The following is a 114980-nucleotide window of genomic DNA, read 5'->3' on the forward strand; positions in this document are numbered from 1 at the left end:
CTACTCGCTCGATGCGGGTCGCCGGTGCCTGCGGGGTAATCGCGGGGCTGGCGTTCGCGGTGGCGGGGCTGGTGTCGACGACGTGGATGTTCACCGCCGCGGTTCTGATCGCCGGAGCCGCCGCCGGACCGGTGTTCGCTACCGGTCGCGTGCTCGCGCTGTCGGGATCGGCACGGCTGCTTACCGGTTGGCACGTGGTGATCGTGCTCGGGGTCGTCATCGCGGCGGGTGTGGCCTCGATCTGCGAACGGACGCCGGGGACAGGACTTCTCGCGGTGGGCCTTGTGGGCGCAGCCTGTGGTGCTGCGGCGGTGTCCGCTCGAGAGGACAGTGGCGGGGCGTGGGGGAAGCGGCGGTCGGCTAAGGGCTGGTCGGTTCTGGTGCCTGTTCGGCGGGCTGTGCTGGGATACGGCGCGCTCGGTCTGCTCGTGGGCGGCACCGTTCTCCCGGCTCTGCATCTACTGCTGTTCCGTTGGAATGCAGTCGGATCCGAACAGACGATACTGCTCGTGTTCGCGGCGCTGCCCGCGGTCGTCGCGGTCGCATTGCCCGCGCCCGATTCGAGTGCCATTGTGCCGCTGTTGATTCTGGCAGCGGGTGGTCCGGTGCTCGTGGCCACGGCACCGGGCGAGCTGACTCTTGTCGTCGGCCTAGCCGTATCGCTGGCCGCCGCGGCCCGGGCCGCGCGGGGGCTCGACGCTGAAATCCACGCTTCGGCAGCGCCTTCCGAAAGCGCCGCCACCGCGACGGTGCTGATCGCGGCTGCCGCCGCTCTGGCGGGCCTCGGGCTGGTCAGTGGGGTTGGACGGCTCGCGGGCACCGGCTCGGGGCTGGTCGTGCTGGCGGGGGTGAGCCTGATTTGTGCGCTGCTGTGTGGTCGGCTCGCGCTCCGGGTTGTGACGGCCGAACCGATCTTCCAAGGAGGCACACAGTGATTCGCACTGTTCCCGTCCGCGTGGCCGCGATTGTCGCGCTCCTCGCCGCACTACCGATCTGGGCGCTGCCCGCGCGGGCCGCGCCCGGAACCGCCGCGCTACAGGTCAGCGCCAGCACCGGCCTGACCGATGGGCAACGAATCACCGTGAACGGCACGGGTTTCCGGCCCGGTCTCGCCTCCGTTGCGGTCGGCCTCTGCAAACAGGGCTTCACCAGCGGAACGCGCGATTGCGACCTCGGGGGCGGCGCGACTTTCGTCAACGTCACCGATGAAGGGACGCTGCCGACTGTCACGCTCACCGCGCACCCGCACTTCAACGTGATCGACTGCCTCCGGCAACAGTGCGTGATCGCCGCCGCGCCCCTGCCCGGCACCGAGCCGCCCACCATCATCGCAGCCAATTCCGCCGAGGTAGCAGTCACTTTCACCGGATCCCGGCTCACGGCAGCGGCTGCGCCCCCTACCGCCCCGGCAACGGCGGACACGACCGACATCGACGGTCCGTCGCTGCCGCTGTGGTCGGCGACCGCCGCCCTGCTGGTCGTCGTCGCCGGCTTCGCCCTCGCCGACCGGCGACGGCTATGAACACCCCAGGAGAAAACATATGAAGCACAACGCTTTCCGGCTGGCTGTCCTCGCCGCGGCCGCATGCGGCGGCCTCCTCGCCGCTGCCCCCGCGGCCCTGGCCGCCCCCACCCTGCAACTCGACGCGAGCACGGGCGTGGCTGCGGGACAGACGATCACGGTGAACCTGGAAGGCCTCGACGCCAACCTGGCGGGCGTCGCCGTCGGGCAGTGCAAGCCCCAGGTCGTCGCGCCCACCGACTGCAACCTGAGCGGATCGCTCATGGGCGCAGCCGACGCACAGGGCGTCTGGCAACCCCGAGCCGGCGGCCGCACCCTCACCCTCGTCGGCGCGGTAGGCGGCACCGATTGCACGACCGCCCCCGGCGCCTGCGCCATCAGCGTCACCAGCCTCACCAACCCGTCCCAAATCCTGGCCTCGGTGCCCCTGACCTTCGGCGCCAAAACCGCCGCCCAGCCCACTCCCGCCGCCGCAGCACCCGCCGCGGAGTCCGACAACGACGACAGCAACACCGGAATGATCGTCGGCATCACCGGCGCAGTCGTCGTGATCGTCGCCATCGCAGCCCTTGTCCTGATGCGACGCCGCGCCACCACCCGATGAGCACCCTCACACACGTGGTGCTGATGAAGTTCCACGACCGCGTCGACGCCCAAAAGGCAGCGAAACTACTGACCGGACTGCAGGATTCGGTCCCGGAGATCCAGTCCCTCACAGTCACCCTCGACGAACTCGATACCCCCGTGTCCTACGACCTGTTCATGACTACAACCCACGCGTCCGAAACGGAACTGGCTGCCTACCAAAAGCATCCGGCCCACCGCGAGATCGCCGAATGGTTGGTACCCCGGCTGGCGCATCGTGCGGTGGTCGACTATCGAGGGTGAGGAAGCCTGCGGCAGACGCGTGGGTGGTGATAAGACGCGTCTCCCGCATGGTTGGTGCCCCGGCTGGCGCATCGCGCGGGTCGACTACCGGGGGTGAGGAAGCCTGCGGCAGACGCGTGGGTGGTGATAAGACGCGTCTGCCGAATGGTGGTGCCCCGGCTGGCGCATCGTGCGGGTCGACTACCGGGGGTGAGGAAGCTGGCGGCGGACGCGTGCGTGGCGATAAGACGCGTCTGCCGTGTGCGGGGAGGCAGGACGAGCGCGAGATTCGCGTCGCAGGAATCAGGCCGAGGGATTCGGTGCCGACCAGCCACGGTCTTCATCAAGATCACCAGGCCCTGGCGGCGGCATCGCCCAAGAGCGCCCGCCACTATGGCCTGGTGACCTTGCGATTCGCTACGGAGGGGCAGGCTCGGGGAGGGAACACTCCGCACCGCATCGGCATCTGTGCGTGGCTGAACTACGCGTAAGACCGCACCATCAGCGATCGGAGCATCAAGATCAACAGGCACAGCGGGTGGCATCGGTCGAGTATCGCCGCCACCACTGCCTGATGATCTTCATCGATATCGTGTGCCGCACTGCCACTCGGACAGGTCCCAAACGGAACTGAGTGTGTACCAACAGCATCCGGCGCATCGCGCGCTGATCGACTTCAGCGGTGAGAACCCGGCGATAGGCGTGTGCGTGCGGTCGAGCGCTTTTGCCGCTGCGCCGGACAGGAATGACGAGCGCGAGATTCGCGTCGTTGTTTGATGCTGCCTTGTCCGAGGGGTAACCGAGACGTACCAGGGCCGGACCGAGATGAATTCGGGTTGGCGCGGGCATACGGTGCGGCCGACGCGGAAGGTAGTGGATGTGTCCCGCACCGCCGACGTGTGCGTTGGTGATCGGTGCATGTCCGCCGCTGCGCCGGACTGGGCGAGCCCGCAGGGTGCGACCTGGATCTTTGCGCTGCGGGGAGCCGAGGGCAGCCATTCCGGAGCCGTCAGCGCGGAACGCGGAGATCGGTCATGCGCAGGGGGCGGTGCCGTCTAGTTCGAGGAGCATGTTGCTGTACCACCCCCGGTGACGGCCGGCCAGTACGCGGCGTTGATGCCACCGATCTCCCCGGGATGCAAGCGCTGCAGCCCGTTCAGGCTCTCCCGTGTATGCCGTGCGGCGGCCGTGTGTGGGAACCGAAACCACCTCTCGCTGCGTACGGGCGGGGTAAATGGCTCAGGCTGGGGCTTTTCTGAATTCGGGCAGGCGGCGGGAAGCCATGCCGGAGCTGCCGCGCGGTACGCGGTCGGTGTGTGCCGCGCGGCGGACGTGTGGGAACCGAATCCTGTTCTCGCTGCGCAGGGCCGGGCGAACGGCTCAGGGCTGGGACTGGGCTGGGTCCGGGTAGGCGCGGGCAGCCATGCCGGGTCCGCCTGCGCGGAATGCGGCCGGTGCGTGTCGCACTGTGGTTTGAACGTATTCGCGCAGGCCCTCTGCGGCGTACTCGCGGCCGAAGCCGCTGCGTTTGGTGCCGCCGAACGGGGCGCGCAAGGACATGCCGGTGCGGTTGTGGGTGTTGATGAAGGTGAATCCGGCTTCGAGGTGAGTGGCGAAGGAGAAGGCGCGGTCTTCGTCGGCGGACCAGACCGAAGCAGCCAAGCCGAGTTCGGAGTTGTTGGCGCGAGCCAGGGCCTCTTGTTCGGTGTCGTAGGTGAGGACCGGGACGGCGGGGCCGAACTGTTCCAGGCGCACCAGGTCGGCGTCGTCGGGCAGGTCGAGGGCGAGGGTGGGGGCGACGAAATAGCCGTCGTTCTCGGGTATTTCGGCGAGGGGAAGCATCCAGCCTCCGCGGTTCCAGGCGTCGGCGATGAGGGCGGTCATGCGCTCGGTGGCGGCGCGGCTCACCACCGGACCCATCGTCACCAGCTCGTCGAGCGGGTCGCCGACAGTCAGAATCCGTCGCGCGGCAGCCAGATACGACTCGATGAACTCGTCGAAGCGGCCGCGCGGGATGTACAGCCGTTTCGCGGCCATGCAGACCTGGCCGGCGGTGGCGAAGGATGCCAGCACAAGTCGGTCGTAATCGTCTGGCGAGAGGGTGAAGTCGTCGAGGAAGACCGCGGGGTCGTTTCCGCCGAGTTCGAGCACTACCGGCGTGAGGGCCTGCCCGGCAGCCGCCGCGATACTGCGGCCGGCCTCCTCGCCACCGGTGAACGCGACCTTGCCAACCAGCGGATGCGTCACGAGGGCGCGCACTGTCTCAGGCCCACCGTGCATCACCTGTACGCCCGGCAGCAGCGCCGCCACCGCGCTGACTGCCAACGGCGCCAGCGGAGAAGGCTTGAGCACCACGGTATTTCCCGCCGCCAGCGCCGGACCCAGCTTCAACGCCGACAGAATTATCGGCGCGTTCCACGGAGTGATCGCCGCCACCACGCCGTACGGTGCGGGCGCACACACGATCCGGCCCGACCCGTCGTCTATCACCGATTCCGTGAGCACGGCCGCTGCGTTGTCGCGCACCCAGCGCAAATAGGTTGCGGCGAAGCCTATTTCCCCGCGACAGTCGACCACCGGCTTGCCACTTTCCCTGGCCAGTAATGCAGCCAGCTGCGGGCGCTTGGCATCCATCTGGTCCGCAGCGGCGCCGAGCGCGGACAACCGTGCGCCGAGAGACCGTCCCGACCACTCGCGGAACTGCTGATGTGCCACACGGACAACGTCATCCACCGACTCCGCCGGGGTGACCGGCACCGAGCCGACGATTTCCCTTGGCCGTGCCGGATTCTCACGCTGGATTCTCATGCGCAGCTCCTATTGCCACCGAGTTCGAAGCGGATTCCCCGGCGTGCTCTCGGCTGGGGCTCAGGCACCGCTAACAGGCCGGTTGCCTCCGCCGGACCAGCCTCCGGACCGAGTGTCTGCGGACCGAGTGTCTGCGGACCGAGTGTCTGCGGACCGAGTGCCTCCGGACCAAGCGTCTCCGGACCGACCTCCACCCGACCGAGCGCCTCCTGGACGGCCGCCGCCGGACCCGCCTTCGGCGCGGAGTACAGCACCCGCTCGATCTCGGGCTGCTTGTCCAGCAGGATCTGGGTGACATCGGCCAGCCGGCACACACCCTCGGTGAGCTCGGTGCCGCTGCCCTCGATGAACCACTTCACATTGGCCAGCGCGGTATCCAGATTGTCCAGCCCCGCACCGAGATCCGAGGAGGTGTCGGTCAGGACATCGGAGACCGAAGCCAGCCGCCCGCCGAACTGCACGATCTGCTCGTTGCTGGCCGAGAGCGCCTCCGGGGCGGCCGCCGCCGGATCGAGCGCTTCCTGGACGGCTGCCATTAGACCGAGTGCCTTCGGGACGGTTGTCTTCGGACCGGCTGCCTTCGGGACGGTTGTCTTCGGACCGGCTGCCTTCGGGACGGTTGTCTCCGGACCGGCTGCCTTCGGGACGGCTGCCTCCGGACCGGCTGCCTCCGGACCGGCTGCCCCCGGACCGGCTGCCCCCGGACCGGCCGCCACCGAACCGGCGGCCTCCGGAACGGCCGCTAAAACAGCCATCGCTTCCCGGCCTGCTGTAGCAAACGAGATCCGGTGGCACCGAGTCACCGTTGGTTCTCCAGGGAGTCGAGCAGGCAGGCTCGGCGCAGGTACGTGCGGGCGGCTGCGGGATCGGCGGCCAGGTCGCTCAGGTGGTTGTGGTAGCTCGCGTCGTGGCCGCGCAGGCGCTCCCAGTTGTCGTGGCTGGTGCGTTGGACGTGTTCGATGGCGACGGTGCGGCGGCGGGCGGCGATGGCGTCGAGCTCGGATTCGGGGCCGCCGTCGAGAACGTCTGCCAAGGCATTCGCCAGATGGACGGCGTCGTGGATGCCGCTGTTCATGCCCATGCCGCCGAGTGGGTTGTTGACGTGGGCGGCGTCGCCGGCGAGCAGGACCCGGCCGACGCGGAAGCTTTCGGTGATGCGTTGGTGGACCTGGTAGAGCGAGGCGTGCAGCAGTCGCCACGGCCGCCCCAGATCGGCAACCGCCGCCAAACGGTCTGGGAGACGAGCTAATTCGTCATCGTCCGGAGTATCCGCGGGGGTGGGCAACAGTACGCGCCAGTGCGCGGGGGTGCGCAGCAGCACCAGCCATTCGTCCGGGTCGAACACGTAGTTGATGGGGGCGATCCCGGGCAGCGCGGCGGCCAGGTCCTCGTCCACGGAGGCGACCAGGAACCGTTCCGGGTAAGTGCTGCCGTCGAATCCAGCGCCGAGTGCGCGCCGCACCGCCGAATGTGCGCCGTCGGCGCCGATCACCCAGTCGGCGACTACGGGGCCGCGCGCGGTGTGCACGATCACCCCGTCCTCGTTCGGGTACAAGCCCTCCACTCGGGAGCCGAAACGAACGTGGACGTGGGCGGGCAAGGCGGACAACAGGATCGGGGTGAGCCTGCTCTGCTCGCACTGCACACGGAACGGATACGCGGTGTCGGCGGCGAGCACACTCAGGTCGAGGGTGGCGATTTCACCGCCGCCGCGTTCGCGGTACTGAAAGGTCGAGGCGATGATGCCTTGCGACAGTAGGGGTTCCAGCACGCCGAGGTCGGCCAGCATTTCCAGGGTGGGCGGATGGAAGGTCGACGCCCGGGATTCGGTGGCCAGCTTGTCGCCTTGCTCCAGGACGGTGACGTGCACTCCGCGGCGGGCGAGGGTCAGGGCGGCTGTGAGACCGACCGGCCCCGCGCCGACCACGACCACGGCAGTCATGTGGTGTGCAGGGCGAAGCGGCCCTCGACGCCGACGACCCGGGCTCCGGTGAAGAACCGCAGTGTCTCCTCGGTGCCCTCCTCGCCGAGACCGGACCAGCCCCAGGCCGGGCGCGGGGTCATCAGGTGCAGGCTCATGATGGACGAGCCGTTCACCTTCACCTCACCGGCGCGGATCTCTTGCGCCACCGACAGAGCGCGCTCTTCATCAGCGCCACAGACATAGCCCTCGAGCCCGTACGGCACCGCGTTGGCGAGCCGCACCGCGTCCTCGACCGTGTCGTAGGTGACAGTTCCGGCGATCGGACCGAATACTTCGTCGGCCAGATCGTCGTCGAGAAGTGCTGGGGCGACATAGTTTCCGCTGTCGGGCAGTTCCCCGAAAGATTGAAATCCGCGACTGGACAACGAATCCCGCACCAGCCGCGCGTGCCGCGAGTGCACCAGCGGGCCGAAATCGGTGTCGCGGTCGAGCGGCGGACCGAAACGCAATGCCTCGAGCCGCTTGCCGATGGCTTCGACGAGCTCTTCGGTCCGGTCCGCCGGCAAGATCAACCGTCCCAGCGCCCGGCACCACTGTCCGTTGAGGGTGGTCAGTAGTTCGGCAGCCATCCGCGCCGCGGTATCCGTATCGGCGTCCGGGAGCACAACAAGCGGGTTGTTGCCGCCCAATTCGAGCTGACAGGGCCGCAACAGGGGAGCGGAGGCAGTCGCGACCGAGCGCCCGCCTGCCACACCGCCGGTGAAGGACACAGCTTTGATCCGCGGATCGGCGACCAGCTGGGCCCCGGCTTCGACGCCGCCCTGCACCAGCTGGAACATCCCGGCGGGCACGTGTTCGGCGATCACCTCGGCGAGCACTATCGCGCTATAAGGCGTCAGCTCACTGACTTTCAGGATCACCGGACAGCCCGCGGCCAGCGCGTTCGCCACCTTGTGCGCGGCCATCGGCGCGGGCGCGTTCCACGGCACCAGGCACAGCGCCGGGCCCAGCGGCAGACGATGCACCCGCACCCCGTCGCGGTCCGCGCGCAGCACCCCGGACCGCAACTGTTCGGCGGCCAGCCGGAACGATCCCGCGACGATGACGCCGAGCAACTCGGTCTGCCGGATCGGCACACCCGTTGCCCGCGAATCTAATTCGGCAAGCTGTGCCAGTCGAGGTTCGAGCCCGTCGGCGATCGCGTCGAGCAGTTCCGGGGAGATGACGCCGGATGCGCGGTCCGCCACCGCGAGTGCGCGTTCGATCCGATCGCTCGAGGTGGCCACAGCCCGCGCGACCTCGGTTCCGGTAGCCGGATCCTCCAGCGTCACACCGAGATCTATCGACGGTGTACCCCAGTCGCCGTCGATCAGATCGACGATGCCCGGGAGTTCGCTACCGCTGGCAGTGTTTTCAGTCATTTGCGGGATCTCCGGTAGTCCGTGCGGTCCTTCGAGGCTGTGCGAGCGACGGTATTCGCCGCGTGGGTCCCGACGAGCGGCCCTGCCGCGTGGGTGCCGACGAGCGGCCCTGCCGCGTGGGTGCCGGTGACCGGCCTCACCGCGCGACCTCGGGCGTCGGTGCGTGGTTGGCGGCGCGGCCGCCAGCTACCTGCGGCGCGGGCGCGAACAGCTCATTAGCCTTGGCGTCGGTAATGATTCGCGCCACCTCGAGCATTCCGCGCTCCGACGGGAACGTCATGACCAGGCCCATCGCCAGGTCCCGCAGCGCCCGCCCGGCGACTCCGCTCATCGAAGCCGCCGATGTACCACCGGCTTTGAGCCCGCCGAGCGCCACCTGGAAGCACGCTTCGGTGACCGCACCTTTGCCGAGCCGCCACTGCGTGAACACTTCCTGCTTCGGTTTGATCGGCGGCTCAACGGTTTCGATGTCGAGCTGGTAGCGCAACCACAGGTAGGCGGTCTGCAACTGCCGGGTCATCTCGCCGATGAGCACCTGATGCACGGGAGAGGAGGCGATGGGTTCTCCGGTGTCGGCGAACGTCTTCCGGGTTGTCGCGGCCAGGGTTTCGTCGTAGACCCGCTGCGCGCACCCGGTGTAAACCGCTGCGATGGCGAGCTGGTTGCCGACGAAACTGCCTCTGCTCATGGTGAGCATCTTGGTGAACGCGCCCGGCACCGCCAAGGCTTCGTCGTCGGCGATGAACACCTCGTCGAGCCGGATGCCGTTGTTGGCGGTGGCCCGCATACCGAGCCCGTCCCACGGCGCGCGGGTGCTCACGCCTGGGGCGTCGCGCGGCACGAAGAACGTCGCCAGCCCCTCGGCGGTGTCGTACCCCTCGAGTTTTGCCGAGGTCAGGTAGTAGTCGGCGACGCCGGTCGCGCAGCCGAATGACTTCTCGCCCTGCAGAATCCAGCCGCCGTCGACTTTGCGGGCGGTGGTGGCGATGGTGATATTCGCCTTGGCGGTCTTCACCGACTCGGAGGCGAAGTTGGCCAGCCACACGCCGTCGGCCATGCGGGTGAGTACCTTTTCGGCGAAGGCGCGCACCATGGGGACCTCGTCGTCGGCGAACAACCCCGCGTCGATCGCCTCCAAGGGCAGCAGCCCACGCGAGGCGCTGGTGTTGTGGAAGAAGTAGGCCAGTGCCGTGGACGGGCACGCGGTGCCCATCGCGAAGGTGGCGGCGGCCAGGTCGCGCAAGCCGCCGCCTAGGCCGCCGAACTTCTCCGGCACTACCAGGCCCAGCAACCCGGCCTCGCGCAACAGCGCCACGTGCGAGGGCGGGAAGGTGGCGGTGCGGTCGGCCTCCTCGGCGGCTTCGCGCAGTGCGGGCAGGACCGACTCGACCCGTTGGGCGCGGGCCCGTTCGGCGTCGGTCATGTCTTCGACGAGTCGTGCGCCGATCATCGGGCTATCCCCTCGTAGTAGGTGCGGTCGTGATAGATGAGCGGGGGCGCGGGCCGGGGTGCGGCCGCGTCCTGGACCAGGCCGAGCACGATGGTGTGGTCGCCGGCCGGATGGCAGGCGGCGACGACACAGTCCACCCAGGCGACCGCGTCGGCCAGCACGGCCGCCCCGGTGGTCGCGGTGTCCCACTGCCCCACCGCGAACCGGTCGTCCGCGTCGCCGGGGGTGGCGAAGCGGCGGCCGATTTCCTCGTGATCGTGGCCGAGCATGTTGACAGCGAAAACTCCACTGCGCCGGACCGACCGGCAGGTCGTGCTGCCGGTGGCCAGGCATACCGAGACGAGCGGCGGTTCCAGGGCCACACTGGTGAACGAACTGGCGGTCATGCCGTGCCGGCCGCCGCCCTCGCGCAGCGTGGTGACGACCACGACGCCGCTGGCCCATTGCGCGAGCACGGTACGGAGATACGTCGGATCCACTGTCACCTCCGTTTCGGTAGTGGAAACGCTGTTACGCACAAGGTAACGCTCTGCTGCCTTGCGCGCAACAGGTAACGGCGTTGCGGCACAGCTGTTTCGGCAGGTTTTCGGTGGACCGTTTCCCATCGGGAAATGCCGTGCCCTAAGCTGTCGGCATGTCGGACATCGAGGCCGAGAGTCAGAGCCGTTCCATCGCCGCCGTCGAACGGGCCATGGACGTGTTGTTGCTGTTCGGGCGTACCGGGCGGCCCGATCTCGGTGTCACCGAGATCGCCAACGAACTGGGCCTGACGAAGGCCGCGGTGCACCGCATTCTCACGGCGCTGCGCAACCGCGAACTCATCACCCTCGAACCGACCACCCGCCGCTACGCCCTCGGTCATGCCGCGATCGCGCTGGGCCGCGCCTATCTCGCGCGCACCGATCTGCGGGTGATGGCCGCGCCGGAACTGCGCCGGCTGGCCTCGCTCACCGGCGAGACCGCCACCCTCTCGATCCGTCGCGGCGATACCCGCATGTACGTGGATCAGGTTGTGCCGGACCAGGAATTGCGGATGGAGGTGGCGCTCGGTGTGCCGTATCCGCTGCATGCGGGTAGCTCGTCCAAGGCAATCCTGGCGTTCCTGCGCAAAGCCGAGATCGACGAGTATCTCGACCGGCACGAGCTGACGCCGTTCACCGACGCCACCATCACCACGCCGCGCAAACTGCGCACCGAACTCGCCGAGATCCGCAAGCGCGGTTACGCGATCTCGATGGGGGAGCGGCAGATCGGCGCCGCCTCCATCGCCGCGCCGGTGCTCGACCACGACGGTGGCGTGGTGGCGGCGCTCAGTGTGTGCGGGCCGCTGTCGCGCTTCGAACCGCGGATGGCCGAGTGTGTGCCGTTGCTGCAGAAGGCGGCCGGTGCGGTGTCGGCGCAGATGGGCTATTCGGCCTGACACGGTTCACAGCTGTGCGCCGGGTTTGAATACGCCCAGCGCGGCGGCGACGAGCACGCTGCCCCAGATCAGCCAGACGTAGGGCAGGCAGCCGTCGATGCTGCGGCGCAGGGTGCGTTCCACGGTGTCGTCGGAACCGGTGGTCATCAGGGTGGTGAAGGCGGGGCCGAAGGGGCGCAACGTCATTCGGATGCCGAGGCCGGCGGCGATGGCGGCGGCGTAGAGCAGAGTCTTGATGCCGAGCCACTTCGGGTTGGTGGTCACGCCGAAGGGTTCGGTGGCGATGAGGGTGTAGATGCCGGTGCCCGCCATTCCCGCGATGACCGCCCATCGGATGGCGAGGTCGCCGCGCCGCACCATCGGGATCGCGCCGTGGATGCGGTGCTGAATCACGGTGAGCGACAACCAGATCGCGGCGAGTAGCCATACCAATGCGATCGACCACCACGGGAACAGCGCGATGCCGAAGGCTTGCGCGCCATGTGGTTCCAGGGCCATCAGGGTGAGGCCGCTGGGCAGGAACAGCACCAGGCAGACCTTGGGGCCGAGATCCAGTCCGCTCATGATGGCCAGCGCGGTGGCGCGGGCGGCCGGCGTCTGCTTCGGATCGATGACGAAGCGGCTGGAATAGAACACGCCCAGATCGCCGCCCAGCCAGAACACGAACAACACCAGATGTAGCAGGATCCACCAGCCGTGCGGGTGCGGGCCCATGCGATTCTCCTGTTCTGCTGTGCGAAACGATGTTTCGCGGCGTACGCTTCGCGCTAGTTTCACATCGAAACGCTGTTTCCACAAACGAAACGCTCGCTGAAGATCGGGGTCTCATGCGTGCCTGCGCCTTGGCCATCGCCTGTTTCCTGTCCTTTGTTGTCATGCCCGCCGCCGCGGCTGAGCCGCCCGCGCCGCAGGTGCGGTCCACCGAGATCGGTATCGAGGGCGATGCCGCGACGGTCTGGTATCCCGCGGCTGTCGATCGGCGGGTGCCGGTTGTACTGCTCCTGCCCGGCGCCAACGTGCGCAAGCAGTACTACGCCGGATTCGCTTCCGCGCTGGCGGATTACGGGTTCGTGGTGGTGGTGCCCGAGCACTACCCGCTGCCGTTCCTCGGTTACTCGGTGCCCAGCGAGCATTTGCTGAACCGGGCCGTGGCCTGGGCGCGCGCGGAGGTCGCGAACCCGGTTTCGCCGATCGGCGCTGTGCTGGATCCGGGCACGTTGCTGGTCGCCGGGCACTCCTACGGTGCCGCCACCGCGCTCTACGCCGCCGCCGATCGTTGCCAGCCGCCGTTCTGCTTCGGCCTGAGCTACCGGCGGCCGCCGGAGCTGCGGGCGATCGTCGGCCACGGGGCCAACACCACGGTCGGCGGATCAGTGGATCCGGTTGCGGTGCAGGGTATTCCGGTGATGTTCATCAACGGCACCAACGACGGCGTCAGTGAACTGGCGGAAGCCTATGCGAGCTTTACGAGGCTGACCGGCGCACCCTCGTCGGCGTTCGTGAATCTGCTGGGCGCCAACCACTTCTGCCTGACCGACGAGAACAACCCGCCCGGCGCGGCACCGGATCCGCGGGTGCCGACCACGAGCTGGGGAGCTTCCATCGCCACCGCGGCCCGCTGGACCGCGATGTGGTTCCTGGCGCAGCTCGGCGACCGGGCGGCGCGGGACTATGTGTATCGAGTTGGTCCGCAGCAGGATTCGGCTGTGCACGTCGAACTGCGATGAACTGCATCGGGTCTGGTAGCTTTCGCGCGTGAGCGAGATCCCCACCGCGGCCGACGAGGCGCGGTTCTGGAACCTGATCGAATCGGCGTGGGAGCGTGTCGGCCCCGAGTTGAACTTGCTTCGGCAAGGGTTGATCGGCCGGACGAGTGACGACGATGGGCATGTCCTCGAGGGGCGTCTGAAGGAACTGCTGGGCGAATTGCAGGCGCTCTGCGAAGGGTCCAGCGCCGAAGAGTTGACCGCGCTGGACCGTGTGCTGGAGCGGAAGATGTATGACCTCGACCGTGCCGACGTTCACCAGGTCATCGGCGGGTCCGACGATGGTTTCCTGTATCGCCGCGGGTTTATCGTCGCGATGGGCCGAGACTTCTACGACGCCGTGACTGCTCGCCCGGAGACCGCGGTGCGGAGCGCGGAATGCGGTGCCATGGGCTATTTCTTCGCGCACCTGCACAACGATCGCTTCGGGAGCTTTCCGGCCACCGGCTCCCGGATCACCCGCGAGAGTATGTCGAATCCGGTCGGCTGGGCCTAGCGCAGGACTTTCAGCGCTGCCTCGAGGTCGATGACGTCGGCGTATTTGGCGTTGAGGTCGAAGAGGTTCGCCTCGTGCAGGCGCGGGTCGCGGTCGCCGCAGGCGTCGGCGACCACCAGTGGGCGGAAGCCGTGCTGGAGCGCGTCGGTCGCGGTGGCGCGGACGCAACCGCTGGTGGTGAGGCCGGTGATCAGCAGGGTGTCGATACCGGCGGCGGTGAGGTTGGCCGCCAGGGCGGTGCCGTGGAAGGCGCTCGGATATTGCTTGGTGATCACGGATTCGCCGGGGAGCGGGGCCGGGTCTTCGAGGAAGTCGGCTAGGGGGTTGCCTTCCTCGAAGACGTCGAGGGTCGGCACTTTGCGGCGGAACAAGCCGCCCTCGCTGGTACCCGGGCGGTAGCTGACGCGGGTGAAGAGGACCGGATACCCCGCCTCTCGTGCCTGGTGAACGACCGTGGCGGCGGCACGCACCGCATCCTCCACCGGTGCGCGCAGCGGGGAGCTGTCCACCAGGTAGGCGGCGCAGACATCGATCACCAGCACGGCGGGGCGTTCGCCAGGTCCCAGGGGTGTGCCGTAGCCAGCGCTGCGCGCGTCCTCGGTGAGATCCTTCATGCGAATTCCCTTCAGACGACGCCGGATTCGGCGAGTTTGGTGAGCTGGTCGGCGTCCAGGCCGAGTAGGCCGCAGTAGACGTCGGTGTTGTGCTGGCCCAGGTCGGGTCCGGCGTGCCGGATCGAGCCGGGAGTGGCGCTGAGTTTCGGGACCACGTTGTGCATGGGCAGCTCGCCGAATTCGGGATGGGCGATCTTCACTATCGCCTCGCGGGCGGCGAAATGCGGGTCGGCGAACATGTCGCGCGCGGTGTAGATGCGCCCGGCCGGGACACCGGCGGCGTGCAGGCGTTCCAGTAGCTCCTCGGCGTCGGCGGTGGCGGTCCAGGCGGCGATCAGGTCGTCGAGTTCGGCCATTCGAGCGCCGCGTGCTGTGTGCGTGGAATACCTTGCGTCGGTTGCTAGTTCGGGGCGGCCCAGGACGCCGGCGAGCCGGGTGAACACGGTGTCCTGATTGGCGGCGATCAGGATCATGTCGCCGCCCGCTGTCGGATACACGTTGCTGGGCGCGACATTCGGCAGCACCGAGCCGGTGCGCTCGCGCTGATAACCGGTGATCGCGTACTCCGGCAGCAGCGATTCCATCATCGCCAGCACCGCCTCGTAGATGGCGGAGTCGACCAGTTGACCCTGTCCGGTGCGCTGGCGGTGGTGCACCGCAGCGAGGGTGCCGATGGTGGCGAAGACCGCGGCCAGTGAATCTCCGATCGAGATACCGGTGCGCGCCGGAGGATGATCGGGATCGCCTGTGGTGTAACGGATTCCGCCCATCGCCTCACCGATGGACCCGTACCCGGCGCGCGGGGCGTACGGCCCGGTCTGGCCGTAGCCGGTGACCCGCGTCATGATCAACCCCGGATTGCTTTCGCGCAGCTGTTCGTAACCGAGGCCCCAGCGCTCCATCGTGCCCGGCCGGAAATTCTCGATGACGATATCGGCCTGCGCGATGAGTTCCCGTGCCAGCCTTTGCCCTTCGGGATCGCGCAGGTTGCACGTCACCGACTTCTTGTTGCGCGCGACCACCGGCCACCACAGCGACTTGCCCTGCGACTGTTCCCGGCCCCACTGCCGCATCGGATCTCCACTGCCCGGGCTTTCGAGTTTGATCACCTCGGCCCCGAAATCGCCGAGCAGCTGTCCGCAGAACGGCCCGGCCAGCAACTGGCCCATCTCGATCACCCGGAGATCGGCCAGCGGTCCGGTCGATGTGGTTGTGCCAGTGGGCATGTGGATTCTCCATCCTGCGAAGCGCGGCAAACTGGATACACTGTATCCCTGAGTGAAACAGCACGGCAAGACGGAGGTACGGTGGACATAACGCTGATGGAGGTCGCCCCGCGCGACGGTCTGCAGAACGAGCCGGAGATGATCGCGACAGCGGATAAGATCCGGCTGATCGAGCGGTCCATCGAGGCGGGGATCCGGCGGATCGAGGCCGTGAGTTTCGTGAATCCGCAACGGGTTCCGCAAATGGCCGATGCCGAGGCTGTGCTGGCGGGAGTGCCGCGCGTGCCCGGCGTTTCCTATGCCGGGCTGGTGTTCAACGATCGGGGACTGGATCGCGCGCTGGCCGCGGGGGTCGACGAGATCAATGTCGTTGTGGTGGCGACGGATACGTTCAGTCAGCGCAACCAAGGCTGCACGACCGCCGAAGGCATCGAACGCTGGCGTGCGCTCGCCGAGCGTGCCGCAGCGGCCGGCCTGTACCGCACCGTCACCATCGCCGCCGCCTTCGGCTGCCCCTTCGAAGGCGAGGTAGCTCCCGCCTCGGTCCTGGACCTGGTCCGCTCGGTCGCCGAAGCCGAACCCGACGAGATCGCCCTCGCCGACACCATCGGCGTAGGCACTCCCGACCGCGTGCGCACCCTCGTCACCGGCGCCGCCGCCTTGTCTCCTTCGGCAACCCTGCGCTGCCACTTCCACAACACCCGAAACACCGGCTACGCCAACGCGATCGCGGCGGTGGATGCGGGCGCTCGCGTTCTCGACGCCAGCACCGGCGGCATCGGCGGTTGCCCCTTCGCTCCCGCCGCGACAGGCAACATCGCGACCGAGGATCTGCTCTACATGCTCGACCGGATGGGCCTGAGCACCGGTGTCACGGCGCAGCAGGTGTGCGAGACCGGGCAGTGGCTGGGCGGGCTACTAGGAAAGCCGGTGTCTGCGCTTTTGGGCCGGGCCGGTCCGTTTCCGGCGCATCCGGGGTGACGGCTGGGCTCGTGCAAACGGGACTGCCCCGGCGCGTGTTCATGCAGCACCAAGCTAGCGTGTATCGAGCAAGGCCAGCAGTTGTTCGGTGTGGCCCGGGAGCTCCGAAGCGGCGAGGCCGGTGATCAGATCTCGAAGCGGCAGCGGCTGATCCACCAGCAGCGTGCTGGCGGAGAGGAGCCGAGCCGGCACCAGGGTGTCGAGCTCTGGGTCGCTCAGCGCTGGGCTGCCGAAACCACACAGCAGCTCGGCTTGTCGCTGCACGCGATCGCGCAGCCCCGCGCTGTCTCCCGTGAGTTCGATGACGCGGCCGATGGTCCAGGTGTCCTGGGCGAAACGATTGTCATAGGTCGTATGTGCCCCGGCTGCGACGGCGGAGGCGGCGGCGATGGTCATGGCGGTGACGAGACTGACGTGACTCAGGATCTGGTCCGCGTTCCATTCGCCCGGCGCGGGGTCGCGCGTCGTCTTCGAATCAGCCACTGTGGCAGCGGCTTCCAGCAGTACGCGGTACGCGTCGCGCAGCGCGGTGGTGTCGAGCATGGTGGCTCCTCGTGGTGTGGGGGTCTCAGGCGTGTGCCCGCGACATCTCCCATGGGGCTTGCGGCAGTACGTCGCCTGTCTCCAGTAGCGATTTGAGGTTGGCGAGCACGGCCGGCCACCCGCTCGAAATGCCCTGCAGCATATCCTGATTCGGCAGGTTCTCATGGGTGACGGTGAGCCGCACGATGTCTTGATGGGTTTCGATGAGGAACGTGACCACCGAGGGCTCCCGGTCGGCCCCAACGGAATCCTCGAACGTGATCACCAAGCGAGTCGGCGGCTCGGTTTCCAGCACCTTCCCGACAACATCGACAACCCCCGACCCATCGGCCCGCCGATGCTCCCAGCTCGAACCCGGCTGCCAGTCCGAAACGTTCTCGTGCCCCCAGAATCGGGCGGTGACATCGGCCTGGGTCAGCGCCTGCCAGACCTGTTCCGCGCTCGCGCGGATGTAGGTGACGTAAACGTAATTGGGCATAGTCGTATTCATAGCGAACTCCTCAGCTTGCTTCTTGATAGCGCCGATCACGTCCAGGCGGGGCCTGTCGAAAACGGAGATCCAGCGCTGTTCGATGTCATGAATCGGCGCCGGATTGATGAAATGAACCCGCTCCCGCCCCCGCCGCAACACACTGACGAGCCCGGCCTGCTCGAGTATGTCCAGATGCTGCGTAAGCGACTGCCGCGCCATCTCCACCCGCTCACACAACTCCCGCAACGTCTGCCCGTCGTGCTCGCGCAGGCGATCCAGCAGTAGCCGCCGCGTCGAATCGGCAAGCGCCTTGAACACCACGTCCATCTCGGGTTCCGATCGCACCTGCAAATCATGCAGGTGATTACCTGCATATGTCAACAGGGCGGGACCATGGGGTTTAGCGGGGGAGTTGTCTTCGAAGATCCTCGAAGCGCAAGGCGAGCGGGCTGCCATCGAGCGTTCGTACGAATCTGTGGCAGGTAATCCCGGTAGGACCCCAACGCAACCAGCATCTTGGGGTTGCGACCCCAGGCCACAGTGCTAACAGCGGACGCGCAGCACAGGCTGCGCCTCCCCGGCTCACATCTAGAGAGATCTACAACGACCGTGGATTGCCCGCATCGTTTGGAGAGTGTTCCCTCTGGGCGCCTGCAGGCTGCTGGCGGATTCGCACTTGGAAGAGCTGATGTAGGTAGGCGCGCGCCTGCAGGCTGGTGGCGGTTTGCGGCCTGCGGTGTGGCGTTGGTGGTGTGGTCGCACGGTCGGGGCCGGTTGGTATCTGGGAGGTCGCCTAGCGACACGCCGCGTGGTGCCCGTTAGATGGCCCGCTTCCCCACGCGCCCGCGAGGTGGTGCCCGTTCGGTAACCCGACTGCCGACTGGTTTCGGCGCGTCCCGCAGGGTGGTGGCGGATGTCGTGGATTCCGAACTGGCGGTGTGTCGTTGCTGGTGCGGGCGTATGGCGGTGGCCGGTTCGTATCTGGGAGGTCGCTTGCGCAAGCCCGCGCGGAATCCGTCAGATGGGCGCTTCTGGCATGCCTACGCGAGGTGGTGACCGCGCAGTACCCGGCATAGGGTCGGCTTCGGTGCGTCCGCAGGGTGGCGGCGGTTGAGGATCGGACAAACCTCCCGGACAAAGGCGGTCCAGAGGGTGCTGTGGTCCAGAGATCTTGCCCAACCATGCTGGGCACGTTGACAGCCCTACCGGACTTACCCCTCACCTTTGGTGCGGAGGCTCGGTTCGGTCCTCGGTTACCCGGCTGTGGTCCGGTCCAAAACATTCCAAAAAGACAGAAAAGAGAATCGGTGCGGATGAACAGCTTCAGAGGCACTGTGGAGACAAACCGAAACAGTCGTATCACGTAACACATTGTGCAGCAGTGACTTTCGATCGCGTGTCCAGTGTGAAGAGATCGAATTCAGACCCGATTTTCGATAGCTATCCGCTGTGAACGGCGATAGAATTCACACATGCGTTCGACCAGCCAAGCGGTATCAGAACAGCGGGTCACCGACCCGCTACTGACCGCCGCCACCGACCTCACCGCCACCACGGTGACGCTGCTCTCGGATGAGGCGGTGCTCGAAGCGATGCGCGAGCTCGAACGCGCCCGGCGGGTGTTGGATTCCTTCGCCCACAAACTGATCGTGCGCGCCACCGAAGGCGGACTCCCCGCCCGCACCGGTGCCGGAACCACGAAGAAACTGCTGATCCAGACTTTGCGGATCTCCCATGCCGACGCCGCCGCCCGCATCGCCGCCGCGACGAGTCTTGGTGTGTGGCATGACATCCCGGGCGAGGAGATGCAGCCCCGGCACCCGGCGACTGCTGCCGCGCAAGCCGAAGGCGAGATCTCTGCTGATCACGCGCGGGAGATCGCGAAAGTGTTGAAGCGTGTCCCCGGTTCGACCGCGAATGCTGATTTCGAAGCCGCCGAACAGATCCTGGCCACCGCCGCCCGCGCTGTGATGCCTGAAGACCTCACCAACATCGGCCGCGACATCCTGGCACGCCTCGACCCCGATGGCAGCCTCACCAACGACACCGACCGCCAACGCCAACGCGCCCTGCGCATCGGTCGCCAACGCGCGGACGGCATGTCGGCGATCAGCGGCGACATCACCCCCACCCTGCGCGCCCTCCTCGAACCAGTCCTCGCGAAACTCGGACGCCCGGGCATGAACAACCCCGACGACCCCGAAAGCCCTTCCGGCAATATCGAACACATCGACCGGGAAGTGCTCGACGCGGCCGCCAAACGTGACACCCGCAGCGCCGCGCAACGCACCCACGACGCGTTGGTCGCGCTGTTGTCGCCGGGCACCGACCCCGCCAACCTGGGAACCCATCGCGGACTGCCTGTCTCGACGATCCTGTCGATCAACATCGAGGACATCGAAAATGCTGCCGGAGTCGCCACCACCGCGACCGGGGGCACGGTCCCGATCGGGGAAGCGTTGAAGCTGGCCGAACAGGCGTTGCCGTGGCTCATGGTTTTCGACCATGCCGGGGTGCCACTGCATTTGGGTCGTACCAAACGCCTCGCCAGCCCCGGTCAACGATTGGCGTTGATCGCTGCCCTGCGTGGTTGCACCCGCCCCGGCTGCGACGCACCGGCAAGTCTTTGCGCGGTCCACCACGTCACCGACTGGAACAAAAACGGCAACACCGACATCGACAACGAAACCTTGGCCTGCGACCGCTGCCACGCCCTGGTCCACGACGGACCCGGCGGCTGGAAAACCGTTGTCCTCGGACCAGGCTCGGAGTATCAGGGTCGGACCGGATGGATCGCACCATCTCACATCGACCCCACCCGAACACCCCGGATCAACCACCGCCACCATGCCAGCGAACTACTCGCCGAAACACTCGCACGCATCCATGAGGGTAGAGAACAGGACCGCGAACAACGCCGACGCTGGTCCCATGATTTAGCGCCGGACAAACCCGCCGCTTGAGCCCGCGGTGCCGCCCAAACGGCACTGCGAGAGAGCCGCGTCGGCGAGCCGAACTACCTATCTTCGGCCGCATTCACCATGTGGAAGCTATTCCCGTGAACCAGGATTCGGCGATCCCAGGTCGTACTCCGTGGATCGATCCACCGTTACCTCCTCTTCGCAGCCCGGAAGCGAGGAGCCGCGGTCGCCAGGCCAGGGATGACTCGTTCCCAGTCTTTCGCATGATCTGGGGTCGGGCACTGGTGTCGTGGCGTCGAGGAACCGCCAATATCCCAGGCGGCAACATACCCGCCGCCTGGCCCGCCGTATCCGCCCCGCGCGGAACCGCGGGAACCGTGAGTCCACCGATCGAATAATCCCTAGCAGGACCCACAGGAGGGAAACCCTATCCGCGGAACCGAATTCGGCGATCCGGGTCGTACCGAGTGGATCGCGGCATCTCCCTCGACCCCAACCCGGCGCCTCGAATCAATCGCCGTCGCCATTCCAGTGATACAACTGCTCGCCGAAACGCTCGCGCGCATCCGCGGGCGCCGAGGTCGACCGCGTGAATAACGTCGATGCTGACGCCCCGATCGAGCGCCAAGTAAATCCGCCGCCTGGTCCGCGCCCGCTGGTGCGGTGCGTGGCGGTGTTGCGCCCGCCGGGGGATTCCGGCGGGCGCAACAGGGGGTTTCCTCAGGAGAGGGTTTGGATGGTTCCGGCGGTGCGGAGGGTTTCGTAGTAGGTGCCGCCCGGGTAGAAGTCGGGGGTGGGGGTGCCGGTTACGAAATCGGTGGCCCAGGCGACTGAAAGGCGTTGTAGGGCTTCTACGTTTTTGGATTGGGGGGTGCCGCAGGCGGCTTTGTCGGGGGCGGGGGCGCTGGAGGCTTCGACGTCGATGTGGGAGCCGGTGGTCAGGCGGATGCCGTAGAAGGTTCGGGGGAGTTGTTCGATCAGTTCGGCGGTGCCGGAGCCGTTGCGGTTGCAGTTGTATGGAGGTGCGGAGAGGGCGAGGACGGGGAGTGAAGTGTTGCTCAGGTGGTTGAGGGAGCTGCTGAGGTTGTTTCCGATGAAGCTCTTGACGGGGTCGAAGAGGATCAGGCCGCGGACGTTGGCGAAGGCGGCGGGGTAGTCAGCGCGCAGTTCCTGGGTGACGTAGGGCACTGCTTCGCCGCCGGCCGAGTGGCCGGCGAACACCATGGCGGTGGGCAGGGTCAGTTCTGGGCGGGCGGCCTTGGTTTTGGCTTCGGTGAAGCTGCGGCCCAGTTTGTCTTTGGGGTCGGCGGCTTTGCCGAACAGGTCTGCGACGTTGTGCAGGAAATTGGTGTTGTTGCCGAGGTTTTCGAGGGTGCAGCCGAGCAGGTTCGAGGTTGGAAGGGTGGGGGCGAAGACGAGGAAGCCCTGGGCGGCGAATTTTCGGGCGGTGTCGTCCATCGCGTCGTTGGCGCCGGCGAATCCGTGTTGCAGCCATAGCAGGGCTTTGGGGGTGCCGGAGGGGAAGTACCAGTCGCTGCTCTGCTTCAGGGTGGTGAAGGCGCAGCGCACCTCCACCTTGTTGGAAACCTTGGTGACGGCCACGTCAGCGCCGGCGGAAGGTGTTGTGGGAAGGGTGAATACGGCGACGGCGGCGGCAATCGAACACGCGGCGGTCAGCAGTCTTCGGATTCTCAAGGCGACTTCCTTGTCTCTCATCGAGAAACGGTGTTTCGTTTCTTGCGCACTATTAGCAGTCTGAAACGTGCGCGTGTCAATACTTGATAGGGAAGACCCGAAAACGGTGCTGCTGCTGGGTTTTAGGGCTCTTATCTGCGCAAACAGATCTAGCCCGACCACTGTAGTGGTCGGGCCGACGGGTGTTCTGTTCAGTGCGCTGGCAGCGGTTGCGTCCGCAGCAGCGTCAGGAGCGCCTCCAGATCATCGAGATCGGCCAACCCGTAAACGGTTTCGCTGATGGCGTCGGCTTCGGCGGGCATCAGCAGGTCGGCGGTGTTCAGCCGGAATTTGGTTGCGAGCTCCTCGGGGGAGAGTGGATTGCCGGGGCCGCCCCGGTTGACGTCTACGCGTTCGGTGAGGACGCGGCCGTCGCGGAGCTCGGCGGTGAGCACTGCGGGGAACTGGTGCGGAAAGATCTTGTCGCAGTCGGGATCCGGGACGCAGTCGACCTTTGCGGCCAGTGCGAGCCGCTGTGGGTCTCGGGCGGCGGCGTCGGTGAAGTCCTCGTGGAATACTCCCAGTCCGCCGCCGCCCAGCAGGGCGGCGGCAACGGTATAGGGGCCGGAAAACGCTGCGTGGTAACCAGATTCGGGTCGGCGCTTGGCGGCGAGAGGTTCGCCGATGGTACGCAGAACTGGCGTCGGTGCGCCGAGTTCGAGTCGGAGCACATCGTCGGCGGTGACCCCGCGGGCGCGCAGGCGTAGGGCGGCGTCGATGCCCGCGTGGGTGAAGTGATTGCAGGGGTAGGGCTTGAAGAAGACGCCGGGCAATTCCCAATGCTCGCCCAGGGCATCGGAGATGACGGCGGGCACTGCTCTGTCGCCGCAAAAGGCTTGCAGCAGACCGAATCTGCCCTCGATTACGGTCGGCGGGCCCGTCATCCCGTGCCTCGACAGGGACGCGGCCGTCACCGCGGCGTGGGCCGCCCAGCCGCAGTGCACCCGCTTCACGGTGCCGCCGGTACGGTTGGCTTCCAGCAAGCCCGAACCCATGCTCGCCGCGATGCCGAGGGTGTGGGCGATGCCGTCGGCGTCCAAGCGGTAGAGCATGGCTGCGGCCGCCGCAGCCCCCAGCGCACCGCAGATCGCGGTGGCGTGGAGGCCGCGTTCGAAAAACACAGAGTTGCCGAGGGTTTCGTCGTAGCCGGCCATGCCGAGCCGGACGGTGATCTCCACGCCGACCGCTACCGCGTCCAAGAGCGCCGCGCCGGTGGATCCCGTGGCCTCGGCGACGGCGAGGGCAGTGGGCACCACCGACGCCGAAGGGTGCAGCACCGAGGGTAGGTGGGTGTCGTCGAAGTCGATGGCGTGGGCGAGGGTTCCGCCGAGCAGTGCGGCACTGGCCTCCGGGTAACGCCCGGGCAGTCCGAGGGCGGTGGCGCGTGGCCTACCTTCCCATTCGGTGATCAGCGCGCGCACTGTTGCTGCCGCCGGAGTGCGTTGTGCGGCAAGGCTGTTACCGAGGACGTCGAGTACGCGGCGAGCGGCGTCGGCGCGCAACTCCGCCCCGAGCCCCCGATCCCGCACCCCTGCCGCGAATTCCGCCAACCGCTGGACGATTGTTCGCTCACTCATGAAGTCACCGCCGCGCTATCGATCGCCCCAGGTGCGGTTATCTGCCGAGATGGGGCATCCACTCGATTCACTGCGAGCCCTCGTACTTTCCGGTTGTCCATTGGTCGCCATTGAGCCGCGGCGGCGTCCACCTCGATCGCCTCAGGTGGGGTTATCGGCTGAGATGGAGCGTGCACTCGGTTCATTGCGAGCGCTCTTGCTTCGCGGTTGGTCGCTGGTGGCCATTGCGCCGCAAGAGAGTCCACCTCGATCGCCCCAGATGCGGTTGTCGGCTGTGATGGAGTGTCTACTCGATTCGCTGCGAGCGCTCTTGCTTCGCGGTTGGTCGCTGGCCGCCACCGCACCGCAATAGCGTCCACTTCGGCCGACCCCGAGGCGATCATCGGCTGAGATGGATCAGTCATTGCGAGCCCTCTTGCTTCCCGGTTGTCCGCCGGTCGCCGTTGCGCCGCAAGAGCGTCCACCTCGATCGCCCCAGATGCGGGTTGTCGGCTGTGATGGAGCGTCCACTCGATTCGCTGCGAGCCGTCGTGTTTTCCGGTTGCACGTTGGTCGTCATTGCGCCGCAATAGCGCCCACTTCGGCGGACCCCAGGCCGACCGCCCCGGACCTCGACGACCCGGCGCGGCCGACCCCGGGGGCGACTATCGGCTGAGATGGAGCGTTCATTGCGAGTCCTCTCGCTTCCCGGTTATTCACTGGTCGCCATTGCGCCGCGGCGGCGTCCACATCGACTGCCCCCGGGGCGATTGTCGGCTGAGATGGAGCCTCCACTCGATTCACCGGGAGCCCGTCGCGTCCTGTTGCCCACTGGCCGCCACTGCACCGCAACAGCGTTCACTTCATCACCGGCTGATTGCCGCGAGCGGGCGGACCGGGGACCCGGTTCCGCCGACAATGCGGAGGGGCGCCAGTACGAATACGAACCCTGAAACACGTTGGCTGGCAATCTGTTCCAGCGATAGATGTTCGAGTATGTAGATCCCGGATTCCACCAGCAGTACACGGTGTACCGGCAGCACGCTGTGTCCGGCGCCGGGGGCGATGCACTCGTAGGCGGTGGTGTCGGCACCGGTGGCGGTGATGCCTCGCGCCGCGAGCCACCGGGCCCCCTCGACTCCTACGCCCGGTACACCGGACTCCCCGCCCAGATATGCGTCGGTCTGGCTGAACAGCCGCGCCCATCCGGTGCGGATCAACACCACATCGCCGGGCTCCGGTGCGACCTCGGCGAGTTTCGCCGCGCGTTCCAGATCGTCGACGGTGACTTCGTAGCCGCCGGGCAGGATGTCGGTGTCGTGTAGGCGGGCGATGTCGAGCAGGATCCCGCGCCGTAGGAACCCGGGCAGGTGTTCGGCGCCGTGGGCGGTGAACTTGCCGCCGCGCTGGGCTTCGGCGGCATCGATGCCGCCGTGTAGCAGCCCGTCGTGGCTGACGTGGCTGAGCGCGTCGATGTGGGTGCCGACGTGTCCGCCGGTCACAATGATCTCGTTGGACGCGGACCCGCCGTCGGGGCGCACCATGTCGCCGTGCCTGCGGGCCAGCGTCATTCGGAAGCCGGGGTGGTTGGGGGAGCAGGGCATTCCGGTGAAGAACGGTTGCCCGAGCTCGATCAGGCGGACACCAGTACGCACTACCTCGACTAGCGGATCGCTCATTGCAGGACTCCTGGCGTGCGGTTCTGGTTGTCTGGCATATCCGAAGTGCTCGATGCCCCTATGGGCCGGCAGGTCTCTCGGTGCAACACGTGCATCAGACCGCGCGCGCTCATCGCACGACTCCCGCGGTGCGTAGCTCTGCGAGCCTGTCGGCGTCCACGCCGTAGTCGCCGAGGACTTCGGCGGTGTGTGCGCCTAGTGGCGGTCCGGTCCAGCGGATCCGGCCGGGTGTTTCCGACAACCGAAACAGCACGTTCTGCATTTTCACCGTTCCCAGTTCGTCGTCGGGCAGTTCGGCGATGGTGCCCAGCGCCTGGAACTGCGGGTCCGCCATGATGTCGGCGGCGGTGTAGATGGGGGCGACTGCCGCTTCGGCCTTTTCGAAGGCGTGGACGACCTCCTCGGTCGAGCGTTCGGCGATCCAGGCGCCGACGGCGGCATCGAGTTCGTCTGCGTGCCGGGCTCTTTCGGATCCGGAGCTGAACCAGGGCTGGTCGATGAGGTCGGCCCGCCCGACCAGTCGCATGACCCGTTCGGCCACCGACTGGGCGCTGGTCGACACCGCCACCCAGCCACCGTCTGCGGTGCGGTAGGTGTTGCGGGGCGCGTTGTTCGAGGAGCGATTGCCCATGCGTGGCTGTAGCTCGCCGAGCTGGTCGTAGGCGATGAGCTGTGGTCCGAGCAGGGTGAGGATGGGCTCGATGATGGCCATGTCGATCTGCTGGCCGTGGCCGTCGCGGTCTCGGGCGCGCAGGGCGGTCATTACCGCGAAAGCCGTTGCGAGCGCCGCGATCCCGTCGGCGAGACCGAACGGCGGCAGCGTCGGCGGCCCGTCGGGCGCACCGGTGATGGCGGCGAACCCGCTCATCGCCTCGGCGAGCGTGCCGAAGCCGGGGCGGCGCGCGTACGGGCCGATCTGGCCGAACCCGGTGACCCGGGCCAGCACCAGCCGCGGATTGATCTCGCGGAGTTCGGCATACCCGAGTCCCCAGCGCTCCAGGGTGCCGGGACGAAAGTTCTCCACGACCACATCCGCGTCGGCCACCATGCGGCGGAAGATTTCCTGCCCCTCGGCGGATCCGAGATAGAGGGTGACCGATTTCTTGCCGCGCCCCAGCATCTTCCACCACAGCCCGACCCCGTCCCGCTGCGCGCCGTGGCTGCGCACCGGATCACCCCGAGGGTGCTCGATCTTGATCACCTCGGCTCCGAAATCCGCCAGCAGCGTCGCGGCCAGCGGCCCCGCGAACAGCGTCGCCACATCCAGCACCCGGATTCCCGACAGTGGATCGGTCATCGGCTCAACTCCTCACCGCCACAGTTGTTTCCCACAACGAAACGCGAGAGTGGCTCTGCGGCATTGACTATCAGCGCATAGTACTGCGATGATCGCCGAATTGGTAAAGATGTTTCGCACAGAGAAACTGGAGTGAATCGTGGCGGCGACCGACCTGCTGATCCGGAACGCCCGCGTGGTGCGCCCGGGCGACCCGTCCACCGGCCAACCCGACGCCGTCGACATCGCCGTCGCGAACGGTGTCGTCACCGCGGTCGGACCGAACCTGCCGGCTTCGGGCGCGGGCAGGGTGGTGGATGCCGAAGGGCTGCTTGCCTTTCCCGGTGTCGTCGACGCTCATCAGCACTGGGGCATCTACCAGGAGTTGTCCGCCGACACCACGAGCGAGAGCCGGGCCTGCGCTCAGGGCGGGGTCACGACCGCCATCACCTACATGCGGACCGGGCGCTACTACCTGAATCGGGGCGGGGCCTACCGCGACTTTGTGCCCGAGGTGCTCGACCGGATGGCGGGCCGCGCCTTCGTCGACCATGCCCTGCACCTGGCGCCGATGACCGCCGAGCATATCGCCGAAATCCCCTCCCTCATCGAAGAGTTCGGCGTCACCTCGTTCAAGATCTTCATGTTCTACGGCGGCCACGGCCTGCACGGCCGGTCCAGCGACCAGGCCGACTTCCTGATGATCCCGCCCAGCGAGCGCTACGACTTGGCGCACTTCGAGTTCGTGATGCGCGGAATCCAGAAGGCGCGTAAGCGTTTCGGCGAACGCCTGTCACTATCGCTGCACTGCGAGACCGCCGAGATCATGACCGCCTACACCGAAATGGTGGAACGTGAGGGCACCCTGACCGGCCTGCGCGCCTACAGCGCCTCGCGGCCAGCGCATTCCGAGGGCCTGGCGATCACCATGGCCTCCTACCTCGCCCACGAAACCGGCTTGGCGAATATCAACCTGCTGCACCTGTCCTCGGCCAAGGCGGTCGAGGCAGCCCTCACGATGGCGAAAGCGTTCCCGCACGTCGACTTCCGCCGCGAGGTCACCATCGGCCACCTGCTCGCCGACGTCGACACCGCACACGGCCTGGGCGGCAAGGTGAACCCGCCCCTGCGCGACCGCGCCGATGTCGAAGCACTGTGGCGACACCTGCTGGCCGGCGAAATCGACTGGGTGGTCAGCGATCACGCCTGCTGCCGCGACGAACAGAAGTTCGGCGCCGACCGCACGGACGTATTCGCCGCCAAGTCCGGCTTCGGCGGCGCCGAATACCTGCTGCCCGGCCTGGTGGGCGCGGGCCAAGGACGCGGCCTGCCGCTCTCGCGCATCGCGGAGCTGACCGCGTGGAACCCGGCCCAGCGCTACGGCCTGAAAACCAAAGGCACCATCGCCGCGGGCTTCGACGCCGACATCGTTCTCGTCGACCCGGAGGCGCGCTGGACGGTGCGCGCCGCCGATTCCGAATCCGCCCAGGAGTACACACCGTTCGAGGGCTTCGAGATGAACGCCCGCGTCACCGACGTGTTCCTGCGCGGCCACCAGATCCTGAACAACGGCAAGGTCCAGGGCGATCCGCAAGGTCGCTACCTGCGTCGCGAGGCTAGTTGAGTCGGCGCCTGTGCCGCGATCGATGGCTGTCGGTGTAGGTCCGCCGAGGCGGCGGCGGTGCGTCTGGTTGCGGCGGGTCTGGCAATGAAAGCGGCCGGCCCCGGCCCAGGAGAAGGTGGCTGGCCGTGCGGCTCGTCCTAGCTCGGCCGGGCGTGGTCTCGCACTTCGGGGTGGCGGAGACACGCGTCCACGCATGGGCTTCCGCTACGTCGACAATGTGGAGGCATCGCACCGGGGCGGTAGTCTTCCCGGCTGACTGAGGAGACCTATGCTGTCTGTCGCACTACTTCTGCTAGCGGGGTTCCAACTCGCATGCGTGCTTTTGCTGCGCGGGAGCGCTGTGGCAGGGCCTGCTCGGCTCTGTCTGTATCTCGTCGGATTCGGATTGGCTTATGACTCAGCGGTGTTCGGGCTGGGTGCGATGCTCGGCGAGGGGCAGCTGTTACATGCGCTGAGCATCGGCAGATTCGTCGGCCATGTGGTGCTGACACCGCTTCTGCTGATCTGGGCCGCGCAGTGCGTGTTTCGTGTCCGGATGCGGTGGGCGTGGCTGCTGACCGTCGTGCTCATCGCTTGGGGCGCGGTCGCCGATCTGCTCGACCTGCACTTGATTCCACGGCAATTCGCTGACACCCTCCGGTACGCCCCGGAGGCTCACTCCGGCCCGCCGATCCCAGCGCTCGTCGTCTCCGTGGCATTGCTGCTCGCCGGAATCATGTTGTGGCGCAGGCAGAGTTGGCCGTGGCTGGCGCTTGCCACGGCCGTCCTGTTCGTCGCCTCGGGGGCGGCCTTCGCGGTGCCTCCGCTCGGAAACGCCGGCGAGGCCGTGATGTTCGCCGCCGTCGTGGCGGCGGCGCGGCTACGACACCCCGCGCAGCAGCTCACCTGACGCACCACGGTGCTCGTAGTCGCTGAAATCGACGTCCCGGGTCGCCCGCGCGTACGCGACGTGCGATCCCGGCCAGACAGCGGTGACCTTGCCCTCGGGGGTGTGATACCAGCCGGGGCAGCCGGTAGTGAATACAGTGTGCCGCAACGTTTCCTGCAGCTGGTCGTTGAACTCCGCCTGCACCTCGGCCCGCACATCGAGCCACCCGCCCTGCGCGGCGATCCGCTCGATCGCCTGGCGGGCGTAGCGGGCCTGCTTCTCCAGCAGGAAGGTGATGGTGTTGGTGAGCGATCCGGTGTTCGGTCCGTACATCAGGAACATATTCGGGTAGCCGGAGACGGTGATGCCGAGATGCGCGTAGGCGCCGGTCTTCCACTCCGCGTGCAGCTTTCGCCCGTCGAGACCGGTGATATCGATCGGCGCGAGGTACTCACTGGCGGTGAAGCCCGTGCACCAGACGATGACATCGGCCGGCACCTCGCTGCCGTCGGCGAGCACCAGCCCACGTTCGGTGACTCGCTGCACTCCATGCGGGTGCAGCGTCACGTGCTCTCGGTCCAGCGCCGGATACCAGGCGTTGGACAGCAGCACCCGGTTGCATCCGAACCGGTAGTCCGGCGTCACCGCGGCCCGCAGCCGCGGATCGCGAATCTCGCGGCGGATCTTGAACTTCAGCCAATATTCGAACCCGATCTGCACCGGTTCGGCCCAGCGCGCGATGAACGGCGCCCGGGCTTCGTACCAGAGCCATTCGGCGTTGTGTTGCAACCGCGCCAGCCCCGGAACGACACGCAGCAGGGTACGTACCGCCTTGTTGGTCTGGTGGTCCCATTTGTTGCCGACCCAATACGCCGAGCGCTGCACCACTTCCAGCGCGGCGACCTGGTCGGCGATGGCGGGCACGATCTGTACCGCACTCGCGCCGCTGCCGACGACCGCCACCCGTTTACCGGTGAGATCGACGCTGTGGTCCCATTCGGCCGAGTGGAATTGCGCGCCGCCGAAGCTGTCGATGCCGTCGAGTTCGGGCAGTTTCGGCCGTGACAGCTGCCCGGTCGCGCAGATCAGCACATCGAAATGGCGCACCTCCCCGCCCGCCAGCTCGACCCGCCACCGGCCCGCATCCTGCTCGAACGCAGCCGCCACCACCTCGGCGCCGAACTGGATCTTGGGTGTCACGCCGTACTTGTCGGCGGTGCGCTGCAGGTACCCGTGGATCTCCGGTTGCGTGCCGAACCGCCGCGACCACTCCGTCTCCAGCTCGTAGGAGAACGAATAGATCGGCGAGGGCACATCGCAGGCCGCGCCCGGATACGAGTTAGCTCGCCAGACACCTCCGGCCGATGCGCCGCGCTCGAACACGGTGTAGTCGTGAATGCCGTTGCGGTCCAACTCGATTGCCGCCGCCAGGCCACCGAACCCCGCGCCGATGACGGCGACCGACACTGCCTTGTTCGTCATGGTTGGACGATAAGCGCGCGGCCCGCCCGCTACGAGGTCTGATCCGGGTAGGTTATTGTCATTTCCGGACATGAGCACCGACAGCACAGCCGAGGCACCCACCTGGGACCATCCGCGCGGCCCCGCCGCTGCGCGGATCCTCGTCGACCTCGGCATCGAGCACGGCCTGACCGCCGCCGAATGCCTGTCCGGCACCGGCCTGCACCCCGCCGATCTGGAACGCCCCGACACCTTCGTGGAAGGCGGCCAGGAACTCGCCATCGCCCGCAACCTGCTGAGCCGGATCGGTGACCGGCCCGGCCTCGGTGTGACCGCGGGGATGCGATACACCGTCGGCACGCTGGGCGTCTGGGGTTACGCGATGCTGTCCAGTGCCAGTGTGCGCGAGGCGATCCGGCTGGGCGTGCGCTACGCGGAGCTCTCGTTCGCGTTCATCCGGCCCGTCCTCGAACCCAGCGGGCGCGACCTGGCGGTCATCTTCGACGACACCGACATCCCCTCCGACGTCCGGGGCTTCTTCGTCGAACGCGAACTCGCGAAGATCGCCGTGCTCACCCCGCTCGCGATCGGCGCGCACCGCGGCCTGCGGGTCGAGGCGGCGTTCACCGGCGCCCGCGCCACGGCATTACGCGCCCAACTGCCCGGCATCGATCTGCACACCGGAACCGAACGGCACCGCATCATTTTCGCTGCCGGTCTACTGGAACAGCCACTGCCACAGGCCGATTCGACCACGGCGCTGCTGCTGGAAGAACAATGCACGCGAATGCTGGAAGCCCGCCGCTCGCGCCGCGGCATCTCCGCCCGCGTCCGCGCCCTGATCCTCACCGATATCGACCAGGCCCCGAGCGCCGCCGATATCGCCGCCCGCCTGCACCTCGACGAGCGCACCCTGCGCCGGCACCTGCACGCCGAGGACACTTCGTTCCGGGAACTCGTCGACGAGGTCCGCGCCACCCTCGCCGCCGACCTGCTGACCTTGGACCGCCTCACCCTCACCGAAATCGCCCGCCGCCTCGGCTATCACGACGCCGCCGGCTTCAGCCGCGCACACCGCCGCTGGACCGGCCGCGCACCTCGCGCGCTTTGAGCGCAGCGCCGCCGTTGGAGCCGTGCCGCAGCTGTCACGATGCAGCCGGTCTCGGTCGCGCACTCTGCCGCCGGATCGGCCGCGCACCCCGCGCGCGTTGAGCGCAATCTGGCGGTGCCTGCGTTGGAGCAATGCCGCGGCTGTCCCGATGCCGTCGGCCTCAGTCGCGCACAATGCCGTTGGATCGGCCACGCACCTCGCGCGCGTTGAGCGGCAATCTGCTGGCGCATGCGTTGGGTCCCACCGCAGTTGTCGCAATCCCGCCGGCGTCGATTGCGCGCACTGCTGCTGGACCGGCCGCGCAGCTCGCAGCTTCTGCGGATGGTTGGGTTGCCGCGCACCTCGCGCGAGTTGAGCCCGCAATCTGGCGGCGCATGCGTGGGAGCAATGCCGCAGCCGCCCCGATGCCGTCGGCCTCAGTCGCGCATAATGCCGCTGGGTCGGCCGCGCACCTCGCGCGCGTTGAGCGCGATCTTGCGGCGGCTGCGTTGGAGCTATGCCGCAGCTGTCCCGGTGTCGCCGGTCTCAGTCGCGCACAATGCCGCTGGATCGGCCGGGCGTCTGCCGCGGGTTGAGCGCATCTTGCAGCGCCTGCGTTGGAGCCGTGCCGCGGCTGTCTCGGTGTCGCCGGTCTCGGTCGCGCACTCTGTCGCTGGACGGCGCCGAGCAGTCTGCAGCTGGTTTGCGTTGCCGCGCACCCCACTACAGCGCTGGATGCGGGATACTAGCTAGGTGACTCAGAGCAGGCAGGCCAAGGCCGGGCCGGGTCGTCCGGCCGGGATCGATAGCGTCGAAACGCGTCAGCGGGTGATCGACGCCGCGATCCGTTGTTTTGCTCAGCACGGTTACGGTCCGGCGACCAACAGTGTGATCGCGGGGATGGCGGGGGTGACTTCCGGCGCGGTGTACTACCACTTCGGCAGCAAACCCCAGATGTTCGAAGCTGTGTGCGCGGAGGTGTACGGGCGGATCCAGGATCGGGCCAAGGCCGCGATCATGGGGGCGATGTCGGTGCGCGAGCTGTTGAAGGCGCTGCTCGCGGTGTCGATGGAGATCAACCACGAGGCGCCGCAGCTGGCCGGGTTCGTGGCGACCGCGCCGATCGACGCACGCCGGCATGCCGAGCTGACCGAGGCGTTCGCGACGGTGAGCGTGGGCATGGTCGATGGGTTGACCGAGGCGGTCACGCGTGGTCAGGAGGCCGGATTGATTCCGGCGGAACTGGATCCGGTGCAGGTGGCCCGTTTGGTGCTGGCGGTGGTGGACGGTTTCGCCCATGCTGCGGCAGCCAGCGACCCGATCGAGATGGACATCCTCGACGGGCTGTTCGAGCGGCTGCTGCTGGACGCCGAGCGGTAGACAGAAACGGGCAGCGCGGAAGATGCGCTGCCCGATGCTGTTTCAGGTCTGCGCTGCCTGAGGGTTCAGCGCCGGATGCCTCACGGCCGGGCGACCCGCTGGGTGAAAGTGCCGTGGAAGGTGAGCGGTAGGTGGTGACGCAGCCGACCGCGATACACCGGCTCGGCTTCGATATCCCTGGCATCGAGAATCAACATACTGGCCAGCTCCGATACCCGGTCCTGAGTGACCACCAGCAGCCACCCGTCATCCTCGGAAATCGGCCTCGGCCGGGACACGAACAGCGCCTCGTGCGTGAAATGCTCCTCGGGCAGCCGGTGCAGCGATTCCTTCCCGGTCTCGTTGTCGATCTTGGCGATCGCGTTCGGATACCGGTTGCCGTCCGCGCCGACCGCGAGGTAGACGTAGCGGTGCCGCTGCCCGGTGCGGGCCCAGTTGAACATCGGGAAGTCGCCTTGGAGGTCCGAGAGCGTCTCGTGGATGACTCGCCCGGTCGGCGTGACCCGCAGTCGCATCAGCTTGCCGCCGTAGGACAGGGCGGTGTCGGTGAGCCCGTCCTGCAGACCCCGCAACTGCCCGTTGAGCTGCTCCCAGGTGGCGTCGTAGTTGACCAGTTCGATGACGGTGTCGGAGCCGTCCTCGTAGGTGTTGGCCAGGTGCAGATGCATCAGCGGGTCGGTGTGCAGGATGCGTGGCCGGCCGCCGTCGCGGGGGACCAGGGCGATCATGGTGCCGCGGGCGGCGTCGTACTCGATGGCTTCGATGAAGTTGCGCAGCCCCAGGCCCGCGCCCGTCATCTTGCCGACCGGGAACACCAGCGGCGCCACCACGAACACCAGATGCTTTGCGGTCAAACCCATATCGTGGTTGAACATGGGTACCGGCAGGTTCAGGTGCCCGAGGCTGCGGAGTGTGCCCGCCCGGTCGACGCGATAGCAGGCGAGTTTCGGCCGGGGGAACATGGCCAGGCCGAAGTTGTACATCTCACCGGTTGTGGTGTCCCACTTGGGATGTGCGGAGAACGCGCCGATCCATTTCAGGCCGCCGTCGAAGTCGTGCACGCCCAGAGTGTCGAGGGTGTCCGGATCGAGTTCGGTGGGGCGGCCGCCCTCCCACAAGGCGAGCAGTTTTCCCGCGTGCATCGCGACGCTGGTGTTGGCGACGTTGGCGGGGAATTGCAGTGCGTTGGTGAGGATTCCGCCCGGTCGCATGGTGCCGAGCGCCCGGTACGGCGCGCCCTTGGCGCCGAGTGAGTGCCGGTAGTGCTTGGTGCGGACGAAACGGTTGCGGAACCGCAGCCCGCCTTCGTCGAGAGCGAACATGGACAGCATGCCGTCACCGTCGAAGAGATGGCCCAGCTGCTGACCGCCCGCTTCGAGTTTTCCGGGGCCGTTGCGGTACATGGTGCCGCGCAGCCCCTCCGGTAGCGCACCGTCGAAATCGTCGACGGTGTAATCGAATTCGTCGTAGAGCGGGATGTAGTCGCGAAAGTTCCGGGCGGAAGTGGTCGGGCTGGACATAGCCCCTCCTGTAATGCGGTGATCGGTTACACGGCGGCGGATCGGGGAGCGGGCGGACGCACGCGCAACGTGCAGGACAGGCCGGGCAGATGCGGTTCGAATTCCAGCGGCATCGCCGAGTTCTGGTCGAACACCCGCTCGCAGGCGGCTTTACAGCCCATCAGGCACGAATTCTCTTGGGCGGCAGGGGAAGATACCGAGGTGTGCATGGCGCATTCCGGAATCTCGTAGACCAGCGTCCCGTCGGGCTCCAGGCCGGTCCGATGGATCGGCCCCACCAGGAAGGTCGCGAAACCCACGCCCGCATCCATGACCGCCGGGTACATGCCCTTCGGAATAAGCCGGACCGATTCGAAGGCCGGCAGCAGATAGCGCAGCCAGCGGCGCAGGCGAGCCGACACCGCACCTGAAACCAGGTCGGTGACGTCCTCGGCGGGCAGCACCCGCGTCAATTCGGTTGTTGTCCATTCCAATTCGCGGACGAACTGCCCGTAGCGGCGCTTGTAGGACCAGCGTGGCGCTTCGAAGACCCGATTGCGGGTGCGCCGGGCGGTGAGTGCCGCCCAGTCTGCGTCGACTGCCGCGCGATCCTCGGCCACCGCCCGCAGCACCGGCAGCAGCACCAGGTCGGGAATGTCGCCGACGCGCGCCAGCATCGACCGCATGATCAGGTCGTCACGCACCGCGGTCAGCGTTCCGGATTGCTTGTAGGTATTCACTGTTCACCTCTCTGGGAACCCCGTCAGGGGATGTCGACCTTGCTGGCCTTCCACCGGCCGTCGACCTGCCGCATCGTCATGACGACGCGGCTGCGATCCACCCGCGGATCGGGCAGTTCGGTATTGGAGACGGTCTGGTCGACGAACAGCAGCACCACTACCTCGTCCCGAGTCGCGGACTTGACCGCGGACTGCAGCACCACACCGTTCCCGGTGGCTTTGTGGTCGAGCAGCAGCTGCCGCAGTTGGGTGCTGGATTTGGTGTAGGCGTCACGGAAGTCGCCGGTGGAGCCGTCCAGTACCGCCTGGAAGGCAGCATCGAGATTGGCGGCATCGACCGAGGTGAGGGTGACCGCGTAGCTGTTGGCAGCCTGCAATGCGGCGGCGCTCGCATCGTCGATGGCCGCGGCTTCGCGGGCCTGCCAGCCGAGGTAGGCGGTCGCGCCGCCGAGGGTGAGGATCAGCAGGAGAGCGAAGGCAGGTACTAGTCGCCGTGCGAGTGCCGTGATCTGTTGCAGCAAGCGCGGTTTCGGTTGTGCGGTCTCCGGTTCTGAACTTGCACGCTTAGACCTGATAGCGGCAGACTTCGTGCCGATTGCGGCAGACGCCGTTGAGGTGGTGTCGGCCGAATCGGCCTCGGACTCGTTGGCCGCGCCCGGCACGTCGGCCGCGCCGGACTCGTTGGCTTCGTCGGGCACGTCCGCCTCGCCGGGCACGTCGACCTCGGCAGCTGCGCCGGCGACGTCAGCCTCATCGGCTGGATCGGCGGCGACCCGGGCCGAAACCTCGTTGCCGGTACCTGCCGTAGCGCCAGTCGTCAAAGCTGCCGCCGCATTGGTGGTCGAAGCTACCGCCGTATCGTCGATCGTCGAAGCTGTCGTGGCATCGGCATTGGCCGCCGCGGCTGGGTCGGCCTTGTCGTCTTCGGCCGGATGGGCAGCCATCTCGGCCGCAACCTCGCTGCTAGCACCTGCCGCCGTATCGCCGGTCGTCGAAGCTGTCGTGGCATCGGCCTTGGCTGGCGCAGCTGGGTCGGCCTTGTCGTCGTCGGCGGGATCGGCGGCCATCTCGGCTGTAACCTCGTTGCCAGTACCTGTCGCCGTATCGTCGCTCGTCGAAGCTCCTGCCGCATCGTCGGTCGTCGACGCTGTCGTGGCCGGGTCGGCTTTGTCGTCATTGGCCGGATCGGCAGCCATCTCGGCTGTAACCTCGTTCCCACTACCTGCCGCCGTATCATTGGTCGGCGAAGCTGTTGAGGCATCGGTGTCTGCTGCTGCGGCTGGAGTGGGGTCGCTGGTGGCTTCCGCAACCGTTTCGTCCGGAAACTCCTGCAGTTTCTTGCTGTGTTCTTTGACTGTGTTGTTGCGCATTGGCATTCCTCGCGTCGAGCTATTTGTCGCCGTGTCTTTGGGGTTCGGCCTCGGGTGGCATGGTGGGGCCGCCGTAGGGCAAGGGGATGGTGTAGGGCCCGATCGGGGTCGGGTCTGTGCGGCGCATGGGGTCGTAACCCGCTGGGGGATGGGCGGTGTCGTCGCCGGGTGGGCGTGGCGCGTTGCGGGCTCCGCGCACCAGAAGTGCCGGGTCGGGGTTGGGGCAGTAGGTGTACATGAAGGGCTCTGGGTAGTCCGGCTGGAACGGCACATCTCGGGGGTGGGGGTAGTCGCAGTAGTGCCGGAAGTAGAGGTTGGCCACGGCCCATACGCCGCCGTCGTGCATGGTCGATGTCACTGCCTCGAGTAACGAGCCGCGGTCGTTTCGCAGCAGGTGGGTCAGTGCGGGCACGCGTACGTAGGACAGTTGCGCGACTGTGGCGAGGTTGCCGAGCAGCTGCACCATGGTGGGCGAGTTGTCGGCGATGAGTGCGTCCATCGCCTGCAATGCCTGCGGGCTCTGTTCGAGGAGCCGGCGCAGCCCGGCGTCTTTGGTTCCGGCCGCCGCCAGTACCGTCGTGAGATTGTCTGTGGCGGTACGCAACCCGCCTGCTGAGTCGGTGACGAGCTGGAACACCGGCCGGCTACTGCGCAACAGCGTCATGGTCTGGGGAAGTGCGCCGTCGAGGGTGGACATCAGCATTCCCGCCCCACTGAGCAGCTCGCCGAGCTTCTGCGGCCCCTCCGGTCCGACGCCCAATTCATCGACAATGGCGCGTAGTTGGACCGGATCGGTCTGCGCGAGCAGGCCGTCGATATTGCCGAGCACCCGCCACAGCGGCACCGGGATCACCGTGCGCTCCTGCGCGATGACGCTGCCGTCTTCGAGCCAGGGCCCGTCGGTGCCGCGGGGCTGAAAGTCCAGGTATTGCTCACCGGCAGGGGAGAGCCCAGAGACCCGAACTACCGTGCCGTCACGGGGAATCCGTACCGTCGCGTCGATCCGCGCGACCGCCTGCACGCCGCCGCCGGTGAGCTCGACCGACCGCACCTTGCCGATCGGCACACCGCGCAACGTCACGTCCTGCCCGGCAAGCAACCCACCGGATTCCGAAAGCTCCACCCGGATAGCCATTTCCGTCGCGAAAGGATCGCTGCGCAAGGCCCCGAACATGACGTAGGACGACGCCACCACCACCAGCAACACCTGCGCCAGCGTGGACAGCGCCAGCCGATGCGCTACAGCAGTCCGGGTGGCGTACACCAAGATTCGGGCCGGCGGCTCCAGTAGCGTCATCGTCCCGGCCCCATCACCCGGTTCCCGAGCTGGGTGAGTACGAAGGCCAGGGAACCCACCAAGTTCGCCCAATCCGCCGATTCCGGCACCCGGAACTCCGGATCGGCCAGGTGCCCGGGGTCATCGACCGGCCCGAGCACCACCTGCCGCAACTCCACATCCGAGTGGGCGGCGTTGGCGCTGAAGAACTTCAACGTCGGCGGCAGGATTCGTAGCAGGTTGGCCATGGTGACCCGCGGGTCCACCGCCGATTCGTTGAACGCCTCCGACAGCAGGTTGAGATCGTGGATGATGCTGCGGGTGTCGGTGCCCTGGATCGACGGGAACTTCTGCAGCTGCCGGGTCACGGCCGCGATCTGGTCGGCAAGCCCGGCGATCTGCGCGGTGTTGTCGGCGATCACCGCCAAAGCCGGTGCGGCCGAACCGATCACCTCGTTGATCGCGGTACGCCGGGCGTCCAGCGAGTCGGCGAGGGCGGCCGTGCGCGCGAGCACTCCCCGCAGGTCGCCGGTGCGAGAAGCCATGGTCGCCAGCAGATCCCGAGACTCTGCGATCAGGGCGGTGAGCCGCTGCCCGTCGTCGTTCATGGCGTCACCCATCCCGTTGAGCACCCGGGTGAGATTGCGGATCACGCCACCGTTGACCAGCAGTGTGGTGGCGGCGAGCACGTCTTCGACCGTCGCGGCGGCCACCGTGGCCGGCAAGGCGATCGTGTCGCCGTCGCGCAGCAGCGGACTGCCGCCTTCGGCCGGCGGCACCAAGGAGACAAAGATGTCGCCCAGCGGTGTGGCCGAACGCAATTCGGCTTTCGTGCCCACCGGCAACCGCACGCTATCGAGCAGCCGCATCCGCACCACCGCGGTGTAGTCGCGGGCCGTCATCGACTCCACCTCGCCGACATCGGCGCCGCCGACCCGCACCTTGGCCCGATCGGGCAGGTTCAACGCGTTCGAGAACACCGCGTCCAGGTGGTAACTGGGCCCGTTCACGCCGGGCGCGGGCAGCGGCAGATCCTCGACGCTCACCGAACACCCGGTCAGCAGCGCGAGCCCGAGGGCGGCGGCCAGCCGCGGCAGGCGGCTCACCGGTTCATCCTCGTCATCGCTTCCAGCACCGACGTGACCCCGAAATCCGGCCCCATATCGCTGAAATTGCCGGTGCTACAGCCTAATTGCCGCAAGCCGAGGATGTTGCAGACTTCCTTGGTCATGGAACTGTCGAAGAACACCGAGTCGAAATGTGCGCCCACGCGCAGGTATCCGTTGCGCTGATCGATCGCGGCGACCACGTTGTCGACCGCCAGCGGCGCCACATCGAAGACCTCGGCGAGCTCGCGCCGATAGTCCACCAGCGCCCGCGTGAACGATTCGCTGCTGACCACCGTGGCTCGCAGATCCGCGCGATGGTCGGTCAGCAGCGCGGTGACCTGCTCGAGCACCTCGTTGAGCTGCCGCCCGGTCGTGCCCTGCCCCAGGCTTTCCTGCGCCATGAGCTCGCCGAGTTGCCCGACACCGGAACCGAATTCGTGCAGCAGCTGCTGATTGCGGGACGCGGCGTCGGTCAGCGTGGCCAGGTTGGTGACGATGGTGGTGATGGCCTCGCGAGTGGCCGCGCCGTCGCCGCCGGTCCGCAAAGCCTCCGACAGCGTCCCCAGCGCCGACCGCAATTGCGCGCCGCTGCTGGACGCGACTGCCGCGGTAGCGTCCAGGACATCAGCCATCGGGCCGTTGCCCTGGCCGTCGCCGCGCAGCGAAGTGCCCAGCTTGTCGACCATTTTCAGGATGCGGTCGAACTCGATCGGCGTGCGTGTGCGGTTCAGCCCGAGCACCGCGCCGTCGGGCAGCACCGCGCCGCCGGTGTAGGCCGGGGTCAGTTCGACGTGGCGTTCGGTGAGGATCGAGGTGCCGACGGTGACGGCCTGCACGGCCTCCGGAATCTGGATATCGCCGTCGACGCTGAGCACGACCTCCACGTAATCGCCACGCACGCTGATCTTCTCGATCGTTCCTACGGGCATTCCCAGCACGGCGACCGTGTTGCCTTCGTACAGCCCGATGGCGTTGTCGAACTGGGCGACGATCGTGCGCGGATCCGCCGACGACCCCGGCAGCATCCGGTAGCCGGCCAGGACCGCGGCGGCGACGGCCACGATCGCGGCGATGCGAAGTACTTTGCGTCTCATCGGCAGTCCTCGAAGTATCGGAAATGCTCGGGCCAATTCGACTGCTCCGCATTGGCGGTGATGGCGCACATCCAGGAGTCGACCATCAGCCCGCCCGGCAGCAGGAAGTCCAGGAACGGCCCGGTGCCGGTGGCATTGGCGAGATTACGGATCGCGATCGGCATGGCCTGGAACATGTTGCGCAGCAACGCATCGTGATTGCCGATCAACGATGTCATGGCCCGGATGTCGACGAGCAACTTGTCGATATCGGCCCGATTACCGACCGACACCTCCCGCGCCGTGTGCACCAGCTGCGTCGCCGCGTCCAGCAGCCGCACCACGCCGGTGCGCCGGGACATGATCTCGCGCACCAGATTCCGGCCCTGCCCGATCATCGCCGACAGGTCGGTCTGCTGGGTGCCGAGGATCGCCGCGACCTGCGCGGTGTTGCGCAGCAGCGACCCGATCTGGTCGCGCCGCTCGGAGATCATCCGTGACAGGTTCTCCACATTGGCCATTGCCTCCGGCAGAATCGCAGGCGCGTCCCGCAGCTGAGCCGCCAGTAGCTGCATGGACTGGGCGAACCGGTCGGCATCGACCTGTTCGAAGGTGGCCGTCGAATCCTGCAACAGCTTTTGCAGGTCGTATGGAACTGTCGTGCGCGACAACAGGATTCGGTTGCCGGACAGCGCTCCGGTGCCGGCCGGTGTGAGCGCGACGGACCGTGCGCCCAGCACCGTGGTGAGTTTGATCTCGGCCCTGGTCTCCGCGCCGAGCGTGACTTCGCGGCCGATCTTCATGTGCACCAGCACGCGATCACCCGCCAGCTCGGTACCGTCCACGGTGCCCACCGGCACCCCCGCCACGGTGACTTGATCGCCGGAGCGAATGCCCGCGGCCTGACCGAATTCGGCCGAGTACGTCTGCTGCCCGACGTGCAGGGTCGTCACCAGCGTGGTCGAGGCGACCGCCAGCGCCAGCGCCAGCAGCGCCAAACCCCCGAGCCAGGTCTTGTCGAAGGACTCCAGGTCCCGGCCGCGAAAGCGCGGTCTTCGAAGCGTCATCACGTCACCTGCACATCGCCGAGTACTTGCGTTGGCCACCCGGCGTCGCGCTGTCGATGATCGCGGGCACGACCGGGGTGAGGAAATCGAGGATCGTGAAGTTGAAATCGCAGGCCTGTGCACTCATGGCCGTGCTGTCCCCGGTGATCCGGGCCAGGCCTTTGAACACGGCGGGCATATTCGAGCCCAGGGCCGCCACACCGTGCGGGTTTCCGACCAGGGTGGCCAAGAAGCCCGGCCGGCGCGAGAGCATGTCGTTCAGATCCGGTGCGGCTCCGGTGAATACGGCCGCCAGCCGTCCCACCGCCACCGAGATATCGCCGACCGAGGCGACCAGCTCACCACGCCGGCTGTCCAGGCCCGTGATGACGGCGCGGACCTGAGTCAGCGTCGTCTGCAACTGCGCACCCTGCTGCGCCAGATTGGCCACCACATTGTCCAAGCTCACGATCACCTTGCCCAGCAGTTCGTCGGGCCCGGCAACGGCTTGCGCCAATCGCGAGGTCTCGGTGATGAGCGTGGTCAACGCGTGCACGTCACCCTGCAGCGCCTGGATCAGCGAGGTCGACAGGTTCCCCCGATCGGCGGGATCGAGCAGGGTGAACAACGGCTCGAAACCGTTGAGCAGCTGAGTAATATCGAACGAGGCCTCGGTGCGGTCGACCGGGATCATGCTGCCGCCGGGCAACCTGCCGGGCTGCCCGAAGTCCGCCATCGTCAGGCCGAGATACCGCTGCCCGACAATGTTCTGATAGACGATCGACAGGCGCGTATCGCCGTACACCGGCTGATTCCGCTGCACCCGGAACCGCACCCGAGCTAGCCCACCATCGAGGTCCACCGCATCCACCCGGCCGACCCGAACCCCGGCGATTCGCACATCCGAGCCTTTCCGCAGCCCCGAGGCGTCGGTGAACATCGCGGTGTAGGTATCGCTGGGCCCCTGCACATCCCGTCGCAGCGTGCCGAAGATCGTCCAGGTCAGCGAAAGGCACACGGCCAGAAAGGCAATCAGCCAGATCAGCTGGCGGCGGTGCAGGCTCATCGCGGCACTCCTGGTAGGGAGAACACCGGCATCCCAGCTATTTCGGCCGGGCGATAGTTCTTCAGCGGCACGTGTGGTGCGAAGGCCAGCGGCAGTCGCGGAGTTTTGGGCAGCTTCAGCCTCATCGCGGCACTCCTGGCAAAAAGACAGCCGGCAGCCCGGGGATTTGCAGGGGGCTCAGTAGGATCTGCTCGGCTGGATTCGTTGGTGTGGGCAGCGCCGCTACTCCCGGTGGCGGGACATAAGCGCGCGCGTCCGGCAGCCCCATGGTGTTGGGTATCGGTGTCGTCTCCGGCGCGGTATCGCAACTCGGACCGGACATTTGGCCGTAGACCGGGCAGTCCGCGCGGGTGTAGAGCCGCAGCGGGGTCAGCGACACCACCAGCTTGAAGGTGAACGCCAGTTTCTCGCCGGTGCGGGTCCACAGCTCTTGGAAGAACTTGTCGACAACACCGTTGAGCCGCAACATGATCGCCGGGAACTCGCCCGCGTCATCGGCCAGTACGCCGACCACGGGCGTCATGTTCGTGCTGATATCCACGAGTTGATCGATGTGGTTGTCCATCGCGGTCCCGACCGTGCCGACCGTACTGCTCGCTCCCAGAATCGAATCCGCCAGCTCGGTGCGTTTCTCGGCGACCGTCCGCATCGGCGCGACCGTGCTGTGCAGCGCGTCCACCAGCTCCGGCGCGGTGCCCTCCAAGGTGGCGATGGCCTGTTCCCAGGTGCGCAGCGTGGCGGGCCCGCTGTCGTCGGCGCTGAGCCGATTCATCTCCTCGACAACACGATTGAGCCCCTCCACCGACGCGGTCAATGTCGCGCCCTTCCCGGCGGTGGCGTCGGCGAGGGTGCGGATCAGGCCCAAAGTGGCGTCGGTGTCGTCGCGCCCGACAGCGCCCAGCAGCTCCCGCACCTTGGCGAGCGTGGACTGGAACAGCTGCGTCGGCAGCGTCCGATCCTCGCCGATGCGCACACCATCGGTGATCGCCGCAGCGGGCCCGTTGTCGACCAACTGCACCGAGGACACCGCGAACGCGTTGCTCGGCACGATCCGCGCCGTCACCGTGCCCGGAATCCCCAGTGTGTGTTCGGGTTTCAGGTCGATGTGCACGATATTGGGTGCACCCTGACGGGCCGGTATCACGCCGCGCACCATCCCGACGAGCACACCGCGGAACTTCACGTCGGACTTCTCCGGCAGCCCGTCGCCCACACTGCTGAGCAGCGCGGTGACCCGCACCTTCCGGTCCAGGCTCCCATTGGATTTCGCCAGCAACAGCTGCGTCACCACCACACACACGACCAGGAACACCGCGCCGGTCACCAGCAGCAGCCGGGTGGACGGCCCGCGCCCGTCGAGTTCGAATGCATTGCCCACCGCGCTAACCCCCGAGCCTGCCGCCGGCATCGATACCCCAGAACGCCATGGTCAGCAGCATGTTGAGCACGGCCATGATGGTGATGCTCGCGCGCATGGCCCGGCCCGCGGCGATCCCGACTCCGCGCGGTCCGCCGGTGGCGTAGAAGCCGTAGTAGCACTGGATCGTGGACATCACCGCCACGAACACGCACACCTTGATCACCGCGAAGACGATGTCGCGGCCGCTGAGCATCAGCGAGAAATAGTGCAGATAGGTGCCCGAACCCTGCCCGCTGGAAATGAACACCACCAGCTGGCAGACCAGGAAGTTCAATGCCAGGCAGGCCACGAACAGCGGCAGGATGGCGAGCGCCGAGGCCAGCACCCGCGTGGTGACCAGGTAAGGAATCGGCCGGATCGCCACCGATTCCAGCGCGTCGATCTCCTCGGAGATCCGCATCGCCCCGAGTTGCGCGGTGAACCGGCAGCCCGCCTGAATAGCGAACGCGAGCGCGGCCATCAGTGGCGCCAGTTCCCGCACCGCCGCCAGCGAGGTGATCAACCCCGTCGCCGGACCCAGCCCCAGCAGATTCAGCGCGTTGTAGCCCTCGATCCCGACGATGGCGCCGGCCGCGCCACCGACCACCAGCACCACGCCCGCGGTGCCGCCACCCACCACGAGGGACCCGTTGCCCCAGGTGACATCGGAGAGCAGCCGCAGGAATTCGCGCGGATACCGCCGCAGTGTAACCGGTATCCCGGCGAGCGTCCGGAAGAAGAACGCCACCATGTGCCCGACGCGTGCGAGCTGGCCGCTGCCGGCCCGAACCCCGAGCAGGACCGGGCGCAGACCGGGCGCGATATAGGGGGCCGCCACGTCAGAAACTCGCTCGGGGGAACAGGATGAGATACATCTGACTCATCAGCACGTTGACCAGCATGAGCAGCAGAATCGACTGCACCACAGCCGCATTCACCGAATTCGCGACTCCGGCCGCGCCGTGCCGCGCGTCCAGCCCCTTGTAGCAGGACACGATCGCCACGATGACCCCGAACACCGTCGCCTTGATCAGCGTCAGCACCAGATCGTCGACGGTGGCGAAGGAGGAGAACGTCGCGGTGTAGCTGCCCGGGGTGCCGCCTTGCAGCATCACGGTGAATCCGTAGCCGGCCAGGAAGCCGATGAAGCAGGTGAACCCGGTGAGCGCGATCGAGATCAGCACCGCCGCAGCCAGTCGTGGCGCCACCAGCCGCCGGATCACCGACACCCCCATGACCTCCATTGCGGCGATCTCCTCGCGGATGTTGCGCGACCCCAGATCCGCGCTGATCGCCGACCCCACCGCCGTCGCCAGCATCATCGCCGCCACCAGGGGCGCGCCCTGCCGGATCACCGCCAGGCCATTGGCGGCCCCCGCCATCGACGTCGCCCCCAATTGCCCTGCCAGCAAACCGAATTGAATGGACAGCGTGACCGCGATCGGCACCGTGACGAACAAGGTCGGCACCACGGCGGTGCGCGCCATGAACGTCGCCTGCTCGACGAACTCCCCGAACGGGAAGCGCCCGCGCACGATATCGGCGACCAGATACTGACTGGAACGCACCCCGAGCACGAACTGCCCGCCCACCGTGCGCAGCGATGCCAGCAGATGCCGGTTCGCGAAACCCCGCGACCACTGCGCCACTTCGGTACGCGCGGTGGCGGGCGGCTCGGGGTCGAGTACTGGGAGATCGCCCGGTGGCAGCGTGGATACAGCGACCGCGGCTGGTAGATCGCTTGTCGCCGTGCGAGATTCGATCGCGCGCTGCGGCGGGGGATCCGCAGTAGCGGAGGTGGAGTCGACGGCGGTCACGGGTGGCCTTACCCCTCCGCGGCTGCGCGCACCGGAGGCTGCGCCCGGTCCGCGGCCACCGGGTCGAAGACCAGCGACAGCCGCTTCAGCCCGCGCAGCATGAAGCTCGGTTCGTAGGTGAAGTCGTTGTCCGCCCCGAACCGCACATCCTTGAAGCGAACCGCCAGCTCCTCCAAGATGATTCGCGACTCCAGTCGCGCCAGCGACGCGCCCAGGCAAGCGTGGATTCCCGCACCGAACGCCAAGTGTGACTTCGCATCCGGCCGCAGCGGGTCGAATTCCTCGGGTCGCTCGAACGCCGCTTCGTCCCGGCTGGCCGAGCCGAAGCCCAGCACCACCAACTGCCCGGGCGGAATCGTGTAGCCGCCGAGGGTGGCCTCGGCCTTGGTGATCCGGAACATGCTCTGCACCGGAGCCAGGAACCGCAGGCCCTCCTCGATCACCAGCGCCGAGCGCTCGGCCGGATCTTCGCGCAACCAGTCCCACCACTTCGGCGCCCGGGCCAGCTGTTCGAAGACGCCGGTGAGCAGCTTGGTGGACGTCTCGTTCCCCGCGATCAGCAACTGCTGGATGATGCTCAAACACGCTGCGGTGCTGATAGGTGCGTCGCCGTCCTCGAGGCTGGGCGCGTGGACCAGCCCGCTGAGCAGATCCGCGCGTGGCTCGGCCCGGCGCGCGTCGAGCTCGGCGGCGAAGAACTTCTGATACTCGAGCAGACTGCGGGCCTGATCCAACCGGCCGGCGTCATCGAGCTCGGCGCCGACGGTGGCGGTGAACTGATCCGACCAGCGCTTGAAATCCCCGGTCCGTTCGTCGGGCACGTTCAGCACGTGCGCGATCACCCGCAAAGGCAGCGGCGCCGCAACGGTTTTCACGAACTCCACCGGCTCACCCGCCGGTAGCTCACCGGCCAGCGCCTGCGCGATCTCCCGGATCCGGGGCTCCAGCTGCGCGATGAACCGCGGCGTGAACGCCTTGGCCAGCATCCGCCGGTAGTAGTGGTGCTCCGGCGGATCCGCCGTGAGCAGTGTCGGCACCGCGGGCCAGCCCTGGGCTTGGATTTCCTCGATCTGCTCCTTGATCGCCTCCGGCGCCGGCATCTGCGGCAGCCCGAAATTCGACGAGAACACCGCGTGATCGGCCAGCGCCTTGGCCACGAGATCCCGCGAGGTCACGAACCACATGCCCCGGCTCGCGACGAAATGCACCGGCGCCTCGTCGCGGAGCTTGCGATGCCACGGATACGGGCACTGCAGGACCCGCGGATCCAAGGGGTCGAACCCCGCCACCGACGCATCGGGATCGGACGTATCGGCCGAGGTAGAGGCCGAGATGTCGGATGAGGTGTGAGCCGAGGTGTCGGTCAAAGCCGCCTCCAGAGATGCAGTCCGCCAACGGAACTCGTCCGGCGAACGCGTACTTGACTAATTAACTGGCCAATATAATAGTGATGTGAGTCATAAACAAGGGCGGGCCCGGGGTCGGTGCTCACCGAATACGGAGGAGGGGCATTGAAAGCCCTCGTCACTGGCGGCGCCCACGGCATCGGCCGCGCGATCGCACATCAACTGTCCGGCAACGGATTCGAGATCATCGTCGTCGACATCGACGCGGACGCCGCCGAGGTCGCGGCCAAGGATGTCGGGGGCACCGCGCTGCGCTGCGATGTCGCCGACGAGCGGTCCGTAGCGGAGTTGGCCGAGGCGGTCGGCTCGGTGGACGTCCTGGTCAACAATGCGGGCATCTGGCGCTCGCAGACCCTGGACGACAGCACCGTCGCCGACGTCGACGCCGTGCTCCGCACGAATCTGCTGGGCAGCTGGCTGGTTTCGCGGGCTTTCGCGCCGAAGTTCCCGGCCTCCGGCGGCGCGATCGTGAACCTGACCTCCGTGCTCGCCGCCATGTCGGGGCCCGGGCGCGGAATGTACCCGGCGTCGAAGGCGGCGATCGTGGCGCTCACCCGGCAGTTGGCCGTGGAGTACGCGCCGCGGCGGATCCGGGTCAACGCGGTCGGCCCGGGCTTGGTGCTCACCGAGGGCACCCGCGGTGAATTCGCCGATCCCGGTCTACAGCAGGCGATCGGGGCGTCCATGCCGCTGGGCAGGCTCGGTGAACCGGCGGATATCGCTGCGGCAGTGGCGTTTCTGGCCTCACCGGCCGCGAGCTACATCACCGGTCAGACGCTGTTCGTCGACGGCGGCTGGTCGGTCAACGGGTCGGCTTTCATCGGGATGGCTGCCCAGCATTACGTCCAGCAGCTGACCGCGGCGCACTGAAGCTACTCGCCTGCAACCACATTCGATCTTCGGAGGAAATCATGACCGACTTGCGCGCGTCCGACGAGCTCGCGCCCGGCGAAGCCCGCTCACCCGGGCCGTCCGTGCAGAGCCTGCTCGGCGCCGACACCCGGGAGGTGCCGCCGCCGCTGCTGGAGGAGTCCTACGAGTATCTCGGCTCCGGCGACATCGACAAGGACCGCTACCTCAGCGCCGAGTTCCATCATCGTGAAGTCGAGCGGATGTGGAAGAAGGTGTGGCAGATGGCCTGCCGGGAGGAGGACATCCCCGAGCCCGGCGACTTCCACGTCTACGACATCGCCGATATCTCGCTGATCGTGGTGCGGACCAAGAGCGGCGAGATCAAGGCCTACCACAACGCGTGCCTGCATCGCGGCACCCGGCTGTGCGATTCGGCCGGGCACGCGAACCAATTGCGCTGCCCCTTCCATGGTTTCACCTGGAGCCTGGAGGGTGCGCTCACCGATGTGCCGAGCCGCTGGGACTTCCCGCACGTCGACGACGCGAAATTCGCACTGCCCCAGGCACAAACCGGGGTGTGGGCCGGATTCGTGTTCGTCAATCCCGACCCGGACGCAGTGCCGCTGCAAACCTACCTGGGCGAGGTCGAGAAGCACTTCTCCTACTTCAAGCTGGAGCAGCGCTTCAAGGCGGTGCACGTCGCCAAGGTCATCGACTGCAACTGGAAGGTGGGACTGGAGGCGTTCATCGAGTCCTATCACGTCATCTCCACGCATCCGCAGCTGCTGGAATACCTGGGCGACAGCAACACTCAGTACGACGTCTACCGCGGAGCCGACGGGCAGCCGGGGTTCAACCGGATGATCACGCCGCAGGCCACGAGCAGCCCGCACCTGGAGGAACCGCTCGAACCGCAGGACGTGCTCGAGGCGATGTTCCGGGACTTCCAGCAGGAGGGGGTCGGCGCGATCACCGTGCCGGAGGGTCAGTCGGCGCGCCCGATCGTCGCCGAGGTGATGCGCCAGGGGCTGGCCGCGCGGTCGGGAGCCGACCTGTCGAAGGTGAGCGATACCGAAATTGTGGACGCCATCCAGTATTTCGTGTTCCCGAACCTTGCGCCCTGGGCCGGTGTCGGCGCGCCGCTGACCTATCGGTTCCGGCCCTACGGCAACGACCCGGACCGGTGCGTCTTCGACATCATGCTGCTGGTCCCGCTGCCGCCGGGGGTGCCCAAGCCCAAAGCCGGCCCCGTGCACTGGCTGGGCCCCGACGAGGACTACAGCGCCGCACCGGAATTGGGTGGTCTGGTGCCGGTCTTCAACCAGGACCTGTCGAATCTGCCGCTGGTGCAACGCGGTCTGAAGGCGATGACCAAGCCGGGCGTGACGCTCGCCGACTATCAGGAGGTCCGGATCCGGCAGTTCCACTCCGACCTCGACCGCTACGTAGCGGACTAGAACCTACACAAGGATTGGATGACCGTGCCGGAGAACGACATTCCACTCAGCGCTGCGGCGCTGATGACCATCTTCACCAAGGCCACCCGTATCAAACTGTGCGACGAGAAGTTCCGGTCACTGGTGCTGGCCGGCCAGGTCAGCGCCCAGTACTACTCGCCGCGCGGGCAGGAGATCATTGCCGCGTCGATGGGCGCACTGCTGCGGCCTGACGACTATGTGGTGACCACCTACCGCGGGTTGCATGATCAGCTCGCCAAAGGCGTGCCGCTGCGGGAACTCTGGGCCGAGTACTTCGGCAAGGCCACTGGCACCTGCAAGGGCAAGGGCGGGCCGATGCACATCACCCACCCGGCTTCCGGGCTGATGGTGACCACCGGCATCGTCGGCGGTGGCCTGCCGATCGCCACCGGCCTGGCGCTGGCCGCGCAGATGCGCGGCACCGATCAGGTCACCGTAGTGAACTTCGGTGACGGCGCCAGCAATATCGGGGCCTTCCACGAGGCCTGCAACTTGGCGGGGATCTGGAAGCTGCCGGTCGTGTTCTGCTGCCACAACAACCTTTACGCCGAACACACCTCCTACGCGGACGGCACCAGCGTGGCCCGCATCGCCGACCGCGCCGCCGCCTACAACTTCCCGGGCGTGCGCGTCGACGGCAACGACCCGGTCGCGATGTATGCCGCCGCGCAAGAAGCGGTGGTTCGGGCGCGGGCGGGAGAGGGTCCGACATTGCTGGAGGCCATGACCTTCCGGCTCTACGGCCATCAGATGTCGGACCAGAACGCCTATATGAAACCCGGGGAGCTGGACGCTGCCCGCGCGGCGGATCCGGTGCTGAAGTTCCGGGAATGGTTGCGCGCCAACGACATCGCGACTGAGGCAGAACTGGCTGCCGTCGAGGACGCAGAGGAGGCTGCCGTCGCGGACGCGGTGGCCTTCGCGAACGCAAGCCCGGTGCCGGATCTGAGTGAGGTCACCACTGATGTGTACGAGGAGGCGTTGATATGAATCAAGCACCAGCAACCCAGCCGATGACCGGGTTCCAGGCTATCGGCAGCGCACTGGATGACGCTCTCGGCCGCGACCCCTCGGTCTTCTTGCTCGGTGAGGACATCGCCGATCCGGGCGGCGGCGTTTTCATGGTGACACGGGGGCTGTCCACCAAATACGGCACCGACCGGGTGCGGGCTACCCCGATCAGCGAGCAGGCCATCATGGGCGCGGCCATCGGCGCGGCCGTGGCCGGTATGCGCCCGGTCGCGGAGATCATGCTGATGGACTTCCTGGCCGTGTGCATGGACCAGCTGTCCAACCACGCCGCCAAACTCCGCTACATGTCCGGCGGGCAGACCACCGTCCCGCTGACCGTGCGCTGCGCGGCCGGCGCCGGAATGCAGTTCGGCGCACAGCATTCCGAGATGCTCGAAGCCTGGTTGACCCACATTCCCGGCCTCAAGGTGGTGGTGCCGAGCAATCCGGCCGAGGCCAAGGGCCTGCTCACCGCCTGCATCGAGGACCCCGATCCGTGTGTGATGGTGGAGCAGAGCCTGCTGTACTTCACCCCGCCGCAGCCGGTTCCGGTTGGGCGGCACTATGTTCCGCTCGGCGTCGCGAACACGCTGCGCCCGGGACGGGATATCACGCTGATCTCCTACGGGCGGCAGGTGCACGACGCCATGGCGGCGGCCGGGCAACTGGCCGAAGAAGGCGTCGAAGCCGAGGTGATCGATCTGCGGTCGCTGGTGCCGTTGGACGAGGACGCGGTCCTGGAGTCGGTGGCCCGTACCCGGCACGCGGTGGTCATTCATGAAGCCGTGCGGCGCAACGGTTTCGGTGCGGAACTGGCAGCGATGCTCAGCGAGCGGTTGTTCGATGACCTGGCCGCGCCGGTTGCCCGGGTCACGGGTGCCAACACGCCGATTCCCTACGCCAAGGTGCTCGAAGACGCGTTCGTGCCCAACACTGCCGGCATCCTCGCGGCGGTGCGACGCACCCTGGAACGCTCACGCAGTCGCGTCGGAGGCTGAGCGTGGCATACGGATTGGCAGCGGTCGCCGAGCGCGAACCCACTGCGGTCGCCGTCACCGACGGCGACCTCGAATGGACCTGGGCGCACCTGAATTCGATGGTCAACCGGACGGTGGGCTGGCTGCTGTCGCTCGACGTCGGCACCGGGCAGCGGATCGCGATCATGGCCGAGAACGGGGTGCACACCGCGCTCGCACACCTGGCCACCACGTACGCGGGCCTGTCCGTGGTGCCGGTCAACTTCCAGCTCACCGCCGACGAGGTACGCCACATTCTCGGTGATGCCGCGGTGCACACGGTGCTGTGCTCCGCGCGCACCGCGGCGACCGTGCGCGCGGCCAGCTTGTCTGTGCGTGTATTCGCTTGGGGCACAGGGGAAGCCGCCGCGAGCGGATTCTTCGAGCACGCTGTCGCAGGGTTCCCGGATGCCGAGCCCTCCGAGCTGATCACACCGGCCGCCCCGCTGTACTACACCTCCGGCACCACCGGACTGCCCAAAGGCGTCCGGCTACCGGAACAGATGTACCCCACCGGTGAAAGCATCGTCGAACACGTCCAGCGCATCGAACACTCACCGGTCCGCCCCAAGGGCCGCCACCTCATCGTGGGCCCGATGCACCACACCGGCCCGATCGGCGGCGTCCGCGGCCTGACCGTCGGCAACCCGCTCGTCATCGTGCCGAAGTTCGACGCCGAAGCGGTACTACGCCTCATCGAACAACACCGCATCGAAAGCACGATGATGGTGCCGACCCACTTCGCCCGGCTGCTCGCCCTGCCCGCCGAAGTACGTGAACGCTACGACATCAGCAGCATTCGTTCCGTCGTGCACACCGGCGCCAGCTGCCCAGTGGACGTCAAGCGCGCCATGATCGACTGGTTCGGCCCGGTCTTCTCCGAGGCCTACGGCTCCACCGAAGTGGGCACCGTGACCTTCATCGACTCCCACGAATGGCTCGCCCACCCAGGCTCGGTCGGCCGAGCCATGCCCGGCTACGAACTGACCATCCGGGATGTGGACGGCACTGTGCTCGGCCCGGATGAGCCGGGCCTGGTGTGCGTGCGCTCCACCACCGGCGTACAGCCGAAATACCACAACGACCCGGAGAAGACCGCCAACAGCTACCTACCTGGTGAGGTCTTCATGGTCGGCGAAATCGGCTACCTCGACACGGACGGATACCTCTACCTGACCGACCGCGCCTCCGACATGGTGGTCAGCGGCGGCGTCAATATATACCCGGCCGAATCCGAAGCGGCCCTGCGCACCCACCCCGGCGTATTCGACGTCGCCGTGATCGGCATCCCACACGCCGACATGGGCGAGCAACTGGTCGCACTGGTGGTCCCAACCGAAAACCCTCCCACCCCAGCCGAACTCGTCACCTGGTGCCGAGACCGCCTGGCGCACTACAAATGCCCGGCCACGGTCGAACTCATCGACGACGAGCTCCGCACCGCAATGGGCAAGATCAACAAGCGCGCCCTGCGCGACCGATACTTGGCAACCCACCGCGAAGCCGCAGCCTTACCGGGCACGCCCCTACCAGGCGCCGCCCAATGAGCACAGGAAGCGTCGCCAGTAGCCACCCAGCCGGAAACGCCGCCGACCGGCACATCGCGAAGCGCCTAGTCGAGATTCGCCCCAGCCGTGTGCCACTCGGCGGGCGCTACTACCAGAATGAGGTCCCCGTGCGGCGCACCATGGGCACGGTCGACGGTCATCTCAGCTATATGCCGCTCGATGGGTGTTGGCAGCCGAAAGGGGCGACCAAGGGGCACACCGTGGAGGGCCCACTCGAGTTTCGCCTCGGCCGTGTGCCACTGGATGGGTGCTGCCAGCCGTGGGAGGCCCCCGAGAGGCACACCGTGGAGGGCTCACTCGACATTTGCCTCAACCATGTGCCACTCGACGGGTGCTGGCAGCCGAGGGGGGCCAGCGGCGTCGGGACGTCGCGCTTCGGCTATAGGCCGGGGTGGTCGCAGAAGGCCGGTTCGGCTGGCCGTTGGGTGCGCTTGGAGTCGATCGTGGCAACTGAAGGTCGGTCATGACGACATCTGATATCGCCGGTGCAGCAACGGATCTGCTGCCGCCGGCCTTCCATTTCAGCGACGAACACCGGGCGTTGCGGGAGGTGCTTCGGCAGTTCTTCGGTACCGAAGTCGGGGAGTCTGCGGAAGGGTGGCGGCGGCTGCTGGATGAGGTCGGTGTCGATGACCTGTTGTTCGGTGCTGGGGAATCCTGCGGGACAGCCATCGATCTGGCGATTCTGGCGGAGGAGGCGGGGGCGGCGCTGTTTCGTGGTCCGCTGGTCTCGACAGCTGCGGCTGGGCCCTTGTTGGCCGCCAATGCGGATTCGGCGGCCATTGTCGCGCTGTTGCGGCAGCGGCCGCGGGCGGCGGTGAGTGCGGGTTTGATCGCTCGCGGTGCGTTGGGGCTCAGCGGCGACGGTGGTAGTCGTCGGGTGTCGGGGGCGGCTGAGTTGGTGTGGGATCTGGATGACGCCGGTCCCATCGTGTGTGCGGCGTCGATCGAGGGCACCGAGTCGATTGTGGTGCTGAATGCCGATGAACCCGGTGTTGCGGTCACCGAGTTGTCCGGGCTCGATCCGTCCCGCGGGCTCGGCCGCATCGAATGCCGGGGTGTGACACCAGAATTGGTGCTTACCGACCCGGTGGCGTTGGCCGCGCTGCGGCGGCGAGCCGATCTTGTGGTGGCGGCCGAACTGCTCGGCGTTGCCCAGCATGCCTTCGACCAGACCCTCGACTATGTCTCGCGCCGTATCCAATTCGGTCGCACGATCGGCTCGTTCCAGGCGATCAAACACCGGCTCGCCGACCTGCTGACCCAGGTCGAACTGACCCGCTCTGCGGTGTACGGCGCAGCCTGGCAGCTCGCCGGTGATCCCGAAAGTCGCCGTACGGCTATGGATCTCGCCGTCGCCGCGGCACTGGCAGCCGACACCGCGGCCGCGATGACCAAGGCGGCAGTGCAACTGCACGGCGGTATCGCGATCACCTGGGAGCACTGGGCGCACCGGTATCTGCGGCGCGCGCACTCGGTGGTGGCGCTGACCGGGGGAGCGGCCGGGCACCGGCGGCGGCTGGCGGAACTTGTCGATCTCGAGGACGGTGAGCGTGTCCGATAGCACCGAAGAACAGTGGGCCGGTCCGTATTTCGTCGGGCGCACGCTGATCGAACCGACGATCGCGGCTTGGGGCACTGCGGAGCAACAGCAGCGGTACCTGCCCGGTATCGGTGACGGCGTCGATGTCTGGTGTCAGCTGTTCAGCGAACCGGGCGCGGGATCGGATCTGGCGAGCCTGGCCACCCGGGCCCGCCAGGCTGAAGGCACCTGGACTGTCGACGGGCAGAAGGTCTGGAGTTCGTTCGCGAACCTCGCCCGCTACGGCATGCTGCTCGCGCGCACCGACCCGGATCAGCCCAAACACCAAGGCATCACCTGTTTCCTGCTCGACATGCAATCGCCGGGTGTAACCGTGCGCCCGCTACGGCAGCTGACCGGCGAGGAGCATTTCTGCGAGGTGTTCCTCGACGCGGTCGTGGTGCCCGACGAAGCTCGGCTCGGGCCGGTCGGCGCGGGCTGGCGGGTCGCGATGTCCACGCTGAGTGCCGAAAGATCTGGTCTCTCAGGAAGTTCCGCGGCCGGTGGCGTGCCGCTCGCGCCGGTGCTGGCAGCGGCGCGGCACAGCGAGGGATGGGCCGATCCGGTGCTGCGCGACCGGCTCATGACGCTGCTCGTTACCGAGCGGGCACTGGAGCTGACCAATCTGCGAGCGCAGGGCGGAACCCGGAACAGCGCGCACGGTTCTATTACCAAGCTCGCGCAATCGGAACTGTCGCAACGGATTACCGAACTCGGCTACGAACTGGCCGGGGCGGCCGCGGCATGCACGGCGGAGGACGCGCTCACACCCGAGGCTTATGCGCTGCTGGACAGTCGCCGGCTCACCATCGCCGGCGGCACCTCGGAAATTCAGCGCACCATCATTGCCGAACGTGTCCTGGGCCTGGATCGCGAACCCGATCCGGATCGCGGCCGCGCCTGGAGCGAAGTGCGGCGGGGGTGATGCGGTGCCCGACGACAGCGCTCCGGCGAAGGTCACGGTGCGGCCCGCCGGTATCGAATTCACCGCTGCGCCAGGGGAAACCGTGATGGCGGCCGCACTGGCGGCCGGGTATCGGTGGCCGACGATCTGCGGCGGGCTCGGCGATTGCCTGGTGTGCCATATCGAGGTGCTCGAGCACGCCGAGCGCCTCTCGGAAGCGGCCGAGTCCGAGACCCGCGCGGTCAAGGAGTTGCGGGCCCGCAGCGGCTGCCCGGTGCGGCTGGCCTGCCAGGCGGGGGTGCACGGCGACGTCGTGGTGTTCAAACGGGGGGTGCGCATGCGCAAACGAATCGAGCAGGAGACCAGTGATGGATAACCCCGTCGACCCCACCCTGATGGACCTCGCGGACGGCCGGTTGCGGTTACGCGGGGGCCGTTGCGCCGCTTGCGACGAGATCCATTTCCCGGTCGGCACCGCCTGCCCGCGCTGCGGTGGCGACGATATCCGCGTCGAACCGCTCGCCGACGAAGGCGTGCTGTGGAGCTGGACCGTGCAGCGGTTCCCGCCGCCGAGCCCCCCGTACGTACCATCGGCGGCGGAGTTCACGCCGTTCGGCCTCGGCTATGTCGAGCTCCCAGGCCAGGTGATCGTGGAATCGCTACTGACCGAATGCGATCCGGCGCGGCTGCACATCGGGATGCCGATGCGACTGGTCGAGTTCTCGGTGCCCACCGAATCCGGGGAAACCGCTGTCACTTTCGCCTTCACCCCGTGGGAAGGACATGCCTCGTGAGCGTTGCGATCATCGGTGCCGGGTGCACCCCGTTCGGCCGGTACCACGGCACCACCGTCCGGGCCGAAGCCGTCCGCGCCGTGCGCCTCGCCCTCGGTGACGCCGGAATCGCTTGGTCAGACATCGATTACGCCGTCGGCGGCAGTCTATCCGGTGGTTCGGCCGATTCTCTGGTCAGCGAACTCGGACTGACCGGCGTGCCCTTTATCAACGTGCTCAACGGTTGCGCCACCGGCAGCAGTTCGCTGCTGTCAGCGGTGCACGCCATCGAATCCGGGGCGGCGCGGCGGGCTCTGGTCCTGGGCTTCGACTCGCACCCGCGCGGAGCGTTCACCATCTCCACCGGCCAGATGGGGCTGGGCCGCTGGTACGGCACGACCGGCATGGCGGTGACGGCGCAGTTCTTCGCCTTGAAGATCCAGCGCTATCTGCACGAGCACGACCTGCCGCCGCGGCTGCTCAGCGCGGTGGCGGCCAAGGCATTCCATAACGGGTCGCTGAATCCGAACGCGTGGCGGCGCAAGGCGCTCACCGCCGCGGACATCGAGAATTCGGCGATGCTGGTGGATCCGCTGCGCCAGTTCATGCTGTGCTCGCCCGGTGACGGCGCCACCGCGCTGGTGCTCTGTGCCGCCGAAACCGCCAAGCGGTATCGCCCGGACCCGGTGTACATCCGCGCGGTCGCGGTGCGCACCCGGCGACCAGGATCGTTCGAGGTGCTCAGCCCGTCGCTGTCGATCCGGCCCGGGCACAGCCCGACGGTCGACGCAGCCGCAGCCGTCTTCGAGCAGGCCGGAATCGCCCCCGCCGAAGTCGGCCTCGCACAAGTACAGGACACCGACGCGGGCGCGGAGATCATCCACCTCGCCGAGACCGGGCTGTGCGCGCACGGCGAACAGACCGAGCTCATCGACAGCGGCGCCACCGCGCTGGACGGCCGGCTGCCGATCAATACCGATGGCGGTTGCCTGGCCAACGGCGAACCGATCGGCGCCTCGGGCCTGCGCCAGATCCACGAGAACGTCCTGCAACTGCGCGGTACGGCGGGGGCGCATCAGGTGGCCCGGGACCCGGGAGTCGCGTTGTCGCACGTCTACGGCGCGCCCGGGTTGAGCGGCTGCACCCTGTTGACCAGATGAAAGGGCGAACCGTGAGAGTTGTTGTGAATCAAGACATGTGCGTGGGAAACGGGGTGTGCGAGGCCGTTGTCCCGGACCTGTTCGCCGTCGGCGACGACGGCACCGCAGAGGTTCTCCTCGACGAAGTCCCTGCGAACCTGGCCGGTCGGGCAGCCGAGGCGGTGTCGTCTTGCCCGGCCCAGGCGCTGCGTCTCGAAAACGGCTGAGCCGCTTGCTGATCCGATACCCCGTGAAACCACCAGCCCAGAAAGTGACACTGCATGGAAATCAAGATGCCCAAGCTGGACGTGTCGATGACCGACGGCACCTTCCTCGGCTGGCTGGTCCCCGACGGCAGCGCCGTCACCGCGGGCGAACCGCTGTACACGGTGGGCACCGACAAGGTGGAGACCGAAATCCCTTCGCCCACAGGCGGAGTGCTGCGCCACGGCACAGTGCAGACCGACAGTGAATACCCGGTGGGCACCACCCTGGGCGTCCTGGAACCGGAGGGCTGACCATGGCGTCCACTCGTTATCGCGAAAGCCCGTTCCTGAGCGGCCATCACCAGCCGAACCGGATGGAGGTGCAGGCACCCGACTTGTTCATCGAGGGGGAGCTGCCCGCGGATCTGGCGGGTGTGTTCTACCGCAACGGCGCCGAACCGCTGTACCCGCCGACCGAGGAGGACTACCACTGGTTCGACGGCGACGGCATGGTCTACGCCTTCTTCTTCGAAGAAGGCCGGGTCTCGATGCGCAACCGGTGGGTGCGTACCGACAAACTGCTGCTCGAAATGAAGGCGGGGCGAAGGCTTTTCGGTGTCCACGGCAACCCCGTCACCACCGACCCGGCGGCGGCGGGCACCCGCTACAACACCGCCAACACCAATATCATCCTGCACGGCGGCAAGCTGCTGGCGCTGATGGAGGGCGCGCCACCGGTCGAACTCGACCCGCGCAGCCTCGACACCATCGGCGAGGAGCACTACGGAGGGGTGATCACCACGACGTTCTCCGCACATCCGACGGTCGACCACGGCACCGGCGAACTGCTCAACATCGGATCCCTGGCCCGGCGTAGTGGCCCGGAAATCCGTTACGACATCATCGATTTCGACGGCCATGTCCGCCGGACCGAGTTCATCCCGGTGCCGCACCAGAGCATGATGCACACCTTCTTCGTCACCGAGCACTACGTCGTCTTCCCAGTCACTCCACTGGACATCAGTGTCCAGCGCGCCGTGGCAGGCGGACCCATGGTCGCCTGGGACGCCAACCGGCCCACTCGGCTCGGTCTCATGCCGCGCCGCGGCACCGCCGCCGATGTGCGCTGGTTCGAGGCCGCCCCGCGGCACATGATGCATCAGGCCAACGTCTGGGAGGAGGACGGCCGCATCATCGCCGATGTCGCCGCGGCTGAGGGGACCGCGCTGTTCCCCGACACCGACGGCACCCGGCGTACCCACCGCCAGACCCAGCAGAGCCTGCGCCGCTGGACCATCGACCCGGCCGCCGCCACCGATGTGGTGCGCGAGGAAATCCTCAACGACCGCGACATCCAGTTTCCGCGCCCGGACGACCGGCGCATGACCCGGGCCAGCCGTTACGCCTTCGCCAACAGCAACCTGCACTCCGTCGACGGCCGGGTCGACGGCATGGATTCGGTGGTCCGGGTCGACACCGACACCGGCGTCGACGACATCTACCACTTCGGCCCCGGCGCGGCTGCCGGCGAGCTCATCTTCGCGCCGCGTGTCGGCGGCGTCGACGAACTCGACGGCTACGCAGTGACTTTGGTGCATCGCCCCGGTGCCGCCGAAACCGAACTGGCGGTGTTCGATGCGCGCGACCTGTCCGCCGGGCCGCTGGCGCGGGTGTTGATCCCGTTCCGGATCCCGAGCGGGTTCCATTGCAACTACTACAGCGTCGACAACCCGCTCTACCAGCAAGCACTGGGGGAACGATGACGATCACCACCCGGGAATGGCGGTTGCTCGCCCGCCCGGCAGGCGAACCGAAACCCGCCGACTTCGAACTCGCCACCAGCACCCTGCCGGATCCGGGTCCGGGGCAGATCCTGGTCGCCAACGACTGGCTGTCGGTGGACCCCTATATGCGCGGCCGCATGAACGAGGGCAAATCCTATTTGCCGCCATTCGAGCTGGGGCAGGCCATGACCGGCGGCGCGGTGGGCACGGTCATAGCCTCCCAGGTCGCGGACCTCCCGGTCGGCACGGCGGTGCTGCACTTCGCCGGGTGGCGCGAACACGCCCTGCTCCAGGCCTCCGAAGCGCACCGCGTGGACGTGAAACGTTCGCCACCCCAGGCGTATTTGGGCGTGCTCGGCGCGACCGGATTGACCGCCTATGTCGGATTGACCGAGATTGCGCCGGTGCGCCACGGCGATGTCGTGTTCGTCTCGGGGGCGGCGGGCGCGGTCGGCTCGGTGGCCGGGCAGATTGCCCGCAAGCTCGGAGCGGCGCGCGTCATCGGTTCGGCGGGCGGCCCGCAGAAGTGCGGAATCCTGTTGTCGGAGTTCGGGTTCGACGCCGCCCTCGATTATCGCGCGGGCGATCTCACCGCGCAGCTGGCCGACGCCGCACCCGACGGTATCGACGTGTACTTCGACAATGTCGGAGGCGAGCACCTGCAGGCGGCGCTCTCCGTGCTGAACACTTTCGGGCGGGTCGCACTATGCGGTGCGATCTCGGGATACAACGCGGCCACCCCGCTGCCCGGACCGGACAACCTGCACCTGGCCACGCGCAAGCGAATCACGTTGCGCGGCTACATCCTCGGTGACCACACCGGCAAGTCGGGCGAATGGTTGCGGACAGCGTCGGCCTGGTTGCGCGACGACTCGCTGCGGGTGCGCGAAACCGTCGTCGAGGGCGTGGAGCACACCCTCGACGCGTTTCTCGACCTGATGCGCGGTGCCAACACCGGCAAGATGCTGGTGCGCCTGCCCCGCACGTGACAGCCCGAATTTCGATGATGGACGAATAGACAGAGGGGACCTCACGTGTCGGATACCGCTACTCCAGATCTCGAGCGAACCATCGAGGTGCGCAACCCCGCCGACGGCCGGCTCGTGGGCAAGGTGCCGGAGGAATCAGCCGCGAGCGTGGCGGCGACGGTGCGCGAACTTCGCCTCCAGCAAGCCGAATGGGAAGCGCTCGGCGTGGCCGGACGCGCGAAATGGCTACGGCGCTTCCAGGATTGGCTGGTCGACCACTCGGCCCGGCTCACCGACCTGATCCAGGCCGAAACCGGCAAGACCCGCTTCGACGCCGAAATCGAGGTGCCCGCCGCCATCGATCTGGTCAAGTACTGGGCCCGCAATGCCCAGTCCTTCCTGGCCGACGAGCGTCCGGCGCCGCACAGTCCGATCGGGCTGGGCAAACGGCTGGTGCAGACTTTCCGTCCCTATCCCGTCGTCGGCATCATCACGCCCTGGAATCTGCCGCTGCTCAACCCGTGTTTCGACGCCTTCGCCGCGCTGGCGGCAGGCGCCGCGGTGCTGATCAAGCCGTCCGAGGTGACCCCGCTGTGCGCGCAGGAGTTGGCCAAAGGCTGGGCCGAAATCGGTGCGCCGCCGGTGTTCCGGGTGCTCACCGGCGGCGGCGACACCGGAAGCGCGGTCGTGGACACCGTGGACTTCGTGCAGTTCACCGGATCCACCCGCACCGGCCGGGCCATCGCCGTGGCCTGCGGGCAACGACTCATCCCGTACAGCCTCGAGCTGGGCGGCAAAGACCCGGCGATCGTGCTCGCCGACGTGGACGTCGAGCGCGCCGCCGCGGGCATTCTCTATGGCGGCCTGTTCAACTCCGGGCAGGTGTGTATCTCGGTGGAGCGGGTGTATGTCGAAGCCCCGGTGTACGACCGTTTCGTGCAGAGCCTGGTGGCTCAGGTCGCCGCGTTGCGGCAAGGCGCGGACGACCGCCGGTTCGCCTTCGACATCGGCGCGATGGCTACCGCGGCGCAACGCGACATCGTGACCGGTCAGGTCGCCGACGCCGTCGCCAAGGGCGCGCGAATCCTGACCGGCGGCAAGGCAACCGGAGCCGGGACGTTCTTCGAACCGACGGTGCTGGTCGATGTCGACCATTCGATGCTGTGCCTGACCGAGGAGACCTTCGGCCCGCTCATCCCGATCATCAGGGTGGCCGGCGAGGACGAGGCCGTGCGGCTGGCCAACGACTCGGTGTACGGGCTGTCGGCCACGGTGTGGACCGCGGATCGCCGCCGCGGCGAACGGCTGGCCCGCCGCCTGGAGGTCGGCGCGGTGAACATCAACGACGCCTTCGCCAATCTGGTGAATTTCGCGCTACCCATGGGCGGCTGGAAGGACTCCGGCATCGGCGCCCGCTGGGGTGGTGCGGCGGGCATCCGGAAATACTGCCGCACGCAGGCCATCACCGTGCCGCGCGGACCCGAGTTGCCCCGGGAACCCCTGTGGTACCCGGCCTCTCGCTGGCGCTCCCGCGTGGTGACGACGCTCATGCGCGTCGTCGACGCTCGCGGCCGCCGCAAACTACCGTTCGCGGTGCGGCGCAATCAGCTCTGACGGGTTGGCGCTACCGAGTCCGGCCGCTCACCTCGTCGAGATGGGTGTGTAGCGCCGCGGTGATCGCTGTCAGAACTCGGTGTGCGGTGGCCAGTTCGGTGTCGGAGAACTCCGCCGTGGCCGCACGGGTGCGTTGCCCGAGCGGGATGAAGAAGCCTTCGGCCGCGGCGCGCCCGGGGGCATCGTGAAAGAGGAGCACCCGGCGGCGGTCGCGCGGGTCGGCGCCGCGGCGCAGGTGCCCTGATTCGATCAGGCGTTCGACGAGATAGGTCACTGCCGCCGACGACATTCCCATCAGCGCGCCGAGTTGCCCGGCGGTGAGGGGGCGGCCCGCGAACTCTGCAGTGGCGATGTGGAGCAGCGCCCGGAAGTCATTGGGTCGCAATTTGTTCGACCGTGCGAAAACGTGTCCCAGCTGCTCGGATACCGCGGTCAGCGCGCGCAGGTCGGCGCCGATCTCCGTCTCCAGCGTGGCGCGCTGCTCGCCGGGATCGGCGCGGGGCGGGGTGGCGGTCCGGTCGCTTTCGGTCACGGCGACAGCGTAGCCTCCGGACACATTCTCTCTGTTGCTTAATAGTTAAGAATATGAAACATTCGAGAGGTGAGTATCTGGGATCGCTACGGAGCCGTCGTCACGCACCGCAGATCATGGGCGCTGTTACTCGCGCTCTTCGCCGTCGCGGCGGCGATGATCGGCGGCGCCGGCGAGAACGACGCCTCGGGCGAATCGCCCCAGTCGCTGCCGGACTCCGCGCAGTCGACCCGTATCGAGCAGGTCCTGGCCGAATTCCCGGACGCTGGAACGTCATCCGTCATCGCCGTGGTAACCCGTGCGGACGCGGGCGGGCTCACCGCCGCCGACCGTCAGGCCGCCATGGCCGCGGTGACGCGCGCGGCCAACGCGACGGGCGCCGCGCCGAGTGAGCTCGTTCCGGCCCCGGACGGCGCGGCCGTGCTTGGGCAGATACCGATCTCCGCGCAGTCGAGCGGCACCGCGCTGACCGAACAGATCGAGCGGGTCCGCGAAGCCGCGCGAGCGGGACTGCCCGCCGACCTGACGCTGGCGATCACCGGCGGACCGGCTTTCGCCGCCGACATCTCCGAATCGTTCGCCGGCGCCGACGTGACCCTGCTGGCGGTCACGGCGATCGTTGTCGCCGCGCTGCTGATCGTGACGTACCGATCGCCGATCCTGTGGTTGCTCCCGCTGCTGATCATCGGCCTGGCCGACCGGGTCGCGAATGCGGCCGGTACCGGGCTGTCCCGGCTGACGGATATGACCTTCGACGGCTCCACCTCGGGGATCACCAGCGTGCTGGTCTTCGGTGCGGGCACCAACTACGCGCTGCTGCTGATCTCGCGCTACCGCGACGAACTGCATCGCGCCACCGACCATCGGCGGGCGCTGCGGCAGGCGGTGCGCCGCGCCGGTCCCGCGATCCTGGCCAGCAACCTGACCGTGGTCATGGCCTTGCTGATACTGGTACTGGCGTCGGTGCCGAGCACTCGTAGCCTCGGCGTGTTCGCCGCTGCGGGACTTCTGGTGGCCTTGGCCTTCGTCCTGATCGGTCTGCCCGCCGCCTTGGCGCTGTGCGGGCGGAAAGTGTTCTGGCCCTATATTCCGGAAGCAGACGATCGGGATTTCGCCGAAGAGGGTGTCTGGCACCGGATCGCGACCAGGGTCGTCGCCAGGCCCGTGCGGGTGGCTGCCGTGACGGTGACCGCGCTGCTGGTCTGCGTGCTGGGCCTGTTCACCGTCGATATCGGCTTGTCGCAGACCGAGCAGTTCCGCGTGCGCGCCGAGTCGGTCACCGGATTCGACACTCTCGCAGCACATTTCCCGGCCGGATCGGCCGACCCGGCCCAGATCGTCGCCCGCGCGAACACCGCGCCCCGCCTCACCGACCTGTTCTCCAGCACCCCGGGCGTGGTTCGAGCGACGCAGACCGGAACCTCACCGACTGGCTGGGCGCGCTGGACGGTGTTCCTGGACGCCGCGCCCGGCTCGGACCGCGCGTTCGAGATCATCGAATCCCTGCGTGCACGTGCGGACTCCGTACCCGGCGCCGAGGCCATGGTCGGCGGGAGCGATGCGCAGGCACTCGACAGCCGCACGGCCGCCAATCGCGATCGGCTGCTGATCATTCCGCTGATTCTCGCCGTGGTCTGCGCCGTCCTCCTGATCCTGCTGCGTGCTGTGCCCGCGGCGCTGCTGCTGGTCGCTGTCACGGTGCTCAGCGCGCTCGCGGCACTCGGGATCGGGAGCTGGTTGAGCGTGCACCTGTTCGGTTTTCCGGCAATGGATACGGCGGTACCGCTGTTCGCGTTCTTGTTCCTGGTCGCGCTCGGCGTGGACTACACCATCTTCCTGGTCACCCGGGCCCGCGAGGAGACCCCCGCGCACGGCACCGAGTGGGCAATGGTGCGCGCGGTGTCGGCTACCGGCGCGGTCATCACCAGCGCGGGTGTGGTTCTCGCGGCTGTCTTCTGTGTGCTTGGCGTGCTCCCGCTGATCACCCTCACCCAGCTGGGCATCGTCGTCGGGGTGGGAATCCTGCTCGACACCTTCGTGGTCCGGACCGTGATCATCCCAGCGCTGTTCAGCGCGATCGGGCCGAAGGTGTGGTGGCCGGGGAACGCCACCCGCGGGGGAGCGAACGACCGCGCGCCTGAAGACGATCGGGTCGCGGCGCACCGATAGTGCGCCGCCGATTCAACCGCTGGTAGACGCGACCTGTCGGCCGAGTAGATGCGCGAGGGCCGAGTCCAGATCCGGTGTGCGGAAAGTGTGTTCGGCCGCCAACAGCCTCGTCGGCTCCACCCGCTGACTGGCGGTGGCCAGTTCCCGGGAGCCCTGAGCGCCGAGCAGCAGCGCGGGGCCGAACGCGGGCACCGGCAGGAGGGCGGGCCGGTGCAGGGTGGCGGCCAACGATCGGGTGTATTCGGTGTTGCGCACCGGGTTCGGAGCGACGGCGTTCACCGAACCGGACAGCGAATCATCCCAGAGCGCACGGTGATACACGTCGATCAGGTCGTCGATTCCGATCCAGGACAACCACTGGCTGCCATCGCCGATCCGGCCGCCGAGCCCGAGCGTGAACAGCGGGCGCAACAGTCGCAGGGTGCCGCCGCGCGGGGACTGCACGATGCCGGTGCGCACTCGCACCACCCGGATTCCGGCAGCGGCGGCCGGGTGAGTGGCGGCCTCCCAGGCGGCGACCACGTCGGCGAGGAATCCCTCGCCGCGCTCGCTGTCCTCGGTGAGGACGGTGTCACCGCGGTCGTAGCCGTAGTAGCCGATCGCCGAGGCGGACACGAATGCCCGGACTCCGGTGCGGGCGGCAAGTGCGGCGAGTGCACGCGTGGGTGCGAGGCGGCTGTCGGTGATGTCGCGCCGATGTTTGTCGGTGAACCGGCCCGCGATCGAGGCACCGGCCAGGTGGATCACCGCATCGACCCCTTTCAGCAGGTCGGGGTCGGGTGCGGCGGGGTCCCAATGCCGCTCGCCGGGGGTCCGCGGTGTGTGGCGCACCAGCCGCACCACGGTGTGGCCGCCGGTGCTGAGGAACGCGCTCAGGGCCGAGCCGACGAGCCCTGATGCGCCGGTGACGGCGATGGTCGAGGCGGGCAGCCCATGCTGTGCCGCGCGCTGGTGCGCGGCCAAGTCGTCGGCGAGCTGTCGATAGCGATAGTCGAAGGTGGCGTTCAGCGCGGCCGCCGGAACCGGGGTGTCCACCCGGTCGATGACCCGCGTGTGCCCCGCGTCCACCGCTTCGAATTCGTGAATGTGCCGCCAGCGCAACGCGATTCCGGCGGGCGCCGACGCCAGGCCGTCGACCGCGACCTCGTCGGCGAACCGGTGCGGCGGATCGAAGGCTCGCTGGTCATGCCGGGCCACCCACCGCAACCCGCCCGGCAGCCGGAGCACGGCGCGCCCGTCGGCCAGCGAATCCGCCTCCTCGACCAGAGACATCGGTTGCCAGGGCGGCGAGAGCCGGGCGAACGCGCCGGGTCGCGCGAACCAGTCGAACACTTCATTCAGCGGTGCGGGAACGACGCTCGAACGTTCGATGCCCATAGCTCGACTGTAGTAGGCCTGCCGCGGACCCCTGGCTGAACTGCTGTTTCGTTGCGCACTTGCCTAATTCTATGCACGCGTGCATAGAATTAGGCAGATAGCGGCTGACCGGCAGGAGTGTGATGGGCAGGCAATCGACCGCGCGACAGCGGATGCTCGACAGTGCGGTGGTGTTGTTCCGCGAACGCGGCGTGGACGCCACCGCGCTGACCGACGTGGTCGAACATGCGCATGCGCCACGGGGGTCGATCTACCACCACTTCCCAGGCGGTAAGCCGCAGCTGGCGGAAGAGGCGACCCGACGAGCCGGGGCGCTGATGGGATCGCTCATCGCCGCCAGCCTGGCGCAGGGCGATCCGGTCGCCACATTGCGGTTGATCGTGGGGTTCTTCCGGCAGCAGCTGCGCGAGAGCGACTTTCGCTCCGGCTGTCCGATAGCCGCCGCCGCGCTCGAAGGCGGCGAGCTGCCCGAGACGAAACAGGCCGCGGGGGAGTCGTTCACGGCCTGGGAGCAGACGATTGCCGAGGGGCTGGCGCAGCAGGGCCTCGCCATGGACCGCGCGCATTCCATTGCCGCCATGGCGATCTCGGCCATCGAAGGCGCATTGCTGGTGGCCAAGGCCAAGCGCAGTACCGAACCGCTCGACGTCGTCGAAACCGAACTCAGCGCATGGGTGGACGCGCTACTTACCAGGAAGAGCACATGAGCACAGCATCGACAGCAACATCTGGGCGCTGGGACGCCATCGTCGTCGGCAGCGGCATGGGCGGTCTGACCGCCGCGGCCTACCTCGCGGCCAACGGCAAACGCACCCTCGTCCTGGAAGCCGGGGAAGTGCTCGGTGGCTGCACACATGTGTTCCGCCGCAAGCAGTTCGAGTTCGAGGTCGGCGTGCACTATCTCGGTGACTGCGGACCCGAGGGTGCGATACCGGCGATGCTGCGTGGCGTCGGCCTCGACGACCGCGTCGAGTTCCTGCCCATGGACACCGACGGATTCGACACCATCGTCTACCCCGAGGTGACGGTCAAGGTGCCGCGTGGCTGGGATGCCTACCTGGCCAACCTGATCGAGGCTTTCCCGGATGACGCGGCGGGGCTACGCAAGTTCATCGGGGTCCTCAGTGCGCTGGGGGCCGCCACCGATCGGATCACCACGCCGGACAGTATCGAGGGTATGGCCAGGATGGTGGCCAAAGCCGGTCCGGCAGCGGCGATCTGGGCGATGCAGCCGCTGGGCCGGTTGCTCGATGCCTGCAACCTCGGCAACGGCGCCCGCTCGGTGCTGTCCTCGCAGGCTTCCTATCTCTCACCCCCGCACCGCGCCGCCACGATGGTGCACGCGGTGTTCCTGCACAACTACATTCGCGACGGCGGCTGGTTCCCAGCCGGCGGCGGCCAGGTTTTCGCCGCGCACCTCGCTTCGGTCGTGCGCGCCCACGGCGGTGACTGGCGCACCCACGCCCGGGTACGCCGCATCCTGGTCGAGAGCGGCCGCGTCACCGGCGTGGAACTCGCTGACGGGGAACGCATTTCAGCGGATATCGTGGTGTCCAACGCCGACATCAAACGCACCTACCTGGACTTGGTCGGCCGCGACAAGCTGCCCTGGTGGGCCCTCAAACGCGTGGACTCCTACCGAATGTCGCTGCCGCTGTTCAACGTGTATCTGGCACTCGACATCGACTTGCGCGGGCAGATGCCGATCACCAACTACTTCAGCTACCCGATCCTGGAGCCCTCGGAGAAGGCCTTCGACCTCGCCGAACGCGCGGGCACGTTGTCCGAGGACCAGATCGGTGAACTCTATGCCCGCACACCGGGTTTCGTCTCCGTGCAGTCGGTGAAAGACCCGGCCTGCGATCGCATCGCGCCCGCTGGCTACACCAACCTCGAGGTCATGTCGGCAGCACCTGCCGACCACCGGTTCTGGGGCATCGAGACCGGTCCCTACGACGGTGGCAGGTACCGCCGCGAAGCCACCTATCTGAAGCGGAAGGAAGAGATCACCGAGGTGCTCATCGACCGCGCCGCGGCGGTCATCCCCAACCTCCGTGATCACATCATCTGGTCCGAGGCCGGATCCCCCGTCACCCAGGAGCGCTACACCTACTCCAGCGACGGCGTGGCCTACGGTATCGATCTGTCCTGGCATCAATTCGGCCCGCTACGGCCCAGCCCACGCACCCGGATCAAAGGCCTGTTCCTGGCCGGCGCCAGCAACTCCTGGGGGCCGGGCGTCGAAGGCGCCATGGCCTCCGGGGTCGGCGCGGCGGGTGCGGTCCTGGGCCGTCACCTAGGCGCGGATATCCGCCGCGGCAAGGTGTTCGGTGATCCCGCCGCGCTGCCGCACATCCCTGCCGATTGGGATCCGTTGATGGAGGTCGGCGGCCCCGAGCATCAGCGCTTCACTCCCGCCGGATGAGGACGCGATGAACCGCACCGGTATGCGCCTGCTGGCCCGCGTCAATCGGCGGGCCACCAATCCGCTCTTCCGCGCGCTGGCGGCGCGCGTACCGGGCTATGCGAACGTGGTGCACTACGGCCGCCGCACCGGCCGCCGCTTCCGCACCCCGATCGGAACCACCTGGCGCGACGGCGAACTGCTCGTCGCACTCAACTACGGCACGGGTAGCGACTGGGTCCGAAATGTGCTGGCCGCGGGCGGCTTCGAGCTCGAGCATCGGGGGCGGGTGCTGCGGTTGACCGAACCCCGGATCGGCACCCGGGGCGGCCGCGATGTCCTGTCGGCGCGACTCGCCGACCACCTGTAGGTACGTCGGGGGTTCCGTCAAGCGCGGTCGTGGAGGGTGACGTGGTAGCCGTCGGGGTCGGCGAAGGTGAATGTCCGGCCGAAGGGGCCGTCGATCGGTGCGGACACGATGGTGTGACTGTCGGCGGCGAGAGCATCGTGAATGGCCTGGACGTCGGTGGCGTGGAGCCAGATCGCGGCACCGATGCCGGGCTGAGCAACGGATGCGAGATCCGTGCCGGGAACGACGTCGCGGAGTGCGAACGCGATCGGCTTCGTCTCGAAGACGACGGCGTGCGGCGGCCCGGCCGGTGAGCGGACGAGGCCGAGGTACTGCTCGTAGAACGCCTGTGAAGCGTTGAGGTCGCGCGCTTGGAGCGAGATGAAGTCGGGGCCGGTGACGGGCATGATGACTCTCCTTCTTTCGTGTCAGCATACTGACATAGGGCAAACTATGTCAGGACGCTGACATGAGTCAAGTCGGCGTCGCTCGGGATGCTGGCCACGAACCCGAAAGCTCGTGGCGCGCAATATATCTACTATGCCACAGCATTGCGGATAGCGACGGCTGCTGCTAGGCTCGCGCTATCGAACGAACAGCCTCGTATGGAGTTTTCTATTGCGATACGCGACATAAAGCACGGCCGAATTCGGGCCGTTTAGTTTGGCGGTATCGGGACGCTCGATTGATTTGGGTTCGCTCGCGCCTCGTGGCATTGGTAGCCGAACCTGAACCTTTTTCGACGGATGCTTTAGTCCCTCGCGTTTGTGCGGCCCGCCCTTAAAAGAGGTGGCCTATATCTATAGGCGCGCATTCACTGGTTGGCGACGGCATCGGCTGTGAGCGCCGGCTTGCGGTGGCCACTGGATCCCTTGCCGGTGGACAGCGCGCCGGGCTTGCGGGCTTCCTTGCGGATCCCGGCAATCGTTGCCCTGCATGCCGTTTCCTTCAGCAGCGCGGCCACCCGGCCGCCCAGGTGGAAATTGCGGGCGGTGTCGTCGCGCCGGCTGGGCTGCACGGCGCCGGAACGACGGCCCAGGCTGATGCCGGTTCCGGCGAATCCCACGTTCACCTCGCCGGGCCGCTTGCCGGCGAGGTGCGCCAGCACGGTGTCGGCGGCTTGGGCGCCGAGCGGGATCGCGGCCTGGCAGCTCATCCGCAGCGGCTGACCCGAGGGCGCGGCGGCATCCCCGGCCGCGATTACGCGATCACTGTCGCGGCTGGTCAGGGTCTCATCGGTGTAGAGCCGGCCGAGCCCGTCGGTGCGCAGCCCACTGTTCGCGGCCAGCTCGGGTACGCCGAAACCGGCCGTCCAAATCGTGACCGAGCCGGCCAGCACCGTGCCATCGTTCAGCACGACCGCATCCGCGCGCACTTCGGCCACCCGCGCGGTCTCGAGCACCTCCACCCCGTGCCTGGTCAGCCACTTGCGGATCGACCGCCGGGCCGGTTCCAGCACCGTCGGAGCCAGTCGGCCGCCGCCGACAAGCGTCACGGCGCGACCTTGTTCCGCCAGCTCCGAGGCGGTTTCGATCCCGGTCGGACCGCCGCCGACCACGGTGATCCGCGCATCCACCGGCACCGCGTCGAGGGCGGCGCGCAGCCGCTCAGCCTGCTCCCATTCGCCGATCGGATAGGCGAATTCGGCCGCGCCGGGCACCGACACGGGTGTCGCGGCGGTGCTGCCCACCGCGTAAATGACGTAGTCGTAGTCGAGCCTGCCCCCGGACGCCAGTTCCACCGTCCGGGAGTCGATGTCGATGCGAGCCGCACTGTCGACCACCAGCCGCACTCCCGCGCCGAGCATCGTGTCGAATCCCACGGCCGCGTCACGCGTACCGGCGACGAACTGGTGCAACCGAATCCGCTCGACGAACCGCGGCCGCGGATTGACCAGCGTGACCTCCACGTCCTCGCGCCCGCGCAGCCGATTGGCCGCCATGGTGCCGGCGTAACCGCCGCCGATGACGACAACCTTGGTACTGGTATTGCTGTGCTCAGTCATACCCCCGAGACACCGCAGCCCCAGTGGACGTGACAAGACGTGATGCGCGTCACCGGACCGCCGCCGCTCACGTAGTCGGCGGCAGCGACCCTTCGACGACGTTCGCAACCCGAATCAGCTCGTCGCACAGTTCGTTCCGGGAACGATCCCCGCTCAACGACGCCTCGAACGTGAGCGTTCTACCGCCCGCGTCTGGCAGGTTCGCTGTCACCGGTAGTTCGAAGGCCAGGACACAGACGAGGTCGGAGTCGTCCCAGTGCACCTGGACGGCATGGCGGTCGCCGATCGTCACAGGTTTGGGCCGAACGTAGGTGGAGCCCCGGTAGACCGACCATTCGAACGGAGCTTCGCTGGAGAAGACCCGGAGCCGGAACCATTCGCCCCGCCACATGCACATCCTGCTGCTACCCGACTTGTCGCCCGTAAATCGGGACTCCACATCCAGCCCGGCCGCGGTCAGGCTCTCCTGCGAGATCTCGCACGGATCCCACACCGCTGCCGCGGCGGCCTTCGTGGTCGTGGGTTCGCTGGCCCTGCGGGTCAGGGATGGCCGGGTGAGCACCGCGGTCGGTAGTGCCGAGGGAGCATGCCGGGCAACAGCTTTGGCGATCGACTCGGCGCCGGCCTGCAGATCCGCGCGCAACTCCGGCGAGTCGACCACCGGGAAGGTCTCCGGAACGCCGGACCAGTCCTTGCCTGTCGTCTTGACGTGCACGCTCAGATTGCCGACCCGGAATTCCACATTGACCTGCGGCGGCTCGCCGTCGGCCGCCTTGACCCAGGTGATCGCGTCCTCGCCCGTACCTGGCAGTCGCTTCGGCTGGGCATTGCCACTGTTGGACGAGCCGCGCTCCAGCAGGCTGCTGGTGGTCTGCTCGGCCTGGATGGGATACAAGGACAGGTAGTAGGAGACCGAGACGTTCCGCCACATCGGCGCCCGGACCGGCTGCACGGGTTCACGCAGGACAGACCCACCGAACTTCATCGCACAGTTCAGATGCTGGCTGGTGTCCTCGATACCGCGGTCCCCGTTCTGGAACTCGGCCACCCGGCTATACGCCTCGCCCGCAAACACTTTGATCGCCTGCTCAGCCGGTTTCAACGCGGCCGTGCAGTCGGCGGGCAGTTGCGAGAACCCGGCTTCGTACTGCGGCAGCGTGCCGCGCCCACAGCCGGCCAGCCCCACCGAAACCAGGAGCACTGCCGACGCCGCGGCCAGGCGGCGACCCTCACGGAAACTCACGAACGAACCCCTCCCAGTAAGCCGCCCCACGCGCGACGCGATGTCAAATGTAGGGCACGGCAGGGCTTCTCGCGAATCAGCCGTCTGCGCAACCAGTTCCGATGCCTGGATGTCAAGGGTGAGTCCCGGTTCGTCGCTTCGAAAGGCGATTTATAACGCGTTCTATTAGCCTTTATTTATGGAAAGACTGTCTGGTTACGACTCCACCTTCCTTTTTTTCGAAACCCCCACTCAGCATCAGCACTTCGTCGGGCTCACGATTTTGAACCCGGACACCGAGGGTGCCAACTACACCTTTGAATCCTTCAAAGCGGAGTTGCAGCGGCGGCTGCCACTTGTGCCACAGTTTCGTAAGCGGGTCTACCCAGTGCCGTTCAATCTCGGGCGGCCGGTGTGGGCGGATGACCCGAACTTCGAGATCGACAACCACATTCGGCGGATCCAAGCGCCGGCGCCGGGCGGGCGGCGGGAGCTCGCCGAACTCGCCGCCGCGGCCGCCGGTACGCCGATGCGCCGGGATCGGCCACTGTGGGAATGGCTGCTGGTCGAGGGGCTGGAGGATGGGCGGGTCGCGCTCATCCAGAAGTATCAGCATTCGATGATGGACGGGTTCACCGGCTCGCAGATCAGATTCCACATGTGCGAGCTCGAGCCTGGGGCGCACAAGGAGGTGCCGGCCGACACCTGGAAACCCGAGCCGACACCCACCGGACGGCAACTGCTCCTCGGGTCGTTGCGCAGCATCCCGGCCAAGCTCCGGTTCTTCGCCCTCCTGATCGCGACCGTGCGCATCCTCGCCGCCGGTTCGGTGCGGCGGCTCCGCACTCCGAAGGCCGAACGGATTTCGATGAAGGCGCCGCGGGCGCCGTGGAACCGCGCGATCTCGGCCGAGCGGGCCGTCTCGTTCGTCAAGACCGATCTCGCAGAGGTGAAAGAGATCAAGAACGCGTTCGGCGTCAAGGTCAATGACGTCGTGCTGGCGGTCGCCGGCGGCGCCCTGCGCAGGTATCTGGAGAAGCACGACGCGCTGCCCGATCTTTCCCTGGTCGCGGTGGTGCCGATCAACGGACACGAGGTCAGTCAGCTCGAGGAGGTCATCAACCAGAACGGGGTCATGCGGTCCACGCTCGGCACCGACATCGCCGATCCGGTCCAGCGTCTGCACCGCGTCGCCGAGAGCACCCGCCGTGCCAAGTCGGCCTATGTCGGCATCGATTTCCTGCTGACCTGGGCCGAGTACTTCCCGGCGAACTTCCTCAATCTGGTGACCCGCCTCGTCTCTTCGCTGCGGGTGGCCGATCACATCCCGATGTCGGGTCCGCAGAACCTGACGGTCTCCAATGTCCCCGGCTGGTTCGCGCCGCTGTACACCTTCGGTCTCCGCATCGAGGCCAGCTATCCGTTCGCGCAGGTCATGCACGGCAACGGACTGCTCGCGGCGGTGCTGTCCAACAACGGTGACATGGACTGGGGTTTCATCGCCTGCAAGGAGCTGATGCCCGACATCGAGGAGCTCGCCGAATCCGTCCCGCTCGAGGTCGCCGAATTGCTGTCCGCCGCCCGTGCTCTCGCATAGCCCCCTCGAATCAGGGGCCGACTATTGCCTTTCGGCCCGACTCAGACGGTCGTACAGTGCTGATATGCCCGATCAAGCGAACGAAGACCACCTGCTCTCGCTCGCCGCACAGCTATGTTTCGCCCTCTACTCCACGTCGCGTTCGATGACCGCGGCCTACCGGCCGCACCTCGACGCGATGACGGTCACCTATCCGCAATACCTGGCGCTGCTCGCGTTGTGGGAGCGGCCGGGCGTGACGATGAAGGAGCTGGGCGAGCAACTGCGCCTGGACTACGGCACCATCTCGCCGTTGATCCAGCGCCTGACCGATCATGGCCTGGTGGAGAGCGTGCGCAACCCGAACGACCGGCGGGCCGTCCAATTGCGCGCGACCCCAGCGGGTCTCGCACTGCAGCAGCGCGCGAAAGAAATGATCGACAATGTGCTCGCCGATATCGCGTGGCCCGTGGACGAGCTCGTGCAGCTCCGAGACCAGGTCATAGCCCTGGGCGAGCGTCTGGACGCGGTCGTCGCGCAGCGTTCGGAGCGGTGACTTCCGGCATGCGTGGGCAGATTCACCGATTTCTGTGAGTTAGCCGACGCTTCCGGTGGTACTCCCCGGGTGTGGCAGTGCTAGCTACAGAGATGCCCGGCGACGACGTGAAGGGAGGGTTCCTCGGATGACAGCGAGGCATGTCCCCGTGCCAGAGCCGTTGCCATCCAAGGACCAGTTGCTGGCTGCCCTGCGCGGCCACTATCTGCTCGGCCCGCTGTGCACTCAGGCCTACGGATTGGCCGAGTTGCATCGGCAGCGCCGCGACCATCCCGACCGATCAGAGGAGATCGATACGTGTCGTACCGAACTGATCGAACAGATCGATGACTGGGCGGAAGTGGCGCTGCCCGATCCACACCCGGGGGCCCGCACCACCCCCGATCGCCTGGGCTCGGTGATCGATCGGATGGCCGATGCCTCGGAGTATGCCTTCCGTTTGCTGATGACCATCGACCCAGGCAGTCACGAGATGCACGCGGCGTGGACCCGGCTCGCCGAACTCGAAATCGCGTACGGCGAGCTGTCGGCGGGACTGCTGTCCGGGCATCGTCGCCTGCCGCGCGGGCAGGCGCACGCCGCGAGCACACGCTGACCGATCAGTGCGCCACCGGTTGGGCGAGGGACCGCCGGGCATAGGCGCGTACGTCGGCGTCGCTGTCGCCGGTGGCCCGGCGTAGCGCGTTCTGCACCGCGCCGTGGTCCGGCCAGGTGGCCAGGGCGAGCACCGCTGCCTTGCGGACATCGAGGTGCGGATCGTCCAATGCGTGCGCCAGCGCGGGGACCGCTTCGTCGGGGTCCGCGCCCGCCAGCCCGCGGGCCGCGCCGACCCGGACCTGCCAGGCCGAATCACGCAGTGCGGTGGTCAGTTCGGCGAGATCGGCGGTCTCGGAGCCGAGCGCGCCGAACGCGGCCAGCGCGGCGGCCCGCACCAGGGGATCCCGGTCGGCGGCGAGCACGCGCACGACCTCGTTGCCGCCGCTGCCGATCGCCGAAAGCCCCTGAGCAACAACGATGCGTACCTCGCGGTTTGCATCCCGGGCGGCCGCGGCCACTCCGTGCCGGTCGTCCAGGGAGACCAGCGCCCGCACGGCTTCGATGCGGACGCGATGATCCGAATCCGCCAGGGCTGCGGTGAATTGCGACGCGGTACCCGCCTTCAGCGCCCGCAGCAGGTCGACGACGGTGGCCCGGACGACCGGGTCGGGGGAGTCGAGGTGGTCCGCCAATCCCGCTGCCGAGGGCAGCACCTCGACGAGCTCGCGCAGCCCTTCGGTCGCGGTCCGGCGTACGGCCGGCGCGTGATCGGCCAACGCCCGCACCAGGATCGGCGCGAAGCCCTCGGGCGTGTTCTCGGTGAGCACCGAGATCGCGGCGACCCGCACCTGGGTGTCGGTGTCGGCGAGATAGCCCGAAAGATCACGCACCGTGGGCGAATCCAGTGCCAGCAGGCTGACCAGACGCGGCGACGGGGGAGCCGCCGGTTCGCGCCGCACCTGCGGCGCCTCGGCGACCTGCGGGGGCCGCTGCCCGACCAGTTCGGGTTGGTCGATCGCGATCACGGTGGGGTCAGCGCTGGGCAGGTCGTCGAGGCCGGGTACCGGCACGAGGTAGGGCGCGACCGGACGCTTCAGGAATTCCATTGCGCCCTGGGCGTTCTTGCGCAGGTTCAGGTGATAGCGCCACTCTTGGTCGTCACGCTCGGGGATGTCCGCGCGGTCGTGGTAGAGCCCCCACCGGGATTCGGTCCGGGTGAGTGAACTGCGCGCCGCCATCTCCGCGCAGTCCCGGATGAAGGAGACCTCGGCGGCGCGCATCAGCTCATGCGGTGTGCGCGCGCCGATTCCAGCGACGTCGTCGCGCATCCGCTCGAAGGTCTCCACCGCGATCGACAGTTTCGCGGCGGTCTTCGGCGGCGCTACATAGTCGTTGACGAAGCGGCGGAGTTTGTACTCGACCTGCGGCTGCGGCGGACCGTCCGGGTTGCGCAGCGGCCGGTAGATCAGGTCGTGCGCGGCGGACAGCTGGTCATCCGGAAGGTCCACCGGCGCAGCGACATCGGTAAGGGTCCCGGCCGCGTGCGCACCCGCGAGGTCGCCGAAGACGAATGCGCCGATCATGTAGTTGTGCGGCACGCAGGCCAGATCGCCCGCGGCATACAGGCCCGGCACCGTGGTGCGGGCATTCTCGTCCACCCACACACCGGACGCGGAATGTCCACCGCACAAGCCGATCTCGGAGATGTGCATCTCGATGTCATGGGTGCGATAGTCGTGCCCGCGGTTGGCGTGGAAGGTGCCGCGCGTGGGCCGCTCGGTGGTGTGCAGGATGCCTTCGAGCGTGTCGAGGGTTTCCTCCGGCAGGTGCGAAACCTTCAGATAGATTGGCCCGCGCGCGGATTCGATCTCCCGCTTGACCTCGGCCATCATCTGCCCGGACCAGTAGTCGGAGTCGACGAACCGCTCCCCGTGCGCGTTGACCTGGTAGCCGCCGAACGGGTTGGCGACATAGGCGCAGGCGGGCCCGTTGTAATCCTTGATCAGCGGGTTGATCTGGAAGCATTCGATCCCGGACAGCTCCGCCCCGGCGTGATACGCCATGGCGTAGCCGTCGCCCGCGTTGGTCGGATTCTCGTACGTGCCATACAGATAACCCGAGGCCGGTAGGCCGAGCCGCCCGCACGGACCGGTCGCCAGAATCACCGCTTTCGCGCCGACGGCGACGAATTCACCGGTGCGCGTATTCAATGCGGCGGCCCCGATGGCCCGGCCGCCCTCGGTCAGCACCCGCACCGGCATGAGCCGATTCTCGATCTGGATCTTCTCGCGCATCTTCCGTTGCCGCAGTACGCGATACAGCGCCTTCTTCACGTCCTTGCCCTCGGGCATGGGCAGCACATACGACCCGGAGCGGTGCACGCGGCGCACCGCGTACTCGCCGTATTCGTCCTTCTCGAACTTCACCCCGTAGCGCTCCAGCCGCTGCACCATGGCGAAACCGCGGGTCGCGGTCTGGTAGATGGTGCGCTGGTCGACGATGCCGTCGTTCGCGCGGGTGATCTCGGCGACATAGTCCTCGGGTTCGGCCTTGCCGGGGATGACGGCGTTGTTCACGCCGTCCATGCCCATGGCGAGCGCGCCGGAATGCCGCACGTGCGCCTTCTCCAGCAGCAGCACGTTCGCGCCGGCCTCGGCGGCGGTGAGCGCGGCCATGGTGCCCGCCGTGCCGCCGCCGATGACCAGGACATCGCAGTCCAGGCGGGTGGTTTCGGCCAGATCAGGAATTTCCATCGGTGACAACACCATTCGGTCAGAGGGCGGCGAGCTCGGACTGGCCGAGCGCGGCGATGATCTCGGCGCGCGCGGCGGAGCGATCGACGCCCGGGGTACGGGGACGTGGCACCTCGAGCAGGGCGCGCAGCGGCTGACCGGCGCGGCCGAGCACGGCCACCCGGTCGCCGAGCAGCAGCGCCTCGTCGACGTCGTGGGTGACGAACAGGACGGTGCTCGGATGCGTCTGCCAGGTCTGGATGAGCAGGCGCTGCATGGTGGCGCGGGTCTGGGTGTCCAGGGCGCCGAACGGCTCGTCCATCATCACCGCGCGCGGTGCGCCCGCCAGGCCGCGCGCCAGCTGCACGCGCTGGCGCATGCCGCCGGACAGGCTTTTGGGCAGGAAGTCGGCGAAGCCGGTGAGTCCGACCTCCTCGATCCACTTCTCGGCGCGCTCACGTCGACCGGCGCGGGGTTCGCCCCGGAGTTTCAGTGCCAGTTCGATATTGGCGCGCACAGTGCGCCAGGGGAGCAGGGCGTTGTCCTGGAAGACCACCGCCCGGTCCCGGTCGGTGCCGGTGATCGCCACGTCGTCGGCCAGGACGCGGCCGGAGTCCGGGCGCAGCAGCCCGGCCAGCGCACGCAGCACCGTGGACTTCCCGCAGCCCGACGGCCCGGTGAGAATCAGGATCTCACCCGGCCGCACGTCGAGGGACAGGTCGGCGATCACCGGTGCGCCACCGTAGGACAGGTGCACCCGGTCCAGGCGCAAATGTGTTCCGATGCCGGTCATTTCGAGACCTCCTGCACTCGCGGCAGCCAGCGGGTGGCGCGGCGGCCGATCAATTCGACCGCGGCGGAGGTGGTGTAGCCGAGCACGCCGATGGTGATGATCCCGACGAACACCCCGGGATAGTCGACGATGGTGTACGCCTGCCAGGTGCGGTATCCGACTCCGAGTCGGCCGGAGATCATCTCCGCCGACACCACACAGATCCAGGCGACGCCGATGCCGACCGACAAGCCGCCGAATACGCCGGGCAGGCTGCCGGGCAACACCACTCGCCACAGCACGTCCCAGCGACTGCCACCGAGCGTGCGCACCGAGTCCTCCCACAGCGTCGGCAGGGCGCGCACCGCGTGCCGGGTGGACACCATCACCGGGAAGTAGGCCGCGATGAAGGTGATGAAGACGATGCCCGCCTCATCACTGGGGAACAGCAGAATCGCCACCGGCACAATGGCAATGGCCGGAATCGGCCGGGCCAGCTCGGTGAGCGGCCCGATAGTGTCGGCGAACCACCGCGAACGGCCCAGCGCCACACCGGTGCTCACGCCCAGCACCGCGGCCAGCCCGAACCCGGTGAGGATGCGGATCAGCGACTGACCGAGATCCAGATAGAAGGTCTGGGTGCCCAGCTGGGTCTGGAAGGCCCGCACGATCTCGGTGACCGTCGGCAGCGTATCGAACCGCACCCAGAGCCGGATGTCGTTGGCGGTCACGAACTGCCACACCGCGATCGCGGCCAGCACGGCGGCGATCCGGACGATCCGGGACCGCCACACCGCCCGCCCGGCTCGGGGCCGGATGTCGGCCGCGGCCGACTCGGCGACCGGCGCGGCCGCCAGATCCAGGACAGCGGTGCTACTCATACCCGCACCTCGGTGACAGCTTGCTCGAAGCCGACAGTCACACCCGAGGGATGCTGGGCCAGGTAGCGCCCGGCCGCGGCGGCTGTGGTGAAGGGCAGGTAGGTCTCACCGTCGCGCACCCAGACCGCCTTGTCCGCGAACCAGCGGGTGCCGAGTTCGGCGTCGGGCACATACGCGACCCGCACCGACTTACCCTGCGCCCGGCCCTGTTTCAGAGCCCGCAGCAGACTGGTCGGATCGGCCGCCGGTTGTGTCGAATCCTGCCCGGCGAACCAGATCTCGCTCGCCAGCGCCGGATTGTCGACTGCCTTGTTGCTCAGCGGATCGGTGCCCTTGACCAGCGAGGGATTGGCGGTAGCGGCCAGGGCGGCGTCATAGTTCTGCCCGCGCTCGGCGAACGCCTTGCGGATCGTGGTGTCGTCGACGAACTTGTCGATATCCAGTTCGGCGAAGTCACCGATCGACTTCAGGTAGGTGACATCGCTTTTCAGCGTCTCCACCAGGCGCGATTTGATAGTGGTGTCGAAGGAGGTGCCGCCCGGTCCGTTGTAGAGGTACACGACCTCGGCTGGGAGGCCAGAGCTCTCGGCCACGATCTGGGCTGCCTCGAGGGGCTTGTCGTTGAGGAACTGGGTGGCATCCAGCTGCGCCTGCAAGAACGCATCGAGAACCTCCGGATGCTTGGCGGAGTAATCGCGGCGTGCCACCACCGCGTGAAAGGTGGGCACGTTCAGTTCGGCACCGTCGTAGAGCAGCTTGGCCTTGTTCTGGAAGACCAGCAGGCCGGGCCAGGCCACGAACTGCGAAAGGCCCTGCACCTGACCCGATTCCAGCGCGGACGCGCCGATCTGCGGCTGCTGGTTGAGTACCTCGACGCCGGATTTGGGATCGATTCCGGCCCGGGTCAGTGCCTGCACCAGCGTGCCGTGCCCGGCCGAGCCGACACTCGCCGAGACCTTTTGCCCGGCCAGGTCGTTGAGCGTGCGCGCCGGGGAATTCGGCGCCACCACAACCATGTTCAGCGCGCCCTTAGGGTTGTAGCCGGTCACCGACACAAGGGCGGTCTTGGCGCGCTCGTTGGCCTGGGTGCGGGAACCGTTGATCAGCACCGGATAATCACCCATGGACCCGATGTCGATCTTCTCCGCCACCATCTGCGCGGTGATCGGCGCGCCGGTGTCGTAGTCCTGCCACTCGACCTGGTACTTGGCGCCGCCGATCTTGTTCAACCGCTGCTCCAGGAAACCCTTGGCCCGCAACAGGGTTCCGGCGGTCACGGTGTTGATGGTCTTGGACTGGTAGCCGATGACCACCTTGACGGTGTCACCGGAGGTGGCCTGCTCCAGCGAGCAACCGGTGAGGGTGAGCGCGGCGGCGAGCAGGATGGGGGCGAAACGTGTTCTCTTCATGGGTCTTTCCGGGTTCAGCGCAGCAGATAGGGCATGTTGACGGTGACGGCGCCGGTGGGGCACCGGGCCGCGCACGGGCCGCAGTACCAGCACTCGTCGACGTGCATGAAGGCCTTGCCGTTCTCGGGGTTGATGGCAAGGGAATCCAGCGGGCAGATCTCGACGCACAGCGTGCAGCCCTGGATGCACAGCGATTCGTCGATGGTGACGGGGATATCGGCACGCTGGTTCGCGAGCGCCATCAGATGACCTTCCATTCGGGGGTGGTGCGGGTCAGGTTGCCGCGCATGGTGATTCGGTCGCCGCGCATCCGGATGAACTCCAGGTCGACCGGGGTGCCGTCGTCGAGGCGGGTGAGCCGCTCCAGCATCAGCAGCGGTGCGGCGGCGGGCACGTCCAGGGTGGCGGCGGTGTGCGGGTCGGCGGCGACGGCCTCCAGCGACAGGTCGGCCGAGCCGAGGCGCTGTCCGCTGATCTGCTCGAGCAGCACGAAGATGTCGGTGGTTTCCAGGTCTTGTTCGAGCACCTGGGCGCCGATCTCCGGGGTGAGGTAGGTCAGGTCGAGGCTGAGCGGCAGGTCGGCGAGGTAGCGCAACCGCTCCAGGTAGACCACGCGGGCGCCGGGTTCCAGGCCCAGCCGGCGCGCGACCGCGGCCGGTGCGCTGATCCGCATGGCGGCGCGCACCTCGTTGCGGACGGTGCCGTGGCCCTGGAAGGTTTCCTGCAAGCCGAGCAGCGCGTCCAGTCCGTGATCGTATTTCCGGGCGGCGACGCGGGTTCCGACCTTGGGGAGGCGGTCGATCAGGCCCTCGTCCTTGAGCAGCGCCAGGGCTTCGCGCACGGTGTTGCGGGAGGCGTCGTGTTCGGCGGCCAGCTGCTGTTCGGTGGGCAGCACGTCGTCGAAGGCGCCCGCGTGGATCTGATGGCGCACCAGATCGGCCACCCGGCGCGCTTGGTCGGCGCGTAATCGCCGCACCGGCGCGGGTGCTCTCTGCTCGTCCTGTGGGTCGCTGACCTGCATGAACAGTGACGATAGTGGCGTTTTGAGGGCCCGCTCGCCGCCACGAGCGGGCCACTCGACCCGGCGCTGGTATTGCGCCGGGAGGGGTCCCGGCGCTACCTGGGGAAACAGCGGTGCGCCGGTGCTTTACGCCACCTCGCGGGGCGGGGCGGAAGTTCGGATCACGGGGATTTCAATGAGCTAGAACCAGGAGTCGCGCATTTCCAGCGTGGTGCGATCACCCGAGGCGAGCAGGTCCAGCTGCGGCGCGGTCTTGGGCAATTCGTAGGCGAAGAAGTAGCGCGCGGCGGCCCGTTTGCCCTCGTAGAAGTCGCCTTCCTGGCCCTCGGCGGCCAGTAGCTGCTCCAGCCAGATCCACGCGACGACGTGGTGGCCGAACGCCTCCAGGTACACCGTGGCCTGCGCCATCGCGGCGGCCGGATCCGAGAACAGGGCGGCGGTGACGGTCAGCAGGCGCTGCCACGAAGTCTCCAGCTGCGCACCGAATTCCGCGGCCGCGCCACCGGCTTCGGCGGCCTTGCCGACGGTGCCGGTGATCCGCTCGGTGAGCAATCGCAGGCTCGCGCCCTGGTGCTGAATCACCTTGCGGCCCAGCAGGTCCAGGCCCTGAATGCCGTGCGTGCCCTCGTGGATCGGGTTCAGCCGATTGTCGCGGTAATGCTGTTCGACGTCGTATTCGCGGGTGTAGCCATAGCCGCCGTGCACCTGGATGGCGAGGTTGTTGGCTTCCAGACACCATTGCGACGGCCAGCTTTTCGCGACGCCGGTGAGGATTTCCAGCAGCAGGGTGTACTCGCGCTTACGGTCCGGGTTGGTGGCGGTGCGGGCCAGGTCGACCAGTTGGTTGCAGTACAGCAGCAGGGCGAGCGCGCCCTCGGCGTAGGACTTCTGCGCCAGCAGCATCCGCTTGACGTCGGCGTGCTCGATGATCGGGAGCTGCGGTGCCGCAGGGTCTTTCGCGGTGACCGAGCGACCCTGGTGGCGCTGGCGGGCGTAGTCGAGGGATTTCAGATAGCCGGTGTAGCCGAGCGCGGTAGCGCCGAGGCCGACGCCGAGCCGGGCCTCGTTCATCATGTGGAACATGTACGACAGCCCGCGATGCGGTTCGCCCACCAGATAGCCGACCGCACCGGGCGCACCGTTCGGATTGTGCTTGCCCTCACCGAAATTCAGCACCGTATTGGTGGTGCCGCGGTAACCCATCTTGTGGTTCAAGCCCGCCAGCACCACATCGTTGCGGGCGCTGAGCGAACCGTCCTCGGCGACAAGATACTTCGGCACCACGAACAGCGAGATGCCCTTGGTGCCCGCCGGTCCGCCCGGAACCTTGGCCAGTACCAGGTGCACGATGTTCTCGGTGAGCTCGTGATCGCCGCCGGAAATCCACATCTTCGACCCGAACAGCCGGTAGGTGCCGTCCAACTGGGGTTCCGCGCGGGTGACGATATCGGCCAGCGAGGACCCGGCCTGCGGTTCGGACAGGCACATGGTGCCGGTGAACCGGCCCTCCACCATCGGCTGCACGAACCGCTGGACCTGTTCGGGGGTGCCGTGCGCGGCCAGCAGGTTGGCGTTGCCGACGGTCAGGAACAGATAGCCGGTGGTGCCCACGTTCGCGGCCTGGAAGAACCCGAACCCGGCTGCCTCCACCGTCGCGGGCAACTGCAGCCCGCCGATCTCCGCGTCCATGGCCGCGCCGATCAGATTGGCCTTGGTGAACGCCTCGACCGCCGCCTTCACCTCCGGGATCAGCGTGACGCGTTCCCCGTCGAAGGTGGGTTCGTTGGCGTCGCCGAGCTTGTTGTGCGGGGCGAAGTACTGGGTCGCGAGGTTCTCGCAGAGATCCAGGAATCCGTCGAAGGTCTCCCGTGAATGCTCCTCGAACCGGGGGAGCTCGGTCAGCTCCTGGACCCGCAACCATTCGTAGAGCAGGAACTCCAGGTCCCTGCGGGAGAGCAACATCGAACGCACGGGCAATCCTCTCGCACTGTATCCAGCCCCGGTGGCGGGCTAATTTGATACGTTACTACGGCCGTGTCGCCAATGGGCGTGGGGATCCCCAGACGCTCAGCGCGGGCCGTAGGTATTGAGGAACAGCGTCGGCCCGTCCAGGTCGCCACGCGCCGAGAGATCGGTGATGGCGGCGAAAGCTTTTGCGGTGTAGACGGTTTCGAGGTGCAGGCCGACCGTGTTGGCGCGATCGCGGGCCGCGATCGCCGAGAGGGTCTCATGGCCGTAGCCGGGCCCGAGCCAGTCGCGCAGCATGGTCACGTCGTCAGGGATCAGGCCGACGGGCTCGAATTCGGCGCCGCGCTCGCGCAGCACCTCTTCGGCGCGGGTCGCCAGCTCGACGATGTGTTTGGCCTCCAACGGGAGGGTGTCGTTGACGACGATGCCGAGCACGCGGGTGCGCAGGCCGGCCAGGCGCAGGCCGAGCGCCAGGCCCGCGGCCGTGCCGCCGGAACCGACGGCGGTGACGATATGCGCCGGCTCCGGCAGGTCACCGGCCTGGACCTGGGCGGCGAGTTCCAGCGCCGCCTCCACGTAGCCGAGCGTGCCGATCGGTGAGGAGCCGCCCACGGGCAGGTAGTAGGGGAGCTTGCGGCCCGAGGAGTGCCGCAGCATCAGCCACGGCGCGGTGACGATGGTGCGGAGTTTGGAGCGCGTGTGATGCAGGGTCGCCCCGGAGGCTTCGAGGCGTTCCAGTTGCGCGCGGACGTGGTCGTCCTCGGGCTGGTCGACCAGGGCCAACGCGATATCCAGCCCGAGTTCGCGGCCGTAGAGCGCGGCCGCCAGGCCCCAGTTGGTGCCGGTGCCGCCGACGGTGACGATGGTCTTGGTGCCGCGCCGCTGTGCGTCGGGCAGCAGCCACTCCAGTTTGCGAATCTTGTTGCCGCCCCAGCCGCCGGACCCGTAGACGCTTTCGTCCTTGCACCACACCGGGATTCGGATGCCGAGCGGCAGTTCCCGGACCGGTGTCGGGGTGTCGCCGAGCCGGAGAAACGGAAGCTCCGGCGCTACCTCGGGAAAGCGCTGGTGCAGCAGTGAATCCGTCAACGTTCCTCCTTCAAGCCTCGTCGCTGAGAATCTATACGACGAAGCTCAGGGGCCCCGGTGCGCGCTGGGGGCGAGGCAGCGCCGGGAAGCGTTGGACTCAGTCTAGTAACTGATCCAAGCGCGCCACACAGACCGCGGAGAGATCCCCCATGCCGAGATGGCTCGACATCCGCAACAGCGGCACGGAAAGCAAGATCGCGGACAGGATTTCGTTGAACAGCAGGTTGCGGACGGGGCGGCCGGTGCTCCTTTCGTAGTAGGCGATGGCTTCGTCGCGACTCGGGGTGCCAGGGAGTTTCGCGCGGCCCTGGAATTCGCTGCAGAGCCAGTCGGTGAACAGCAGCCAGGCCAGATCGGATTCCGGGTCGCCGAGGCGGGCCGTTTCCCAGTCGAGGACTGCGAGCACCTCGAAGTCGGTGCGGTAGAGGATGTTCGACAGGCGGCTGTCACCCCAGCACAAGGTGGTGCGCTCGGGTTGGTAGCGGTGCTCGCGGAGCCATCGCAGGGCTCGCTGGATGGTGGGTGCGGGGGTCGCGCTGGCCCAGTGCACGGTCCAGTCGAGATAGTTGATCGCCTGCTCGATCAGGTCGGTGCCGAGGTGGTCCATGCGCAGGAAGTCCAGGCGCAGGGCTGCCGGGTCCAGCCGATGGACCCGGGCCATCGTGTCGATGCACCCCCACCAGATCTTCGTGCGCTGTTCGGGTGTCGCGTCGAAGTACATGCCGGCTTCGTGATAGGTCGGCACGTCGCTGGGGGTGCTGCCGCCGTCGATGCGGTCCATCACGAAATAGGGTGAGCCGAGTGCGGTCGGGCCGGTGTCTATCCAGCGCACCGCCGGCACCGGAAGATCGGTGGCGGCAAGGCGTTTCATCACCAGGTACTGCCTGCGCAGATCGTAGTCCGGGAACAGCGATACCTCGGGTGGGCGGCGGAACACCAGACCTGTTGTGCCACCGGCGGGGTCGACGGCGTCGAAAAGGTAGGTCTCGGTGGCGAAGCCTTGCTCGGCGCGTTTCCAGTTGACGACAACCGTGCCGGGGATGTGCTTGCGCACAAGCGGTTCCAGCGATGCGGGTAGATCCTCGGGAGCGATTCGCACGCTGCTCACCACCCGGTGTAGCCGTAGCGCGGATACGCGCCGACGAACACCATCTCCAGCAGTCCGTGCCCGACCTGATCGCCCATCCGCACCTCGCACAAGGACTCACTGAGGAAGCTGACCGGGCGGATCTGCTCCAGATCGGTGGTGTCGACGGTGAATCCGTCACTGAAGGAGGTCCCGCGCCACATGCCGGAGGCGTAGCCACGGTATTCGTTGTATCCGGCCAAGCCCGGCCAGAACCGGCAGCGCGGCGCGACCTCGATCAACGAGGTGCTGCGGTCTGCGTGATGCACCGTGAACGTGCCGCCGCTGGCGAGCCGCAGATCCTGTTCGAAGGTCAGCTCGTGCTCGACGTCGATGATCTGAGTGGACTCGCGCGCGGTCGCGATCGGATAGAGCACCTCGCCCTCGAACTGCCACCGCTCGCCGGTACTGGTCTCGCGCTGCGCGAAATGCAGTAACTGGTCCTCGAATTGGAAGATGCCCATGTAATAGAGCACGCCGTCGGGCACTTCGGAGGGTTGCAAGCCGGGCCCTTCGCCGAGGCTGCCACCGCCCGGGCCGTGCCGCACACCCCAGGAGTGGTCGCGCCCGAACCACCACTGGTCCGGATCGATTTCTATTCTCCTGCCGTCGATTTCGAGCCAGCCGGTGACGGTGCCGTTCTGGTAGTACCGGCGGGCGTCCTCCCGGACCCGGCCGCGTTCGCGATGGAACGCGGGTGTCTGCTCGTAGGCCGGGAAGTCACCGTGCAGGTCCAGGTGCAGGCTCAGCCCGTGTTCGTTGGTCACCAGGGTGACGCGAGTGCTGAGTAGCGGTTCGGTGACCTCGTAGGTATAGGGGCCGACACTCCAGACGCCCAATCGGCCTCTGGGTGAACGGTATTCGGTGGACAGCCGCACTACCTTCGCCGTTTTGCCCGCGACGGTGACCATGGCGTAGGCGTCCATGACATTGCGGTTCGGGTAGCGAGCCAGCCCGGTCATGATGCTGATCTCGCCGGACTTGTCGAAGCCGTACATCACCACCCGCTCGGTCCAGCGCAGATCGCTCTGGGCCACGTGATCGAAGGTGGTGGGGAGTTGATGGGACAGCAGTTCGTCTTCGGGTACGAGCACCGGAACTCCTTCGGAAGGGATGTCCCACCAAGGTAATACGGTGTGTCATGCAACGTAATTGTTTTCGGGTAATCGCTCCGGGTACGCTCCGCCTGTGACGTCCAATGGATCTTCGAGTACCAGGTCGGCGGCAGGCCGTCCCCGTGATACGCAGATCGATCGGGCGGTCCTGGAAGCAACCCGTTCCCTGCTGGCGGAGGTCGGCTACCAGGACACCTCGATCGCGGCCGTCGCGCGTCGCGCGCGCGTCGGCACCGCACCCATCTACCGCCGCTGGCCCGGCAAAGAAGCGCTCATCGAAGACGCCGTCTTCGACACCGAAAACATCTGGCTCCCAGCCGAAACCGCAGACCTGCACGCCGACATGTCCGAGTGGGCCCGCGTCTTCGTCCGCCGCATCGCCGAACCTTCCACCCGCGCCGCCGTCCCCGGCCTCATCTCCGCCTACCACGCCGAGCCCGAGCGCTACCGTGAGCTGCACAACCGCGCCGACCTCCCGGCCCGCCAAGCCTTGCGCGAGCGCATCCGCGCCGCCCTCCCCGCCGACGCGGATGAATCCGCTACCGCCGACCTGGTTTTCGAGATCCTCGTCGCCCGCACCCTGGTGCGCGGCCTGATGCACGGCTACGACGAGATCGACGACTTCTGCACCCGCACCGCCGACGCCCTGGTGACTTTGATCAAAGCCGCCGTGTAACCGCTCAGAAGTCGGCGACCACGTCGTGGTGGGTGACTTCTGGGTCCCAGCGGGAGAGCAGGACGCGGGCCATGTCGTCGACGACCGCGCGTTCGGGGTGTTTGCCCGCGAAGACGCGAACCGCTTGCATGCTGGAGAAGAACGCGATCGAGGTGAACTGGACTTCGTTGCCCTCGCGGTGACGCAGCAGGCGGGCGCCGCGGAAGCCGTGGCCCAGGGTGAGCTGTGCGGCGACTTCGGACTCGTAGTGCCGCTGGTAGTCGTGAGCTTTGTCGAGAGGGGCCCAACCCCGCCAAATCCGTGCGATCATCTGGCGCTCCGTTCGTAATCCATGGTAGCGCCGGAACGGGTCGTTTTCGGATGACTTCGAGGAGCTCGTGGGCCTGAGACAGCAAGTAGCCCACGGGTTGTCAGGGCGCGGCGGTGTCCAGGAGCCGGTGCTGATGAGCGAGAGCGGCGGCCTCGGTGCGGGAGGTGGCCGAGAGTTTGGTAAGGATCCGGGAAACGTGGACGCCGGCGGTGTTGGCGCTGATGAAGAGTTCGGCGGCGATCTGACGGTTGCTCAGTCCCTGGGCGACGAGGCGCAGAACGTCGAGTTCGCGGGTGGTGAGGCCGAAGGTGCGCGGCGGCGCGGTGCGGACAGGGGCGGACTCGTCGAGGGGGAGTCGAGCGCGGTCGGCGGTGTCGCGGATCGCTTCGGCGAGCGGTTTCGCGCCCAGGTCGTCGGCGAGGATCGCAGCGGCGCGCAGCGCGGTTTGGGCCGCGGATCGATCGCCGTCGGCCAATTCGGCTCGGGCGCAGTGGAATAGGGTGCGGGCCTGCTCGAAGGGTTGCGATAGCCCCTGCCAGGCTGTGACAGCGGTCTGCCAGTCGGCGGAAGTGGTGGCGGCGGTGAAGACCGCCCGGTGGGCTGCGTCGACCCGTGTCGTGCACGGCAGTGCGTCGGCCAGCGGCTCGAAATCCCTGGCCTGCTCCGGAAGCCGGGTGCCGAGGACCAGAAGCGGCCAAGTTTCCTGCGGATACTTCCTGACGTCGTCCGTGCTGAGCGCGTCGGCCAGGATACGTGCGGCCCGGGCCGGATCGGCTTGCGCGAGCTCGGCCTGGACCCCGCTCAGCTCCAGGCGATACGGCCCGACCCACCCCGCCTGACCGAGCTGTTCCTCGGCGGCCAACACTGTGGTCCTCGCGACCTCGAACTCACCCCGCGCCAACGCGATTCGTGCCCGGCACAGCTGCAGGGCCGCCGTACTCAGCGGCGGCGAGGGAGCACTGAGCGTATCCGCGATCAACTCCTCCGCCTGCGCCCAGCGACCGAGCGCAGTGAGCGCCTGCGCCCATTTCACGACGAGGATCGGCCCGCGTTCGCCGAACTGGAACGCCTCATGCGCGGTCCGCAACCCTTGCTGAATGGTTTCGATGGCGGCGCTGTAATCGCCCGCGGCGACCAGGGCCGCGGACTCCCAGGTAGCCACCGACAACAACGTATGCACGTCCTGCGCCTCCTGCGCGGCGGCCCGTGCCCGCGCAAAATGCTGCACCGCTATCTGTGAATCCTCCTCGGCGAGACCGAGATACGCGTGTGCACGGGCGGCGAGTGCGTTGCCCGAGGCGCGGCCGGAGTCTTGATGATCGGCGATCGCCAGCGCGGCTAGGGCGTTGTCGCGGGCTGTGCGGGAGTCTCCTGCGAAGACGTGAGTTGCCGCGAGTTCTGCGAGGATTTCGCCGCGCAGAAGGGTTGGGGGATCGGCCGGGAGCAGGGTGAGGGCCTGCTGGAGGTCCTCGTGACCGCCGGTGCCGTTCTGGTTGCGTAATTGGGCTCGTTGCTGGTGCAGGCGGGCGGCACGTACTGGCTCGCTTTCCGAATTGATCTGGGCGAGAGCTTGATCCGCCGCCTTGATGCCGCGTTTCACCGCATTGGTGTGGCCGCATGCGTCGACGATGTGCTCGAGGACGACCAGCCGTTCGAGTTTCGGATGATCTGTCGTGCGGTGCGGTTCTGGGTTGGAATCCGTTGTCCGCGTCCAGTAATCGATAAGGCGCTGCGTTGCGGCACCGAGGTCTACCGTCTGTTCGTCGGCGACTTTGCTCCAGATTTCGAGCACCACGTCCAGGTGGTGCAGACGCTCGGGATGCGCGCCGGCTTGCGCGGCGTCCATGGCTGCTGCCAGCGCTGAGGTGAGCGCGGTCGAGTGCTGGCCTGCGGCGTGGGCGTGGCGGGACAGCTCCGCGTTGCCGCGTTCTGGTGGGAGCAGGCCCGGCTGGTCGCGCAGGAGTTCGGTCAGCCTGGCGTGCAGGCGCTTTCGTTCGATCGGGAGCAGATCCTGGTAGACGGCTTCACGGATGAGGACGTGCCGGAATTCATATCCGGTGTCGGTGGGCAGCAGTAGATGGTGATCGATCAACTGGCGCAGGGTGTTTCGGAGTTGCGCGGCCGGGAGTTCGGCGGCGGCCGCGAGCAGGTCGTGTTCGACGGGCGAACCGGCTACGGCCGCGAGTTGTAGTACCTCACGCGGTGCGTCTTCGAGGTCGGCTTGGGCCGCCAGCAGCAGGTCGGTCAGTTCGGCGGGAGTGTCGTCGGGGGACTGGCTCAGCGCTTCCACGAAAAGCGGGTTGCCCGCGCTGCGTTCGAAGACGCGGGCGATCAGCGGCGGTTCCGGTTCTCGTCCCAGCAGCGCCGCGAGCTGTCTGCCGACTTCGTGTTTGGTGAGTGGTTCCGGGGCGATCACCTGGACGGCGGGATTGCGGCGGAGCTCGGCGACCAGTCGGCGCAGCGCCGCCGAGCCGGACGGGCGGTAGGTGCCGACGATCAGCACCTGGGGCTCGGCGAGGTTGGCGGCGAGGAAAGCGAGGAGCTCGCGGCTGGAGTCGTCGGCCCAGTGCAGGTCCTCGAGAATCAACACCAGCGAGCGCTGGGCGGCGAGTTGTTCGAGGAGCGTGAGCAGTTCACCGAAAAGCCGAATTCGATCGGAATCGGTATCCGCCGGGCGGTTCTCGGCTGCCAGCTCCGGGATCCAGCGGGCCAGCGCGGGGCGCGCGGGTAGGAGTGCGGCGAGCTCGGCGGCACCCAGCTCCCGCAACAGCGCCCGCAGCACCGCGATGAACGGCGCGAACGGCACCCCGGCATTGCCGAACTCGGGGCACCGCCCGATCAGCACCAGCGTCCGGGAATCTTGGCGAGCAGCGAACTCGGCAACCAGCCGCGACTTCCCGATCCCGGCCTCACCCGCCACGAAAACAGCCCGCACATGCGGAATGTCCACGGCCCGCAGCAACGCCGACAGCTCATTCCCGCGGCCGACGAAAACACTACTGGCCGAAACACTCACCACCCGCTGATCATCCTCGCCGCGCGCGGGCTCGCCAACCCGTAGCGGCCGCCAATTCGGGGGGCAGTGCTGGACTCACCAGCTGGTGACCTCGTCCGGAAGGTCCTTCCTGGGGACATTGATTTTCACCCAGTTCCCACCCGGGTCTCGGTAGACCTTCGCGCACGACACATCGCCGGAGTAGATCCACAATTGCTCGGGCTCGGTGGACAACCAGCCGACCCCGAACGCGTGCAGCCTGCTCCGGCTGTAGCTGCCAGCCTCGAAAACAGCACCGCCCGATGCGATTTCGACGATGGAGACAGCGGCCATGAAGTTCTCCTGAACCGTGAGGTCAACCCGGAACTGTCCGCTAGGAGATATGGGGTCGGTGGTGAGCCACGTTTCACCTGAGGAACCTGGGGCGGGTGGCGCGGGTTCCTCCCGCGTACAGGCGCCGCTGAACATCAGCAAGGCAACCGCCAGCCAGATAGCGACACTGCTATTTCCGTGTACCCGAGGCATCAAGAACCTTCCCCTCCCGTCGATTCATATGAGCCGAGCTCGCCCACAAGGACCCGGGTCCAGGTGGAAACAGGAGTGGGGCCGACGGGATTCGAACCCGTGGACCGCGACAGGGCAGGTCCGCCCCGTCGCCTCAGTCGGCGTACGGGGACCTCCGCACGCCGATCGCATTCGGCCGCTCTGCCACGGCCCCACACCCTGCCGGGAACGCGCTCCCGGGTGGCGTGAGCCTAACGGGCTGGTGCGGGCAACGGCCAATGGTTTTAGCGCGGGAAATAACGAGTTCTCGTGATGTGGGGACCCCCTCTTTACTCGGAGTATTACTGCCATGAGCAACAACGAGATCCGCCCCTTCCGCATCGACATCCCGCAGGCCGACATCGATGATCTGCGTGACCGGCTGGCCCGGACCCGCTGGATCGACGAGGTCCCCGGCACCGGCTGGGAGCGCGGTGTGCCCACCTCGTACCTGAAGGAGCTGGCTGGCTACTGGTCCGAGAAGTTCGATTGGCGGGCGGTGGAAGCCGAGCTGAACGCCTACCCGCAGTTCACCACCACCATCGACGGGCAGAACATCCACTTCCTGCATGTGCGGTCGACCGAGGAGAACGCGACGCCGCTGCTGTTGATTCACGGCTGGCCGAGTTCGGTGGTCGACTTCCTGGATCTGATCGGCCCGCTGACCGACCCGAAGGCGCACGGTGCGCCCGACGCTCCGGCCTTCGACCTGGTCATTCCCTCCCTGCCGGGCTACGGATTCTCCGGGCCGCTGACCGAGAACGGCTGGAACGATGGGCGCATCGCGGCCGCGTTCGCCGAGCTGATGGCCCGCCTCGGTTATGACCGCTACGGCGTGCAGGGCGGGGACCACGGTTCCTTCATCGCGCCGGCGCTCGGCCGTGTCGACGCCGATCATGTTGCGGGCGTGCACGTCAACGCGCTGGTGACTTTCCCGATCGGCGACCCGTCCGACTTCGCCGCCCTCACCGAGGCCGAGCAGGCCCGGCTGGCCGCGATGAAGCAGTTCCAGGACGACGGCGCGGCCTACATGAACCTGAAAGGTTCCCGCCCCAACACCATCGCGCAGCTGCTGGCGGATTCGCCGACCGGGCAGCTGGGCTGGATCGTGGAGAAGTACCAGGAGTGGACCGACCAGACCAAGGCGCTGCCCGAAGACGCCGTCGACCGCGACCGCCTCCTGGCGAACGTGAGCGTGTACTGGTTCACCGACACTGCCCGCAGCGTCGCCGGCATGTACTACGAGCGCTTCCACGACGCCGAGATGTTCGCCCCGAAGGGCACTGTCCCGACCGGTGTCGCGGTCTTCAAGGACGGCGACTACGCCATCCGGCGTTTCGCGGAGAAGTCGCACAATGTGACGCACTGGTCGGAGTTCTTCTCCGGCGGCCACTTCCCGGCCTTGGAAGTCCCCGACCTGCTCGTCGGTGACATCCGCGAGTTCTTCGGTTCGCTTGCGCAGTAGGAAAATACGCGAAGCGGCGGCCAGCTGTCAGCTGGCCGCCGCTTCGGCGTGCAGATCCGTCAGTCGAGGTTGGTGAGCAGGGCGATGATCGACTGGGCCATCGTGGCCGGATCGCCGTCGTCGGGACGCAGGACCAGATCGGGGTTGGCAGGGGTCTCGTAGGGGGCATCGATCCCGGTGAAACCGCGGATCTCCCCGGCCCGGGCCTTGGCGTACATGCCCTTGGGGTCACGGGATTCGCAGATTTCGAGGGGTGTGTCGACGAAGACTTCGACGAACGGGATACCGGCTGCCTCGTGCACCGCCCGGGCCTTTTCTCGATCCGATTGGTAGGGGCTGATGAGCGAAACCACCGCGATCACACCGGATTCCGCGAACAAGCGGGCGACTTCGCCGACGCGCCGGATGTTCTCGACGCGATCCTCGGCCGAGAACCCGAGGTCGGCGTTGAGACCGTGCCGCAGATTATCGCCGTCGAGGAGGAAGGCGGGACGCCCCGCGGCGACCAGCCGGCGTTCCAATTCGACTGCGACCGTGGATTTCCCGGATCCCGACAAGCCGGTCAGCCACACCGTGAGACCGCGGGTCGCGCGCTCATCGCGTTCGACGGCCGTGGAATGCCAGACCACGCGCGCCGAGGGCAGGGTAGGCCCGGTGATCATGCCCGCGGCGACGGTATTGCCGGTGGTTTCGTCGACCAGGATGAAACTGCCGGTGTTGCGGTTGCGGCGGTACGGATCGAACAGCAGCGGCTGCCGGGTGCGCAACTGGATGCGCCCGATCTCGTTGAGCGACAGAACTTCCGGGTGCTCGTCGCGGTGCAGCGTGTTCACGTCGAGGCGATAGTCGAGCGTGCGCACCTCGGCGGTGACGGCCCGGGTCGTGTGCCGCACCGTGTACGTCGCGCCCGGCGTGAGCTGCGAGTCCTCGGCGAACCAGCACACCATCGCATCGATATCGCGCCCGGTCAGCGGCCGATTGGCCGGACGGCAGATCAGATCACCACGCGAGATATCGATCTCGTGCGCGAGCTGCAGCGTGACCGCCTGCGGCGGAAAGGCTTCCGCGATAGGGGTGCCACCGGGCCCCCAGATCGCGGTCACCGTCGTCGTCAATCCCGAAGGCAGCACCGAGACTTCGTCACCGGTCTTGAATACCCCACCCGCCACGGTGCCCGCGTAACCGCGGAAATCCTGGGCGTGGCTGCGCGTTACGTACTGCACCGGGAACCGCGCGTCGATCAGATTCCGGTCGGAGGCGATGTGCACCTCTTCGAGATGATGCAGCAGGGGAGTGCCCTCGTACCACGGCATACTGGCGCCGCGATGCACGATGTTGTCACCGTGCAACGCCGACATCGGCACGAACGACAGATCGGAAACGTCGAGTTTCATGGCGAAACCGGCGAATTCCTCGCGGATTTCCTCGAACCGTTCCTGCGACCAGTCGACGAGATCCATCTTGTTCACGCACAGCACCAGGTGCGGAATGCCGAGCAGGCTCGCCAGGAACGCGTGCCGGCGCGTCTGCTCGACCACGCCTTTGCGCGCGTCGACCAGGATCAACGCCAGGTCCGCGTTGGAGGCCCCGGTCACCATATTGCGGGTGTACTGGATGTGCCCCGGAGTGTCGGCGATGATGAATTTTCGCCTGGGCGTGGAGAAATAGCGGTGCGCGACATCGATCGTGATGCCCTGCTCACGTTCGGCGCGCAGGCCGTCGGTGAGCAATGCCAGGTTCGGGTAGGCATCACCGCGGTCCCGGCTGGTGCGCTCCACCGCGGCCAGCTGGTCGGTGAAGATCGTTTTCGAGTCGTACAGCAGCCGGCCGATGAGCGTGGACTTTCCGTCGTCCACACTGCCCGCCGTGGCCAGTCTCAGCAGCGTGGTCATCAGAAGTAGCCCTCTCGCTTGCGATCTTCCATGCCCGCCTCGGAGATGCGGTCGTCGGCGCGGGTGGCGCCGCGTTCGGTGATGCGGGTCGCGGCGACCTCGACGACCACCTCTTCCGGTGTGGCAGCCGCTGATTCGACGCAGCCGGTGCAGGTGGCGTCGCCGACTGTCCGGAACCGCACCGTCGTCTCGAACGGCTGTTCACCGTCGAGCAGTTCCAGAAAACGGGTGTGCGCCAACAACATTCCGTCGCGTTGCACCACCGTTCGGCGGTGCGCGTAGTACAGCGGCGGCAGGTCGATCTGTTCCGCGGCGATGTAGTTCCAGATGTCGAGCTCGGTCCAGTTCGACAGCGGGAACACTCGAATGTGCTCGCCCCGGCGATGTTTCCCGTTGTAGAGGTTCCACAGTTCGGGCCGCTGGTTGCGCGGATCCCACTGCCCGTATTCGTCGCGGAAACTGAACACCCGCTCCTTGGCGCGCGCCTTCTCCTCGTCGCGGCGGGCGCCACCGAACACCGCGTCGAATTCACCCTCCCGGATGGCGCGCAGCAAGGTGGTGGTCTGCAGGCGATTCCGGGATGCGCGCGGCCCGGTCTCCTCGATCGATCGCCCGGCGTCGATGTCCTCCTGCACACTCGCGACCACCAACCGCAGGCCGTACTTCGCCACGGTGTGATCGCGGTACTCGATCACCTCGTCGAAGTTGTGCCCGGTGTCGATGTGCAGCACGGGGAACGGCAGCGGCGCGGGCCAGAAGGCCTTCGCCGCCAGGTGCAACATCACCACCGAATCCTTGCCGCCGGAGAACAACAGGACCGGACGTTCGAAAGTCGCTGCGACTTCCCGGAATATGTATGCCGACTCGGCCTCGAGCGCGTCCAGATGCGGCAACTCGTAGGTGCTCGCCGTCGACTTCGCGTACTGGCTCACGGATCAAAACTAGAACACGTTTCGACCATTGGTCAATGGGTGCTGTGCGGGAGCCGCCGACCGCCCGACGCTTCGGTCACCGCATCGGCCGCCGCGACGAGAGCCTGTCCTCGGCGGTCGATCTCGGCGCCGGTGATCGACGCCCCGACGTGCATGGTCAGCACCATGTTCTGCCGCCCGTCCCCGCCGAAAGTGGGCGCGGCCAGCAGGCTCACCGGGTGTTCTTTGCGGGGGCGCAGATCGGTACCGAGGTAGACCCGCTCGCCCAGGTTCGTCACCAGCTCGGCCACCAATTCGCGCAGCTCATCGGGCAATTCCCGGGCGGCGACACCGGCCAGCAACGAATACAGTTTGCGCCCGGCGGCGGTGAGGCTTTCGACCAGATAGCCACGCTCCCGGCACTCCGCGACCACTTGCCGCAGCCGGGTCTCGTCCTGCTGGACCGGCACCGTCGGGGGCTTGGCCAGCCACGCGTCGAACGCCGCGTCGGTATCCCAGAGCACGTACATCAACCCCACCGGCGGGGCGAAGGCGTACGCCGCACCGACTTTCACCATGCCGGGCCCGGTGCTCTCCAGCACCAGGATCTGCTCGCCGACCACGGCCGAAGCGGTGCAGGTGGTGCGGTACTGCGCGCTGAGTTTCTCCAGCTCGACGCGGGCGATCGCGGAGATCGCGAAGCTGTCCTGCGCCACCCGGCCGGCCGCGATCAGCGCCGGCCCGAGCCCGTAGGTGAGTGCCCGCGGGTCCCGCACCAGGTATCCGGCGGCGGTCAGTTCGGTGAGAATCCCCAGGCAGGTGGGTTTCGCGAGGTCGAGTTCGCGGGCGAGTTCGGAGAGCCCGAAGCGCTTCCCGCGCTGCTCGACGAGGAAATCGAGTACCTGCACCACCCGGGTCGTGGGTGCGGATCTACGGGCAACCATGGACAACTCCTAGAACAGGTTCTAATCTTGCTCGTATCGAAATGTACCAGAGCGGTACAGATTTGGAACGTTGGAGATGCCCTTGACCGAGACCGCCCTGCTGACCCAGCCGTTCGCCGACGCGATCGCCGCGGCCGAGCAGATCATCACCAGCGCGCCGCACATTCGCACCGACCAGGATCTGGTCGAGGGTTACGACTACCTCGCGGGCAGTATCCGGGCCTCGCTGCAGATGGCGTGGGCGTATGAGCGCGATTTTCCGTTCTTCGTGCAGTCCACCGGGCCGTACACGAAAATGGGCCTGGACAACCCGGACACCCTCTACTTCCACTCCTACCTGCGCCCCGACGCCGAATATGTGGTGACCGGGAAGCGGGGGAGCACCCGGGATCTGAGCTTTCAGGTGCTCAACGGCGACTATTCGCCGGTGGACGTGCCCGACAGCCTGACCGCCTTCGATGACCGCGCTCTCGACATCGCGGCGGACGGTACCTATGAGATCCGGTTCGGCCCGGGCGAACCGCGCCCCGGTTACGTGCAGCTGGGCGCCGACGCCGCGATGCTGGTGGTGCGGGAGGTGTTCAGCGACTGGGCCACCGAGAAGCCGGGTGTCATCCGCATCCAGCGGGTCGACAAGATCGGTGACGCGCCGCCGCCGCTGACCAAAGACCTCATGACGAAGCGCTACGGCGTGGCGGGCAAGATGCTGATCTCCCGGCTCAACACCTTCCTGGCGTTCCCGAAGTGGTTCTATCTGAACCTGCCGGTCAACACGATGACCGAGCCGCGGCTCACCCCCGGCGGCCTGTCCACCCAGTTCTCCTCGGCCGGGCACTACGAGCTCGCGGACGATCAGGCGCTGATCATCACGGTGCCGAAATCCGATGCCCCGTACCAGGGTTTCCAGCTCGGCAGCATGTGGTACCTGTCGCTGGACTACATCAACCACCAGACCAGCCTCACCGCCGACCAGGCGCACGTCGATCCGGACGGCAAGATCCGCTTGATCGTCAGCGAGCGAAACCCGGGTCTGGTCAACTGGATCGAACGCACCGGGCACGACCGGGGATACGTGCAGTTCCGCTGGCAGCGGGTCGCACGCGAGATGAAACCGGAGGACGGACCGACGGTCGAGGTGGTTCCGGTCGGCGAACTGGCGCAGCGGCTGCCGTTCTACGACGAAGCCCGGATCACCCCGGAGGACTGGCAGGCGCGCATCGCGGCCCGGCAGGTGGCAGTCGCTGAAAGGATGCTCGGCTGATGTTGTTGCAGGACAAAGTGGTAGTGGTCTCCGGGATCGGTCCGGGACTCGGCCGCGCGATCGCGGTACAGAGCGCTAAGGCGGGCGCGGACGTGGTGCTGGCCTCCCGCACCGAATCCCGGCTCACCGAGGTGGCCGAGGAGATCAAGGGGCTCGGCCGGCGCGCGCTGGCCGTCCCGACCGATATCAACGACGAGGCCGCGGTCGTGAATCTGGTCGAGACCGCACAGGCGGAGTTCGGCCGCGTCGACGCCCTGGTGAACAACGCCTTCGCCATGCCCCCGATGGCGAATCTCGGCGACGTCGACCTGGACGAGGTACGCGCCGCCTTCGAGACGAATGTGCTTGCCGCACTGCGCATGACGCGGTCCTTCGTACCCGCGCTGGCCGAAACGAAAGGCGCGGTCGTGATGATCAACTCGGCCGTGCTGCGGCATTCGCGGCGCACCTTCGGCCCGTACAAGATGGCCAAGGCGAGCCTGCTGGCGATGTCACAGAGCCTGGCGACCGAGCTCGGTCCCAAGGGTATTCGTGTGAACTCCGTTGCGCCCGGGTATATCTGGGCGGAGAACCTGAAGTGGTACTTCGGTTACCTGGCCAAGAAGCGCGGCATCACCTCCGAAGAGGTGTACGCCGAGACCGCGAAAACCCTCGACCTGCGCAAACTGCCCGAACCCGACGAAATCGCCGACGCGACAGTCTTCCTGGCCTCGGACATGGCGCGTGCGATCACCGGGCAGTGCCTGGACGTGAACTGCGGCGAGTACCACCACTAGAGGTATGCAGATCGCGCACTTTCCGCCTCGAAGCGGCCGATTCGGCCCAAATTCGCGGGAAAGTGCACGGTTTGCATACTCGTTACTTCTGAGGAGAACCAGATGATCGGTCGACCGGACGTCGGCACCATCGATGACCTACATGCGTCGGCGACCAAGGTGGTGGGCCTGGATGATTTCGGCGACGACGGCTACCGCGAAGGTTTGCAGGTGCTGCTGGAGTCCTATGCCAAGGACGCCGAGCTGACACCTTTCGGCAACAAGATCAATCGGGCGTTCCTGCGCGGGGCGCTGATCGCCCGATTACTCAGCGAGTCGGCGTGGCAACGCTTTCCGGAGCACGCCGAGGTCGCGATCGACCGCCCGATCTTCGTCACCGGCCTGCCCCGTTCGGGCACCACGGCCGCGCACCGGCTGCTCAACGCCGACCCCGGGCACCAGGGCTTGGAGATGTGGCTGACGGAATTCCCGCAGCCCCGCCCGCCGCGCGAGACCTGGGCCGAGAACCCGGTGTACCAGCGGCTGGAAGCCGCCTACGAACAGCACCACGTCGAGCATCCGGAATTCATGGGCGTGCACCACATTTCGGCCGACCAGGTCGAGGAATGCTGGCAGTTGCTGCGCCAGTCCGCGCTGTCCGCGTCCTACGAATGCCTGTCCTACCTGCCGACCTATTCGGAATGGCTGCGCGAGCAGAGCTGGACCGACGCCTACCGCCGGCACCGGCGCAATCTGCAACTGATCGGCCTCAACGACGCGAATCGCCGCTGGGTGCTGAAGAACCCGAGCCATCTGTTCGCCCTCGACGCGATCATGGAGGTCTATCCGGACGCGCTCGTCATCCAGATGCATCGCGACCCGCGCACCATCATCGCCTCGGTCTGCAGCCTGAACGAACAGGCCTCCGCAGGCTGGTCGGAGAAGTTCCGCGGCCCCGTCGTGGGCGCGGCCCAATTGGACCTATGGGCCCGTGGTGCCGACCGATTCCTCGCGGATCGCAAGCGCCACAATGCCGCTCAGTTCGTCGACATCTACTACGAGGACTTCGTCGCCGACCCGATCGGCATGGTCGCCTCCATCTACCGGCACTTCGGCCTGGAACTCACCGACGAAGCCTGCGCCTCGATGGCCGCCCTGCACTCCGAAAGCACCTCCGGCGCAGCCCGCCCCGTCCACAAGTACACCCTCGACGACTTCGGCCTCACCGCCGACCAAGTCGATGCCCGCTTCGGGGACTACCGGGCCACCCACTTTCCTAGCCGCTGAACCTTACGTCCAACCAGGCGGGCGCACGACGACCAGTCGGCGTCCGTCTGGTCTGTGTTCGGGGGGTCGCGCGGGTTACTGCTGGCCGGGCTTGAGGACGATGAAGAGCCCGTGGGCTTCGGCGCAGAGGCGGTCGCCGTCGTGCAGGGTGGCCCGCAGGTAGACCTTGCGGCCGTCTTGGCGTTCGGCCCAGGCGCGCAGCTGGAGCTCGGTGTTCAGGGGGGTGACGGAGCGGTAGTCGACCGTGAGGGAGGCGGTGCGGGTCACCGAGCCGGTATGGACGGCGGCGGCCATGCCCATCAGGTCGTCGAAGCCGAGGGAGATGTGGCCGCCGTGTGCCGCATTGTTGCCACCGAGGTGGAAAGTGCGGAAGGTGATACGTGCGTGCACGCCGTCGCGGTCGGCGGTGTCGATGATGAACGGCGGCAGCGTGATGTTGCCGCGGCCGGGGAGATCGTGCCGGGTCCAGGTGGGGGCGGACCATTCGGTGACGACCGCGGCCTCGAGCTGCTCGTTCAGCTTCTCCAGGATGCTGATCGTTTCCAGGGCCAGGTCATCGCTGGGGCTGAGCAGGCGGGCGCGGTCCATCAGGGTGCGCACCTGCTCGACCAGCTCGCCGTAGTGCGCGCCGCCGCGGACGGTGTCCTGGCCGTTGGCCAGTTCCGCGTCGATCGCCTCCACCATCGGCCGGAACCCGCCCTCGTGGTGCTCTTCGCTCGGCAGCGCCGCGGGCCGCAGTTCACTCATATAGAACATGTTATTGGTTGCCCGCCGGGTGCTCGCGCACGGGACCCGGCTACGACCAGGTGGCGGCGGGCGCTGAACAGGCGCTGGAGGCGGCCCATCGACGGGTGTCGAATGGGGTGCACCTAGTCTGGGTACCCGATTACCCGTCAGGTCTCGACGAAGAACCCCACGCAGGCACCTTCCCCGTGTGCGTGCGGCTGGCGAAAGGCGTTGTCCCGATGCGTATTACGGCTGTCGTCTTCGACATGGACGGCATACTGATCGACTCCGAACCGGTGTGGGAGCGGGTTCGGCGCGACTATGTCGCGGAAAAAGGCGGGCGGTGGTTACCGGATACGCAGAAGCGGCTGATGGGCATGAGCACCGGCGAATGGTCGGAATACCTCAGTGCTGAACTCGGCGTGGGCGCAGCGCCCGACACGGTTGCCGACGACGTCATCGAGCGGATGGCCGCGCACTACGACCAGGCGGTGCCGCTGCTGCCCGGCGCGGTGGAGGCGGTGCAGCGGATGAGCGAGAACTGGCCGCTGGGCGTGGCCAGCTCCTCGCCGCGGACGCTGATCAACACGGTGCTCGGCCGCACCGGGCTGATCGAATTCTTCGACGTCACCTTCTCCACCGAGGAGGTCGACCGGGGCAAGCCGGCGCCCGATGTGTACGTGGCGGTCGCGGCATTCCTCCGCAAGAAGTCGACAGACTGTGCGGCAGTGGAGGATTCGAGCAACGGCATCCGCGCCGCACACGCCGCGGGCATGCGCGTCATCGCCGCCCCGCGCCCCGAGTACCCCCTCGACAACGACGCCCGCGACCTCGCGGCGCACGTCATCGACGGGCTCGACAAACTCACCCCCGCCCTCGTCGACGAGCACATCTGACGGTCGACAAGATCATCAGGGACTGTGGGCGTGGGCTACTCGGGCGATGCCGCCACCAGTTCCTGATGATCTTGGTAGCTAGTCACACGCGGCAGGACTCCAGGAGGGTGCGGGCGGCGGCGGCGATGTCGTCGTCAAGCCAGGTTGGCAGGGTGGGGGCGTGGGCGTGGCGGCGCAGTGCGGCGTAGGGGAGGTCTACGACCGCGCGGCTGACGGCGTCGATCTCGCGGTCGCCGTCGTGGCCGGTGAGATCGCGGGCGATGCGGCGCAGGTGGTCGATGAGCGGGGCGTTCATGCCGGTGAGGCGGGACTGGAAGGCGTCGTCGGGTCCGCCGTCGAGTAGGTCGCTGGGGCGCAGGCTCAGTAAAAGCCTTGCGTCATCCGGCAATTCGCGTCCGAAGTGGATGGCGGCGCGCACCATGGCGACGCCCGCCGCGACGGGATCGGATTCCGCGGCGGCCGCCAGCACGCCCGCCTGGAACCGGGCCAGCGCGCGCAGCCATGCCTCGGTGAGTACGCCGTTGCGGTTGCCGAAGCGGTGATACAGCGTGCCGACCGGAGCGCCACTGGCCGCGGCGATGGCGGCGACGCTCGCGGCGCGTGGACCCTCGCCGAGCACCAGAGTGCGTGCGGCGTCGAGGATCACATCCGAATCATGCTTGCGGGGTGGTGCCACTACTAGTACGTTCCTTCTATATGGAGCGGTTGCCCTATATTGATGAGCATTCCACAGTAGTTGACGCGAATCGCGATCGGGCGTGGAAAGCGGTGCTGAAGGTGGTCTGCAAAGACCCGCACGATCCGTCGACGGTCCCTTCCGGATTCGTGCTCGTCGCCGCCGAGGAACCTGCCCGGCTGGCGCTCGAAGGCAGGCACTGGTTCTCGAAATACGAGCTGATCTTCCGGCTCGACGAGGAAGGTCCGAGCCGCACCCGGGTCCGCGCCGAGAGCTGGGCGGAATTCCCTGGGCTGCACGGCAAGATCTATCGGGCCCTGGTAATCGGAAGCAGCGGCCACAAGCTGGTGATGCGCCGGTTGATGCGCCGAATCGCGGCGGCGGCATGATCCCCGGCGTGGTCTGGGGCGCCACCGAGGCCGAACAGGAACTGCCCCTGCCCTGTGACGAGGTGCAACCCCTTGGGCGCCAAGCCGATCGGGCGATCAGCATCGCCGCGCCACCCGGCCTGGTCTACGCCTGGCTCTGCCAACTGCGCGCATCTCCCTACAGTTACGACCTGCTCGACAACTTCGGCCGCCGCAGCCCGGCCCGCCGCGACCCCGACCTCACCGAACTCGAAGCAGGCCAGCGGTTCATGTCCGCCTTCCGCCTGCACTCCTTCATCCTGGCCCGCCACCTCACCCTGGTCTCGGGCAACCTCTGCGTCACCTACGCGGTGCGCCCGGAAGGGGCCGGCACCCGTCTGCTCGTCCGCCTGCGCTGGCGCATTCCCCGAATCGCCTTCTACGCCTTGGCTTTCGGGGACCTCATCATGATGCGTAAACAGCTGCTCAACTTGAAGTCTCTCGCGGAGGCCGAAGCCCGCGACGGCGCAGACCAGTAAGCGATATCGATCGCGGCCGGGCCAGCTGCCGTCCGGGGCGAAACGCTGCCATAGCGCGGCGGCGCGGTCGAAAGATTCTGCGGCCACAGGTAATCCAGGCGACGAGATCGGAGAGCGCAAGGTCGTACACTCCCTGGTTTGGTCGGCGAACCTGCTGTGCTCCGAGGTGGCCCCGTTCACAGCAAAGGAGGGTGGCCGTGGGCACGCGGGCAGCGGCGGCGCATGATCGACTGATGGTGAACTATGTTGAGCTCGGGGATGTTCGGACCTGGTACGACGAGACCGGCGAGGGCGAGCCGGTGTTGTTGCTGCACGGCGGGTTCGTCGACTCGCGCTCGTTCGACCAGGCCGTGCCCGCGCTTGCCGAGCGTTTCCACGTCTACCGGGCAGACCGGCGTGGCCACGGCCGCACGGCGGACGTCGCGGGACCGCTGTCCTATGACCTGATGGCGCAGGACACGATCGCGTTCCTGGACAAGGTGATCGGTACTCCGGCGCATCTGGTCGGCTACAGCGACGGCGCGATCGTGGCACTGCTGGTCGCGATCCAGCGCCCGGACCTGGTCGGCAAACTGGTGTCGATCAGTGGCAACTTTCACCGGGACGGCCTGGTCCCCGGGGTGCTCGATGGGTTCGAACACGAGGAGCCGATGCAACGGCTGGCAGCCCGCTACGGCGAGGTCTCGCCGGACGGGGAGGCGCACTTCCGGGTCGTTGCCGAAAAGGTGCTGTCCATGGCGCGGATCGAACCGAACCTCACCACCGAGGATCTGTCCGCCATCACCGCCCGCACCCTGGTGCTCGCCGCCGACGACGACGCGATGACCTTGGAGCACACCATCGCCCTGTACCGGGCGATCCCGAACTCCGAACTATCCATCATCCCGGGCACATCCCACCTGCTGGTCGTCGAAAAGCCCGCCGAGGTCTACCGCCAGGTCGGCGACTTCCTCACCTCCGAACCGCCGCAAACCTGGCAGCCGATCCGCCGCGCCTGACATCCCACGATCGACAATTTGCGGAATTCGTGAGGACTTCCGGTCCGATCCGGGTGGGCATGCGACTGAGCACGGAACCGCAGGAAGGTGGTGTTTCAAATGCGACTCGGTGCGGCGGCCGGCATATGCGGTGCGTCCAGCGCTCGCACCAATGTTGCCGGGAGAGGGGTGTGTGCACTGGTCTGCGTAGTTAGCCCCGCCCGGTGACCGAGTCGTGTTGCCGGAGATCTAATGCGGCACGGTGAGACGGCCTTCGTGATCGCGGGTCGACCAACGGCCTGGTTGTGCTACCAGGGACCGCAGGAGGATTCGTTGGTGTGAGTGGTTCAGTGCCGGGTTGTGTTGTCTGAAAGTCAGCGCGGGTGGTTCGCGTGCGCGCGAGCCGTCCAGCGGCCTCGGTCGTGGCGGACCTCGACGGGGTGGTCGAAGGCGGTGGTGACCGTTTCCGTGGTGAGGACCTCGTGGGCAGGGCCGGCGGCGATGGTGCGGCCGTCGGCGATGAGGAGGGCGTGTGTGGTGGTGGTCGGGAGTTCCTCCAGGTGGTGGGTGACCAGGATGGAGGCGACGGCGGGGTGGGTTTCGCCGAGGGTGTCGATGGTGTGCAGGAGTTGTTCGCGGGCGGCCAGGTCCAGGCCGGTGGCGGGTTCGTCGAACAGCAGTAGCAGGGGTTCGGCGACCAGTGCGCGGGCGATGAGGGTGCGGCCGCGTTCGCCTTGGGACAGGGTGGGCCAGGTGCTGTCGGCTTTGCCCTTCAGGCCGATGGTTTCGATCATCGCATCGGCGCGGCGGACTTCGTCGGGGCTCGGGGTCCAGCGCATCGGGAGGTCGATGGTGGCGGAGATGCCGGTGAGCACCACTTCGCGGACCGTGAGCGGATACCGCAGTGGGTGACGGGGATTCACGTGCCCGATCGAGCGCCGCAACCGGGCCAGCTCGACCCTGCCCATCTGTTCCCCGAGGACATGCACCGTGCCGGTGGTCGGGAAGGTGACCGCACCGCAGAACCCCAGCAGGGTGCTCTTGCCGGCGCCGTTGGGTCCGAGTAGCGCCCAGTGCTCGCCGGGCCGCACGGTCAGCGAGATGCCGTGCAGGATCTGGTTGCCCTCGCGGCGGAAGGTGACGTCGTCGAGTTGCAGGACAGGTGAACCGGTCACCGGGTGACCTCCCTCTGTTGTGATCACGAGAACGCGGCCTTCAGTCGAGTCAGGTGGGCGCGGCTGAATTCGGCTGCGGCGGCAGGCTTTCGGTGCGCGATGGCGTCGGTCAGGTGGATGTGCGCGTCGTGGTCGGCGGCTTCGGAGGGCACCGGGCGGATCTTCAGCATGTCGATCATCGCGATCCGCAGCCGGGGCAGGAAGCTGTCGAAGAGCTGGGTCAGCACATCGTTGTGAGCGGCGACGATCACGGCGCGATGAAATGCCATGTCCGCGTCCACATGGACGTCGATCGGCTCCCCATGCGCTTCCCTGGCGGCCAGCGCGCGCCGCATGGCGCGCAGATCGGCGGGGGTGCGGCGCTGAGCGGCGAGCGCCGCGGCCTCGGCCTCGATGGCGATCCGCGCTTCGATCACCGCGGCGATGGTGGCCCGGCGCAGCACCACGTCCCAATCCTCGGTGACATCGAGCGCGGTGACGAACACACCAGCACCCTGGCGGCTGTCGAGCACGCCCTTCCCGGCCAGCTCGCGAATCGCCTCACGCAGCGTCGAACGGCCGACCCCGAGCTGTGCGGCAAGGGTGGTTTCGCCTGGTAGACAGTGTCCCAACGGCCATTCACCGTCACGAACGCGGGCGAGCAACAGCTCGGCCGTCTGCGCCGCCAGCGGGTGGCGGCGGACTTGGGCGACCATCACGACCTCTCTACTTGTCTGAGGAGTTGTGTACAGTCTAACCATCATGCGCACCATGCTTCTGCTTAGCCGCCACGGCGGGGCCTGACCGACCGGCCGCCCGCCGTGGGGCTTCGTCGTGGCCGGTCACCATCGCTATTCGTGACAGGAAGCAGAACCTTGAGTACGCGCGTTTTTCCCTGGAATCGCCAAAAGCAGTCACCGATGCCCTCGCATCGATATCGCGACGTCTTCGACCGCGTGGAAGTGCCACTCACACAGCGTGATTGGCCCAGCGCCCGAATCACGCGGTCGCCGCTGTGGGTGTCCGTCGACCTGCGCGACGGCAACCAGGCACTGGCCGAACCCATGGACCCGGAGCGCAAACGACGCTTCTTCGAACTGCTGGTGGCCATGGGCTACAAGGAAATCGAGGTCGGCTATCCGTCCGCCTCGCAGACCGATTTCGATTTCGTCCGGCTGATCGCCGACACGGACCTGGCGCCCGAGGACGTCACGATCGTGGTATTCACCCCGGCGCGTGCGGATCTCATCGAACGCACGGTGGAGTCGGTGCGCGGCATCAGCAACGACGTGGTCATCCACATGTACACCGCGACCGCGCCGGCCTGGCGAAACATGGTGCTGGGCAAAGACAGGGCCGGACTGGGGGACCTGATCCGCGCGGGCGGACAGCGCATCCTCGACCTGGCCGGGCACCTGCCGAACGTGCGCTTCCAGTTCTCGCCCGAGGTGTTCAACCTGACCGAGCCGGACTACGTGCTCGACCTCTGCGATCGCATGACCACCCTGTGGGACGCGACTCCGCAGCGGCCGGTGACGCTGAATCTGCCTGCGACAGTGGAGGTCGCGACCCCCAACGTCTACGCCGACCAGATCGAATACATGCACAAGAACCTGGCCCGGCGCGACAGCGTCATCCTCTCGGTGCATCCGCACAACGATCGCGGCACCGGCATCGCCTGCGCGGAACTGGCCGTGCTGGCCGGCGCCCAGCGCGTGGAGGGTTGCGTCTTCGGCAACGGTGAACGCACCGGCAACGTCGATATCGCCACCCTGGCGCTGAACCTGCACGCGCAAGGGGTGGACCCGATGATCGACTTCTCCGATATCGACGAAATTCGTCGCGTCGTGGAGTACTGCACCCGCATGCCGCTCCACGAAAGGCACCCGTACGCAGGCGAGCTGGTGTACACCGCGTTCTCGGGCACGCACCAGGACGCGATCAAGAAGGGGTTCGCCGAACATCGTGCCCGCGCCGCCGCGACCGGTATCGCGGAGCGTGAACTCGATTGGCAGGTCCCGTATCTGCCGATCGATCCCGCGGATGTGGGCCGCAGCTACGAGGCGGTGATCCGAGTCAACTCGCAATCCGGCAAGGGCGGCATCGCCTATCTGCTGGACTCCGAATACGGCATCGACCTGCCGCGCGAGCTGCAGGTCGACTTCGCCCGGCGGGTGCAGGCGCACACCGAATCGACCGGTCGTGAAGTCACCGCCGTCGAGTTGCGCGAACTGTTCCAGGCGGCTTACCCGACGCTGGTCGAGGCTGCCAGACAATAGCTCGCTAATCGAGGTAGCGGCCGACATCTTGACGCAAAATGCTCGAGATGTCGGCCGGGCGTGCGAAGGTAATCGGCGTGGTGCGGCACGTGCAAGGGAACCTCCCGGCGGAGGTGACGAGCTTCGTCGGTCGTGGTGGCGAGGTGGCCGCGGCCAAAGGTCTGCTGTCCAGCACCCGGTTGCTCACTCTCACCGGGCCCGGTGGGGTAGGGAAAACGCGGCTGTCCCGGCAGGTCGGTGCCGCGGTGCGGCGGGCGTTTCCCGATGGCGTGTGGCTGGTCGAAGTGGCGCACGTGCACGACGGGGAACTGGTCGGGTTGAGCGTCGCGAACGCCCTCGGCCTGCGTGACGACACCAGCGCCCCGCTGGCCGGACTCATCGAATACCTGGCCGACAAGAGCCTGCTGCTGATCCTGGACAACTGCGAGCATCTCATCGACGCCTGCGCGGAGCTGGCCAGCCGGCTCATCCCCGCGACCACCGACGTGCGGATCCTCGCCACCAGCCGGGAACCGCTCGGCGTGGACGGTGAACAGATCATGCCGGTCGCGCCGCTGGCGGTGCCCGCGGTGGACGAGGAGGACAGCGGGGAGATCAGGGCGACGGCAGGCGGCGACGCGGTGAGCGAGCGCAGCGACGCGCTGCGGCTGCTCACCGAGCGGGCCTCGGCCGCGAATCCGGAGTTCCGGGTCACCGACGCCAATCGTGGTGCGCTGGCGGCGATTTGCCGCCGCCTCGACGGAATTCCGCTGGCGCTGGAGCTGGCGGCGCTGCGGCTGCGCATGTTCACTCCCGACCAGGTGCTGGCACGCCTGGACGACGCGATGCGGCTGCTGACCACCGGGTTGCGCACCGCACCCCGCCGGCAGCAGACACTGGAGGCGGCGATCCGGTGGAGTTACGACCTGTGCACGCCCGACGAACAGCGACTATGGGAGCAGCTGTCGGTGTTCGCCGGCGGCTTCGACCTGGATGCCGCCGAAGCCGTGTGTTTTCTGGAACCGCCTGCGGTGCTGCTGGATTCGCTGACCGGGCTGGTCGAGAAGTCGGTGCTCAACTACCGGCACGACAGCGACGGCAGCGGCCGCTACACCATGCTGGAGCCGCTGCGTCAGTTCGCGCTCGCCGAGCTCGCGGCGCACGGGGACGAGCGCGCGGTACGGATCCGGCATCGCGAACACTATTATCTGCTGGCCCATCGGGGGCGCACCGACTATTGGGGCAGTGGTGACGCCGACTGGTTCCGTGAAGTAACCCGCGAGCATCCCAATTTGCGTGCCGCGCTCCAGTTTTCACTCTCCGACCCGGACGGCGCGCACCGCGCCTTGGAAATCGCGAACGAGCTGCGGCCCTTCTGGGAGCACTACCGGTTCCTGCTGGAGGGTCACCGCTGGCTGGCGGAGGCGCTGGCAAAGGATCCACAGCCCAGCGTTGCCCGAGCGCGGGCGCTGGCCGCGGCCTCGGTGATCGCGGCCATGCTTTCCGACACCACGGAGGCCAACCGGTTCGCCGGTGAATGCGTCCAGCTGGCAACCGAATTGGACTCGGCTGAGGTGTTGGTCGAGCACAAGCTGTTGTCGGCTCTGCTGACCTTCGCGGCCAGTGATCCCTTCGGCGCGCTCGACATCGCGGTGCAGACAGCGGGGGAGGCGGAGGCGTGTGCGCATCATGGCGTGGAGATGGAGAGCTTGGCGTTCGCCTATGTCTGCGCGCTGATGGTGGCGGACGCCCGGGCCGATTCGATCGCGGAACGGTTCCTCGCGAAAACAGCCGACTATGGATCCCACCTGCTCGGTGGGCTGGCCTACTGGGCGTCGGGCACCAACCAGTGGCGAAATGGCAACCAGGACAAGGCTGTCGCGGAGTTACGCCGGGCGATGGAGCAGTTCCGGCTGTTCGATCGGTGTGTGTGGTCGGCGTCGGGGTTCGACGGGCTGGCCTGGGCGGCCTCGGCCCAGGGCGATTATGTCCGCGCGGCACGGTTGATGGGGGCCGCGGTGTCGGTCCGGCGCGGCAGCACCCATCAGCTGGCGCACGCGATGACCGGCGCCGTCGGTGACAAGGTTCGCCTCCAGGTCGCACATGCCATGGGCGACAGGGAATTCCAGGTCGCTTTCGACGCCGGCGCGGCGATGCCGCTGGACGAGGCGATGAGTTACGCGATCGGCGCCGAACCAGTTCCCGCGCCGGTGCCGAAAGCCGCTGCTGCGGATGTCCTCACGCGCCGGGAGAAGGACGTCGCCCGGCTGGTGGCCGCCGGTTACAGCAACAAGCGCATTGCCACCGAACTGGTGATCTCGATCCGCACCGCGGAGAGTCATATCGACCACATCCTCACCAAGCTCGGATTCGGTTCTCGCACACAGATTGCCGGGTGGGCGACGCAGCACCTGGTCTGAGGTGGTGGATTATTCGCCGGTCGCCCCGTCGATCGCCTCCCGGAGCAGATCCGCGTGCCCGTTGTGCCGCGCGTACTCCTCGATCATGTGCAGATACACCCAGCGCAGGCTGTACGGTTCGGTCCGGTCGGGGCGAGGGTGCGGGAAGGTGTGGTCCAGCGCCAGGTCTTTGACGGCCGCGTCGCATTTGATGATCTCATCCCGGAAGCGGGCGTAATCGCGTGCGCCGTCGGCGATTTCGAGGGCATTGAAGTCGGCATCGACATCGTTGTCGTAGTCATGGACATAGCCGACGTCCTTGCCCGCGGCGGTGCGCCGGAACCAGCCGCGCTCCACCTCGGTCATGTGCCGGACCAGGCCGAGCAGTGTGAGGTTGGAGGTGGGCAGGATGCGCAGCGCGAGCTGTTCGGCGCTGAGGCCGGAGCATTTCCAGAGCAGGGTGTCGCGGTGGTAGTCCAGGTAGGCCTGCAGTTGGGTGCGCTCGTCGCCGACGAGCGGGGGTTCGCGTCGATCGATATCGGGTGCCTTCCACGTCATCCGCCGACCCTAACCCGGTCGATCACCGCCCGCGACCGGGTTAACGCAGCCCGTGGACGAGGAAGTCGGTGACCGCGCGTTCGAAGGCGGCCTTGCGTTCGATCTGCACCCAGTGCCCGCACCGGCCGAACAGTCGCAGGTCCGCGTTGGGTAGCTGGCGCGAGGGCAGCAGCGCGCCCTCGGCGGGAGTCACCCGGTCGTCGCGGCCCCACAGCATGAGGACCTCGTTGCGCAGCCCGCGCAGCCGTGCCCACAACGGAACCTGGTCGGCGAGTGCGGGATCGGCGAAGGTGGCGTAGGCGTCGCGGAGGGCGGCGATGGCCGCCGGGTCGGCGGCGGTGCGCAACCTGGTGTCCACCAGTTCGTCGGTGAGGATCGACTGGTCGAACACCATGGTGCGCAGCCAGTCCAGTACTCGATCCCGGGTCGGGTCCATGGTGAAGTCGAGCAGGCGCCGAATCCCTTCGGACGGTTCGGGTCCCAGGACGTTCACCCCGACACCGCCGGGCGCCATGAGTACCAGCCGGTCGACGCGTTGCGAATGTTCCAGCGCCACAAGGGTTGCGACCGCGCCGCCCATCGAATTGCCCAGCAGGTGCGCGCTCGGCAGATCCAGTTGATCGAGCAAGCCGATGACCCCGTCGGCCGAGATCCGAAGATAGTTGCGCTCGTAGACTTCCGGGCGCGCACTGCCTCCGAACCCGGGCTGGTCCAGGATGAGGCACCGGAAGTGCTCGGCGAGCACCGGGAGGTTTCCGCCGAAATTCGCCCAGCCCGAGACCCCCGGCCCGGAACCGTGCAGCAGCACCAGCGGCGGACCCGAACCAGCCTCGTGGAAGCGAAGTTTCAGCCCGTCGGCGGTGACCCAGCGGGTAGTCGACTCCGCGGTCAGCATCAGAGCATCCGATCGACGACGAGCATCCCGAACTCGCCGCGCCCGAACATCGCCAGCGCCCGCTCCACATCGTTGATGACGTGCACGCTGCCCGCGTGCGCGTCCCGCCAATGCCGTTCGATCGGATTGGGTTTGCGAATCGAATGCCCGCCGGAATTGTCGAACAGCAGCTCGATCGCCTGGATCGACCGCTCGGTGCCACGCACCTGATCGCGGCGGGTCCGCAGGCGCACCGACTGCGGAATCTCCTCGCCCGCTTCGGCATAGCGCAGCAGCTCGGAGATATTGCGTTCCATCTGCAGGATCGCCGCATCGATTTCCGAGGCCGCCCGCGCCACCCGGACCTGCGCGAAGCCATCGTCGGCGACCTTCTGCCCGCCGTAGGACAGCCGCACCCGGTCCCGCATGCGCTCGATGTGCGCCTCGTAGGCGCCCTCGGCGGCCCCGATGATGGGCGCGACGATAGTATTGGAGAACACCGCCGCGAACGGAATCTTGTACAGCGGAGCGGGATTCGCCTCCTGGCCCGGCCCGCGCAGCTCGGACTGCTCCTGCGCGCTGAAGGCCCGATGGTGCGGGACGAAGGCTTTGCCGATGACGATGTCGTTGCTGCCGGTGCCGGACAGGCCCACCACATGCCACACGTCATCGATCTCGTAGTCCGCGCGCGGCACCAGAATCGTCAAATAGGTGGTGGGGTCGCCGTTTTCGTCCGGCGCTATCGCGCCCAGGAACACCCACTCGGCGTGCGCGCAGCCGGAGGAGAAGCTCCAGCGGCCGGTCACCTCATAGCCGCCCTCGACCGGCGTCAGCTTTCCGGTAGGCGCGTACGACGACGAGATCAGCGTGTCCGGGTTCTCGCCCCACACGTCTTCCTGCGCCTGCAGCGGGAACAGCGCCAGCTGCCACGGGTGCACGCCGAGCACCGACGACACCCACCCGGTGGACGGGCAGGCCGCCGCGATCGCCCGGATCACCTCGTAGAACGCCACCGGCGACACCTCGTCACCGCCGAACCGCGACGGCTGCAACATCCGGAACACGCCGGCCTCGGTCAATTCCCGGATGCTCTCCACCGGCACCTGCCGCTGCCGGTCGGTCTCCGCGGCCCGCTCCCGGATCCCCGGCAGCAGATCCCGAACCCGATCGAGCACCTTGTTGGTCATGACGGGCGTCCTCCTGCATTCCGGGAATAAGATTCGGCACCTCCAGGATCGCGCACCAGACGCGCAGATCATGCCGTTTCCCCGACGTTATGCCGGAATATCCAGCGGGTCAGTGCCCAGTCCCGATGATCGGAACCGATAGCCGGTCGGTCGCTGTCGCCGCGGCGCCCGCGCGGCGGCCGAAGTAGGTGCCGTCGCCGAGGGACGTGCCGCTGATATAGCCCTCGCCGTGCAAGCCCGCGCTGGCTCGGCCGGCGGCGTAGAGGCCCGGGATCGGGGTGCCGTCGAGGTGCAGGACTTCGCCGTCGACGGTGGTGTGCAGGCCGCCGAGGGTGAAGACCGACGCGCCGGTGCCGCGGCGGGCGGTGGTCTGCCCGGGTGGGCGGACACCGGCTTTGATGTCGATGGCGGCCAGTGGGGGAGTGAGTGGGCGTAGCCAGCGGGATGACTTGTGGAAGTCGGGATCTGTTCCGCCCGCCGCGAATTCGTTGTATCTGGCCAGTGTGGCTTCGAGTGCGCCTGCTGGAAGCCCGAGCAGAGCGCCCAGTTCGTCGGGGGTTTCGGCGACGTGGGTGGGCTGGACGCCCCAGCGCTGGGGTTCGGGCACTTCCTCGTAGGCCTGCTCGTCGAGGATCACCCAGATGTCCATGTCCTGGCGGAAGAGCGCGGCTTGGCCGATGCGGCCGGGGTAGGTGTCCTCGGTGACGAAGCGCTGGCCGCGGCCGTTGACCACCAGGCCGCGGGCGGCGAATCCGGGCACCAGGGAGACCCCGACCTGGCCGGTGGACATGTGCCGCACGGCCGCGCCGATGGCTTGGGCCATGCGGATGCCGCTGCCGTCGTCGGTGCCCGCGCTCACCTTGGTGTGGCCGAGCAGGCGTGGGGCGTGCGCGGCCAGCATCTGATCGTTGTCGACGAAACCGCCGGTTGTGAGGATGATTCCGCGGCGGGCCCGGACGGTGAGCTCCTGGCCGTACCTGCGAGCCCGGACGCCGACCGCCGAACCATTCTCAGCGGCAATCAGATCCGTCACAGCCGTGTCGTACTGCGCTGTCACCCCGGCGGATTCGGCCGCTGAGACGAGCACGTCCATCAGGAGTTTCCCGCCGAAATCCTGTGCCGTGGGCCGATGTCCGCGCGGGGCCGGGGCCGCGAGTTCGGCGAACGGCCAACTGTTCTCACCCAGCCACATGAGCCCGTCGTCGGTGGGTGGCACCCAGGTCGGGGAATCCCAGAGGCTCGGTTTGAACGGCACCCCACGCTCGACCAGCCAATGGAAGTGATCGACACTGTGGGCGCTGTACAGCGCGATCTTCTGCTCGTCGGCGCCAGGCCCCAGCGCGGCGCGCAAGAACGCCGCCATCTGCTCAGGGCTGTCGTCGAACCCGCAGGCGCGCTGGATCGGGGTGCCGCCACCGAGGTAGATCTCACCCCCGGACAGGGCCGAAGCGCCACCCGGCCCGCCTGCTTTGTCGAGTACGAGGACTTCCGCGCCCGCGGACGCAGCTTCGAATGCCGCTGCGGCACCAGCACATCCGTATCCGACAACCAGGACATCGGTCTCGAGATCGTAGTGCGACGGCTCGCTCGCGTTCATCGCCGCGCTCCGTGGTGTTCGGTGACAGGTTCGATCGCGGGTGCCTCGTTCATAACCGCCAGATTCGCTGCTTCCGTCTGCTCAATGAGGAACCCATCTCGGTGGGCAAGGACGGCCGACCGCTCAGTGGGACTGGGTTCCGTCGCGTCCCAGCGCACTCGCGACAGTGTGTGAACGGCGTCACTTTCACAAACCGGGCGCAGTGAGGAGCGGAAGTCGATGCGGGTCCTGATCACCGGAGTCACCGAACCCAGCGGTCGTGCCGTAGCGCGCATGCTGTTGGCCGCCGGGCATGAGGTGGCGGGGCTGGACCAGCGGTGGCATCGCTTCGTCGATCCGCGCGTGCAGTTCACCGAAGGCAATCCCGCCGATCCGGCGGTGTGCGCCAAGGCTGTCGCCGAGTGCGCGACGGTGATCCATCTGGCCGGGCCCGGGGTTTCGGCGATCGCCGACGCGGTGCGCGAAGCCGATGCGCACCTGGTGGTTCCAGTGGTGGCCGGGGTGCGGTCGGCGGGCGTGCCCGAGGCCGAAATCGTTCAGAGCCTGAAGGATTCGGGAGCCGAACACCTCCTGGTTCGTACCGCGCTGGTCGCGGGCCGCCGCATCGGGCACCAGACCCGGCGCGCCCTCGAACCGATCTTGGGCTCCCGCTCGGAGCAGAACTTCCAGCTCCTGCACACCGACGACCTGGAACGCTTCCTGGTGCTGGCCGCGACCGCACCGCGTGTCGGCGTCGTCGAACTCGCCGCCCCCGGTGTGGTCACCACCGCGCAGGTGCGGGAAGTGATGCGCGACAAGGGCGTTCGCTATTCCGCATGGGTACCCGGCTGGTCGGCGCGCAGGCCGCTGCTGAACCCGGCCGCGGCGCAGGAGGACTGGGGTTTCCGCTGCGGCTGGACCGCTCACGAGGTCGCCGCCGACCTGGTGCGCGGAATGGTCGGGCGCAAACCCGCGGGTGGCGATTTCCGGACCCGTCGCGGCGCGATTCCCCTGCCCGGCCACGTGATTCCCGCTCGCGCGCGCACCTCCGACAACCACGAACTGGCCGACGTCGCTCCCGAAGGCCTGGAGGGCGAATTCGACGACCGAGTCGACCCGCGCTACCCGGTGCACACCGC

Annotated in this window: 105 protein-coding genes, 1 tRNA gene and 1 pseudogene (2 of these 107 only partly in view); 48 read left to right on the top strand and 59 right to left on the bottom strand. The window is 67.4% G+C overall.

All coding sequences use genetic code 11. The features are described 5' to 3' along the window. From IBX22_RS25195 to IBX22_RS25215, 5 genes are all read left to right on the top strand, one after another. A protein-coding gene (locus tag IBX22_RS25195; protein ID WP_194818177.1) for a hypothetical protein crosses the window boundary here: on the top strand, nt 1–935 show its 3' portion. It extends 178 nt beyond the left edge of the window; 935 of the gene's 1113 nt are visible here — the last part of the coding sequence; its start codon lies beyond the left edge, outside the window; it ends in the stop codon at nt 933–935. After that, nucleotides 932–1522 carry a GPS-CTERM domain-containing protein gene (locus IBX22_RS25200; RefSeq protein ID WP_194818178.1) on the top strand — a complete coding sequence of 197 codons (591 nt, stop codon included), beginning with the start codon at nt 932–934 and terminating at the stop codon, nt 1520–1522. Before IBX22_RS25195 ends, IBX22_RS25200 begins: the two co-directional genes overlap by 4 nt. A gap of 19 nt (nt 1523–1541) precedes the next feature. Then, nucleotides 1542–2126: a neocarzinostatin apoprotein domain-containing protein gene (locus IBX22_RS38000; RefSeq protein WP_194818179.1), complete on the top strand. Its 585-nt coding sequence runs from the start codon at nt 1542–1544 to the stop codon at nt 2124–2126. Continuing rightward, nucleotides 2123–2410 (top strand): Dabb family protein, encoded by a 288-nt coding sequence (locus tag IBX22_RS25210; protein ID WP_194818180.1) that lies wholly within the window; start codon nt 2123–2125, stop codon nt 2408–2410. Before IBX22_RS38000 ends, IBX22_RS25210 begins: the two co-directional genes overlap by 4 nt. A 615-nt stretch (nt 2411–3025) precedes the next feature. Then, the gene (locus IBX22_RS25215; RefSeq protein ID WP_194818181.1) at nt 3026–3166 is read left to right on the top strand and encodes a hypothetical protein; all 141 of its coding nucleotides are present in this window, start codon (nt 3026–3028) and stop codon (nt 3164–3166) included. A 603-nt stretch (nt 3167–3769) separates the two neighbouring features. Here the strand turns inward: IBX22_RS25215 and IBX22_RS25220 are convergent. From IBX22_RS25220 to IBX22_RS25245, 6 genes are all read right to left on the bottom strand, one after another. Beyond that, nucleotides 3770–5197, bottom strand: a complete 1428-nt coding sequence (locus IBX22_RS25220; RefSeq protein WP_194818182.1) for an aldehyde dehydrogenase family protein — start codon at nt 5195–5197, stop codon at nt 3770–3772. Beyond that, nucleotides 5194–5952: a hypothetical protein gene (locus IBX22_RS37600; protein ID WP_228539418.1), complete on the bottom strand. Its 759-nt coding sequence runs from the start codon at nt 5950–5952 to the stop codon at nt 5194–5196. The genes IBX22_RS25220 and IBX22_RS37600 overlap by 4 nt, the downstream gene beginning before the upstream one ends. Nucleotides 5953–5996: 44 nt before the next feature. Further along, nucleotides 5997–7139 carry an NAD(P)/FAD-dependent oxidoreductase gene (locus tag IBX22_RS25230; RefSeq protein WP_194818183.1) on the bottom strand — a complete coding sequence of 381 codons (1143 nt, stop codon included), beginning with the start codon at nt 7137–7139 and terminating at the stop codon, nt 5997–5999. Next, complete coding sequence (locus IBX22_RS25235; RefSeq protein WP_194818184.1) at nt 7136–8542, bottom strand: aldehyde dehydrogenase; 1407 nt, start codon at nt 8540–8542, stop codon at nt 7136–7138. Before IBX22_RS25235 ends, IBX22_RS25230 begins: the two co-directional genes overlap by 4 nt. 136 nt (nt 8543–8678) lie before the next feature. Then, nucleotides 8679–9992 (bottom strand): acyl-CoA dehydrogenase family protein, encoded by a 1314-nt coding sequence (locus tag IBX22_RS25240; protein WP_228539419.1) that lies wholly within the window; start codon nt 9990–9992, stop codon nt 8679–8681. Beyond that, nucleotides 9989–10471, bottom strand: a complete 483-nt coding sequence (locus IBX22_RS25245) for a flavin reductase family protein (protein WP_194818185.1) — start codon at nt 10469–10471, stop codon at nt 9989–9991. Before IBX22_RS25245 ends, IBX22_RS25240 begins: the two co-directional genes overlap by 4 nt. A gap of 155 nt (nt 10472–10626) precedes the next feature. Between IBX22_RS25245 and IBX22_RS25250 the strand changes: the two genes are divergently transcribed. Continuing rightward, nucleotides 10627–11412 carry an IclR family transcriptional regulator gene (locus IBX22_RS25250; protein ID WP_194818186.1) on the top strand — a complete coding sequence of 262 codons (786 nt, stop codon included), beginning with the start codon at nt 10627–10629 and terminating at the stop codon, nt 11410–11412. 6 nt (nt 11413–11418) lie between these two features. Here the strand turns inward: IBX22_RS25250 and IBX22_RS25255 are convergent, their stop codons facing one another. Next, nucleotides 11419–12126 (bottom strand): hypothetical protein, encoded by a 708-nt coding sequence (locus tag IBX22_RS25255; RefSeq protein ID WP_194818187.1) that lies wholly within the window; start codon nt 12124–12126, stop codon nt 11419–11421. 113 nt (nt 12127–12239) lie between these two features. On the opposite strand from IBX22_RS25255, the gene IBX22_RS25260 reads away from it, so the two are divergent. Together IBX22_RS25260 and IBX22_RS25265 are read left to right on the top strand one after the other, a co-directional pair. Continuing rightward, a complete protein-coding gene (locus IBX22_RS25260) occupies nt 12240–13139 on the top strand; it encodes a hypothetical protein (protein ID WP_194818188.1) in 900 nt (299 codons plus the stop codon). 28 nt (nt 13140–13167) lie between these two features. Beyond that, nucleotides 13168–13674, top strand: coding sequence for a DUF4240 domain-containing protein (locus IBX22_RS25265; protein WP_194818189.1), 507 nt, complete (start codon nt 13168–13170; stop codon nt 13672–13674). Here IBX22_RS25265 and IBX22_RS25270 read toward each other — a convergent pair. Both IBX22_RS25270 and IBX22_RS25275 read right to left on the bottom strand, forming a co-directional pair. Continuing rightward, on the bottom strand, nt 13671–14288 hold the full coding sequence (locus tag IBX22_RS25270) for an isochorismatase family protein (protein WP_194818190.1): 618 nt from the start codon (nt 14286–14288) through the stop codon (nt 13671–13673). The two genes, IBX22_RS25265 and IBX22_RS25270, sit on opposite strands and share 4 nt — an antisense overlap. Nucleotides 14289–14299: 11 nt before the next feature. After that, nucleotides 14300–15514, bottom strand: coding sequence for a CaiB/BaiF CoA-transferase family protein (locus tag IBX22_RS25275; RefSeq protein ID WP_194818191.1), 1215 nt, complete (start codon nt 15512–15514; stop codon nt 14300–14302). A gap of 96 nt (nt 15515–15610) precedes the next feature. Between IBX22_RS25275 and IBX22_RS25280 the strand changes: the two genes are divergently transcribed. Next, nucleotides 15611–16495, top strand: coding sequence for a hydroxymethylglutaryl-CoA lyase (locus tag IBX22_RS25280; protein WP_194818878.1), 885 nt, complete (start codon nt 15611–15613; stop codon nt 16493–16495). A gap of 54 nt (nt 16496–16549) precedes the next feature. Here IBX22_RS25280 and IBX22_RS25285 read toward each other — a convergent pair whose 3' ends face one another. Continuing rightward, nucleotides 16550–17038, bottom strand: a complete 489-nt coding sequence (locus tag IBX22_RS25285) for a DinB family protein (RefSeq protein WP_194818192.1) — start codon at nt 17036–17038, stop codon at nt 16550–16552. Nucleotides 17039–17063: 25 nt separating this feature from the next. Continuing rightward, complete coding sequence (locus IBX22_RS25290; protein WP_309234828.1) at nt 17064–17831, bottom strand: metalloregulator ArsR/SmtB family transcription factor; 768 nt, start codon at nt 17829–17831, stop codon at nt 17064–17066. Nucleotides 17832–18982: 1151 nt separating this feature from the next. Here IBX22_RS25290 and IBX22_RS25295 point away from each other — a divergent pair. Beyond that, nucleotides 18983–20473: an HNH endonuclease signature motif containing protein gene (locus IBX22_RS25295; protein WP_194818193.1), complete on the top strand. Its 1491-nt coding sequence runs from the start codon at nt 18983–18985 to the stop codon at nt 20471–20473. 678 nt (nt 20474–21151) lie between these two features. On the opposite strand, the gene IBX22_RS25300 is transcribed toward IBX22_RS25295, so the two are convergent. The 4 genes from IBX22_RS25300 to IBX22_RS25315 all read right to left on the bottom strand — a co-directional run bounded on the left by IBX22_RS25300 (nt 21152) and on the right by IBX22_RS25315 (nt 26697). Further along, the gene (locus tag IBX22_RS25300) at nt 21152–22147 is read right to left on the bottom strand and encodes an alpha/beta hydrolase (protein ID WP_194818194.1); all 996 of its coding nucleotides are present in this window, start codon (nt 22145–22147) and stop codon (nt 21152–21154) included. A 170-nt stretch (nt 22148–22317) separates the two neighbouring features. Then, entirely contained in the window at nt 22318–23742 is a 1425-nt protein-coding gene (locus tag IBX22_RS25305) for an MmgE/PrpD family protein (protein ID WP_194818195.1), read from the bottom strand. 845 nt (nt 23743–24587) lie between these two features. Beyond that, nucleotides 24588–25400 (bottom strand): cyclase family protein, encoded by an 813-nt coding sequence (locus IBX22_RS25310; RefSeq protein ID WP_194818196.1) that lies wholly within the window; start codon nt 25398–25400, stop codon nt 24588–24590. A gap of 109 nt (nt 25401–25509) precedes the next feature. Beyond that, the gene (locus tag IBX22_RS25315) at nt 25510–26697 is read right to left on the bottom strand and encodes a CaiB/BaiF CoA-transferase family protein (protein ID WP_194818197.1); all 1188 of its coding nucleotides are present in this window, start codon (nt 26695–26697) and stop codon (nt 25510–25512) included. A 139-nt stretch (nt 26698–26836) separates the two neighbouring features. On the opposite strand from IBX22_RS25315, the gene IBX22_RS25320 reads away from it, so the two are divergent. Both IBX22_RS25320 and IBX22_RS25325 read left to right on the top strand, forming a co-directional pair. Then, nucleotides 26837–28300, top strand: coding sequence for a dihydroorotase family protein (locus IBX22_RS25320; RefSeq protein WP_194818198.1), 1464 nt, complete (start codon nt 26837–26839; stop codon nt 28298–28300). Between the two features lie 385 nt (nt 28301–28685). Beyond that, nucleotides 28686–29189 carry a hypothetical protein gene (locus tag IBX22_RS25325; protein WP_194818199.1) on the top strand — a complete coding sequence of 168 codons (504 nt, stop codon included), beginning with the start codon at nt 28686–28688 and terminating at the stop codon, nt 29187–29189. On the opposite strand, the gene IBX22_RS25330 is transcribed toward IBX22_RS25325, so the two are convergent. Beyond that, on the bottom strand, nt 29160–30650 hold the full coding sequence (locus IBX22_RS25330) for an NAD(P)/FAD-dependent oxidoreductase (protein WP_194818200.1): 1491 nt from the start codon (nt 30648–30650) through the stop codon (nt 29160–29162). The genes IBX22_RS25325 and IBX22_RS25330 overlap by 30 nt on opposite strands. Before the next feature lie 70 nt (nt 30651–30720). Between IBX22_RS25330 and IBX22_RS25335 the strand changes: the two genes are divergently transcribed. Both IBX22_RS25335 and IBX22_RS38360 read left to right on the top strand, forming a co-directional pair. Beyond that, entirely contained in the window at nt 30721–31740 is a 1020-nt protein-coding gene (locus IBX22_RS25335; RefSeq protein ID WP_194818201.1) for an AraC family transcriptional regulator, read from the top strand. 732 nt (nt 31741–32472) lie between these two features. Next, a complete protein-coding gene (locus tag IBX22_RS38360; RefSeq protein ID WP_194818202.1) occupies nt 32473–33099 on the top strand; it encodes a TetR/AcrR family transcriptional regulator in 627 nt (208 codons plus the stop codon). Nucleotides 33100–33179: 80 nt separating this feature from the next. Here IBX22_RS38360 and IBX22_RS25345 read toward each other — a convergent pair whose 3' ends face one another. From IBX22_RS25345 to IBX22_RS25400, 13 genes are all read right to left on the bottom strand, one after another. Next, the gene (locus IBX22_RS25345) at nt 33180–34619 is read right to left on the bottom strand and encodes a carotenoid oxygenase family protein (RefSeq protein WP_194818203.1); all 1440 of its coding nucleotides are present in this window, start codon (nt 34617–34619) and stop codon (nt 33180–33182) included. A gap of 26 nt (nt 34620–34645) precedes the next feature. Then, nucleotides 34646–35338: a hypothetical protein gene (locus IBX22_RS25350; RefSeq protein ID WP_194818204.1), complete on the bottom strand. Its 693-nt coding sequence runs from the start codon at nt 35336–35338 to the stop codon at nt 34646–34648. 23 nt (nt 35339–35361) lie between these two features. Continuing rightward, the gene (locus IBX22_RS38365; RefSeq protein ID WP_309234786.1) at nt 35362–36534 is read right to left on the bottom strand and encodes a hypothetical protein; all 1173 of its coding nucleotides are present in this window, start codon (nt 36532–36534) and stop codon (nt 35362–35364) included. A 193-nt stretch (nt 36535–36727) separates the two neighbouring features. Beyond that, complete coding sequence (locus IBX22_RS25360; RefSeq protein ID WP_194818205.1) at nt 36728–38005, bottom strand: MlaD family protein; 1278 nt, start codon at nt 38003–38005, stop codon at nt 36728–36730. After that, nucleotides 38002–39090 carry an MlaD family protein gene (locus IBX22_RS25365; RefSeq protein ID WP_194818206.1) on the bottom strand — a complete coding sequence of 363 codons (1089 nt, stop codon included), beginning with the start codon at nt 39088–39090 and terminating at the stop codon, nt 38002–38004. The genes IBX22_RS25360 and IBX22_RS25365 overlap by 4 nt, the downstream gene beginning before the upstream one ends. Beyond that, complete coding sequence (locus IBX22_RS25370) at nt 39087–40187, bottom strand: MCE family protein (RefSeq protein WP_194818207.1); 1101 nt, start codon at nt 40185–40187, stop codon at nt 39087–39089. The genes IBX22_RS25365 and IBX22_RS25370 overlap by 4 nt, the downstream gene beginning before the upstream one ends. After that, nucleotides 40184–41233: an MCE family protein gene (locus IBX22_RS25375; protein WP_194818208.1), complete on the bottom strand. Its 1050-nt coding sequence runs from the start codon at nt 41231–41233 to the stop codon at nt 40184–40186. The genes IBX22_RS25370 and IBX22_RS25375 overlap by 4 nt, the downstream gene beginning before the upstream one ends. Before the next feature lie 4 nt (nt 41234–41237). Beyond that, nucleotides 41238–42278 carry an MCE family protein gene (locus tag IBX22_RS25380; RefSeq protein WP_194818209.1) on the bottom strand — a complete coding sequence of 347 codons (1041 nt, stop codon included), beginning with the start codon at nt 42276–42278 and terminating at the stop codon, nt 41238–41240. Beyond that, entirely contained in the window at nt 42275–42403 is a 129-nt protein-coding gene (locus IBX22_RS38005) for a hypothetical protein (RefSeq protein WP_255526496.1), read from the bottom strand. The genes IBX22_RS25380 and IBX22_RS38005 overlap by 4 nt, the downstream gene beginning before the upstream one ends. Next, complete coding sequence (locus IBX22_RS25385; RefSeq protein ID WP_194818210.1) at nt 42400–43656, bottom strand: MlaD family protein; 1257 nt, start codon at nt 43654–43656, stop codon at nt 42400–42402. Before IBX22_RS25385 ends, IBX22_RS38005 begins: the two co-directional genes overlap by 4 nt. Before the next feature lie 4 nt (nt 43657–43660). Next, a complete protein-coding gene (locus IBX22_RS25390; RefSeq protein ID WP_375540278.1) occupies nt 43661–44515 on the bottom strand; it encodes an ABC transporter permease in 855 nt (284 codons plus the stop codon). A gap of 1 nt (nt 44516) precedes the next feature. Beyond that, nucleotides 44517–45386: an ABC transporter permease gene (locus IBX22_RS25395; protein ID WP_194818882.1), complete on the bottom strand. Its 870-nt coding sequence runs from the start codon at nt 45384–45386 to the stop codon at nt 44517–44519. Between the two features lie 116 nt (nt 45387–45502). Further along, on the bottom strand, nt 45503–46861 hold the full coding sequence (locus IBX22_RS25400; protein ID WP_194818211.1) for a cytochrome P450: 1359 nt from the start codon (nt 46859–46861) through the stop codon (nt 45503–45505). Between the two features lie 144 nt (nt 46862–47005). Between IBX22_RS25400 and IBX22_RS25405 the strand changes: the two genes are divergently transcribed. The 15 genes from IBX22_RS25405 (at nt 47006) to IBX22_RS25475 (ending at nt 61795) form a co-directional block, all read left to right on the top strand. Continuing rightward, nucleotides 47006–47770: an SDR family NAD(P)-dependent oxidoreductase gene (locus IBX22_RS25405; protein WP_194818212.1), complete on the top strand. Its 765-nt coding sequence runs from the start codon at nt 47006–47008 to the stop codon at nt 47768–47770. Nucleotides 47771–47811: 41 nt separating this feature from the next. Next, the gene (locus IBX22_RS25410; protein ID WP_194818213.1) at nt 47812–49209 is read left to right on the top strand and encodes an SRPBCC family protein; all 1398 of its coding nucleotides are present in this window, start codon (nt 47812–47814) and stop codon (nt 49207–49209) included. 18 nt (nt 49210–49227) lie between these two features. Continuing rightward, on the top strand, nt 49228–50220 hold the full coding sequence (locus IBX22_RS25415; RefSeq protein WP_194818214.1) for a thiamine pyrophosphate-dependent dehydrogenase E1 component subunit alpha: 993 nt from the start codon (nt 49228–49230) through the stop codon (nt 50218–50220). Next, the gene (locus tag IBX22_RS25420) at nt 50217–51239 is read left to right on the top strand and encodes an alpha-ketoacid dehydrogenase subunit beta (RefSeq protein WP_194818215.1); all 1023 of its coding nucleotides are present in this window, start codon (nt 50217–50219) and stop codon (nt 51237–51239) included. Before IBX22_RS25415 ends, IBX22_RS25420 begins: the two co-directional genes overlap by 4 nt. 2 nt (nt 51240–51241) lie before the next feature. Next, entirely contained in the window at nt 51242–52804 is a 1563-nt protein-coding gene (locus tag IBX22_RS25425) for an AMP-binding protein (RefSeq protein WP_194818216.1), read from the top strand. Between the two features lie 484 nt (nt 52805–53288). Beyond that, nucleotides 53289–54389 (top strand): acyl-CoA dehydrogenase family protein, encoded by a 1101-nt coding sequence (locus IBX22_RS25430; RefSeq protein WP_194818217.1) that lies wholly within the window; start codon nt 53289–53291, stop codon nt 54387–54389. Beyond that, nucleotides 54379–55332, top strand: coding sequence for an acyl-CoA dehydrogenase family protein (locus IBX22_RS25435; RefSeq protein WP_309234787.1), 954 nt, complete (start codon nt 54379–54381; stop codon nt 55330–55332). Before IBX22_RS25430 ends, IBX22_RS25435 begins: the two co-directional genes overlap by 11 nt. A gap of 4 nt (nt 55333–55336) precedes the next feature. Beyond that, entirely contained in the window at nt 55337–55687 is a 351-nt protein-coding gene (locus tag IBX22_RS25440) for a 2Fe-2S iron-sulfur cluster-binding protein (RefSeq protein ID WP_194818219.1), read from the top strand. Further along, a complete protein-coding gene (locus tag IBX22_RS25445; RefSeq protein WP_228539427.1) occupies nt 55680–56105 on the top strand; it encodes a Zn-ribbon domain-containing OB-fold protein in 426 nt (141 codons plus the stop codon). Before IBX22_RS25440 ends, IBX22_RS25445 begins: the two co-directional genes overlap by 8 nt. Continuing rightward, nucleotides 56102–57244, top strand: a complete 1143-nt coding sequence (locus IBX22_RS25450; RefSeq protein ID WP_309234788.1) for a thiolase family protein — start codon at nt 56102–56104, stop codon at nt 57242–57244. Before IBX22_RS25445 ends, IBX22_RS25450 begins: the two co-directional genes overlap by 4 nt. Then, nucleotides 57241–57450 (top strand): ferredoxin, encoded by a 210-nt coding sequence (locus IBX22_RS25455; RefSeq protein ID WP_228539429.1) that lies wholly within the window; start codon nt 57241–57243, stop codon nt 57448–57450. The genes IBX22_RS25450 and IBX22_RS25455 overlap by 4 nt, the downstream gene beginning before the upstream one ends. A gap of 54 nt (nt 57451–57504) precedes the next feature. After that, the gene (locus tag IBX22_RS25460) at nt 57505–57741 is read left to right on the top strand and encodes a biotin/lipoyl-containing protein (RefSeq protein ID WP_194818222.1); all 237 of its coding nucleotides are present in this window, start codon (nt 57505–57507) and stop codon (nt 57739–57741) included. A 2-nt stretch (nt 57742–57743) separates the two neighbouring features. Next, nucleotides 57744–59192 (top strand): carotenoid oxygenase family protein, encoded by a 1449-nt coding sequence (locus IBX22_RS25465; RefSeq protein WP_194818223.1) that lies wholly within the window; start codon nt 57744–57746, stop codon nt 59190–59192. Then, complete coding sequence (locus tag IBX22_RS25470; protein WP_194818224.1) at nt 59189–60202, top strand: NADP-dependent oxidoreductase; 1014 nt, start codon at nt 59189–59191, stop codon at nt 60200–60202. Before IBX22_RS25465 ends, IBX22_RS25470 begins: the two co-directional genes overlap by 4 nt. A gap of 45 nt (nt 60203–60247) precedes the next feature. Further along, nucleotides 60248–61795 carry an aldehyde dehydrogenase family protein gene (locus IBX22_RS25475; RefSeq protein ID WP_309234789.1) on the top strand — a complete coding sequence of 516 codons (1548 nt, stop codon included), beginning with the start codon at nt 60248–60250 and terminating at the stop codon, nt 61793–61795. A gap of 10 nt (nt 61796–61805) precedes the next feature. Here IBX22_RS25475 and IBX22_RS25480 read toward each other — a convergent pair whose 3' ends face one another. After that, nucleotides 61806–62327, bottom strand: a complete 522-nt coding sequence (locus tag IBX22_RS25480; protein WP_194818225.1) for a MarR family winged helix-turn-helix transcriptional regulator — start codon at nt 62325–62327, stop codon at nt 61806–61808. Between the two features lie 156 nt (nt 62328–62483). Here IBX22_RS25480 and IBX22_RS25485 point away from each other — a divergent pair, with 156 nt between their 5' ends. Next, nucleotides 62484–64496: an MMPL family transporter gene (locus tag IBX22_RS25485; protein WP_194818884.1), complete on the top strand. Its 2013-nt coding sequence runs from the start codon at nt 62484–62486 to the stop codon at nt 64494–64496. 12 nt (nt 64497–64508) lie between these two features. Here IBX22_RS25485 and IBX22_RS25490 read toward each other — a convergent pair whose 3' ends face one another. Next, a complete protein-coding gene (locus tag IBX22_RS25490; RefSeq protein ID WP_194818226.1) occupies nt 64509–65873 on the bottom strand; it encodes a TIGR01777 family oxidoreductase in 1365 nt (454 codons plus the stop codon). 122 nt (nt 65874–65995) lie between these two features. On the opposite strand from IBX22_RS25490, the gene IBX22_RS25495 reads away from it, so the two are divergent. Genes IBX22_RS25495 through IBX22_RS25505 form a run of 3 tightly spaced genes read left to right on the top strand, consistent with a single transcriptional unit; the run spans nt 65996 to nt 68647 of the window. Continuing rightward, entirely contained in the window at nt 65996–66580 is a 585-nt protein-coding gene (locus IBX22_RS25495; protein WP_228539431.1) for a TetR/AcrR family transcriptional regulator, read from the top strand. Next, nucleotides 66577–68298 (top strand): NAD(P)/FAD-dependent oxidoreductase, encoded by a 1722-nt coding sequence (locus IBX22_RS25500; RefSeq protein WP_194818227.1) that lies wholly within the window; start codon nt 66577–66579, stop codon nt 68296–68298. Before IBX22_RS25495 ends, IBX22_RS25500 begins: the two co-directional genes overlap by 4 nt. 7 nt (nt 68299–68305) lie before the next feature. Next, nucleotides 68306–68647 (top strand): nitroreductase/quinone reductase family protein, encoded by a 342-nt coding sequence (locus IBX22_RS25505; protein WP_194818228.1) that lies wholly within the window; start codon nt 68306–68308, stop codon nt 68645–68647. 17 nt (nt 68648–68664) lie between these two features. On the opposite strand, the gene IBX22_RS25510 is transcribed toward IBX22_RS25505, so the two are convergent. The 3 genes from IBX22_RS25510 to IBX22_RS25520 all read right to left on the bottom strand — a co-directional run bounded on the left by IBX22_RS25510 (nt 68665) and on the right by IBX22_RS25520 (nt 71874). Next, complete coding sequence (locus tag IBX22_RS25510) at nt 68665–69033, bottom strand: VOC family protein (RefSeq protein WP_194818229.1); 369 nt, start codon at nt 69031–69033, stop codon at nt 68665–68667. A gap of 407 nt (nt 69034–69440) precedes the next feature. Next, nucleotides 69441–70631 (bottom strand): NAD(P)/FAD-dependent oxidoreductase, encoded by a 1191-nt coding sequence (locus IBX22_RS25515; protein ID WP_194818230.1) that lies wholly within the window; start codon nt 70629–70631, stop codon nt 69441–69443. 67 nt (nt 70632–70698) lie between these two features. Next, nucleotides 70699–71874: a DUF3558 family protein gene (locus IBX22_RS25520; protein ID WP_194818231.1), complete on the bottom strand. Its 1176-nt coding sequence runs from the start codon at nt 71872–71874 to the stop codon at nt 70699–70701. Between the two features lie 178 nt (nt 71875–72052). Between IBX22_RS25520 and IBX22_RS25525 the strand changes: the two genes are divergently transcribed. The 3 genes from IBX22_RS25525 to IBX22_RS25535 all read left to right on the top strand — a co-directional run bounded on the left by IBX22_RS25525 (nt 72053) and on the right by IBX22_RS25535 (nt 74580). Further along, nucleotides 72053–73450, top strand: coding sequence for a wax ester/triacylglycerol synthase family O-acyltransferase (locus tag IBX22_RS25525; protein ID WP_194818232.1), 1398 nt, complete (start codon nt 72053–72055; stop codon nt 73448–73450). A gap of 64 nt (nt 73451–73514) precedes the next feature. Continuing rightward, entirely contained in the window at nt 73515–73985 is a 471-nt protein-coding gene (locus tag IBX22_RS25530) for a MarR family winged helix-turn-helix transcriptional regulator (RefSeq protein WP_194818233.1), read from the top strand. A 148-nt stretch (nt 73986–74133) separates the two neighbouring features. Continuing rightward, nucleotides 74134–74580, top strand: a complete 447-nt coding sequence (locus tag IBX22_RS25535; RefSeq protein ID WP_194818234.1) for a hypothetical protein — start codon at nt 74134–74136, stop codon at nt 74578–74580. 4 nt (nt 74581–74584) lie between these two features. On the opposite strand, the gene IBX22_RS25540 is transcribed toward IBX22_RS25535, so the two are convergent. The 10 genes from IBX22_RS25540 to IBX22_RS25585 form a co-directional block, all read right to left on the bottom strand. Further along, entirely contained in the window at nt 74585–77275 is a 2691-nt protein-coding gene (locus tag IBX22_RS25540) for a fumarate reductase/succinate dehydrogenase flavoprotein subunit (RefSeq protein ID WP_194818235.1), read from the bottom strand. 19 nt (nt 77276–77294) lie between these two features. Beyond that, entirely contained in the window at nt 77295–78047 is a 753-nt protein-coding gene (locus IBX22_RS25545) for an ABC transporter ATP-binding protein (RefSeq protein ID WP_194818236.1), read from the bottom strand. Continuing rightward, complete coding sequence (locus tag IBX22_RS25550; RefSeq protein ID WP_194818237.1) at nt 78044–78907, bottom strand: ABC transporter permease; 864 nt, start codon at nt 78905–78907, stop codon at nt 78044–78046. Before IBX22_RS25550 ends, IBX22_RS25545 begins: the two co-directional genes overlap by 4 nt. Continuing rightward, complete coding sequence (locus IBX22_RS25555) at nt 78904–80316, bottom strand: ABC transporter substrate-binding protein (RefSeq protein ID WP_194818238.1); 1413 nt, start codon at nt 80314–80316, stop codon at nt 78904–78906. Before IBX22_RS25555 ends, IBX22_RS25550 begins: the two co-directional genes overlap by 4 nt. Nucleotides 80317–80330: 14 nt before the next feature. Beyond that, nucleotides 80331–80558, bottom strand: coding sequence for a ferredoxin family protein (locus IBX22_RS25560; RefSeq protein WP_067844087.1), 228 nt, complete (start codon nt 80556–80558; stop codon nt 80331–80333). After that, the gene (locus IBX22_RS25565) at nt 80558–81337 is read right to left on the bottom strand and encodes a GntR family transcriptional regulator (protein WP_194818239.1); all 780 of its coding nucleotides are present in this window, start codon (nt 81335–81337) and stop codon (nt 80558–80560) included. Before IBX22_RS25565 ends, IBX22_RS25560 begins: the two co-directional genes overlap by 1 nt. Before the next feature lie 180 nt (nt 81338–81517). Further along, nucleotides 81518–83308: an acyl-CoA dehydrogenase gene (locus IBX22_RS25570; protein WP_194818240.1), complete on the bottom strand. Its 1791-nt coding sequence runs from the start codon at nt 83306–83308 to the stop codon at nt 81518–81520. Between the two features lie 96 nt (nt 83309–83404). After that, complete coding sequence (locus IBX22_RS25575; protein ID WP_194818241.1) at nt 83405–84394, bottom strand: 1-aminocyclopropane-1-carboxylate deaminase/D-cysteine desulfhydrase; 990 nt, start codon at nt 84392–84394, stop codon at nt 83405–83407. A gap of 97 nt (nt 84395–84491) precedes the next feature. Beyond that, on the bottom strand, nt 84492–85493 hold the full coding sequence (locus tag IBX22_RS25580; protein WP_194818242.1) for a phosphotransferase family protein: 1002 nt from the start codon (nt 85491–85493) through the stop codon (nt 84492–84494). A 5-nt stretch (nt 85494–85498) separates the two neighbouring features. Then, complete coding sequence (locus tag IBX22_RS25585) at nt 85499–86614, bottom strand: hypothetical protein (protein WP_194818243.1); 1116 nt, start codon at nt 86612–86614, stop codon at nt 85499–85501. Nucleotides 86615–86708: 94 nt separating this feature from the next. Between IBX22_RS25585 and IBX22_RS25590 the strand changes: the two genes are divergently transcribed. Further along, the gene (locus IBX22_RS25590; RefSeq protein ID WP_194818244.1) at nt 86709–87311 is read left to right on the top strand and encodes a TetR/AcrR family transcriptional regulator; all 603 of its coding nucleotides are present in this window, start codon (nt 86709–86711) and stop codon (nt 87309–87311) included. A 4-nt stretch (nt 87312–87315) separates the two neighbouring features. Here IBX22_RS25590 and IBX22_RS25595 read toward each other — a convergent pair whose 3' ends face one another. From IBX22_RS25595 to IBX22_RS25610, 4 genes are all read right to left on the bottom strand, one after another. Next, nucleotides 87316–87621 (bottom strand): antibiotic biosynthesis monooxygenase, encoded by a 306-nt coding sequence (locus IBX22_RS25595; RefSeq protein WP_194818245.1) that lies wholly within the window; start codon nt 87619–87621, stop codon nt 87316–87318. 100 nt (nt 87622–87721) lie between these two features. Continuing rightward, nucleotides 87722–90637, bottom strand: a complete 2916-nt coding sequence (locus IBX22_RS38370; RefSeq protein WP_194818246.1) for a helix-turn-helix transcriptional regulator — start codon at nt 90635–90637, stop codon at nt 87722–87724. Between the two features lie 75 nt (nt 90638–90712). Continuing rightward, nucleotides 90713–90949, bottom strand: coding sequence for a hypothetical protein (locus IBX22_RS25605; RefSeq protein ID WP_194818247.1), 237 nt, complete (start codon nt 90947–90949; stop codon nt 90713–90715). Between the two features lie 268 nt (nt 90950–91217). Then, nucleotides 91218–91334, bottom strand: a tRNA-OTHER gene (locus IBX22_RS25610). 135 nt (nt 91335–91469) lie between these two features. Here IBX22_RS25610 and IBX22_RS25615 point away from each other — a divergent pair. Then, nucleotides 91470–92624, top strand: a complete 1155-nt coding sequence (locus tag IBX22_RS25615) for an epoxide hydrolase family protein (RefSeq protein WP_194818248.1) — start codon at nt 91470–91472, stop codon at nt 92622–92624. A 59-nt stretch (nt 92625–92683) separates the two neighbouring features. On the opposite strand, the gene cysC is transcribed toward IBX22_RS25615, so the two are convergent. Genes cysC through IBX22_RS25630 form a run of 3 tightly spaced genes read right to left on the bottom strand, consistent with a single transcriptional unit; the run spans nt 92684 to nt 96371 of the window. Then, complete coding sequence (cysC, locus tag IBX22_RS25620) at nt 92684–94516, bottom strand: adenylyl-sulfate kinase (protein ID WP_194818249.1); 1833 nt, start codon at nt 94514–94516, stop codon at nt 92684–92686. Continuing rightward, nucleotides 94516–95448, bottom strand: a complete 933-nt coding sequence (cysD, locus tag IBX22_RS25625; protein ID WP_194818250.1) for a sulfate adenylyltransferase subunit CysD — start codon at nt 95446–95448, stop codon at nt 94516–94518. The genes cysC and cysD overlap by 1 nt, the downstream gene beginning before the upstream one ends. Before the next feature lie 32 nt (nt 95449–95480). Further along, nucleotides 95481–96371 carry a helix-turn-helix domain-containing protein gene (locus tag IBX22_RS25630; protein WP_194818251.1) on the bottom strand — a complete coding sequence of 297 codons (891 nt, stop codon included), beginning with the start codon at nt 96369–96371 and terminating at the stop codon, nt 95481–95483. Nucleotides 96372–96468: 97 nt separating this feature from the next. Here IBX22_RS25630 and IBX22_RS25635 point away from each other — a divergent pair, with 97 nt between their 5' ends. From IBX22_RS25635 to IBX22_RS25645, 3 genes are all read left to right on the top strand, one after another. Continuing rightward, a complete protein-coding gene (locus IBX22_RS25635) occupies nt 96469–97632 on the top strand; it encodes a hypothetical protein (RefSeq protein WP_194818886.1) in 1164 nt (387 codons plus the stop codon). Beyond that, the gene (locus tag IBX22_RS25640; RefSeq protein ID WP_194818252.1) at nt 97632–98408 is read left to right on the top strand and encodes an SDR family oxidoreductase; all 777 of its coding nucleotides are present in this window, start codon (nt 97632–97634) and stop codon (nt 98406–98408) included. Before IBX22_RS25635 ends, IBX22_RS25640 begins: the two co-directional genes overlap by 1 nt. Nucleotides 98409–98510: 102 nt before the next feature. Beyond that, nucleotides 98511–99674 (top strand): sulfotransferase, encoded by a 1164-nt coding sequence (locus IBX22_RS25645; protein WP_194818253.1) that lies wholly within the window; start codon nt 98511–98513, stop codon nt 99672–99674. A gap of 75 nt (nt 99675–99749) precedes the next feature. Here the strand turns inward: IBX22_RS25645 and IBX22_RS25650 are convergent, their stop codons facing one another. Beyond that, on the bottom strand, nt 99750–100421 hold the full coding sequence (locus IBX22_RS25650) for a PaaI family thioesterase (RefSeq protein WP_194818254.1): 672 nt from the start codon (nt 100419–100421) through the stop codon (nt 99750–99752). Nucleotides 100422–100639: 218 nt separating this feature from the next. On the opposite strand from IBX22_RS25650, the gene IBX22_RS25655 reads away from it, so the two are divergent. Then, nucleotides 100640–101296, top strand: coding sequence for an HAD family phosphatase (locus tag IBX22_RS25655; RefSeq protein WP_194818255.1), 657 nt, complete (start codon nt 100640–100642; stop codon nt 101294–101296). A gap of 82 nt (nt 101297–101378) precedes the next feature. Here IBX22_RS25655 and IBX22_RS25660 read toward each other — a convergent pair whose 3' ends face one another. Further along, on the bottom strand, nt 101379–101972 hold the full coding sequence (locus IBX22_RS25660) for a TetR family transcriptional regulator (protein ID WP_194818256.1): 594 nt from the start codon (nt 101970–101972) through the stop codon (nt 101379–101381). A gap of 92 nt (nt 101973–102064) precedes the next feature. Between IBX22_RS25660 and IBX22_RS25665 the strand changes: the two genes are divergently transcribed. The 3 genes from IBX22_RS25665 (at nt 102065) to IBX22_RS25675 (ending at nt 103856) form a co-directional block, all read left to right on the top strand. Next, on the top strand, nt 102065–102361 hold the full coding sequence (locus tag IBX22_RS25665; RefSeq protein WP_309234791.1) for a hypothetical protein: 297 nt from the start codon (nt 102065–102067) through the stop codon (nt 102359–102361). Next, nucleotides 102358–102858 (top strand): hypothetical protein, encoded by a 501-nt coding sequence (locus tag IBX22_RS25670; RefSeq protein WP_194818257.1) that lies wholly within the window; start codon nt 102358–102360, stop codon nt 102856–102858. The genes IBX22_RS25665 and IBX22_RS25670 overlap by 4 nt, the downstream gene beginning before the upstream one ends. Before the next feature lie 233 nt (nt 102859–103091). Further along, nucleotides 103092–103856 carry an alpha/beta fold hydrolase gene (locus IBX22_RS25675; protein ID WP_194818258.1) on the top strand — a complete coding sequence of 255 codons (765 nt, stop codon included), beginning with the start codon at nt 103092–103094 and terminating at the stop codon, nt 103854–103856. 353 nt (nt 103857–104209) lie between these two features. On the opposite strand, the gene IBX22_RS25680 is transcribed toward IBX22_RS25675, so the two are convergent. Then, on the bottom strand, nt 104210–105010 hold the full coding sequence (locus IBX22_RS25680) for an ABC transporter ATP-binding protein (RefSeq protein ID WP_194818259.1): 801 nt from the start codon (nt 105008–105010) through the stop codon (nt 104210–104212). A gap of 23 nt (nt 105011–105033) precedes the next feature. Then, entirely contained in the window at nt 105034–105705 is a 672-nt protein-coding gene (locus IBX22_RS25685; protein ID WP_194818888.1) for a FadR/GntR family transcriptional regulator, read from the bottom strand. Between the two features lie 204 nt (nt 105706–105909). On the opposite strand from IBX22_RS25685, the pseudogene IBX22_RS25690 reads away from it, so the two are divergent. Next, nucleotides 105910–107238 (top strand): annotated as a pseudogene (locus tag IBX22_RS25690) (2-isopropylmalate synthase); the annotation flags it as partial. 77 nt (nt 107239–107315) lie between these two features. After that, nucleotides 107316–109667: a LuxR C-terminal-related transcriptional regulator gene (locus IBX22_RS25695; RefSeq protein WP_228539433.1), complete on the top strand. Its 2352-nt coding sequence runs from the start codon at nt 107316–107318 to the stop codon at nt 109665–109667. 9 nt (nt 109668–109676) lie between these two features. On the opposite strand, the gene IBX22_RS25700 is transcribed toward IBX22_RS25695, so the two are convergent. The 4 genes from IBX22_RS25700 to IBX22_RS25715 all read right to left on the bottom strand — a co-directional run bounded on the left by IBX22_RS25700 (nt 109677) and on the right by IBX22_RS25715 (nt 113862). Beyond that, on the bottom strand, nt 109677–110204 hold the full coding sequence (locus IBX22_RS25700) for a DinB family protein (protein WP_194818261.1): 528 nt from the start codon (nt 110202–110204) through the stop codon (nt 109677–109679). A gap of 40 nt (nt 110205–110244) precedes the next feature. Next, on the bottom strand, nt 110245–111099 hold the full coding sequence (locus tag IBX22_RS25705) for an alpha/beta fold hydrolase (protein WP_194818262.1): 855 nt from the start codon (nt 111097–111099) through the stop codon (nt 110245–110247). Next, nucleotides 111099–112265 (bottom strand): 3-hydroxy-9,10-secoandrosta-1,3,5(10)-triene-9,17-dione monooxygenase oxygenase subunit, encoded by a 1167-nt coding sequence (gene hsaA, locus IBX22_RS25710; RefSeq protein WP_194818263.1) that lies wholly within the window; start codon nt 112263–112265, stop codon nt 111099–111101. The genes IBX22_RS25705 and hsaA overlap by 1 nt, the downstream gene beginning before the upstream one ends. Nucleotides 112266–112374: 109 nt before the next feature. Continuing rightward, nucleotides 112375–113862, bottom strand: a complete 1488-nt coding sequence (locus IBX22_RS25715) for an FAD-dependent oxidoreductase (RefSeq protein ID WP_194818264.1) — start codon at nt 113860–113862, stop codon at nt 112375–112377. Between the two features lie 219 nt (nt 113863–114081). Between IBX22_RS25715 and IBX22_RS38160 the strand changes: the two genes are divergently transcribed. Beyond that, nucleotides 114082–114980: the start of a PEP-utilizing enzyme gene (locus IBX22_RS38160; protein ID WP_194818265.1), read on the top strand. The gene runs 1528 nt beyond the window's last position; 899 of the gene's 2427 nt are visible here — the first part of the coding sequence; the start codon lies at nt 114082–114084; its stop codon lies off the right edge, out of view.

This window comes from Nocardia sp. XZ_19_385, from assembly GCF_015355755.1.
Taxonomy (GTDB): domain Bacteria; phylum Actinomycetota; class Actinomycetes; order Mycobacteriales; family Mycobacteriaceae; genus Nocardia.

Bases quoted from the DNA above. Each gene is read 5' to 3' on its own strand.
- IBX22_RS25465 (WP_194818223.1), top strand. From the start codon at position 57,744: ATGGCGTCCACTCGTTATCGCGAAAGCCCGTTCCTGAGCGGCCATCAC.
- IBX22_RS38000 (WP_194818179.1), top strand. From the start codon at position 1,542: ATGAAGCACAACGCTTTCCGGCTGGCTGTCCTCGCCGCGGCCGCATGC.
- IBX22_RS25500 (WP_194818227.1), top strand. From the start codon at position 66,577: ATGAGCACAGCATCGACAGCAACATCTGGGCGCTGGGACGCCATCGTC.
- IBX22_RS25210 (WP_194818180.1), top strand. From the start codon at position 2,123: ATGAGCACCCTCACACACGTGGTGCTGATGAAGTTCCACGACCGCGTC.
- IBX22_RS25640 (WP_194818252.1), top strand. From the start codon at position 97,632: ATGTTGTTGCAGGACAAAGTGGTAGTGGTCTCCGGGATCGGTCCGGGA.
- IBX22_RS25525 (WP_194818232.1), top strand. From the start codon at position 72,053: ATGGAAAGACTGTCTGGTTACGACTCCACCTTCCTTTTTTTCGAAACC.
- IBX22_RS25250 (WP_194818186.1), top strand. From the start codon at position 10,627: ATGTCGGACATCGAGGCCGAGAGTCAGAGCCGTTCCATCGCCGCCGTC.
- IBX22_RS25280 (WP_194818878.1), top strand. From the start codon at position 15,611: ATGGAGGTCGCCCCGCGCGACGGTCTGCAGAACGAGCCGGAGATGATC.
- IBX22_RS25415 (WP_194818214.1), top strand. From the start codon at position 49,228: ATGACCGTGCCGGAGAACGACATTCCACTCAGCGCTGCGGCGCTGATG.
- IBX22_RS25700 (WP_194818261.1), bottom strand. From the start codon at position 110,204: ATGACGTGGAAGGCACCCGATATCGATCGACGCGAACCCCCGCTCGTC.
- IBX22_RS25555 (WP_194818238.1), bottom strand. From the start codon at position 80,316: ATGAAGAGAACACGTTTCGCCCCCATCCTGCTCGCCGCCGCGCTCACC.
- IBX22_RS25645 (WP_194818253.1), top strand. From the start codon at position 98,511: ATGATCGGTCGACCGGACGTCGGCACCATCGATGACCTACATGCGTCG.
- IBX22_RS25260 (WP_194818188.1), top strand. From the start codon at position 12,240: ATGCGTGCCTGCGCCTTGGCCATCGCCTGTTTCCTGTCCTTTGTTGTC.
- IBX22_RS25550 (WP_194818237.1), bottom strand. From the start codon at position 78,907: ATGAGTAGCACCGCTGTCCTGGATCTGGCGGCCGCGCCGGTCGCCGAG.
- IBX22_RS25220 (WP_194818182.1), bottom strand. From the start codon at position 5,197: ATGAGAATCCAGCGTGAGAATCCGGCACGGCCAAGGGAAATCGTCGGC.
- IBX22_RS25670 (WP_194818257.1), top strand. From the start codon at position 102,358: ATGATCCCCGGCGTGGTCTGGGGCGCCACCGAGGCCGAACAGGAACTG.
- IBX22_RS25235 (WP_194818184.1), bottom strand. From the start codon at position 8,542: ATGACTGAAAACACTGCCAGCGGTAGCGAACTCCCGGGCATCGTCGAT.
- IBX22_RS25335 (WP_194818201.1), top strand. From the start codon at position 30,721: ATGAGCACCGACAGCACAGCCGAGGCACCCACCTGGGACCATCCGCGC.
- IBX22_RS25315 (WP_194818197.1), bottom strand. From the start codon at position 26,697: ATGACCGATCCACTGTCGGGAATCCGGGTGCTGGATGTGGCGACGCTG.
- IBX22_RS25330 (WP_194818200.1), bottom strand. From the start codon at position 30,650: ATGACGAACAAGGCAGTGTCGGTCGCCGTCATCGGCGCGGGGTTCGGT.
- IBX22_RS25495 (WP_228539431.1), top strand. From the start codon at position 65,996: ATGGGCAGGCAATCGACCGCGCGACAGCGGATGCTCGACAGTGCGGTG.
- IBX22_RS25295 (WP_194818193.1), top strand. From the start codon at position 18,983: ATGCGTTCGACCAGCCAAGCGGTATCAGAACAGCGGGTCACCGACCCG.
- IBX22_RS25545 (WP_194818236.1), bottom strand. From the start codon at position 78,047: ATGACCGGCATCGGAACACATTTGCGCCTGGACCGGGTGCACCTGTCC.
- IBX22_RS25445 (WP_228539427.1), top strand. From the start codon at position 55,680: ATGGATAACCCCGTCGACCCCACCCTGATGGACCTCGCGGACGGCCGG.
- IBX22_RS25505 (WP_194818228.1), top strand. From the start codon at position 68,306: ATGAACCGCACCGGTATGCGCCTGCTGGCCCGCGTCAATCGGCGGGCC.
- IBX22_RS25240 (WP_228539419.1), bottom strand. From the start codon at position 9,992: ATGATCGGCGCACGACTCGTCGAAGACATGACCGACGCCGAACGGGCC.
- IBX22_RS25370 (WP_194818207.1), bottom strand. From the start codon at position 40,187: ATGAGACGCAAAGTACTTCGCATCGCCGCGATCGTGGCCGTCGCCGCC.
- IBX22_RS25230 (WP_194818183.1), bottom strand. From the start codon at position 7,139: ATGACTGCCGTGGTCGTGGTCGGCGCGGGGCCGGTCGGTCTCACAGCC.
- IBX22_RS25455 (WP_228539429.1), top strand. From the start codon at position 57,241: ATGAAAGGGCGAACCGTGAGAGTTGTTGTGAATCAAGACATGTGCGTG.
- IBX22_RS25345 (WP_194818203.1), bottom strand. From the start codon at position 34,619: ATGTCCAGCCCGACCACTTCCGCCCGGAACTTTCGCGACTACATCCCG.
- IBX22_RS25685 (WP_194818888.1), bottom strand. From the start codon at position 105,705: ATGGTCGCCCAAGTCCGCCGCCACCCGCTGGCGGCGCAGACGGCCGAG.
- IBX22_RS25715 (WP_194818264.1), bottom strand. From the start codon at position 113,862: ATGAACGCGAGCGAGCCGTCGCACTACGATCTCGAGACCGATGTCCTG.
- IBX22_RS25695 (WP_228539433.1), top strand. From the start codon at position 107,316: ATGTCGGCCGGGCGTGCGAAGGTAATCGGCGTGGTGCGGCACGTGCAA.
- IBX22_RS25650 (WP_194818254.1), bottom strand. From the start codon at position 100,421: ATGAGTGAACTGCGGCCCGCGGCGCTGCCGAGCGAAGAGCACCACGAG.
- IBX22_RS25470 (WP_194818224.1), top strand. From the start codon at position 59,189: ATGACGATCACCACCCGGGAATGGCGGTTGCTCGCCCGCCCGGCAGGC.
- IBX22_RS25420 (WP_194818215.1), top strand. From the start codon at position 50,217: ATGAATCAAGCACCAGCAACCCAGCCGATGACCGGGTTCCAGGCTATC.
- IBX22_RS38365 (WP_309234786.1), bottom strand. From the start codon at position 36,534: ATGGCTGCCGATCCGGCCAATGACGACAAAGCCGACCCGGCCACGACA.
- IBX22_RS37600 (WP_228539418.1), bottom strand. From the start codon at position 5,952: ATGGCTGTTTTAGCGGCCGTTCCGGAGGCCGCCGGTTCGGTGGCGGCC.
- IBX22_RS25375 (WP_194818208.1), bottom strand. From the start codon at position 41,233: ATGACGCTTCGAAGACCGCGCTTTCGCGGCCGGGACCTGGAGTCCTTC.
- IBX22_RS25275 (WP_194818191.1), bottom strand. From the start codon at position 15,514: ATGCCCACTGGCACAACCACATCGACCGGACCGCTGGCCGATCTCCGG.
- IBX22_RS25515 (WP_194818230.1), bottom strand. From the start codon at position 70,631: ATGACTGAGCACAGCAATACCAGTACCAAGGTTGTCGTCATCGGCGGC.
- IBX22_RS25270 (WP_194818190.1), bottom strand. From the start codon at position 14,288: ATGAAGGATCTCACCGAGGACGCGCGCAGCGCTGGCTACGGCACACCC.
- IBX22_RS25565 (WP_194818239.1), bottom strand. From the start codon at position 81,337: ATGCAGGTCAGCGACCCACAGGACGAGCAGAGAGCACCCGCGCCGGTG.
- IBX22_RS25485 (WP_194818884.1), top strand. From the start codon at position 62,484: ATGATCGGCGGCGCCGGCGAGAACGACGCCTCGGGCGAATCGCCCCAG.
- IBX22_RS25380 (WP_194818209.1), bottom strand. From the start codon at position 42,278: ATGAGCCTGCACCGCCGCCAGCTGATCTGGCTGATTGCCTTTCTGGCC.
- IBX22_RS25305 (WP_194818195.1), bottom strand. From the start codon at position 23,742: ATGAGTGAGCGAACAATCGTCCAGCGGTTGGCGGAATTCGCGGCAGGG.
- IBX22_RS25705 (WP_194818262.1), bottom strand. From the start codon at position 111,099: ATGCTGACCGCGGAGTCGACTACCCGCTGGGTCACCGCCGACGGGCTG.
- IBX22_RS25360 (WP_194818205.1), bottom strand. From the start codon at position 38,005: ATGACGCTACTGGAGCCGCCGGCCCGAATCTTGGTGTACGCCACCCGG.
- IBX22_RS25285 (WP_194818192.1), bottom strand. From the start codon at position 17,038: ATGCTCGACACCACCGCGCTGCGCGACGCGTACCGCGTACTGCTGGAA.
- IBX22_RS25595 (WP_194818245.1), bottom strand. From the start codon at position 87,621: ATGATCGCACGGATTTGGCGGGGTTGGGCCCCTCTCGACAAAGCTCAC.
- IBX22_RS25310 (WP_194818196.1), bottom strand. From the start codon at position 25,400: ATGAGCGATCCGCTAGTCGAGGTAGTGCGTACTGGTGTCCGCCTGATC.
- cysC (WP_194818249.1), bottom strand. From the start codon at position 94,516: ATGACCACGCTGCTGAGACTGGCCACGGCGGGCAGTGTGGACGACGGA.
- IBX22_RS25675 (WP_194818258.1), top strand. From the start codon at position 103,092: ATGGTGAACTATGTTGAGCTCGGGGATGTTCGGACCTGGTACGACGAG.
- IBX22_RS25490 (WP_194818226.1), bottom strand. From the start codon at position 65,873: ATGGGCATCGAACGTTCGAGCGTCGTTCCCGCACCGCTGAATGAAGTG.
- IBX22_RS25255 (WP_194818187.1), bottom strand. From the start codon at position 12,126: ATGGGCCCGCACCCGCACGGCTGGTGGATCCTGCTACATCTGGTGTTG.
- IBX22_RS25540 (WP_194818235.1), bottom strand. From the start codon at position 77,275: ATGGAAATTCCTGATCTGGCCGAAACCACCCGCCTGGACTGCGATGTC.
- IBX22_RS25460 (WP_194818222.1), top strand. From the start codon at position 57,505: ATGGAAATCAAGATGCCCAAGCTGGACGTGTCGATGACCGACGGCACC.
- IBX22_RS25615 (WP_194818248.1), top strand. From the start codon at position 91,470: ATGAGCAACAACGAGATCCGCCCCTTCCGCATCGACATCCCGCAGGCC.
- IBX22_RS25410 (WP_194818213.1), top strand. From the start codon at position 47,812: ATGACCGACTTGCGCGCGTCCGACGAGCTCGCGCCCGGCGAAGCCCGC.
- hsaA (WP_194818263.1), bottom strand. From the start codon at position 112,265: ATGACCAACAAGGTGCTCGATCGGGTTCGGGATCTGCTGCCGGGGATC.
- IBX22_RS25605 (WP_194818247.1), bottom strand. From the start codon at position 90,949: ATGGCCGCTGTCTCCATCGTCGAAATCGCATCGGGCGGTGCTGTTTTC.
- IBX22_RS25300 (WP_194818194.1), bottom strand. From the start codon at position 22,147: ATGAGAGACAAGGAAGTCGCCTTGAGAATCCGAAGACTGCTGACCGCC.
- IBX22_RS25655 (WP_194818255.1), top strand. From the start codon at position 100,640: ATGCGTATTACGGCTGTCGTCTTCGACATGGACGGCATACTGATCGAC.
- IBX22_RS25430 (WP_194818217.1), top strand. From the start codon at position 53,289: ATGACGACATCTGATATCGCCGGTGCAGCAACGGATCTGCTGCCGCCG.
- IBX22_RS25530 (WP_194818233.1), top strand. From the start codon at position 73,515: ATGCCCGATCAAGCGAACGAAGACCACCTGCTCTCGCTCGCCGCACAG.
- IBX22_RS25560 (WP_067844087.1), bottom strand. From the start codon at position 80,558: ATGGCGCTCGCGAACCAGCGTGCCGATATCCCCGTCACCATCGACGAA.
- IBX22_RS25510 (WP_194818229.1), bottom strand. From the start codon at position 69,033: ATGCCCGTCACCGGCCCCGACTTCATCTCGCTCCAAGCGCGCGACCTC.
- IBX22_RS38005 (WP_255526496.1), bottom strand. From the start codon at position 42,403: ATGAGGCTGAAGCTGCCCAAAACTCCGCGACTGCCGCTGGCCTTCGCA.
- IBX22_RS25630 (WP_194818251.1), bottom strand. From the start codon at position 96,371: ATGGTTGCCCGTAGATCCGCACCCACGACCCGGGTGGTGCAGGTACTC.